A 115343-nucleotide genomic window follows, 5' to 3' on the forward strand; every position below is an offset into this window, starting at 1 on the left:
TTGTTTTATTTATTGCTATGATTTATGGCAATACAGATAGTTTTAATAGTGAAATAGTTCAAAAAGATTTATCAAAAATTTTTCTTGCAACTTATGTTTTATTACCAGCTACAACAATGACACTATTTGCCTATTCAGGAATTGAAGCAATAACTTATGTTACTGAAGAAGTAGAAAATCCAAGAAAAAATGTACTTTGAGCTTTAATTGTTGCAACAGGACTAATTATTTTTTTATATTTAATACTATTAATTGCTTTGTTAACTATTAATGAACCATTTTCATGATTAGATAAAATGATGGATTTAGTAACGTTTGATATTATGCTATTATCAATAATCCTAATATTCCTCATGTTTTAGCTTATATTTTTTCAGGACTAGCAATTTTATTATTTGTTGGTTCACTAAATGCATTTCTACTTTATCAATCACGTTTAATTTTTAAAATGAGTGAAGAAAAAGATTTGTTTAAATTTTTTCAAAAAACAACTAAAAGAACTAATATGCCATGAGCTGCTATGCTACTATTAATATTTGCTGCTTTAATTTATATTTTATGAAATCAATTGTATGAAGTAACTAATTACTTTATTATTGCTATTAGTTTTTTAAAATTAATTGTTAATTCAGTCATTATCTTTTTAAGGCGCAAACATCCAGACTACCAAAAGATTTTTAATAATTTTTGATTTTATTTTTTCATTATTATTGGTTATTTAGGAGCAATAATTGCTATTGTTGGATCATTTTTAGCAATGTATTATTATGGTACACAAAATAATAATATGTGAGCATTATGAAATTCACTAATTTTAATTGCTGTTATGTTAGCAGGATATCCTGTTTACTATATTAAAAATTATGTAGTTAAAATTGTTAACAATTTTAAAAATCAAAAAAAAGATAATCAATCATAAAAAAATCTTATACCTTATTTACTTTCTTGTGCTAATAAAAAATTTTTAATATGGGCACCATAAAGATAATTAACAATATTCTTATTTTTATTAACAACACGATGACAAGGAACAATAATTGCTAATGGATTTTTACTTAAAGCTGAACCCACTGCCCTACTTGCTTTTGGATAACCTATTTTTTGCGCTAATTCTTGATAAGTTAAAGTTGTCCCAAATTGAATAGTACAAGTTTTACTCCATACTAATTCTTGAAAAGGAGTTCCTTTTAAAGTTATTGGTAAGTTAAAATCACTTAATTTTTTATCAAAATACATTGCTAGTTGTTTTAAACAATTAACTACCACTATATTACTACTATCCTTAGCAACTTGACGAGTATTAACAAAACTAACTTTTACTACTTGTTCTGCAACTACTATGATTTCAATTAAACCTATTTTAGTAGTTAAATAACCATATTTTTTCATATTTTTTATTACCCCTTTATTTTATTTAAACTATTACTTTCTTTTACAAGTTTTTGTAATATTTTATTATCAAAATTTTGTTTTAACAAATCTGAATTTTCAATAGATCAATCTCATCATTTTATATTTTGTAATTTTTGAACTATTTTTTTAGAAAAACGATATTTTATAATTTTAGCAGGATTACCACCAACAATAGCATAAGGAGGCACATTTTTTGTAACTACACTTTTAGCTGCAATTACTGCCCCATTACCAATAGTTACCCCTCTTAAGATTGTCACATCATGACCAATTCAAACATCATTTTCTATCACTGTTGGTGATTTAATCGGAAATTTATCTAATTTATCTTTTTCTGTAACTTCTGATAAATTTAATGATTTATAAAATAATGGTAAAGGAAATGTTGAAACTGCACAATAATTATGATTGCCACCATTCATTATAAATAAAACACCTTGTGCAATTGAACAAAATTTACCAATAATTAATTCATCATCTATCATATTTGGAAAATGATAAATTATATTTTTATTTTCAAAATCAATAGCTGCTTGCTCACCATTAAAATCATGATAATAAGTATAATCACCAATAAAAATTTTAGGTTTAGTAATATAATTTTTTATTAAAAATATTGTTGGTATATGAGGATTAATTTTAGTATTTGGACTTATCAAAATACCTTTTTGTGCTTTATCGGTCAACTTATTTTACTCCTTTATTTTTCACTTTCAATACTCAAAATTAAATCACGAAGTGAAGCTGCCTTTTCAAAATTTAAATCTTTAGCTGCTTGTAACATTTCAACTCTTAAATCAGCAATTATCTTTGTTTTAGCAGCTATTTTTGTTTTACCTTTACTTGAATTTAAAATTTTTAAATCAACATCTAATTCTCTAGTACTTACGATTTCACTCAACGGTTTTTTAACAGTAACTGGTACTATATTATGTTTTTTATTATAAGCAAGTTGAATTTCTCTTCTTCTTTGCGTTTCTTCAATTGCTTGTGTCATTGCCTCTGTCTTAATATCTCCATATAGTATAACATGACCATTAACATTTCGTGCTGCGCGACCAATAGTTTGGATTAATGATTTAGTATTACGTAAAAAACCAGATTTATCAGCATCCAAAATACAGATTAATGACACTTCTGGTACGTCTAATCCTTCACGTAATAAATTAATACCAACAATAGCATCAAAAACACCTTTTCTTAAATCTAACAAAACTTTAGTACGTTCTAATGTTTTTAATTCATTATGAATATAAGCAACTTTAATTTTTTGTTCTTGTAAAAAATTTGATAATTCTTCTGCCATTCTAATTGTTAAAGTAGTAATAAATACTCTTTCATTATTTTTTGTTCGTAATTTTATTTGATTAATAATATCTTCCATTTGATTTTTAGTTGGTTTAATTTCAATTGTTGGATCTAATAAACCTGTGGGACGAATAATTTGTTGAACTGGTACATTAAAGGGCTCAACTTCATTTTTAATTAATGCTAATTCATAATCAGCAGGAGTTGCTGAAGTATAAATAACTTGCTTTAACTTATTAGAAAATTCATTAAAATTTAAAGGACGATTATCCAAAGCACTAGGTAAACGAAAGCCATATTTTACTAATGTTTCTTTTCTGCTACGATCAGTATTATACATTCCTCTAATTTGCGGTAATGTCATATGAGATTCATCAATAATTGTTAAAAAATCATCTGGAAAAAAATCAATTAAAGTATATGGTGCTGAACCCACTTCTCTATTTTCTAAATGACGAGAATAGTTTTCAATACCACTACAAATACCAAATTCTTTTAAGGATTCTAGATCATGTTCTGTTCTTTGTTCTAATCTTTGCGCTTCTACTAACATATTATTTTTTCTTAGTTGTGCTAATGTTATTTTTAACTCTTCAGTAATTTTAATAATTGCCTGATCAACACGATTTTTACTAGTAATATAATTTTGCGCAGGAAAAATTGTAATAAAGGGAAAACGCTCTAAAACATTAGCACCTAATGTATCAATACGTGCTATTTCTTCAATTTCATCACCAAATAAACTAATTCTTAAATAAAATTGATCATTTCAATATGGAGCTAACTTTATTAAATCACCTTTTGCACTAAAACTACCCGGTTCTAATGTAATATCATTACGTACATATCCATTTTTAATTAGTCTTAATAATAAATCTTTTCTATTAATTTTTTGTCCTTTTCTCAATTCAAAAAAGTTATCTTTATATGCTGTTGGTTCTTGTTCACCATAAATTGCTGCTACTGATGCCACAACAATAACATCTTTACTAATAGATAAACCATTTAAAGCACTTAATCTTAACATTTCAATTTCTTGATTTTGTTTAGAATTTTTATCAATATAAGTATCGGTTTTTGGTAAATATGCCTCAGGTTGATAAAAATCAAAATATGAGACAAAATATTCAACGCGATTTTCAGGAAAAAAAGTTTTCAATTCTCCATATAATTGCATAGCTAATGTTTTATTATGTACTAAAATTAAAGTTGGTTTTTGCACTTGCGCAATAACATTGGCCATTGTAAAAGTTTTACCCGTACCAGTGGCTCCCAATAATACTTGGTATTTAATATTATTTTTAATAGCTACTACTAATTTTCTAATTGCTTCAGGTTGATCACCTGTTGGTTTATAAGGCGCTTTTAATTTAAACATAACTTTATATTCCTTTAAAATTCTATATACAATACCATATTATTTTAAATAAAAATAATAATAAAACTTTTATATAATTAAAATTATTATAAAACAATATAAATACTATACTTATTTTTTGATTTTTATAAGTATAAAAAATTATAATAAATTTCTTAAAAAATTTAAAGTTTAGTATCAAATAAATCCAATGTTTAAAATTGAGTTATTATCTTTTATATTTTATTTTACTTAAAATATAGTAAAATTTTAGCCAGATAATTAAAATAATTTTTATATAAAGTAAAGAAACTAAATAAGAGGAGATGATTATGAAAACACTATTAACAACAGTAAGTCTTTTAACATTTGCAACAACCACAGGAAACTTAAATTCTATTTTAAGCACCCAAATTAAAACTACAAATATTTTAAATAATGAACCAATAAAATATGATGGTGAAGATAAAATTTCTATTTTCTGAAAAGAAAATTGAAAAAGTCCTGCAACATTAGTGTATATAAAAAGTAGTACTTTAAATAGTTGATTTAAACTTTTTTCTTTAAATGACCTTGAAAAATTAAGAGAAAAAATATACTATGATACTTCATCTTTTCCTTATCAAGGTAATGGATGAGAAAAGATTAGCATATATGAATTAACTGAAAAATTAATAAATAATTTTTCGTCTTTAATTAATATACATGGATATAATACGTATGGAATTATAGTAACTTATCATGAAGCACCTAAGGAATTATTTTTTCTAGCACCACAATTTTCACCAAATACTCACGATAAAAATATAATAGAAAAATATTATAAATTTTTATGACATGATACTTTAAAAATTCCAATAAGTCGATATGAATGACAAAACATTTTAAATACTAATAAAAATAAAACTGAAATTTTTAATATTATTTCTAGATTTCCCGAATGAGATGCAAGTGGTTGAAAAGGTTATATTTCAAACGAAGATTTATATACTTTATCTGAAAAAATTATTGAGAATTTTAATCAATTAAAAACTAAATTCGAAAATAGTAATACAGGATGAAAAGTAGTCACTAAGACTACTGGCTCATGAACAGAACTTGAACAAGAATAAAATATACTTACAAAAAAATAATGAAAAGAAAGAGAGAAAAAATATAATGTTTAAAAAATTTAAAGAAATTTTCAAAAAGAAAAAATGACATTGTGATTATTGTAAAGAAAATTATCCTCTACTTTGTCCAATCAAAGGATTAGAAAAAGATGGAGAAGATTTTGAAAAAAAACCAAAAGATTAATTTTATACTTTAAATAAAAATAGGCATTTGCCTATTTTTATTTTTTTCTGTTTATAAATTGATATAAATTAATAAATTCTTTACTAATTTCAATCATCATTTGTGTTGTTAACAAATGATCTTCAGAATGCATAAACAATACTGAAAAAGGTAATTGATAACCTTTACCTTCTTCAACAATGACGCTCATATGTGATTGCAAAGCTTTAGTAATATTATCATTTTCTTCATCAATCATTTTTAATGCTGTTTCAAATTGTCCTTCCTTAGCAAAAGTAATTGCTTCTATTGCTAAAGATTTTGCTTTTCCAGCAGAAGAAATTATTTCAAGTGAAATTTTTTCAAAATCAATATTATTACTTTTCTCTTTTTCTTTAATGCTCATAGTATTATTTTTTAATTTCTAATAAACTCATTGCTAATTCTAACGTTTCTTTACCTTGAACCATCGCATAAACTGCTGCTGGAATAACATTAAGAGCAGCATTTCCAATAATATTAGTAAAATCATTTTTCATATAACTTACTTGTGGTCCTAATAAAACAACATCCCATTTTTCACCTTTAGCAAAAGATGCTTTTGCTTCAGTAGCACCTAATGCTTTCACTTCATAATCTAAATTTAACTCTTTAATATACTCTTTCATATTTGCTTCTAGTCTTAAAGTGCTCATACCAGCTGAACACCTAAGTAATATCTTTATCATCTATTTTCCTCCTAATAAACAAAAATCAAATATACATAACTAAGAATATTATACATTGATATTTTTAAATTTGAATTTTAATGGTTTTAAAAAAATATAACTTTTAACTAAAGATTAAAAATATATTACTAATATAGCTAACTAAAGTAATGTTTACTCATAAATAATGTAAAATAATAATATGTAATTTAAACAGTTTTTGAATTTAAAAGTACAATTCAGCAATAATTAAAATAGATTAGGAAGATTAAATTATGTCAAAACCATACAGTGAAGACTTACGAAGAAAAGTAATAGAAGCTTATGAAAGTAAAAATATGAAAATTAAAGAAATTTGTAAAGTGTTCAATATCACTAGAAAGACTTTATTTTTATGAAGAAAAAGAAAAAAAGAAACTGGGCATATAAAACCAATTTTGAATTATCAAAAAGGACATAGCCACAAAATAAAGGATTTAGATGAATTAAAAAATTATTTAGCAGAAAATAAAGATGTTACAGTTCAAAAAGTAATTGATAAATTTGGAAATATGACTAAAGAAACAGTTTATAACTATTTTAAAAAACTAAATTATACATATAAAAAAAACTTTTCTATATGAACAAAGAGATAAAAATAAACAAGAAGATTTTTTAAAAGAAATAGCTAAAATAATGAATGAAGATTTAGTATATATTGATGAATCTGGAATTGATGATAATGAATTTTATAAATATGGTTGATCTGAAAAAGGTAAAAGATTATTTGATAATAAACCCGCATATAAAATAAAGAGAATGAGTATAATTGGTTCACTAAATAAAGGTAAATTAAAAGCCTTATGAGCATTTGAAGGACATTGCAATAGTAAAATTTTTGAATCATATGTTAAAAATAAACTAATTCCAGTATTAAAGCGTGGACAAATTATAGTTTTAGATAATGCAACGTTTCATAAATCTAAATTAACACAACAATTAATTGAAAATGCTGGATGCAAACTATTATTTCTTCCGCCATATTCTCCTAATTTAAATCCAATTGAACATTTTTGATTTGCTATAAAACATAATATAAGAAAAATATTACCAAATTATTGACCAAATATTAAAAAAGCGATTGATTTTGTTTTTGAAGATATGAGTAAATATTACTTTAGTTAGCTATATTTTCATCAATATTTATATTAGTACCAGCAATTAATTTATTTTGTTTTTTATCTAATAGACTTACTGCATAACTAGTTAACTTTTCATTTTTTTGTTATTATTAAAATAAAATTTGAATAGTTAAGGATAAATTTTATGACATATTTTGAATTAAAAGATAAACCGGATCAATATTTTCGTAAAATAGTTGGTATTAATAAACTAGTTTTTAATGAAATTTTAAATATTTTATTAGATCATCAAAATCTAAAAAATACCACTGGTGGAAGGCCATATAAAATGTCAATAGAAGATAGACTAGTAATGACTTTAAGATATTTATATGAAAATCGTACATATCATAGTATTGGTGCTGAGTATGATATGGTTGATACTACTGCTTTACGAAATATTCGTTCAATTGAAGACATTTTAATAAATAATAATAAGTTTAATAATTTAACAAATAAAAATATTTTTTTAAAAAGAAGAATTCAAAAATAAAATTTTGATAATTGATGTAACAGAAGTAGAAACAGAACGACCAAAATATAATCAAAAAGATTGATTTTCTGGCAAAAAATGAATGCATACTGTTAAGTTTCAAACCATAATTAATGCACATACTAATGAAATTTTAAATATTTTTCCTGATACTGGTAAAAATCATGATTTTAAAACTTTTAAAAATTCAAAGTTAGAATTTTTGTCAGAAACTGTAATTCTTGCAGATAAAGGTTATCAAGGTTTACAAAAAATTCATAGTAATACATTTTTACCCATTAAAACTAGTAAAAATAATCCTAAAACAAGTAAAATTAAAATTTTTAATAAGATTATTAATAAAACTCGCAGAAAAATTGAACATGTTTTTGCATTTTTAAAATGTTTTAAAATTATTGGTTATAAATTTAGAAAAGGTAGAAAACGAATATTTTTAAGATTTAATTTAATTGCAGGATTTTATAATTTATCATTAAAACTTAAAAACGTTATGCAGTAAGTCTAATAATTGAAACTAACTTAAACAAAAATGGTTCATTAATATTAAGTTTTTGTCCATATATAGCTAACTAAAGTAATATTTACTCATAAATAATGTAAAATAATAATATGTAATTTAAACAGTTTTTGAATTTAAAAGTACAATTCAGCAATAATTAAAATAGATTAGGAAGATTAAATTATGCCAAAACCATACAGTGAAGACTTACGAAGAAAAGTAATAGAAGCTTATGAAAATAAAAATATGAAAATTAAAGAAATTTGTAAAGTGTTCAATATCACTAGAAAGACTTTATTTTTATGAAAAAAAAGAAAAAAAGAAACTGGGCATATAAAACCAATTTTGAATTATCAAAAAGGACATAGCCACAAAATAAAGGATTTAGATGAATTAAAAAATTATTTAGCAGAAAATAAAGATGTTACAGTTCAAAAAGTAATTGATAAATTTGGAAATATGACTAAAGAAACAGTTTATAACTATTTTAAAAAACTAAATTATACATATAAAAAAAACTTTTCTATATGAACAAAGAGATAAAAATAAACAAGAAGATTTTTTAAAAGAAATAGCTAAAATAATGAATGAAGATTTAGTATATATTGATGAATCTGGAATTGATGATAATGAATTTTATAAATATGGTTGATCTGAAAAAGGTAAAAGATTATTTGATAATAAACCCGCATATAAAATAAAGAGAATGAGTATAATTGGTTCACTAAATAAAGGTAAATTAAAAGCCTTATGAGCATTTGAAGGACATTGCAATAGTAAAATTTTTGAATCATATGTTAAAAATAAACTAATTCCAGTATTAAAGCGTGGACAAATTATAGTTTTAGATAATGCAACGTTTCATAAATCTAAATTAACACAACAATTAATTGAAAATGCTGGATGCAAACTATTATTTCTTCCGCCATATTCTCCTAATTTAAATCCAATTGAACATTTTTGATTTGCTATAAAACATAATATAAGAAAAATATTACCAAATTATTGACCAAATATTAAAAAAGCGATTGATTTTGTTTTTGAAGATATGAGTAAACATTACTTTAGTTAGCTATATCATAGTATTGGTGCTGAGTATGATATGGTTGATACTACTGCTTTACGAAATATTCGTTCAATTGAAGACATTTTAATAAATAATAATAAGTTTAATAATTTAACAAATAAAAATATTTTTTTAAAAAGAAGAATTCAAAAATAAAATTTTGATAATTGATGTAACAGAAGTAGAAACAGAACGACCAAAATATAATCAAAAAGATTGATTTTCTGGCAAAAAATGAATGCATACTGTTAAGTTTCAAACCATAATTAATGCACATACTAATGAAATTTTAAATATTTTTCCTGATACTGGTAAAAATCATGATTTTAAAACTTTTAAAAATTCAAAGTTAGAATTTTTGTCAGAAACTGTAATTCTTGCAGATAAAGGTTATCAAGGTTTACAAAAAATTCATAGTAATACATTTTTACCCATTAAAACTAGTAAAAATAATCCTAAAACAAGTAAAATTAAAATTTTTAATAAGATTATTAATAAAACTCGCAGAAAAATTGAACATGTTTTTGCATTTTTAAAATGTTTTAAAATTATTGGTTATAAATTTAGAAAAGCTAGAAAACGAATATTTTTAAGATTTAATTTAATTGCAGGATTTTATAATTTATCATTAAAACTTAAAAACGTTATGCAGTAAGTCTATTGAATGCTAGTAAAAGTTTATCAATAATTTTATTATTAAATTCATTACCACAATCACTATGAAATATTTGAATATCTTTTAAACAGCGATTTGATTGCATAAATGCTTGATGTACTAATAAGGCATCTTTTCTAGTACTACACTATGTCCAATAATTTCGCGGTTAAATAGGTCAATTAATAAGCAAATATAGTTTCATTTACAATTAACTTGAACATAAGTTAAATCACTGACAATAACTTCATTTTTAAGCCTATTATTAAAGTTTCTATTCACAAGATTAGTGATTTTTTCATCATTTACTTTGTTATTATGATTTTTGAATGATAATTTAGTGTATTTTGATATTAAATTATGCTTATTCATAATTTCTTTAATTTTTCGTCTTGATAAATAAATTTCTTGGTTTTCTAATATTACTTTTAATCTTCTTGTTCCATAAACACATTTATTTTCTTTAAAAGCACTAATAATAGCTTCATCATAAATATTATTTTGAATTTTATTTTCTTTTTTCTTTAAATTAAAATAATATGTTGATTTAGAAATTTTTAAAAAATGACACATTGTGCGAATTTTATATTTAAACTTATTGTTTGTAATAATTTCTATTTTCTGCCTATTATTTAGTGCTGCTTGCTTTAAAATATCATTTTCCATTCGTAATTGTTTTAATTCTTTTCTTAATTTAATTAATTCATTTTCTTCAACAGAACGATTATCTTTAGCTTTAAAACTACCTGAATTAGTAAATTGCTTAATTCAATTATAAGTAGCTGCTCTTGTAACATTATATTCTTTAGCAAGGTAAGATACTGATTTGCCGCTTTGATATAAAGCTACTATTTGTTTTTTAAATTCATCGGTATATGAATTAATATTGGCCATAATTATAGTTCCTTTCTTTCAACTAATTTGTTCACTTGTCTACGTAATTAGTGTCCAATAAAGTGTAACCCATCCAAATTTAATATTTTATCTCTTCTAAATGAAGACAAAATTGATTATTTAAGTTGATAATCTTCTTTGTTAACTTATAAAAAACAATAAAAAACAATTTAAAATGCATCTTTAAGATGCATTTTATTGTTATTCTAAAAATTAAAGCTTAAAGCAATTATTTAATAATTGCTTTAATTTTAGTAGCAATAATATCAATAGCTACAGTATTATGAAAATCAAAAGGAATAATAATATCAGCATAACGTTTAGTTGGTTCAACAAAAGCATCATGCATAGGTTTAACAGTTAATGCATATTGTTGTAAAACACTGTCAAGAGTACGATTTCTAAAACTAACATCTCGTTTAATTCTTCTTAGTAGTCTAGTATCACTATCAGTATCAACAAAAATTTTGATAGTAGATAATTCACGAATAATAGGATTTTCTAAAGCAAAAATACCATCCAGAATGATAACATCACCCGGACCAATAATCTCAGTGTTTTTACTGCGACTATTGATTTTAAAATCATAAATAGGCTCTTCAATAGCATTGCCAAGTAATAATTGTTCTAAATCATGAATTAATAATTTCATATCAATAGCATTAGGGTGATCAAAATTAGTTTTTTTTCTTTCTTCAACTTTTAAATTACTAAGGTCATGATAATAATTATCCATTTGTACAAAAATGACATTTTTTTTATTACAAGCTTCAGCAATTTTTTCTGCTACTGTTGTTTTTCCTGAAGCACTGCCGCCAGCGATAGCGATTAAATTAATTTTTTTATATTTCACATTTATCTCCTAAAATTTAAGAACCTGTTTAGGATCTTTTTTGATTAATTTTTAATAAAATTTATATTATAATGGTTATTTTATAATAAAAAATAGATTTTTAGTCGATAAGTTTTCAAATGATAAAATCTTTTTAACAAAAAAATGAAAAAGAAAATAAATTATTGGTTAAGTACCTATTTATAAATGATTATTTCTTGTTTTAGTTAAATTCTATTAAAAAGATCCTAAACAGGTTCTAAGATTGAGTTATTTTATCAAAGTATGATTGTAAAATAATAGCAGCAGCCAATTGATCTTTAACTTGTTTTCTTTTATTTGAAGAAACATTAGATTTAATTAGTATTTGCTGCGAAGAATAGGTAGTTCTTCTTTCATCTTGTAAAACAATATTTAGTTTATCATTATTTTGTGTTAATTTAAATTTATCAATAAAATTTAAAACAATTTTTGCGCTGAGGCCGACTGTGCTATCCATGTTTAAAGGGTAACCAAAAACAAGAATATCAGCATCATATTCTTTAATAGCATTTTGGAGTTGGATAATAGCATTATTAAAATCATGCTCTGGGAAACGAATAGTTTTTCAAGAAAAAGCAATTTTTCCTTCACCGCGAGCAAGTCCTAATGTTTTACTACCTAAATCAATGCCTAAATATTTCATAAATTTATTATACTTAATATTTTTTTATAAAATTAATATATTAATTAAAATTAAAAAAAATATTTTTTATATTGTAAGTATAATAAAAATGTATTATGTCTATAAATTTTTATTTTTTTTATATTGTTTTTTTTCTTCTGCAATTCTTTTTCTTTCTTTTTCAGCTTCTTCAATTCTTTTTTTTAATCTTTCTTCTTCAAATTGTTTTTTATTTTCTGCATCTTGTTTTCTTAACTTTTCAATTTCCTTATCTTTATCCATAATAAAAAGATCCTCTTTTCTAATGTTAAATTTTGGATTATTTTTATCTTTTTTTTAAAAATATCCATAAATTAGTATAAATATTTTTTTAAAAAAAATATATTTTTAAGTTATATTATGAATTAAGCAAATAAAATCATTTTTTTGTTTGATAATAGAAATTGATCTGAATCATAATCAGTGCTATTTATTAACTTTGGATCTATTTTTTGTATTTGAATATATTACTTTATAAGCCTTATTTACTTCATTTATACTGTCTTGCATTTTTATTACTTCTGATTTATTAAAAATTGGAATATTACTATTATTTTCTAATTCTATTAATTTTTCTTCTAGTAAACTTATGTTTGGTTTATGAAAATATCTAATTTTTTTTATTAAAGTTTCAAAACTAAAGATTTTATAAAAATTTGAAATAGAAAGAGAAATCATTTGAGAACCTGTTGCTAAGAACCTGTTTAGAATCTTTTTAATAAAACTGAAATAAAGGAAAGAACAACCATTTGTAAACTAGTATTTAGTTTTCTTTCACAATTTTTTCATAATCTTCTGTATTTTTCTAATCAAGCAAAGCTTCGTTCTACAATTCATCTTTTTGGTAATACTACAAAAGTATGTAGTTCATTGCGTTTTATAATTTCAACATTTGCATTTATGATTGTTTTGATTTCAGAAGCAAATTTTTCACCAGTATAACCAGCATCTACTATTATTTTTTGAACTGCAGAAAGATTTTCTTTTTCATTTTCAATCATTATTATAGCGCTATTACGATCTGTTTTTTCTGCTGTGGTTATGTAAATTGCATGTGGTAAACCTTGAGAATCAACAATAATATGACGCTTTATTCCTGAAATCTTTTTACCAGCATCATAACCTTTATTTTCAGTAGTATCTGTATTTTTAACACTTTGCGAATCAATTATACAAAAACTAGTTTGTTCTTTGCGATTATTGTTGATACGAACTTTTTTAACCAATTTTTTTTAAAATTAATTGCCATACACTAGCTTCTTTACCGTTATTTTTACTTCAAATTTGAAAATAATAATATACAGTTTGTCATTTTGGAAAATTTTTTGGTAGCATTCTTCATTGACAACCACTTTTTAATACATATAAAATTGCACAAAATACTTCATATAAATCTAAACTTCTTGGTTTTGTTTTCTTTTTGCTATTTTCTAAAATTGATTTTATGTTCTCAAATTGTTCTTTGGTGACATGACTTGGATAATTTTTATGCATAATATATACCTCTGATTTTAAAATATATAATCATTTTACATTATTTTCGAAAAGATTCTAAACAGGTTCTAAGAAAAAAAATAATCATGTTTCTCATTTTTTTAATTTTAATTCAAGTAGATCATGAGATTTTGTAACTTCATATTTATTATAGCTAACTAAAGTAATATTTACTCATAAATAATGTAAAATAATAATATGTAATTTAAACAGTTTTTGAATTTAAAAGTACAATTCAGCAATAATTAAAATAGATTAGGAAGATTAAATTATGCCAAAACCATACAGTGAAGACTTACGAAGAAAAGTAATAGAAGCTTATGAAAGTAAAAATATGAAAATTAAAGAAATTTGTAAAGTGTTCAATATCACTAGAAAGACTTTATTTTTATGAAGAAAAAGAAAAAAAGAAACTGGGCATATAAAACCAATTTTGAATTATCAAAAAGGACATAGCCACAAAATAAAGGATTTAGATGAATTAAAAAATTATTTAGCAGAAAATAAAGATGTTACAGTTCAAAAAGTAATTGATAAATTTGGAAATATGACTAAAGAAACAGTTTATAACTATTTTAAAAAACTAAATTATACATATAAAAAAAACTTTTCTATATGAACAAAGAGATAAAAATAAACAAGAAGATTTTTTAAAAGAAATAGCTAAAATAATGAATGAAGATTTAGTATATATTGATGAATCTGGAATTGATGATAATGAATTTTATAAATATGGTTGATCTGAAAAAGGTAAAAGATTATTTGATAATAAACCCGCATATAAAATAAAGAGAATGAGTATAATTGGTTCACTAAATAAAGGTAAATTAAAAGCCTTATGAGCATTTGAAGGACATTGCAATAGTAAAATTTTTGAATCATATGTTAAAAATAAACTAATTCCAGTATTAAAGCGTGGACAAATTATAGTTTTAGATAATGCAACGTTTCATAAATCTAAATTAACACAACAATTAATTGAAAATGCTGGATGCAAACTATTATTTCTTCCGCCATATTCTCCTAATTTAAATCCAATTGAACATTTTTGATTTGCTATAAAACATAATATAAGAAAAATATTACCAAATTATTGACCAAATATTAAAAAAGCGATTGATTTTGTTTTTCAAGATATGAGTAAATATTACTTTAGTTAGCTATATCATAGTATTGGTGCTGAGTATGATATGGTTGATACTACTGCTTTACGAAATATTCGTTCAATTGAAGACATTTTAATAAATAATAATAAGTTTAATAATTTAACAAATAAAAATATTTTTTTAAAAAGAAGAATTCAAAAATAAAATTTTGATAATTGATGTAACAGAAGTAGAAACAGAACGACCAAAATATAATCAAAAAGATTGATTTTCTGGCAAAAAATGAATGCATACTGTTAAGTTTCAAACCATAATTAATGCACATACTAATGAAATTTTAAATATTTTTCCTGATACTGGTAAAAATCATGATTTTAAAACTTTTAAAAATTCAAAGTTAGAATTTTTGTCAGAAACTGTAATTCTTGCAGATAAAGGTTATCAAGGTTTACAAAAAATTCATAGTAATACATTTTTACCCATTAAAACTAGTAAAAATAATCCTAAAACAAGTAAAATTAAAATTTTTAATAAGATTATTAATAAAACTCGCAGAAAAATTGAACATGTTTTTGCATTTTTAAAATGTTTTAAAATTATTGGTTATAAATTTAGAAAAGGTAGAAAACGAATATTTTTAAGATTTAATTTAATTGCAGGATTTTATAATTTATCATTAAAACTTAAAAACGTTATGCAGTAAGTCTAGTGTAGGTACTAGAAAAGATGCCTTATTAGTACATCAAGCATTTATGCAATCAAATCGCTGTTTAAAAGATATTCAAATATTTCATAGTGATTATGGTAATGAATTTAATAATAAAATTATTGATAAACTTTTACTAGCATTCAATATTACTCGCTCTTTAAGCAAAAAAGGTTGTCCTTATGACAATGCTGTTGCTGAAGCAACTTTTAAAACTTTCAAAACTGAATTTATTAATGATAAAAATTTTAGATCATTAATCCAATTAAAATTAGAATTATTTGATTACATCAATTGATACAACAACATAAGAATCCACAGCACTTTAAACTACTTAACTCCAGTTAATTATCAAAAACAAATGTCTACCAAAAAATAGTCCTAAAAAGTGTTGCCATTCCAGAAATAGCTAAAATAATGAATGAAGATTTAGTATATATTGATGAATCTGGAATTGATGATAATGAATTTTATAAATATGGTTGATCTGAAAAAGGTAAAAGATTATTTGATAATAAACCCGCATATAAAATAAAGAGAATGAGTATAATTGGTTCACTAAATAAAGGTAAATTAAAAGCCTTATGAGCATTTGAAGGACATTGCAATAGTAAAATTTTTGAATCATATGTTAAAAATAAACTAATTCCAGTATTAAAGCGTGGACAAATTATAGTTTTAGAACCTGTTTAGGATCTTTTTTGATTAATTTTTAATAAAATTTATATTATAATGGTTATTTTATAATAAAAAATAGATTTTTAGTCGATAAGTTTTCAAATGATAAAATCTTTTTAACAAAAAAATGAAAAAGAAAATAAATTATTGGTTAAGTACCTATTTATAAATGATTATTTCTTGTTTTAGTTAAATTCTATTAAAAAGATCCTAAACAGGTTCTTAGATAATGCAACGTTTCATAAATCTAAATTAACACAACAATTAATTGAAAATGCTGGATGCAAACTATTATTTCTTCCGCCATATTCTCCTAATTTAAATCCAATTGAACATTTTTGATTTGCTATAAAACATAATATAAGAAAAATATTACCAAATTATTGACCAAATATTAAAAAAGCGATTGATTTTGTTTTTCAAGATATGAGTAAACATTACTTTAGTTAGCTATATATAATAAGAAGTAACTAAATTTTAAAGTTTTTAAAATAAAATACAATAAAAATTATTTTTAATTAACTTTATTTTTATTTTTTATGAATAATAATCAAATTAATAGTTTTTATTTTATAAATAAAAATAAACACTATTAAATGTTTTAATATTTTTTTAATTCTTTGATTATTTTTGATTTTAGTAAAGTTATGATAAGATATTTTTATATTTATATTAGTTTTTTGCTTTTAAAGTTTTTTTTATTAATAAAATAAATAAAAGGGTTTTGGTCTTTAAAAAAAACTGGTGTAAATAAAAACAATTATTTAGAAATTAATATCAAAATAATCAGAGATAAATTGTTTTTTAACTTTTTACTAGCAAATAATGAAATATTCATATTTAAAATAAATAAATGCAGTATTAGTTGGATTGTTAATCTTAAGGAATTAAAAAAATTAACGTATAATTAAACTATCAATAATATAATATTATTTAAGGTTTCTTAAATTATTTTTTGTTTTTAGGAGGAACTATGAAAATTGCTTTTGATGTAATGGGTTCAGACCATGGTAGTTTGCCCGCTATTGCTGCAGCGTTAGAAGTTATTAAAGAATTCAAAAACGTTGAAATTTGTTTAGTTGGTGATGAAAAACAAATTAATGGAAACTTGCAGATTTTATTAAAAAATAAGCCATTATCATCAAGAATAACAATACTAGCAACAACCCAAGTAATAACTATGAATGATGGTCCACTCGCTGGTATTAGAATGACTGATTCTTCTATGAATCAAGCCATTCAGTTAGTTAAAAATAAAAAAGCAGATGGGATTCTAACTTCGGGTTCAACTGCTGCCTATCTTGGTGCTTGTCATTTTTTATTAGGTGAAATCAAAGGCATTAAACGTCCGGCATTCATGCCAATTATGCCTACTTTAATAAAAGATCGACAAGTAGTATTATTGGATGTTGGAGCAAATATTGAAAACACTGTTGATGAATTAATTAATTTTGCATTAATGGGTCATATTTATTGTCAAACTATTCAAAATATTTCACGTCCTAAAATTGGTTTATTAAATATTGGTATTGAAGAAAGCAAAGGTCCAGAAGTAACTAAAGCAACATATGCTAAACTAAAACAATTAACACAAAAAAATGAAAAGTTAAGTTTTTTAAATTTTCACGGTAATATTGAACCACGAAATGTTTTAAGTGGTGATGTTGATATTATTATTTGTGATGGTTATTCAGGTAATATTGTTTTAAAATCAGTTGAAGGCATGGCATCATTATTATTTACATTAATTAAAAATGGTTATAAAAAAAATTTATGAACTAAATTTTTAGGTTTAATGTCAATTGGTATTTTTAAAAATATTAAAAAGACTTTTGATTATAAGAATACAGGTGGTGCTCAATTAATAGGTATTAATGGCATTGCTTTTAAAGCACATGGATCTAGTGATAAAAAATCTTATTATAGTACTTTAAAACTTTTAATTCGTGCTATTGAGCAAGATGTTACTAATAAAATTGCTAAACAAATTCAAGAATTATAATTTATAAATAAGTATTAAGGAGAAAAATATGATTAATATTGAACATATTTTAAAATCGAGTATTTTAGAAAAAATTAAATCTAATCGTAATTATCGTGAAGCGTTTACTCATCGTTCTTTTTCAAACGAACATAATTTAGATTATTCATATGAGCGATTAGAATTTTTGGGTGATTCGATTTTAGGGGAAAATATTTCAACTTACATTTGGCACTTATTTCCAAATAAAGATGAGGGACAATTAACAAGTTTACGTAGTAAAGCAGTTAGACAAGAAACATTGGCAGCAGTGGCAATTGCTCTAGGATTACAAGATTATTTATTTTTGGGAAATGGTGAAAAAAATACAGGTGGGCAACAACGCGAAAGTATTTTATCAGATGTTTTTGAATCATTTCTTGCTGCAGTATATCTTGATTTAGGAAATAGTACTGTTAAAAAAATCTTAGATTTAACTTTATTTGAATTAATTAAAACTAATCAGTTAGAAACAATTATTGATTATAAAACTAAATTACAAGAATTAGTACAGGCAGAAAAAAGAGATCCTATTAATTATAAAACTATGGAACAAATTAAAAAAGATAATATTACTTATTTTATTGTTCATGTGTATTTAGATAATAAAATACTAATGGGGAAAGGAGTAGGAACAAATAAAAAGAAAGCTGAGCAAGAAGCAGCAAAGTCAGCTTTAGCAAAACTGTCAAAATCTAATTTATTAATAAGTGATCATAAGAAGGGATAATCATGTTTAAATTATTACGTAATTATATTCGTGAACAAAAAAAACAATTTATTACAAATGTTTGGTTTAGGTTTTTTAGTAATGATTATGATTATTGCCTTTTTATCATTAAATTTTTCTAATAATTATTTATTTGAACAATATGTTAACGATATTGCTCATAATGAATTTAACCAATATACATTTTTTTCACCAATGGAATATGTTAATTTTGATGGAAAATATAATGAAAAAGATAAAGCTGGTTCTTATTTAATAAATAATATTAATTATTATCAAAAAGATAATACTATTGATAAAGAAAAGATGGTAAAAGCTACTTTTCAGTTAACAATACCAGATGCTACTAGACCTGATATATATCATTTTACTTTTTATGGAGGGGTCGCTACTAAGAGTAAAGAATATTTTGCTATTGGTGATAGTCTTTTTAATGATACTAGCCATAAATATATTGATTTTAAAATTAATATTCCTATTAATTATCCATCTTATGATACTCATAAAGCAACGATAGAACAATATGCTAATATTCTAAATCAATATCTATATGATCCATTACATCCAGAAAAAAATCCAGAAAATGCAACAAATTTTATGATTACTAGTGAAACTGCTTTACAGTTTTATAATGATAATTTTAAAGGAAAAATTGAGTATCCATATGCTAATCGAAACTATAGTGAAATAGATATTAAAAATGAAGCTAAGTTATATGAAATAATGTCAATGGGAATGTTATATAAAGATATTGAATGACAACATGCTGTTATGGTCCGTGATTTATTAATTACTAGTAAAAATTTTGCTTTTATTGAAACAGGACCCGAATATATTGTTAATAAAGTAATTATTGTCAAAGATGGTGGTCCAAGTTTAACAGAAAAACCATTACAAGATAATGAAATTTTAATTTACAAACATTTTGCTGAACTAAATAATTTACATATTGGTCAAAATTATGTAATTGCTGGACAAACGTTTATTATTCGTGGTTATGCTACAAGTTCATTAGCAGCATTTGTTGGTCGTTATTTTGGTAATTCACTTGATTTAAAAAATAATACTGTTGCTTTTACTAATGGTAATACGATGCGCAAAGTTGAATCTGATTTAAAGGCATTTAGCAGTAATATTGATGATTTTTTTTTAGGTTGGAATGGCAACACTTTTTAGGACTATTTTTTGGTAGACATTTGTTTTTGATAATTAACTGGAGTTAAGTAGTTTAAAGTGCTGTGGATTCTTATGTTGTTGTATCAATTGATGTAATCAAATAATTCTAATTTTAATTGGATTAATGATCTAAAATTTTTATCATTAATAAATTCAGTTTTGAAAGTTTTAAAAGTTGCTTCAGCAACAGCATTGTCATAAGGACAACCTTTTTTGCTTAAAGAGCGAGTAATATTGAATGCTAGTAAAAGTTTATCAATAATTTTATTATTAAATTCATTACCACAATCACTATGAAATATTTGAATATCTTTTAAACAGCGATTTGATTGCATAAATGCTTGATGTACTAATAAGGCATCTTTTCTAGTACCTACACTATGTCCAATAATTTCGCGGTTAAATAGGTCAATTAATAAGCAAATATAGTTTCATTTACCATTAACTTGAACATAAGTTAAATCACTGACAATAACTTCATTTTTAAGCCTATTATTAAAGTTTCTATTCACAAGATTAGTGATTTTTTCATCATTTACTTTGTTATTATGATTTTTGAATGATAATTTAGTGTATTTTGATATTAAATTATGCTTATTCATAATTTCTTTAATTTTTCGTCTTGATAAATAAATTTCTTGGTTTTCTAATATTACTTTTAATCTTCTTGTTCCATAAACACATTTATTTTCTTTAAAAGCACTAATAATAGGCAGAAAATAGAAATTATTACAAACAATAAGTTTAAATATAAAATTCGCACAATGTGTCATTTTTTAAAAATTTCTAAATCAACATATTATTTTAATTTAAAGAAAAAAGAAAATAAAATTCAAAATAATATTTATGATGAAGCTATTATTAGTGCTTTTAAAGAAAATAAATGTGTTTATGGAACAAGAAGATTAAAAGTAATATTAGAAAACCAAGAAATTTATTTATCAAGACGAAAAATTAAAGAAATTATGAATAAGCATAATTTAATATCAAAATACACTAAATTATCATTCAAAAATCATAATAACAAAGTAAATGATGAAAAAATCACTAATCTTGTGAATAGAAACTTTAATAATAGGCTTAAAAATGAAGTTATTGTCAGTGATTTAACTTATGTTCAAGTTAATGGTAAATGAAACTATATTTGCTTATTAATTGACCTATTTAACCGCGAAATTATTGGACATAGTGTAGGTACTAGAAAAGATGCCTTATTAGTACATCAAGCATTTATGCAATCAAATCGCTGTTTAAAAGATATTCAAATATTTCATAGTGATTGTGGTAATGAATTTAATAATAAAATTATTGATAAACTTTTACTAGCATTCAATATTACTCGCTCTTTAAGCAAAAAAGGTTGTCCTTATGACAATGCTGTTGCTGAAGCAACTTTTAAAACTTTCAAAACTGAATTTATTAATGATAAAAATTTTAGATCATTAATCCAATTAAAATTAGAATTATTTGATTACATCAATTGATACAACAACATAAGAATCCACAGCACTTTAAACTACTTAACTCCAGTTAATTATCAAAAACAAATGTCTACCAAAAAATAGTCCTAAAAAGTGTTGCCATTCCAAGATTATAAAAGAAGAGTTGATAAACAAAGACATGATTATATTTATTATTATGTTAGTAAAAAACATTGAAAAACTTTTATTAACTGTATAGAAGAATATGAAAAAGAAATATTAAATCCTAATAAAGAATCATCTAATTGTAAAGAATGTTTATCACTAAAAGATAAAAACGAAAAACAAATTGATAATAAAATAAATGAAATGTATCAAAAATATGAAGTAAATAGTCATTTTTCTCTTGATAACAAAGCATCACATTTAGAAAAAATAGCATTAAATAAATTATTAGAAACAAAAAGAAAAATAAATTCATTTTTAATTAAGGAATATTTATGTAATGTGCATAATAAATAAAAAATGTAAGATAATACAAAATCTTTGCACAAATTATTTATTTAATAAATTTCTTCAGTAATTAAGATAAATTTATCTTTCTGTAAAAATAAAAGAGTAGTTTATTTATAATAAAATATTTGATAGTGGTTTACACATTAATTAGATATTATTTTCATATTTCAAATATTATCTAATAAATATATATTTAATCCAATTAAATATACAATGAAATGTATGAAATTATTATTCATATTATTAAATATATTATCTAAAAAAAATCTGATCATGAATGTTCAAACTTATCCCTATGAATTTTTAAAGTTACTCACATTTTATCATTTTCAACTTCTTTTAAAATTTTATTTTTAAAAGTTTTAAAACAAATTATATTTTATTTATTGTCAAATTTTCCTTTTAATGAATCTCATAATTTTTTTAATAACTGTACTGAATTTTCATTGAATTGTTCTTTACCAATATTTTTCTTAAATTCGTCAGAAATATTTTTAAATATAGTATTAAATAATTTCATTTCTGACTTTAAATTTCCTTTTAATTGTGTTTCAAATTCTAACATTTCTTGACGCATATTTTTAAAACTCCAAACTGATTTATTATTAATTATAACATTAAATTAATAATTTAATGTTATAATCAAGGTGAAAACTTAAAAATAAAATGAATAGAGTACTGATAATCCTTTATTGTTAGCAGATTCATTTATTTAGATAATTTTTGTCAATAAAAAATCCCTAATTAAAGGGATTTGCCTAATGGGTTCTGCGTTTACACCGCAGTTAGATTTCAAACTGTTATCAACTTGCAATAGGTCTTACAATATAATGTTATCACTTTGTTTCAATAATTCAAGACTTTTAATCTTTTTAATAAATTCATTATTTATTAATAACGAATATGGAAAGAAAGATTGGTATGTTAGTAATTTTATATTTTCCATATTTAAAAACTTTCACAATTCATTTGTTTTTATACTATTATAATGATTATATATTCTATAAAGAGCATAACAAATAATGTCTGCACCTCTAATTTCTGGATATATTTTTGAATCTTTAATTTCAACAGAAAAGTTAATGTTATAATTATAAAAATTTAGATTTAAATGAGTTTCTAAAGAATTTTTAAATTTGGTACTAATTGTTCTATTATCCATATGAATAACTAGATTGTTATATTTTTTTTCTATAATATTGAATTTTATTAAATAATTTAATAAATATTTAACAAAAAAATTAAATGCTTCATTTTCATTTCATTTTTTCTTATTTAATTTAGTTTTGTCTATTAAAATTGAAACTGGTATAAAACTTTTTGAATTTTTATAAATATATGAAATATAGTTTACTAAGTGCTCATTTTTTAACTTAACACCTTTAATTTCTTTTAATTCACTTATATATTTATTATTAATTCTCAAGTTTTTTTCAATTTTTTGATATTTACTTCTTATATAGTTTATATTATCAATAAGATAACCACCTATTATGAAATATTGCTCATGTTGTAAATGCATTGCACTTGTTTCATCTAATATTAAATGTATAGTATTATTATTCATTTTTTACTCAATTCTAACCAATAAGTATTATTCTTGTTAAGAATATTATAAAACAAAAAATAAAAAAAGATAAGTGGAAATCTGTTATTATTTATCTTTATTATATTTAATAAAACATAGTATGATAAAATGTTACTAAACTTAATATTAGTTTTTAACTCATTATTTTAATATAAATAAATGAGTTTTTATTTTGAAAGGAAGATATTAAATGACAAATACTGAACAAGAACAATACAAAAAAGAAAGTTCAGATATTAAAAAAAGAAGAAACTTTTTTAGAAAATTTAAATTAAAAAGATGACAAAATATAAGTAATGAAAATAAAGAAATTTCAAAATTAAATTTGCTAATAAAACAAAAAAATCAATTAATTGATGTTATTATGAAAGAAATTACTATTGAAAAACAATTAGAAAATATAAATAAAGATGTTATTTTGGAAATTTATGAAAGAATGTTTGAGCAAGTAAAATCTGAAATTAACTACTTACATAATGAATTAACTGAAGTTCAAAAAGAAATTGATATAAAAGACTGAAATATAGATAATTCGTTTCAATATAAATATGTAACACGATTATAAATAACTTATTTTAGGATTATAAAATAATTAAAATATTTTTTAATTTATAACAATAAATAAAATATTTGATTTATTAGTATTTTATTTCCAAAAATTTGAAAAACTTATCAAAAAAAAATAGATTTTTCTGATAAATCAATATATAATTTATGAGATACGAAAGTAAGGAGGCAACAGACTATGGCAGTACCAGCAAGAAGAACGTCAAAAATGCGTAAAAATACACGTCGTGCCCATGATAGTTTATCTGCAACAACTACAACTAACTGTTTAAATTGTGGAGCAATTACTAAACCACATCATGCCTGTATGAAATGCAAGACATACAAAGGTGTAAGTATTACTAATCCATTACAAGCAGAAAAAACATCATCAACAGAAAAAAAATAAAATATGAATATATCTTATCTTAGATTACCTTCCTCTTATTTATTTAAAATATTATTTTAAATATTAGAGGTTTTTTACTTTACAAAATTATTTTATAATAGTTAATAATATATTAAAATATAGATTATAATTTATTAAAATAGACACTATTTATTAGGAAGTGTAGAGTATGAAAAATAAGGGCTATTATGATTTATTATTAAAGATTAGTGATGATATTAGCAATAATTTCCAAACATCACATATTAATGATGAAAAAGAATTAATTAAAGACATTGATCATTATTTAGTTAAACAACTAAATAATACTTTAATTGAAAAATTAAAAACGATTAAATCACCAGAAGCAAAAATTGATTTTTTAAATCAAATCATAAGTAATTTTACTACTAATAAATTTAGTAATAATATTTTATTACAAGTAAATGATAATATCATAGATAATCATTTAACTTCTAATATTAGATTAAGTGACAATTATTTATTTACTAATGAAAACCAACAAGCATTAATTAATCATTTAAATCAGGAAATTAGAACTTGTGATGAAGTATACTTTATTTATCCTTTTATATCAAATTCAATTATTAATAAGTTACGTTCATCATTTACTTATGCTTTAAGTCATAATATTACTATTAATTTTATTACTACTACTTTTGATGATATGGCTTTATTTGTTAATTTATATGCATTAGTTAAAATAATAAAAAAGTATCCTAATATTAAAGTTAAAGTTGAAAATAATTTAGAAAAACGTAGTGAAAGAATTCATATTAAAGCTGCCATCTTTAAACGAAATTCAGGTTTTTCTTCAGCAATAATTGGTTCATCAAATTTAACACAAAAAGGTTTAGCTAGTGGTCGTGAATGAAATATTAAAATTAATGAATTTGATAATAAGCAACTATATCAAAACATTTTAAATCAGTATTATAAATTATGAAATGATAATTTAGTTGATTTAAATGATGAACAACAACGATTACAATTACTATCACGAATTGAATATAATCGATTGCTTGTAAATAAAAAAGATGAACAATGATTAGCAACTAATTATTTTCTTTATGATTTTCAAATTGCCTTAATTAATAAATTAAAGTTAAGAAGAAAACTTAAAAAAACAAAACATTTAATTGTCATGGCAACAGGTGTTGGTAAAACAGTAGTATCTGCTTTTGACTATTTAAATCAAATCAAAGAAAATAATAATCAAAAACCTTCAATTTTATTTTTAGCACATCAAAGAGAAATTATTGAACAAGCAATTATTACTTTTCGAAAAGTAATAAATGATAAAAAATTTGCAACTATTTTAAATAGTAAACAAAATAATTTTCAAGAACAATATTTATTTGCAACAGTACAAACTGTACATAGACATCTAAATAAGTTTAAACGTCAACAATTTGATATTATTATTTTTGATGAAGCTCATCATTTGGCTGCTAAAACTTTTCAGACAATTTTTAATTATTTTCATCCTAAACAAATTATTGGTTTAACAGCAACACCAGAACGAGAAGATAATAAAAACATTATTAATTATTTTGATAATGAGTTTGCACATGAATTACGATTGTGAGATGCAATTAATGAAAAACTTTTATCACCATTTGATTATTATTGTATTGATGACATTACTGCTGATTTAACTGGTATTGATTTAAATAATGATCAACAATTATTTAAAAAATTAAATACTGAAGCAAGAAATAAGTTATTATTAGATGTAATTAATGACTATATTGGATTTTATAGTAATCGGATTTGTTTAATTTTTTGTATTAACATTACTCATGCACAAATTGTTGCTAGATTTTTGCAAAATCAGGGCTTAAAAGCAGACTTTTTAACAAGTAAAAATCAAACTAATCGTAGTAAAATAATTAATGATTTTAAAAATAGAATTATTAATTATTTATGTGTAGTAAATATTTTTAATGAAGGAATTGATATTCCTGAAATTGATACTATTATTTTATTACGACCAACTAATTCAAAAACAGTATATTTACAGCAATTAGGAAGAGGATTGAGAAAAACAGAAACTAAACATTGTTTAGAGGTTTATGATTTAATTGCTAATATTGATAAAAAATATGACATAACCATTGGTATTAAAAATCTTTCGAATTCACATATTATAAATGTTAATAAACAATTACCTAATAGTTTTAATTTACCTTATGGATGTACTATTACTTTAGAACCAAGAAGTCAAAACGTCATTTTAACTAATTTAAAGCAATGATATCAATCACGAAAAAAAATTTATTTGGTAATTCAATCATACTATCAACTTTATAATGATAATGCTATTTTTAAAATATTAATTGATTATGATTTGACAATTCAAGAATTTTATAATTTTTTAAATGATTTTTATTTACGAATAGCAAAAAAAATAAAAAATTATCAAACCCATGATAATGATACTAATCGTAATCAAAATATCTTAAAACAATTCTTATTTTTAAATGATTATCAAATAGTTAATTATTTTTATTTAAGATTAAGTCAAGAATTAGATACTGAATTAATTAATTATCATTATGACAATTTATTAATAGCATCATTATTATATGAGGTTACAAGTAATAAAGTATTTAATCGTATTTTTCCAAATTTTAATGAAATACCATGTTTAGTTACAAATTTCATTGAAAATAACAAATTGGTTGTTAATGAACTAAAAATTATTCTTAAATATAAACTAGATTATGAAACATTATTACTTAATGAACATTTTAATCAAGATTATCCTTTATTATCTTATCAATCAACATTTACTGTGCATCAGGCACTATGTACAATTAATCGTGTTAATTTTAATAAAAAACTTGGACCTTTAAAAATTATTGCCTTTCAAGCGGGTCATTTGACATTTAATGAAAATAAATCAGTAATTTTTGCAGATATTGATGGAACAAATTATGGTAAATTAACTAGTTATAATAAATTAACAAAAGAATATTACTGATCAATACCAGAAAATAAAACGATTAATTCAAAATTAGTGAAAGATTTACAAAATAATAATATTGAAAAAATATTATTATTAAATAATGATTGTAATAAAAAATTTAAAAATCTTGCTTTAAAGTTGTATGACTTTATTGGTATTGGTCAATATCAATTAACAATTAAGAGTGATTATATTACTATTAAATTTTTAGTAGAATAAATAATATTTTATTTTTTTAATTTTATAAAAAATTTTAATGATTTTAATTTTAAAAAAATAATGTTTTTTTATGATAATTAGGTTGACAATAATTATGGCATGTTGTACTATTGTTATTGTCCCAAAAATAAATGGGTTACAAACTAGAAAAAACGATCTTTGAAAACTAAATAAAACAAGAATTAATCCGTCAATTTTTTATTAAAAATTAAATAAGTGAGACATCATCTTTTAACAAAAACAATTTTATTGAGAGTTTGATCCTGGCTCAGGATTAACGCTGGCGGCATGCCTAATACATGCAAGTCGAACGAAAGTAGCAATACTTTAGTGGCGAACGGGTGAGTAACACGTATCTAACCTACCATTTAGTGGGGAATAACTGTTGGAAACGACAGCTAATACCGCATATGTTATTTATTTGCAATGATAAATAATGAAAGGAGCATTTGCTTCGCTAATTGATGGGGATGCGGCGCATTAACTAGTTGGTAAGGTAATGGCTTACCAAGGTAACGATGCGTAGCCGATCTGAGAGGATGAACGGCCACATTGGGACTGAGACACGGCCCAAACTTCTACGGAAGGCAGCAGTAGGGAATTTTTCACAATGGGCGAAAGCCTGATGGAGCAATGCCGCGTGACTGATGAAGGTCTTCGGATTGTAAAAGTCTGTTGTAAGGGAAGAAGTGCTAGAATAGGAAATGATTTTAGTATCGACCATACCTTACCAGAAAGCCACGGCTAACTATGTGCCAGCAGCCGCGGTAATACATAGGTGGCAAGCGTTATCCGGATTTATTGGGCGTAAAGCGTGCGTAGACGGTTTTGCAAGTCTGAGGTTAAATTTAGGAGCTCAACCCCTAACCGCCTTGGAAACTACATTACTAGAGTATAGGAGAGGTTAGTGGAATTTCATGTGTAGCGGTGGAATGCGTAGATATATGAAGGAACACCAGTGGCGAAGGCGGCTAACTGGCCTATTACTGACGTTGTGGCACGAAAGCGTGGGGAGCAAATAGGATTAGATACCCTAGTAGTCCACGCCGTAAACGATGAGTACTAAGTGTTGCCATGAGGCAGTGCTGTAGCTAACGCATTAAGTACTCCGCCTGAGTAGTATGCTCGCAAGAGTGAAACTCAAAGGAATTGACGGGGACCCGCACAAGCGGTGGAGCATGTGGTTTAATTCGAAGCAACGCGAAGAACCTTACCAGGTCTTGACATACCTTGCGAAGCTATAGAGATATAGTAGAGGTTAACAAGGATACAGGTGGTGCATGGTTGTCGTCAGTTCGTGTCGTGAGATGTTTGGTTAAGTTCAGCAACGAACGCAACCCTTGTCCTTAGTTGCCAGCATTAAGTTGGGGACTCTAAGGAGACTGCTAGTGTAAGCTAGAGGAAGGTGGGGACGACGTCAAATCATCATGCCCCTTATGACCTGGGCTACACACGTGCTACAATGGCTGATACAAAGAGTCGCTAAACCGCGAGGTCAAGCAAATCTCAAAAAGTCAGTCTCAGTCCGGATTGAAGTCTGCAACTCGACTTCATGAAGTCGGAATCGCTAGTAATCGCGAATCAGCAATGTCGCGGTGAATACGTTCTCGGGTCTTGTACACACCGCCCGTCAAACCACGAAAGTTGGCAATGCCAGAAGTTGGTGTCCTAACCGTAAGGAGGGAGCTGCCAAAGGCAGGGTTGATGATTGGGGTTAAGTCGTAACAAGGTATCCCTACCGGAAGGTGGGGATGGATCACCTCCTTTCTATGGAGTTTAGTTTCTAATAAGAAACCAAGACAACAAGAAAAATTAGATGGATGATTTATTGGATTACTTCTTTTGTTCTGTTTAGTTTTCAGGGATTGTTTTCTCTGAGCAATTGTTCTTTAAAAACTGGATAATAGACATCTTTTAAAAAAAATAAGATAATTTTTATCTTGCAATAGGATATTCTAAAAATAAATTATTAAGAGCGTATGGTGGATGCCTTGGAATTGGAAGACGATGAAGGACGCGATTACCTGCGATAAGCTTCGGGGAGCTGGAAATAAGCTTTGATCCGGAGATGTCCGAATGGGGAAACCCACTATCTTTAATCAGATAGTACTGTACAATGAATTCATAGTTGTGCAGAGTGATACCTAGAGAATTGAAACATCTTAGTACCTAGAGGAAAAGAAAGCGAATGCGATTCCCTTAGTAGCGGCGAGCGAAAAGGGAGCAGCCTAAACCAGTCGTCAGACTGGGGTTATAGGACTGTCTATTAGGTTCGACCTATGAAGAGTTACAAAATTTATATATAGCAGAAGTTGTTGGGAAGCAACGCCATAGATGGTGAAAGCCCAGTATGCGAAATGTATAAATCTCTTGACAGTATCCTGAGTACGGCGAGGCACGTGGAACCTTGTCGGAATTTGCGCAGACCACTGCGTAAGGCTAAATACTAACCAATTACCGATAGTGAACCAGTACCGTGAGGGAAAGGTGAAAAGTACCCCGAGAGGGGAGTGAAATAGTTTCTGAAACCATATGCTTACAACAAGTCGGAGCCCGTTAATGGGTGACGGCGTGCCTTTTGTAGAATGAGCCGGCGAGTTACGATTACATGCAAGGTTAAGTTGAAAAGACGGAGCCGAAGTGAAAGCGAGCCTGAATAGGGCTTTTAGTATGTGGTCGTAGACCCGAAACCAGGTGATCTAGCCATGAGCAGGTTGAAGTTAATGTAACAGTTAATGGAGGACCGAACCAACGTTCGTTGAAAAGACCGTGGATGACTTGTGGCTAGCGGTGAAATTCCAATCGAACCTGGAGATAGCTGGTTCTCCCCGATATAGTTTTAGGACTAGCGTCAGAATTAGTGCAATGGAGGTAAAGCTCTGAATGTATGATGGCCCCACCTCGGGGTACTGAATGCAATTAAACTGCGAATGCCATTGTTACATATCTGGCAGTCAGTCTATGGGTGATAAGGTCCATGGACGTGAGGGAAACAGCCCAGATCATCAGCTAAGGTCCCCAAATCAATGCTAAGTGGAAAACGATGTGGAATTGTTCAGACAGCTAGGAGGTTGGCTTAGAAGCAGCCATCCTTTAAAGAGTGCGTAACAGCTCACTAGTCGAATGATTCTGCGCGGAAAATTTACCGGGGCTAAGCATTGTACCGAAGCTATGGGTCTATATATATGTAAACATATATTGTGGGCGGTAGGGGAGCGTTCTAATCTGCGACGAAGTTAGACCGGAAGGACTAGTGGAGCGTTTAGAAGTGAGAATGCCGGCGTGAGTAACGATTGAAGGTGAGAATCCTTCATGCCGATTGACCAAGGTTTCCTGGGCTAGGTTCGTCCACCCAGGGTTAGTCAGGACCTAAGGCGAGGCCGAAAGGCGTAGTCGATGGATAACAGGTTGATATTCCTGTACCACCATGGTGACTGATGGAATGACGGAGAAGGCTAAAATGTCCCAGTGGTTGGTAGTGCTGGGCTAAGTACAAAGAGGGTTGTGTAGGCAAATCCGCACAGCGTTAACCTTGAAGTACGATGGGGAGTGAACGGTTTGCTTAGTAACGAAGCATTTGATGCCATACTTCCAAGAAAAGTTTCTAAAGACATCACCATGGTGCCTGTACCGAGAACGGACACACGTGGTCAAGGAGAATATCCTAAGGCAAGCGAGATAACTATAGCTAAGGAACTCTGCAAAATAACCCCGTAAGTTAGCGAGAAGGAGAACTCATAGCAATATGAGTCGCAGTGAAGAGGTCCGGGCGACTGTTTAGCAAAAACACAGCTCTCTGCTAAGTCGTAAGACGATGTATAGGGGGTGACGCCTGCCCAGTGCTGGAAGGTTAAAGAGATTTGTTAGCGTAAAGCGAAGCTTTGAACTGAAGCCCCAGTGAACGGCGGCCGTAACTATAACGGTCCTAAGGTAGCGAAATTCCTTGTCAGGTAAGTTCTGACCCGCACGAAAGGCGTAACGATCCGGACGCTGTCTCGGCTATAGACTCGGTGAAATCTTAGTACCTGTGAAGATGCAGGTTACCCGCGATTAGACGGAAAGACCCCGTGGAGCTTTACTACAACTTGATATTGAATTTTGGTGTAGTTTGTACAGCATAGGTGGGAGACGTTGATATGCAGACGCTAGTAGGCATGAAGTCACCATTGGGATACCACCCTTGCTATATTGAAATTCTAACTTGAGACCATAATCTGGTCTAAGGACAGTGTCTGGTGGGTAGTTTGACTGGGGCGGTCGCCTCCTAAAAAGTAACGGAGGCGCCCAAAGGTACCCTCAATATGAATGGAAATCATATGTAGAGCGCAAAGGTAAAAGGGTGCTTGACTGCGAGACATACAAGTCGAGCAGGAACGAAAGTTGGGCTTAGTGATCCGGCGGTGCTGTGTGGAAAGGCCGTCGCTCAACGGATAAAAGTTACCCCGGGGATAACAGGCTAATCTCTCCCAATAGTTCATATAGACGGGGAGGTTTGGCACCTCGATGTCGGCTCATCGCATCCTGGAGGTGTAGTCGCTTCCAAGGGTTGGGCTGTTCGCCCATTAAAGCGGTACGCGAGCTGGGTTCAGAACGTCGTGAGACAGTTTGGTCCCTATCTGTCGTGGGCGCAAGAAATTTGAGGAAAGCTGTTCCTAGTACGAGAGGACCGGAATGGACCTACCTCTGGTGCACCAGTTGTCACGCCAGTGGCACAGCTGGGTAGCTATGTAGGGCATGAATAAGCGCTGAAAGCATCTAAGCGCGAAGTCAGTTCCAAGATGAGATTTCTCATTCGAAAGAAGTAAGATCCCTTGAATACTACAAGGTTGATAGGTCAGGTGTGTAAGCATAGTGATATGTTCAGCTTACTGATACTAATAGATCGAGGATTTATTAAAGAATATATTCTCTATTGCAAATCAAAAGTAATCAAATTTAAAGATGTCTGTTTCTAGTTTTTAGGGAGCAATTGCTAAACTATTTGGTGTCCATGGCGGAGTGGTCACACCTGTTCACATCTCGAACACAGCAGTTAAGCACTCCAGCGGCGAAAATACCAGCAATGGGAAAATAGCACGATGCCAAATTTTTTTGTTTGTGTTAGTATTTAATTTAAATTTTAAATTTTTTTTATGTTAAGATTGAGAGTATTAAAATGTAAAAAAGATTTTAAGAAAAAAAGAGAAAAAATGGATAAGGTTGAAAAGAAATTAGATAAAAAATTATATATTGGAGCTAAAATTGGATTCATAACAAATATTATAAATATTATTTGAAGTGTAATTATTACAATTATTTTAGCAACAGCAAGTAGTGTCATTTTAAAAGTTTTACAAAATATGATCACACTTCATTAACATCAGGAGTTAGTACAATATTTATTGTTGGATTGATTTTTGGACTTTTAATTGCTATTGGATTTTCAATTGCAATAATTATTATGTGCAATAATGTTTTAAAAGGAAATGCTAATAGTGGTTTAGCTGTTGGAATTGTAACTTTGGTTTTAGCAGGTTTTTCTTTAATAGCTATGTTTTCATCAAATTTTAATTTTATTAGTGGTATTAATATTATTTTTTAGGACTTAATATTGCTTCAGGTGTATTATTAATTATTGGTAAATATCTTCCAGTTACTAATAAACCAGAAGAAGTAGTTTCTATGGTAAATGAATAATTAAAAATATTTAATAAATTGTATAAATAAGGCTTTTAATTTTTAAAGCCTTATTTTATTTTTTTATAATTTAAAACCATAAGGATAAGTAATGATTGGAAAATTTGGTTTATCATCATCATGCTTTTTTTTATATTGTATGTTATTAATTCATAAATAAAGGTATTGTAAACCAATACTAATAATTAACAGAAAAATAATAGCAGTAACTAATACTCCTACACCATATTTTTGGTAGTTGAAAAAAAAGTAAGGATAACAAGTATTAATATTTTCTCCTTGTTTAACACGTAGTACACCACGAACCATTACCATTACTACATAAAAACAAGGAGAAAATAAAATAAATCACATATAAAGTTTATGATGATTTTTTAGTGAATAAAAATCACGTCCACATGATAAAGCAAAATTTAAAATCATAACAATTGGCATAATTAGATTTAGAATTATTGTTTTAAATCATAAATAAATATCAGTTCCATATTTACTTCTTTCTTGGCTATTACTAATGATACCTATTCAAAATACTAACATTGTAATTGTAATATAAATAGTAATGCTTAATAAAATATAAAAACTTGGTTTTGAATTTTCTTTAAATTTACTTTCAAATAAAAAAGCAAATAAATAAATGAGTACTAAATAATTAGTTTGAGTTGTAAAATAAAAATAATAAATTGCCAATCTTTCAGTTGGTTTATCAACATTAGGAACAATGAAAGCATTGGGATAATTAATAGTAATTATTAAATCAAAAATTAAGAATAAAGAAATAATAAGTAGACCAAATAAACGTCAAATAAATTTAATAAGATTTCTTTTTTTTAATTGGTATTCACTACTATTTTTTCAATTCATATTTTTTCTCCTATTTATATTAGAATTAAATTTAATTTTTTATTATGATTGAATATGCTACTTATTTAGTATATCAAGTTTTTCCTTATCACTATTAATATTTACTAACTGATTATTTAAAACACTTAATAAGTTAAAAAAAATTAACTTATTAATTATTTAATCTTGATTTTTTGGTAATAAAGTTTATTATTAATGTTAAGGATATAATTTTTATCCTTATAATTTTAATGAATATATAAGTAATTATATAAGTATTAAAATTATATATGTTGATTTAACAAAAAGTTTAATAATTGATTATATATCCTTAGTTTTATTTTATTAAAACTAAGATTTTAAGTATTTAATTAAATATGCTTAATTTAATATTATAATTATAAACACAAATAATAGGTAAAAAAAGGAGTAATCATAATGACAAATTTCTTATCTTTTAGTTTTTTTAAAACTAAAAGTTTTAAAACAATAAGTTTGGCTTTGGCATTATCTCTTACTAGTAGTTTAATGATAGTTACTAATCATCAATCTAATATTAGTACTGTTAATGACAGTAACAAACTTTCTGGGTTTCATATTACTGTTAAGGAAAATAATAAAAATTTAATTAGTGAAGCCAATACTTGAAATTCAATTAATAATAAGTATGAAGATTTTATTAGATTGCATAAAGAAGTAATAACAGAACAATTTAATGATTGATCAGACCTTATTAATAAGGTTAATAATAATTCAAATGATGATATTAGTAAAGAAGTTAATAAGAAATTTAAGGAACAAATCGAAAACAAAGCTAATAATATCTTACCAGATAATGCTATTAAATATTTTACTGATAAAGTTATTGGTCGTAGTGTTGCTAAACAAAGTTTTAATGATATTGCTAGTTTTGGTTATGTTTATGTTGGTTACAATGATAATAGTTTACCAGCACAGATTAACAATGGTATTTTTGCAACGGTAAATCCTAGGGCAGATTTTAATAATTATTTTAGTATTCCTTATATGATTAAACCAAGCGATGATTTTTTAAATAGTCATAAAATCGTTCAAGATCGGTTAGCAATTTTACCACTTAATAATGGTAATCCCAATGATACTAATCAACCAATGTTAGCTATTTTAGCAAAAAATAAAAATGATAAGAATGAACAATTATTAATAAATGATAAAAATGATGAAGTTTTTGATAATGGTTCAATTAGTTATGCAATATTAAATCATAAACCAGACGATCATTTAAAATCAACTAGTTTTAATGTTAGTGTTAAAGATAGTGGCTATAGTAAAACTATTAAGTTAACAAATAATAGTTCAAATATTCAATTTAGTACTATTAGTGATGAAAAAGTTAAAGAAAATCCTGTAATTACACCTCAATATTTAGTTGAAAATAATTCACAAGATAATAAAAATACATTAATAGTTATGAATAAAGCTATTGAGAAAGCTAAAGTAAATATTAGTGATTCACAACAACATTGACTAAAATGAAAAGTTGATTCACAAACTTTACAAAAAGCAAAAAATGATTCAGGAACACCTATTAAAGATGGTGATAATTTAACTCTTAATCAAGGAAGTAATTTTCAAGTTTATTGTATAGGTTTAGATACATCTGACTTACAACGTCAAGCTGCTTCTGAACAATATATTACTGTTTATAGAAGCAATACAAAAATACCTAATTTTCCAAATTGTACTGATTTTTTTGAAAAAACTAATAATTTATTAGCAGGTTTTCAGCAATATTTAATTAGTGCTACTAATAATAGTATTAAAATTGAAGATTTAAAAAATAATGCTGCTGGTGAGTTTTTATCATGATTTATTCAATATCAAGGTGATATTACTAAACAAAATTATGTTAATTATTTACAAAGTAATAATTCAGATCGTCCCTGAGATGTTAATATACCATTAACAACTAAAATGTTAGTTAATAATTGAAATATTATTATCATTTGTGGCTTCATTATTAGTTTTTTAACTATAATTCCAATAGTTGTTGTTATTATTCGTAAAAAGAAATATTTAAAATAAAGTTTATTATTTTTAAGTAGTACTTGTTAAAATACAATATATTATATAAAAATATAAAATGATAAGTGTAAAAAATGTTATTACTTGTTTTTTCTTTTTAGTGAGTTACAATAAAAATGGCAGTTATAAATGTTTAGAAAATATTTAGGTAATGCCGGTTTTAATTTTATACTTGACTTTAAGTCCTTGTATGCTATATATGCTATACAAGGAGTTTTTATATAATTTTAAAATAAAATATATTAAGAAAAAGGAGGAAAAAAATAACAAAATAATATTTAAAAAAATAATATAATTTCAAATTTTACTTTTCACAAATATATATTCCTCCCTACAATTATTTTTCAATATTTTTTAAATAATAAATAATAGTAATAAAGTGTACTAGTTTATAAACTAGTACACTTTATTTATAAATTATTTTACATTAAAAATTTGTATCTCTTAAAGCTGCTATTGGTTTATTATTTTTCTTATAAAGAATATTATTATAAAGAGTAAAAAGTAACATCAAAATTATGTATAAGATTAAAATTGCAAAGATATAAATAAAGAAAGTAGTTAAACTTTTATGAAAATCTAAAAATGGATATGGAAATGAATAATCAATTTCTGTCGTTCCTTTTCTTAAAAAACCAACAAAATTTCCTTTAGCAAGTGCATAACCTAAATATGCAAACATGTAAATAGAAATAATTGGTATTCAAAGATATGTTTGTTTTCCGAGTTTTCAGTAGTATTTATCAGCAGAAAACATAAAATATAAAATCACTATCACTGGTACTATTAAATGTAATAAAAATGTATTTATAAAATTTAATATGCTAATACTATTACTACTATCTAAATTATTTATCATTGGTTTAAATAATACAGCAAAAAATACGATAAGAGTTACGGTAATATAAACAGTAATTGCTAATAAAAATCGCCCAAAAACAAATTGTGCGCGATTGTCATGAAAACGATTTGTTAATACAAAACAAAAGAAAAGAAAAACTAAAAAATTTGATTGAATAGTAAAGGTAGAAATCATTGTTCAAATACCAACTCATGGGCCATCTGGAGTTCATAAATTATGAGGATTAGGTGTTCCAACTGTTATTGGTTTATACTCAATTAAAACTATTGCAAATTGCATTATTAGACCTATAACAGCAATAATTAGTCCAGATCAAAGTAAAAAATCAGAAAATTTACTTTTAAATCCTATATTTTTTCTTATTCCCATATGGATCAACTCACAATTCTATATTTTTTCTATTTTAATTACATTATACATGATATTATAATAAGTATGTAAGATATTAGAAAATTATTAATAGCAACTAAATGAAATAATAAGGTGATGTTATGTATCAATTATATTTAGATACAACAAATAACAAATTAACAGTGGTGATTTTGCAAGGTAATAAAATTTTAGCAAGTTCATCATTTATTGCTTGACAAAAACAAACAGAATTGGCAATTCCAACTATTACTAATTTACTTGTAAAATGTAAAATAAAATTAAAAGATATTTCAAAAGTAGTTATTGCAAATGGTCCTGGCAGTTATACTGGAATTAGAGTAGCAATTACTTTTGTCAAAACACTTAAAGTTTTGAATAGTTTTTTAACGGTTTTTACTATTAATAGTTTATTATTACAGGCAGGATTAATAAAATCAATAAGTGTTTTGTCAGCATACAATAATAAAAGTTATTTGGCAGTATGTAATAATGGAAAAATAATTATTCAGCCGCAATTAGTAGATGAAAATGCTAAAATTGGTATTATTAGTGATTTACTAGATTATAAAATAATTGAAAATTTAGAAAAGTGTAATATTGTGGAAAATTTTCAAAAGTTGTCACCATATTTTATCGAAGTAAAAAACATGGAAGATTTGCAACCATATTATATTAATGATCCATTTTCATCACATAATTAAAAAATAATAATATTTAAATATTTTACATTAGTTTAAAAAGGAGTTTTTACATGCTTATCAATGATAATTTTTGATCTAGAGTATCAAAGGAAGAAAATAATTTCACAAAAAAAGAAAAAGTTCTTATTAACTATATTAATAAGAATAGTCAAAAAATGGATCAAGTTACTATTAGTTCTTTGGCTAAAGAAAATACTGTTGGTTATAGTGTTGTTTATAATTTAATTAAGAAGTTGGGATTTAAAGGTTATCGTGAATTTATCATTAGTTTAGCTGCGCAAGAAACTACTTTCAAAGCTTTAAATCGTGAGTTTTTTGGTGATCGTAGTGTTTTAAAAGAACATTATAAAAAACTGATGGATTTAAATGATTCAACGATTAATTATGAGGAATTACAAAGATTTATTAATTGAATAGATGATAATCGTAAAGCTTGTATTTATTTAGCAGGCATTGGTCATTCTGGTTTAGGTGCGGAGGATTTATCAAATAAATTATATCGGTTTGGTTTACGATCAATCTGTTTAAATAAAGATGATGATAGTATTTTAATGCATGCTTCTTTAATTATTCCAGAAGATGTAATAATTCTTTTTTCATTATCAGGTAAAACCGCTACTATTGTTGAAGCAGCTAAACTTGCTAAAAAGAATAATGCTAAAATTGCAGTTGTTACATCACAAGATAAAACTGAATTAGTGACTTATGCTGATTGAACATTTAATATTGTTTCTTCAGGACTTTATGAAGCACAAGAAATATTTATTTCTCCATTATTTGCTATTACTTATTTTAATGATTTAGTAACAACATATTTATTAAAATCAAAGCATAAAGATTGATATTTAGAAAATAGAATTAAAACTAATAAAGTAATTAAAAAATTTAATTAATTTTTTAAATAAAAAAACTGTTTTTTTAAAATAATAATTTAATATTATGTCATGAATATTTATTAAGTAAGGAGATGAAGTATGTTGTCTAAACAAGATGATATTTTGACAGTAGAACACGTTTTTCTTGAATCTGATTGTAAAACACAAGCAGAAGCTTTTCAAGAAATAGCAACTTCTGCTAAAAAATTAGGTTTTTTGAAAAAAAATATTAGTGAAAAATTACTAGTTAATAGTTTTCTACAAAGAGAAGGAGAAGGAACTACTGGTTTTGGTGATGGTGTTGCTGTGCCGCATGCTCGTAATGAAGATATTGTTAAATCAGGAATTTTTATTATGCGTTTTAAACAACCAATTCCTTGGAAAGCACTAGATGAACAACCCGTTAAAGCAATAATTGCTTTAATTGTGCCACTAAAAAGTGCTGGTAATGAACACTTGGAAATTTTATCAAAAGTGGCACAAAGATTAACAAAACCGGAATTTCAATCAATATTATTTAATTCAAAAGATAAAAAAGTAATTATTCAATCACTAAATATTAATAATAAACCTAATGTTGAAACTAGTAGTAAAACTATTAGTGAAGATATGAAAGGTTCTTCAAAAAAAACTAAAAATATTATAGCAATTACTGCTTGTCCAGTTGGAGTAGCACATACTTATATTGCACAAGATAAATTAGAAATTGCTGCAAAAAATTTAGGCTATAATATTAAAGTTGAAACTCATGGTAGTATTGGTATTAAAGGTGCTTTTACAGCAACTGATATTGCCAATGCTGATTTAGTTATTATTGCAGTATCGGGCCGGTGTTGCAGATTTAAAATTAGAACGTTTTAATAATAAACCATTATATAAAGTAGAAATTAGCAAAGTTATTAAAAATCCTGAAAGTATTGTTAATGATACTTTTGCTAACGCAAAACCTTATGAAATAAACAAGTCAGAATCGGGACAAAAAGGGGAAAAAGAAAATAAATCAAATGATTTATTTACTACTGATAAACAAGGAATTATGAAACATATTATGGCTGGTGTTGGCTATATGGTTCCATTTGTTGTTTTTGGTGGAATTATGTTAGCATTATCAATTGGTATTGCTAAAGCAGTTTATGGTGCTGACTTTGATATTTCCAAGTTACCACATAATCATTTTCTTTATTTTATGAATCAAGCCGGAAGTATTGCTTTTACATTAATGATTCCAATTTTAGCTGGTTTTATCGCTAATTCAATTGCAGGACGTGCTGCCCCGCCTTGGTTCCGGCAATGGTAAGTGCATATGTTGCTAATACAGCAGGATTAGTTTATCCAATTGCTGGTTTAGAGCCAAAGGTTTCTGCTGGATTTTTAGGAGCATTATTAATTGGTCCAAGTGTTGGATATTTAGTAAGATGAATTATTACTTGAAAAGTACCAAAGACTATTGCTCCAATTATGCCAATTTTCTTTATTCCTATTGTAGTAACATTTTTAATTAGTTTCACTTTTATTTATGCAATTGGAGCTCCAATTGGTTGAATAATGGAACAATTTCAAAATGGGTTAACCCACATGCCACGTGAAGCAATGGCAGCAATTGGAATGTTGCTAGGAGCCATGATTGGATTTGATATGGGTGGTCCAATTAACAAAGTTGCTTTTTTAGCAGCTTCACGATAACTGCTGATCCTAGTTCACAATTATTTATGGGAGCAGTAGGTGCAGCTATTCCTGTTGCACCACTTGGAATGGGTTTAACAACTTTGATTTTTCGTAAATTCTTTAATGAAAGTGAACGTACATTAGGTTTAACAGCAATGTTAATGGGGTGTATTGGTATTTCTGAAGGTGCGATTCCTTTTACAGTAAGAGATCCAAAACGTGCTATTATTAGTAATATTATTGGTAGCGCTGTTGCTGGTAGTATTGCTGGTGCTTTCTTATTAACTGATGCTGCAGGTCATGGTGATCCTATTGTTGCTATCTTAGAACCTGTTTAGGATCTTTTTAATAGAATTTAACTAAAACAAGAAATAATCATTTATAAATAGGTACTTAACCAATAATTTATTTTCTTTTTCATTTTTTTGTTAAAAAGATTTTATCATTTGAAAACTTATCGATTAAAAATCTATTTTTTATTATAAAATAACCATTATAATATAAATTTTATTAAAAATTAATCAAAAAAGATCCTAAACAGGTTCTTAGGTGCAGTTAGTTCAGTTAATTATGTGCTTTGGGTAAGTATTCTTTTATTCTTTTTAGCCATTATTGTTGGAAGTATTGTTACTTGTTTAGTATATGGTGGATTATTAATTATTCAATCACGTAATATTAAGGTTTTTAAATTAATGAATGAAAGAATCATGAAAATATTTAATAGTAAAAAATCTAAATCTAAAAATAGTAAAAATAAAGTTTAATTGAACAAATAATCAAAGTTTAGGAGAGTGAATATGAATAATAGCACATCACAAATAATTTTTTTAAAACCTGCTTTTATTCGCAAATTATGAGGTAGTCAAAAATTAGCACACAAATTTAATTTTGATTTACCTAAAAATACACCAATTGGTGAAGCATGATTAGTTAGTGCTCATCCCAATGGAATGAGTTATGTTTTAAATGGCGAGTATAAAGGATTAAGTTTAGCAGAATTGTTTAAACAGCAACCCAGTTTATTTGCTAATCTTGATAGTTCAGGTAATGTGATTAATAAAGAATATCCGTTATTAACAAAAATTTTAAACGCAAATGATAGTTTAAGCGTTCAAATTCACCCTGATGATAAATTCGCAGAAAAAAATCATCAATGTTTAGGAAAAACTGAATGTTGGTATATATTAGAATGTTTACCCAAAGGTAAAGTTATTTTGGGTCATAATGCTAAAACCAAAGATCAGTTTAATCAATGATTGGTAAAAGAACAATGACATAAACTATTAAAATATATTCCAATTAAAAAAGATCAATTTATTTATGTTCCTTCTCTAAAAATTCATGGCTTATTGGCACATACTATGGTTTTTGAACTACAACAATCATCAGATATTACATATCGTTTATATGATTATGGTCGTAAAGATGAACTTGGTAATTTACGAAATTTGCATTTGAAAGAAGCATCAACTATTGTTTTAGCTCCTGATTTAAATAGTAGTGAAGCTAATGGTCATGATAATTATTTAGTTGATAATAAGTTTTTTAAGTTAATTAAATTAATTAATGAGGGAATTAAGCATTATAGTTACCCTAATACTAGATGATTGCAAATCTCAGTATTGGATGGTAATGGTATAATTGATGATACTAGTATTAAAAAAGGTGACTCATTTATTTTACCAAATGGTTATACTGATTTTTGTTTAAGTGGAAACATGTTATTGATGGTTGCATATTGCTAATAAATAATTATTATAGTTTTTTTAATGCTTGTTCCAAATCATTTCACAAATCTTCAACATATTCAATACCAATTGAAAGACGAACAAGACCTTCTGAAATATTTGCATCTGCTAATTCTTGTGCATTATATAGCTAACTAAAGTAATGTTTACTCATATCTTGAAAAACAAAATCAATCGCTTTTTTAATATTTGGTCAATAATTTGGTAATATTTTTCTTATATTATGTTTTATAGCAAATCAAAAATGTTCAATTGGATTTAAATTAGGAGAATATGGCGGAAGAAATAATAGTTTGCATCCAGCATTTTCAATTAATTGTTGTGTTAATTTAGATTTATGAAACGTTGCATTATCTAAAACTATAATTTGTCCACGCTTTAATACTGGAATTAGTTTATTTTTAACATATGATTCAAAAATTTTACTATTGCAATGTCCTTCAAATGCTCATAAGGCTTTTAATTTACCTTTATTTAGTGAACCAATTATACTCATTCTCTTTATTTTATATGCGGGTTTATTATCAAATAATCTTTTACCTTTTTCAGATCAACCATATTTATAAAATTCATTATCATCAATTCCAGATTCATCAATATATACTAAATCTTCATTCATTATTTTAGCTATTTCTTTTAAAAAATCTTCTTGTTTATTTTTATCTCTTTGTTCATATAGAAAAGTTTTTTTTATATGTATAATTTAGTTTTTTAAAATAGTTATAAACTGTTTCTTTAGTCATATTTCCAAATTTATCAATTACTTTTTGAACTGTAACATCTTTATTTTCTGCTAAATAATTTTTTAATTCATCTAAATCCTTTATTTTGTGGCTATGTCCTTTTTGATAATTCAAAATTGGTTTTATATGCCCAGTTTCTTTTTTTCTTTTTTTTCATAAAAATAAAGTCTTTCTAGTGATATTGAACACTTTACAAATTTCTTTAATTTTCATATTTTTATTTTCATAAGCTTCTATTACTTTTCTTCGTAAGTCTTCACTGTATGGTTTTGGCATAATTTAATCTTCCTAATCTATTTTAATTATTGCTGAATTGTACTTTTAAATTCAAAAACTGTTTAAATTACATATTATTATTATTTTACATTATTTATGAGTAAATATTACTTTAGTTAGCTATACCATAAGCATTTAAACTAATATATGTATCTCAATCCATTAATGACTGATTTTCTTGTTTATTTAATAGTAATCATGGAAGACCCTCAGTTGTAGTTGTAGTAGTTATTGGCATTGGTGTTGTTGGAATAATTGGAGTAATATTATTCTTTGTTCATTTACTATAATTTGCTAATCCAATTGTTCCTAAACCTAATAATATTTTTTTAGAACTATTAATTAATTTAGTTTTAGTATTTGGTCTTTGATTTAAATTTCAAATATCTAAACCTAATTTTTTACCAAATAATAAACTATTAATTGAACCTAATACTGGATTTACAATTACTTGACCATAATAAGCACTTGTACCAATCATTGCACAAATTGGGCTTATACCAGTTCTAATTAATTTAGTTAAAGTATAATTTGATTGTGTATTTTCGTTTGGCATTTTAATCTCCTTTATTTGTTTTTATTAGTTCTCTTATAACATCTAGTAAAGAATCTACTACATAAGAATTTAATTCAAATTCATAATTTCTAATTTTAATTTTTTCCTTTTTCATTTGTTTATTCTCCTTTAATTTGTTTTAAATCATTTAATAGTTCTATAAATTTATTCATGTATTCTGAATAATAATCAATCATTAAATAATTATCATTTCAATTAAACATTACACATGTGTCACTTGTACAAAATTCAACATTATCAATAAAAAATAATTTTTCATCTACATTTCATTTAATTAAAAATTCGCGTTTAGTCATGGTTATTCTCTTTCTATTTCTAATTTTTTAATTGTTACTTTAATTCAACCTTGATAAACATCATTATCACCAACTATTAATGCAACATTACTTTCTGGGTCAGAAACAATTATGTGTTTTGATTTAACATTTGGGTATTGTCTTAAAATAATTGCTCTAATATCATTACTTGTATGAATTGCTTTTGGAAATGGTGATAATATTTCAATTTCATCTTTATTTTCAAATAAAGTAGGCAATATAATCATTAATTAAATTCTCCATTTTCTATAAACTCAATTACTTTATAATAAGCAGTAAGTTTACCTGCTTCTTTTAATGAATCACATAAACAAATACTAATTTGCTTATTCAATCAGATAATTAATTTTTCATTATATTTATTAATTACTTTTTGTTTAAACTCTTCTCTTAATTTTTCTATATTATATAAATGTTCTTCTGTTATTTCTTTATTACGTTTTTTATTATATTCATTAATAATTTCTTGGTCTTTATTCACTCTATTTCTCCTTATTTTTAGTTAAATTATTAACTATTATTTCTAAACATTTCATACATCAATTTTTACTTAATCAGATTCTTTTATTACATTTTTTACATTTATTCATTATTAAATTCACCATTAATTATTTTTTGTAATAAAATATCAAGTACTAAATCTATTTCTGTACCATTATAGAATTTTTGTTGTTTTTTAATATAATTAATTATTTTTTCTTTATATTCATTAATATAATTTTCTTTTCTTTTTTCATTAATAGCATCTACTATATCTTGACAAAAATAACAATATAAACGCATGTTATTATTTGGGTTTGGTTTTTTATTAGTTAAAACTTTACATCTTTTTCCTGTATTATCTACATAATCACATCTAGTCATTATTTATTCCTTTCATTTTTTAAATCATTTAACATTAATTGAACAAAATGCACGATTTTTTGGAATATTTAAAGTATTAAAGATTTGACCAGTTACTATAATTTTATCGTTTTTGTTTAATAAAATACATCGTTTATAAAATTTTGGGTTATTAAAAATTAAAGTAACATAGTTTAATCCATTTCATTGACCACGAACACTATAATATAATTCTTTATTACCTTTTTCATGATATTTTGCTTCAATAGTGTTACTCATTTTTACTCTTAATCTAACATAATTTGCTTTATTTTTCATTTTTATAATTCCTTATAATTGGGTTTGCTTATACGCATCTTGTTCATGTTTTGTTAATTTTATATTTCCTTTATAATTTGGTATTTTTGTTTTATTTTTTGGATGGTTTTCTTGATAATCTCAATTCATAATATCTTGTACTAATACCATTAATGCACCAATAATTTTAGGTGTTGCTAAGGGATTGGTTAATAATTGTTTTGGGTTTAAATAAAAATTTTCTACACTTACTAATACTTTTTCATTATGAGTTGAAATTTCCTTATAAGAACCTGTTTAGAATCTTTTCGAAAATAATGTAAAATGATTATATATTTTAAAATCAGAGGTATATATAGCTAACTAAAGTAATATTTACTCATAAATAATGTAAAATAATAATATGTAATTTAAACAGTTTTTGAATTTAAAAGTACAATTCAGCAATAATTAAAATAGATTAGGAAGATTAAATTATGCCAAAACCATACAGTGAAGACTTACGAAGAAAAGTAATAGAAGCTTATGAAAGTAAAAATATGAAAATTAAAGAAATTTGTAAAGTGTTCAATATCACTAGAAAGACTTTATTTTTATGAAGAAAAAGAAAAAAAGAAACTGGGCATATAAAACCAATTTTGAATTATCAAAAAGGACATAGCCACAAAATAAAGGATTTAGATGAATTAAAAAATTATTTAGCAGAAAATAAAGATGTTACAGTTCAAAAAGTAATTGATAAATTTGGAAATATGACTAAAGAAACAGTTTATAACTATTTTAAAAAACTAAATTATACATATAAAAAAACTTTTCTATATGAACAAAGAGATAAAAATAAACAAGAAGATTTTTTAAAAGAAATAGCTAAAATAATGAATGAAGATTTAGTATATATTGATGAATCTGGAATTGATGATAATGAATTTTATAAATATGGTTGATCTGAAAAAGGTAAAAGATTATTTGATAATAAACCCGCATATAAAATAAAGAGAATGAGTATAATTGGTTCACTAAATAAAGGTAAATTAAAAGCCTTATGAGCATTTGAAGGACATTGCAATAGTAAAATTTTTGAATCATATGTTAAAAATAAACTAATTCCAGTATTAAAGCGTGGACAAATTATAGTTTTAGATAATGCAACGTTTCATAAATCTAAATTAACACAACAATTAATTGAAAATGCTGGATGCAAACTATTATTTCTTCCGCCATATTCTCCTAATTTAAATCCAATTGAACATTTTTGATTTGCTATAAAACATAATATAAGAAAAATATTACCAAATTATTGACCAAATATTAAAAAAGCTATTGATTTTGTTTTTCAAGATATGAGTAAACATTACTTTAGTTAGCTATATTATGCATAAAAATTATCCAAGTCATGTCACCAAAGAACAATTTGAGAACATAAAATCAATTTTAGAAAATAGCAAAAAGAAAACAAAACCAAGAAGTTTAGATTTATATGAAGTATTTTGTGCAATTTTATATGTATTAAAAAGTGGTTGTCAATGAAGAATGCTACCAAAAAATTTTCCAAAATGACAAACTGTATATTATTATTTTCAAATTTGAAGTAAAAATAACGGTAAAGAAGCTAGTGTATGGCAATTAATTTTAAAAAAAATTGGTTAAAAAAGTTCGTATCAACAATAATCGCAAAGAACAAACTAGTTTTTGTATAATTGATTCGCAAAGTGTTAAAAATACAGATACTACTGAAAATAAAGGTTATGATGCTGGTAAAAAGATTTCAGGAATAAAGCGTCATATTATTGTTGATTCTCAAGGTTTACCACATGCAATTTACATAACCACAGCAGAAAAAACAGATCGTAATAGCGCTATAATAATGATTGAAAATGAAAAAGAAAATCTTTCTGCAGTTCAAAAAATAATAGTAGATGCTGGTTATACTGGTGAAAAATTTGCTTCTGAAATCAAAACAATCATAAATGCAAATGTTGAAATTATAAAACGCAATGAACTACATACTTTTGTAGTATTACCAAAAAGATGAATTGTAGAACGAAGCTTTGCTTGATTAGAAAAATACAGAAGATTATGAAAAAATTGTGAAAGAAAACTAAATACTAGTTTACAAATGGTTGTTCTTTCCTTTATTTCAGTTTTATTAAAAAGATTCTAAACAGGTTCTAAGAAGTAACTATATAATTAATTGCTAAGTCATTCTTATTACATGGATTATTTATTTTAAAGCCTTTTCTGTTTTCTTCTCACGTAATGTTATATTTAAAACAAGGATTATTAATGTTTGTTTTGTTATCAGTTATTTCACCCATAAATCAACTATTATGCTGTTCATAAAATGTTAGTGGTTCAAGTTTTATATCATTAAGATAGTATTCTTTTGGAGCAGTTGGTTTATTAACAGTTATTTTTTGTTCAGAAATATATGGTTCTAATAATTTTATTAATTCATTACCACTTAATTCTCTTTTAATATTTTCTAAATTAAAAACTCAATATGTATAACTGTTATCAACAATAAAAGAATTATTTTTAATCATTCATTTTGGAAGCGATAATTTATATTCAACATAATCAATAAGAATAGATTGTGGTTTATCTTTTACAATTTGTTCTTTTTTAAATTCTATTTGCATAATTAATCACTTCTACATCAATCACAAACATATCCAAATGGTTTTGTATAATCCAAATGTTCATCAATATCATAATCATCTTCAAATTTTCTAATATCATGTTGTTCTGCTTCTAATTCTGTTTTAAAGCGATAAAGCATTTGGATTTTGTCATCTTCATATAATTCATTACATTCAACACATCTTTTTCTTCTTTTTTTAATTTTTTTATCAATCTTTCTTAGTGCTTCATAATCAAGAATTTCTATTGCCATAATAATCCTTTCCTAATATGTTCTGTTGCTTCTAGCATAAAGAACATATATTTTGTTTTTTAGATTATTAATACTACTATTATTAGTTTTATTCATTCCATCAATTCTGGGCTCAAAAATTTTTTCAAAAAAAATAAAAAATAAAACCAACACTTGCTCACTGGAGAGTGGCAAGGTTGGTTAAATAAAGAATAGAATTAATATAATAGGTCCCTACAACAGGTCTATATATACTAGTTTCCAATTCGCTCCCACCCCAAGAATTACCATTAATGGTTAGTATATTTTATTAGGTATCACTCCACTTATTATTTATCCATGCAAGTCCACATGCTAGCCACTATTTTGAACAACTGTGTTATGGTTCACTTTTTTAATTCCTTAACACGTGTTGATAATAGTATTAAAGAAAGTTATTAAAAATTTTAAAATTTTACAATTACAAAAAAAAGACAAGATTATTTCTTGCCTTTTTCCTTAATAACTTTGAGAATAATTTTTATTTTTTTTAAATGTATATTTTTTTAAATACGTCGAATATAAATTTAAATTTAAGGGTTAAAGAGAGTAATTTTGTCTAATTTTTCATTATTTTTCAAATAATTCATTTTTGGAAATAAGTTACTAATATGATAATTAATTATTTCGTAAATTTGACAACCGTCCCAAATTGAAATGTATCAAATGTTATGAAATACGAATGTTTTTCTTTTGAATCAGGAATTGATAACTCAAAAAAATTACCAAAGTTTAAAAAAATTTTTAATAATTTAAATTAATTTAAGATTTTTATAGTTTTTTATCCTAAATCTTCGTCTTTTGTTAGAATTTCGCGGTTAGGATTTTGTTCAGCTATTAATTGTTTGTAAATTGTATCACGATATTTTACACAACCATCAATAACATTATCTAAAGGATTTTGAGCAACACGTACTTCAAAGATATCTCCCTCATATTTTTGACGAATTGGTTTTGTACCTTTATCAGTTTTAACTTCAATATAATATTCTTTTGCTAATTCTTCTTGAATAAATTTATCAACTTTTTTAATATAAGCTCCACCACCACAAATTGTGATTCCCTTACCTTTTTTCTTTAAATCACTAATACTTCCAGCAGCTTTGTCACCAGAAGTTCTTAGTACTCTACGAATGGCTGGAATAATATGTTCTTTGAATTGAACTTGCATAACATTTTCACGAATTTCTTCTGGTGTAATTTCAATAGTTTTAGAAATTGACATTGTTTCTCCTGGCTGAGAATTTAATCTAGGTAATGAAAAACCCGAAATTATGTATGGTTTTTCATCTTGATATTTCATAAGTGAGCCAATATTTTTAATAACATCTTCAGCTTCTTTTATTCCAACTTTTAAGGCATGTTTTTTTATAGTATATTCTTGAACTTTTTGTATTAAATAGTCACCAGCACAATGTGTTGTATATGAATACAATATTGAATTATTACTAATAATAGCAACATCAGTACTGCCACCACCAATATCAATGCACATAATTGCACTTCCAAAAATATCTTGCCCTGAACCTAAGGCTGCCATTTTTACTTCTTCTTGTACAAATCCACGGAGCGCTCCTAAACGATATACAATATTTTCTAAAGCTTCTTTTTGTACTGAATTAATTTCACTTGGTGTTGCCATCAACACAATCAAGTTACGATTTTTATCTAATTTTTCATCTTTTTTTATAGAGTTGTTTTTACTTTGTTTTAAATCTTTAATTTCAAGTCTAAAATCTTGAAAAATTTTAGTAAGAATACGTTGTAAAGCATCTGGATCAGCAATATTACCATCACGAACTGGACGTTTAATAATAACGTTTTCATTTGTTTTGTCAGTTAAAGCCTTAGCCTCTTCGCCGTAAAGAATTCTATTTTTTTCATAGTCTTCAGCTAAATAGGTTGGAGCATCATATCTAAGACCTATATTAATATGTCTAGCTTTAAAGTTTTCTGTTCCAATATCTAAAGCTAATCATTGATAATCAGTTATTGATTTAAGTTTGTTATTTTTCTGATTTAAATTTTCTTTTCTTGTTTTAAACATTTCTCTAATTTTCCCTTTCTTTAAATACTTAAATTTTATCTAAATTAATTTTACATGATTTTATAAATAAGTTATTTATATTAATTTATAAGAAAATATGAGATTAATGTTGATAATTTTTATTTATTATATTTTTGTTTAAAAAACAGCAAAAACTTTGAAGTATGCAATATATCTAATTTTATAAATATTAAATTTAATTGAATAAATAGTTAAAAATATATTTTAATTATCTGAAAAAATCTCTGGTTTTTATTAAAAAAAGGAGATAAAATAATCATTGGAAAGGAAGGTAAAATTGAAAATAACTAATGATTTATTAAACAACTCACATATTATTTTTGAATCTAATATTAAAAATCAAATAGAAGCACTAACTAAAATTACTGATTTGGCATTTTCATTAGGTTATATTACTAATCGTGATGAATTACTAAAAGCATTTCTTGCTCGTGAGCAAGAATCATCAACAGGTTTTGAAGGTGGAATTGCAATTCCACACGCTAGAATTAAATCAATTAAAAAACCTGCAATTCTAATATTATGTAATAATAATGGTATTGACTGAAAAGCAATAGATGGACAATTAACAACTTTTATTATTGCTTTAATAATTCCTGAAACACAAGCAGAAAATTTACATTTAGATATTTTAAGTACACTTGCAATTAAACTTGTAAATGAAGATTTTCGTAAAAAATTAAAAAATGCAAAAAATTCACAAGAAATAATATCGCTTATTAATGATGAAACAGTTAAAAATAGTACTAAAAAAGAAATAAAAACAATGAAAAATAAGGAAACAAAAAAAATTGTTGGAGTTTCTTCTTGTACAACTGGAGTAGTTCATACTTACATGTGTAAAGAATTATTAGAAACCGCAGGAAAAGAACTAGGCTATCAAGTACATATTGAATGTCAAGGTCAAAAAGGACCAGAATATGTACTAACAGAACAAGAAATTAAAGAAGCGGATGTCGTTATTTTAGCAACAGATGTTGCAATTGACTTAGAACGTTTTATTGGTAAAAAACATATACTTGTGGTACAAAACCAGTAGTTAAAGATGCTAAACAAACTATTAAAGAAAGTTTAACAAAAGCAAAAATATACGGTGAAACCAATGGAAATAGTGGTGATTTCATTTTAAATGCTTCGAAAGGTAAACCAGCAATTTTAAAACATTTATTAAGTGGAGTATCATATATAGCTAACTAAAGTAATATTTACTCATAAATAATGTAAAATAATAATATGTAATTTAAACAGTTTTTGAATTTAAAAGTACAATTCAGCAATAATTAAAATAGATTAGGAAGATTAAATTATGCCAAAACCATACAGTGAAGACTTACGAAGAAAAGTAATAGAAGCTTATGAAAGTAAAAATATGAAAATTAAAGAAATTTGTAAAGTGTTCAATATCACTAGAAAGACTTTATTTTTATGAAGAAAAAGAAAAAAAGAAACTGGGCATATAAAACCAATTTTGAATTATCAAAAAGGACATAGCCACAAAATAAAGGATTTAGATGAATTAAAAAATTATTTAGCAGAAAATAAAGATGTTACAGTTCAAAAAGTAATTGATAAATTTGGAAATATGACTAAAGAAACAGTTTATAACTATTTTAAAAAACTAAATTATACATATAAAAAAAACTTTTCTATATGAACAAAGAGATAAAAATAAACAAGAAGATTTTTTAAAAGAAATAGCTAAAATAATGAATGAAGATTTAGTATATATTGATGAATCTGGAATTGATGATAATGAATTTTATAAATATGGTTGATCTGAAAAAGGTAAAAGATTATTTGATAATAAACCCGCATATAAAATAAAGAGAATGAGTATAATTGGTTCACTAAATAAAGGTAAATTAAAAGCCTTATGAGCATTTGAAGGACATTGCAATAGTAAAATTTTTGAATCATATGTTAAAAATAAACTAATTCCAGTATTAAAGCGTGGACAAATTATAGTTTTAGATAATGCAACGTTTCATAAATCTAAATTAACACAACAATTAATTGAAAATGCTGGATGCAAACTATTATTTCTTCCGCCATATTCTCCTAATTTAAATCCAATTGAACATTTTTGATTTGCTATAAAACATAATATAAGAAAAATATTACCAAATTATTGACCAAATATTAAAAAAGCGATTGATTTTGTTTTTCAAGATATGAGTAAACATTACTTTAGTTAGCTATAAAATAAAGAGAATGAGTATAATTGGTTCACTAAATAAAGGTAAATTAAAAGCCTTATGAGCATTTGAAGGACATTGCAATAGTAAAATTTTTGAATCATATGTTAAAAATAAACTAATTCCAGTATTAAAGCGTGGACAAATTATAGTTTTAGATAATGCAACGTTTCATAAATCTAAATTAACACAACAATTAATTGAAAATGCTGGATGCAAACTATTATTTCTTCCGCCATATTCTCCTAATTTAAATCCAATTGAACATTTTTGATTTGCTATAAAACATAATATAAGAAAAATATTACCAAATTATTGACCAAATATTAAAAAAGCGATTGATTTTGTTTTTGAAGATATGAGTAAACATTACTTTAGTTAGCTATATATACTGTTTTTATATAGTAAATGAGCGTGGCTTTGAAAGAAATGATTGTTCAAACTCTGTTTTAAGAATTGAGCTACTAATTCCACTATCCAAAGAATTTGTACCCTCACAATAGTTATTGAATGTTCCATAGTTATTTCTTGGTTTAGTAGTAGATCCAAAATTACTATCTACTTTCTGCTCTTCAACAGCATCAAAAAATTCTTCATCACTTTCAAAATATAGTTCTGATTTTTCAAAATTTCATTCTTCTTCATTACATAATTGTCCAATAACACTAGAAAATTCTTCAATACTTTCTAATTCACTAAAAACATCTACCAAACAAGAATCATTAATAGAGGATTGACATGATGTTACTGATTGTTCAATATTACCATTATTTTGTTGATAACCAGTTCATCTTTTAATAGTATCTAAAACAGTACTCAGTTTTGGAAGAAATGGTATTCTTTCTTTATTAACCATACAATTAAGTAAAGATGAAACTAGAGAAAGAGTTATACCACCAATAACTTTTGGAGCATCTGTTGACAGTTTTTTTCAAGTAAATTCTTGATTAGATATATAATTCTCAGTACCTCATGTTATAGCCATTGATATTGGTGTTATAAAAAATAATGGTAAAATATTTTTATAAAAAAAATTACTATTTTCATCACTATTTTGTTCACTATTAAGAAGTTGATTTTCTATATCATTAATATTGTTATTAAATAAACTTTTAACTTTTTCTCAACCTAATTTTATTACTTTTTCTATCCTAGAAATGATTGCACCATGAAAAGTCATATTTAACACATAACTAGTAAATTCAATAGTTGTCTGTCCAAGAATTTCCATTGAAATTCAACTATCTAAAATATTATTAGAAGCTCTATCCAAAATTACACCAGAATAACTTAAAAATAATAAGAAAGGAATAACTTTTATTATTTCTTTTCCTACATTAATATAATTTTCTTTTCTTTTTTCATTTATGTATAACTCAATTTTCAATATTTTCGATTGAATCAAAAATAAAAGGCTCAATAGCTGTATCACAACCAATAAGTATACCACTAAATATCAAACTATCCTTAATAGTTTGTCAATTTCATGGTGTTTTAGCAACAGTAGTACTAATTATCATTTGAGCAGTGATATTACCAGAAAGAGCAACAATAAAAGTAATATTTTTACCTAAAAGTTTAGTTATTTTTGATAAATATTTGTTTTCTTTAATAGCAGTTTCTTCAAAAATAGATATTGTACTACTATTAGATATGCTAGAAAAATCACCACTTGAACCCAATAAACTTATTGCACTATCATCAGACATTCTACGAATATTAGGATTTTGATTACCTGTAAATAAAGGAGACATTTTAAACACTTCTTTCATATATAATAATATTTTTTTAAGTTGCTACTTTTTTAAAATAAAAAGTAGCTTACAGTAATATAATTATTACGTGAAACTACTTCTTTTAGTCGCATATATTATTTAACCTAAAAAGGTATGAAAAAATAATAGCATGTGTTTTATAACTTGTCTATATTTTTTTAATTTTTTTAATACAAAATTACTTATAAAAGTAATTTTTATTATTAATTTTTATCTTTTCAAAAAGGAACTAAAATTTTATCAATTAACTATTAGTAGTAAAAATAAAAGTTAAACCTTCATATTTATTACCAAAAGCAATATCCTTTGAATTTTTACCCTCTAATCGAATTTTTATATAATCATAATATTTATCACCAAATTTTTTATTACCAGTAATAGCAATAACATTATTATATCCACCAGCATTTAACAAATATGGTTTAAAATTATCAAAAGTTAATCAAGTAACGGGTTTTTTTGGAATAAAATTTAACAATGGAACTAAAATATTACCAAGTAAAGGGTTTTTTACTTCTTCAGAAGGAATTCACTCTTGAAATGATTTTCAAAAATTTTTAGCTGCATCTGAATTATTTCTTAAATATTGTTCTTTTTGATTTTTTTCTTCTCTTTTAAAAGTAGCACCAACAGTAACTAAATCATTATAAAATCCACCACTATCCTTTTTATTAATTGATAAATATTGTGTTCCATTAACTAATGGTTCTAATTTTTCATTTATATAATCTTGTAATGGACTAAAATTAGCAGCAAAACTACAATCTTTTACTGCAGAATTATTATAAACAGTTAAATGAATTTTAATGTTAGTACTATTAATTTTTTTTATTTCATCTTGACCATTAGTAATTTCATAAGTAATATTACTAAAATCTTCTGGAGCAGTATTAAACAAGTTCCAAATATTGTCTTCAATTAATTTTTTAAAATCAGAAACATGAGTTTTATTTTCGGGTTTTAAAAAATTAGTAAAATTGGGATAAGTATTATTAGCAATTAAATTTGCAGCATCTTCTAATAATTGCTGATAATCAACTGATGAATTGTGAAAAACATCACATGCACTAATATTAATACTAGTAATACTAGTAAATGCAAAAACACTTATAATTTTTAATATTTTTTTCATAATAAACTTCCTTAGATAATCACTACTTTTTTAGTATTATCTTCAAATTTTTCTTTTTTGTATTAATAATTCTATTTTTAATTTGTGAAATTTCAGCGCGATCTGTTATTTCATAAAATAAATGATAATAAATATATTTCAACTCACTAACTTTAATATTTTGTTTTTCAACAAATATTAGAAATTGATAAATTTCATGTAAAAGTTCAAATATTTTATTTTTTTCTTCATTAGTTAATACTTTTTGTTTTAATTCATTTCGAATAATTATTGGTACTTCTTTAACAAATAGAAAATCACTAATGATATTTTTATAATTTCAATTATAAAATATTTTAAAATCATCAACTTTGGTTTTAACATCTTTAATATTTTTTAAAATAGTTTTAACATCGTTTTTAACTAAACTTTGAATAAAGACTGCTAATATTAATGCTAAAGAACTAGCGGGAATAAAGTACTTTAAAACTTGATCAATGTTAATAGCACCCTTAGTAAAATTCAAAATTGAATTTTTTACAATTAAATATAAAACTTCAAAACCTAAAATAATAAATAATGATCGTTTTTCTATATCTTTTCATCAAGGATTACCAAGAATCTGATTTTTTTCTTCTAATATTTTTTCTAAAATAATATAAATAATAAAATAACAAAATCAATAAGTTAAAACAAATAATGTAGTAAAAACATTAGTAAAACAAAAAATATAAGTAATGTTTCTAGCAACATTTAATACTAATAAAGCTTTAAAAATAAAGAAATTATTTTCAAAATTTGAAATTACCTTATATTTATTTTCAATATATTTTTTCATTCAACATCTGATTTGAATAAATATTAAAGTATTACTTGCAATACAACTACTAAAAATAGCAATATATAAATAAGTTTTTAAAGTAATAATAGTTTCATCAGTAATACTAGCATTATTAAAAAAATCAAATGTTAAAATTTTATTAAAAATACTACTTTTAACTTCTCATAAAATTGCACAAATAATCAAACAAATTGTTAACAATATTCATAAGATCGTCTGCATCAAATATTTATTGTTAAATCATTTTCAACTTGATTTTAATAATTGATAGTTATTCATAATTTTATCTACCTTATTTTTAAATTATTGTAAAGTAATTTATATAAATTATTATTATAATAATTGTAAGCTATTAACTCACATTTGTGCTTGCGTTAAATTTAAAATATCTTTACTAATCATTGCTAATAATTTATTAATAAACTTTTCAAGATTAGTAGTAGTGGGTAAAACCACCAATTTTCCTTTTCCATCATTATAAGGATTTTTTCCTAATTCATATTTTCAACTTAATGTTAATTGTTCATTTTCTATGTGAATAACTGGTAAATCCTTATTTCCTAAACTATAAGCAAATTCATTAAGTAAATTCATTACTTTTGATTCTAAAATTAATCTTAATTTAATTTGATTATCACATTTTACTTCAAATAAATCTTCAAATAAATGTGATTCTAATTGAACTTTCTTTTTACTACGAAATTTTTTTGAAAATATATTACGTGGTGTTAATGTCATTGTAAAATTATTATTCCTAATAATAGTTGTATAATAAACAAAACGTGTATAATAACAAGTAATTTTTTCTGTTTCAATAACTTGAGCAGCACTATTATATCCAGAACTTGTTTCATACATAACTTTTTGGTTAATGATACTTCCATAGTTAAAATTTTGACCATTAATACTTCCTATCATTACTTGTTCGCAATAATTATAATAATTAGGTTGTTCATCTAAAGGTAAATTACCTTGTGGTTCAATTGTTCAATAATCACTAATAGTTGTTAAATTCATTTGTGAATTATTATCTTTAATAACTCATTGATAATAGTTAATAATTGGTAATTCTTCTATTAATTTTTCATGAATTTTAGTTTTTAATACAAAACTCTGTACTAATAAAAAACATCCAACAATGAATCCAATAATACTAATAATGGTAAATGGTTTTTTAATAAATGATGATTTGTTAATACCAATACTAGCACCAATAGCAACTAGAGCAATAATGATAGTAATAATTCATAAACTAATTCATAAACGATTATTTATTAATTTAATTCATCAATGATTACTACTATTATTATAGTCAGTATGAATATTATTAACAATCTCATTTACAACCTTTGGCGATAAATTATGTTTCATAATTATTCCATTCTTTTTTAATTCTTAATATAGTTTATAACTAATTTTGTTTTATAAAAAATAGAAAAAGACTAACTATAGATGTAATAATCTATTTAGAAGTCTAAAAACCTACTATTATAAAACTAATTACATTATAACATATATATTATTAGTTTTTTTCTAAAAAATCATTAATTTCAGTAATATTAACAGGTGCATTTTGTGGAGGTTTACCTGCATTACCACCATGCATATATTTTGCAGGAACTGCTACCATAAAAACTTTAGGATCGATTCGAACTATTTTTGTTTTAAAAAAATTATATTCTAATAATGACATTGTTGTCATCATCATTTTATATTCATTACCTGAATACAAACCTTTCACATTTCAAACATTACCACCACGTAAATAATTATTTCGATAAATATCATTACGGATTTGCTCTAATTCATTAGAAATAATAAAGACACTCATCAACATATATTTTGGATAAACTCTATTCATAACAAAAGCTGCTACATAAATATAAACAAGCGTTGACATAAAATAAGGCCTAACTAAAAAATTATCAACAAGACTAGTTTTCTGTAAAAAGGTTCCATCAAGAATTAAAACAATAACAACAATAATAATATTAGTATTTCTAATAATAGTAGCAATTGAATATTTACGTTTCATAGAAATATAAGTACTAATAAAATCCATACCACCACTAGATCCACCAGTTTTAAATAAAATACCAATACCAGCACCATAAATTAATCCACCTAAAGCAGCAAAAATAAAAGTACGTGGTAAAACTAAGTGCCAATAATCTGTAGTACCTTTTAATGGCTCATTACCTAAAACTTGAAAATTTTTAAGAGCATCAATTGCTGTTAACAAAAAGTTAATTCCATTTTGAAACAACAAATAAATAATAGTATAAAGAGTAAAACGAAATCCAACCTTGAATAATCCTCAAATAATGATAGGACAATTAATAAGAAAATATACTGGATAAAATCAAAATGCTTGGGTTGTTTCTTGTTCAGTAATACTGCCATTATAAGATAAGGCAATAAATTTAGCTATTAATTGTGCAAAAGCTGATAAACCATTAGTATATAAACCAGCACGATTAATAAAATAAAAAAAGGAAACAGTTGTTAAAAAAGCACCAATAAAAATTAATAATAAATTTTTGGAAGTTATTTTTCAATTAAAATTTTTTCATGAAGAATGGATCTCTTGCTTAACACCAATATTTTTAAAAGTAAAGGCATCAACAATTAACGGTGGCTCTTTATCTTTACTTTTTGCTTCTGAATTATTGGACATATTAAACTCCTTTTTAACTATTAAATTGAAGTATTGTTGGAACATAATTACTATCATCATAAGGCGAAGGTAAAGACATGTCAATTAATGAATCTTGAAAACTAATCACAAAATTAACTTTAAGTTCTAATTTATTAGGACCAGAACTTGTAACTTTTTGACCATCAATTCCTTTGATATTAATATTAACAGAATTAACATGAGGATTATTATTTAATGCTAAACTTATTCCTTCTTGAACTAAAGTTTTAGTTTTTTGAGAAAAATCAGCGTATGTTTTATCAATATCAGGTTTAGTTTTTTCATCAACACTAATTGGTACTATTTGTCCTGATAATTTAGTAACATCACTAACACAACTATAAACTATGTAATCGCTTTGTGTATAAGAACATTTTATATTAAAAGTTTTTTTTATGTATTGTTCAACTTTAAAACTTTTATCATTATTTACTACTCCAACTTGATAAGTAATATTAATACTAATTCTACCAGTTGAAGCATCAACATCTCAAGTTCTTGCTTTTGTTGATTCATCTATTTTACCATTATCAATCGTAAAATAATAACATTTAGTACCCACTTTTAATTGACTATCAAATCAAGTTGGTTCTTTAATATTTGCTTTATCTAAAATTAATTTAGCAAGTGATTGTGCAAGACTGTTTTCTAATGCTTCATTTTTAATAACTTGTTCTTTTTCAGGTCTTTGACCATCAATAGGAACATCCACTGGTTTTTTAATACCAACTTTTGATAAAGTTGATTCTCAACCATTATAATTACCATTACCATTAGTAATTGCTTTTAAAATACTATCTTGTTGTTGATCAGAACAAGCTAAAACTGGCGTTACTATTCCACTACCAAAAGCAATAGTACCCATTAATGTTAAAATTTTTTTCATAATTATAATCATTCCTTAATTTATAAAATATCATATATAAATTGTAACTTATTTTTATTATTTTGCTATACACTATCTTCAAAATCTTTATAATTAATATTAGTTTATATTAAAGGAATTGATAATATGTTTAAAATTTTATATACACTAGTTACTATTTCACTAGTCACTTTTACTAATTTAAGCCAAGTGAAAATAAATAATTATCACCATAAAGAAATAAAATCAGAAAATACTATCCTAAATGAACAAAGTTTAACCTTAGCTTTTGAAAGTGGAAATTTTTATAATTGAAATGAAAATGATTCAACTAATTCTATTGCTGGTATTTTTACAAATTCACAAGCACAATCTTATTTATTAAATAAGGATGGCACATATAGCTAACTAAAGTAATGTTTACTCATAAATAATGTAAAATAATAATATGTAATTTAAACAGTTTTTGAATTTAAAAGTACAATTCAGCAATAATTAAAATAGATTAGGAAGATTAAATTATGCCAAAACCATACAGTGAAGACTTACGAAGAAAAGTAATAGAAGCTTATGAAAGTAAAAATATGAAAATTAAAGAAATTTGTAAAGTGTTCAATATCACTAGAAAGACTTTATTTTTATGAAGAAAAAGAAAAAAAGAAACTGGGCATATAAAACCAATTTTGAATTATCAAAAAGGACATAGCCACAAAATAAAGGATTTAGATGAATTAAAAAATTATTTAGCAGAAAATAAAGATGTTACAGTTCAAAAAGTAATTGATAAATTTGGAAATATGACTAAAGAAACAGTTTATAACTATTTTAAAAAACTAAATTATACATATAAAAAAAACTTTTCTATATGAACAAAGAGATAAAAATAAACAAGAAGATTTTTTAAAAGAAATAGCTAAAATAATGAATGAAGATTTAGTATATATTGATGAATCTGGAATTGATGATAATGAATTTTATAAATATGGTTGATCTGAAAAAGGTAAAAGATTATTTGATAATAAACCCGCATATAAAATAAAGAGAATGAGTATAATTGGTTCACTAAATAAAGGTAAATTAAAAGCCTTATGAGCATTTGAAGGACATTGCAATAGTAAAATTTTTGAATCATATGTTAAAAATAAACTAATTCCAGTATTAAAGCGTGGACAAATTATAGTTTTAGATAATGCAACGTTTCATAAATCTAAATTAACACAACAATTAATTGAAAATGCTGGATGCAAACTATTATTTCTTCCGCCATATTCTCCTAATTTAAATCCAATTGAACATTTTTGATTTGCTATAAAACATAATATAAGAAAAATATTACCAAATTATTGACCAAATATTAAAAAAGCGATTGATTTTGTTTTTCAAGATATGAGTAAACATTACTTTAGTTAGCTATATAATAATTTAGACTTACAAATTTTAATTTTATTAGATTTGATGATAACTTAGGAATTGCTACTTTAAATAATTTTCATAAAAGTGATGATAGTAATTTTATTAATAATTCATTTTTAATGACTAAAAATGGTATTAGTGATGATGCTACTGCCATTGAAACTCCAAATCATACTTTTACTAACTTTGGTAATAATATCGTTAGTACCGATATTGGTGCTGACTTAATTAATACAGACGAAAAAGTAACTAACTTAGTTACTTCCTATCATTATGGAAAAGGTAAAACTAGTTTTACTACTATAAATGCTACTTTTGGCGTTTTTGTTGGTGGTGATCAAAATTCTTATATTCTAAAAGTTGATGGTAATATCAAACCAATTAATATTAATGTTCCTAATCCAATACTATTAAATTCTTTTGTTGCCATTAATGATAATGGTGGCATTATTCGTGATGTTAATAGTCAATTATTTTATTTAACAATAGATGATAATGGTAATGCTACAACAAAACCATTAATTATTAATAAGGAACCACTGTTTAGTACTACTACTGTTTTTTTTAGCAAGACTGGTAATAATCAAGGAATTTTAAACGTAAATCTCAAAAATAACTCCAAATTTTTTGGACAACCTTATCATTTAAGCATTACTGATAGTAATGATATTAAACTTACAAAAATTAATGAACATTATATGAATAATTTCATTTTACTTCATGATGGTTTAGGTGTTTTTATTGATGAACAAGAAATTGGCTATTTTGTAAATGAATTAGGTACTTTTACTAAAATTGGTTATTGTGCCAATTTCCAAAGAATAAATGATAATCTTGGTTTTATTAATAATAATACAAGTAAATTATTACTAAGTGATAGTAAAAATAACAATTGAAGTCGAATTAATACTATTAAATTTACTAAAACTAAAGATGAACAATTGACTAATTTTATTAATTCATATATTGATAAAGATAAACTCACTGCAGTTAATTGTACTAATAATTGAATTAGTAATAATAGTTTAATTTTAAATGTAACTAATGATGAACTAAAAGATATTACTATTAATGATAATCAACCATTATTACCAAATATTAATAATAGTATTACGACTATTATTAATAGTAATTCTGAAATTAATATTAACTTTAAAGATGAAATAATAACTTACCATGTATTAATATATAATCAAAATATTTTGCCAACACTAGATAATAGTACTAATACTAATATTAAATATGTTGGAATAGTAAATAATAATTTATATGATATTAATAGCACTAATACTAATGACGGTTTTACAATTAATTTTAACTATGACAATATTATCCAATTTGTAAATATTATTACTATTGATAGTACTACTATGAATAAAATGAATTTATGAACATTAAAACCAAAAACTACTTTTAAATTAAATGCCAAAAGCAATAATAATGTATATTTACTACAAACTGTTAATTGAAATAATATTAGCGACTGACAATATTTTACTATTTATCATGGTAATAATTTACCTATTATTGAATTTTGAACTACTGATACTGGTATAAAATTATGAAATGCTGCTTTAAAACTTAATTATACTTCTAAGGAACTAGAAAATATGAATGCAACAGAAATTAATAATCTAAGAAATTTATCAGTTAATTGAACAATTAATGAAGCGCGTGGTAATACTTTAGGTTATATTATTTCTGGTTTTCTTAGTATTGGTTTCATTTTAACTATTATTGCTATTATTTATGATTGATACTTAAAACAACAATTTAAAAAAAAGGAATCTAACACAAAGACAAATGTGAATTAATACAAAATAACTGCTCTTTTATTTTTTTGGAATTAGGTTTATCATTTTCTAAACTATTTACTGCTTCAACATTAACTGATAAACTTAGTTCATTAGATTTCCGTCTTTCACTTTGTTCTTCTCTTATTTTTCTAACTCAAGGATTAAATGAATTAGCAAAACCTAAAAAATCAGTTTGTTTTACAAAACAATTATTTGGAACATAATATCCTTTTGTTTTTATATAAAACAAAAAAGGTTCTAGAAATTTTTCTCATAAAAAAATTCCATCATTAAAAGGTTCATAAACAGCAAAATAAGAAATAGTCTGTTTATCTACTTTTATTCCATTGGGAAATGTAAAATCAGTTAATAATTGTTGATTAGGTAAAAAAATGTATAAAAATTTTCATTAAAACCTTTAGAATAAGGATTAACAAGTTCAAAGGTATGATGAATTGGACATAATTCATCCTTTAATCCTCTTTCATATCCTAAATTTTTATTTAATTTATCAAGAAATTCTTTAGTTTTATCCAATACATTTCCTCCACCTTCTTCATCTTGTTCAAAATCTTTGCCTTTTGCGCGACTATTAGGTTTTTTAAAAATTTTTTTAAAATATCTTTCTTTATAACCAACTGATCAACTATCTAGTTTAAATGCTGCAAATGAATTTGTAGGTATTCGTGGTTGATGATTTTTTATTGCATCATCTATTTCTCAATAAACTGCAAAAAGATCATAATCAGGAATTATTGGTTTTTTTTTCTTTAAAAATTTCTTGACAAAAAATAGAAATTGGAAAATAAATTAAATTATTTTTTTCAATTTCTATTATTTCTTTTAAATCTCTATTATTTAAATTTTTAATATTATTTTCTTCATCAAGCGCAAAAATATAATAAACATTATATGTATTATTATTTTTTTCTTTTTCTAAATAAAGTACTATCTCGTTTTTTTTATTTTTTGGTTGACAACATTTAACAAAAATTTTATCCAAAAAAAAATTCAGTATCAATAATTCCAAATTTTTCCATGTTAACTAATAAAAAGAAAAAATGTTCATTAGTAATTTTTAAAATAGTTTGGATGGGTTACACTTTATTGGACACTAATTACGTAGACAAGTGAACAAATTAGTTGAAAGAAAGGAACTATAATTATGGCCAATATTAATTCATATACCGATGAATTTAAAAAACAAATAGTAGCTTTATATCAAAGCGGCAAATCAGTATCTTACCTTGCTAAAGAATATAATGTTACAAGAGCAGCTACTTATAATTGAATTAAGCAATTTACTAATTCAGGTAGTTTTAAAGCTAAAGATAATCGTTCTGTTGAAGAAAATGAATTAATTAAATTAAGAAAAGAATTAAAACAATTACGAATGGAAAATGATATTTTAAAGCAAGCAGCACTAATAATAGGCAGAAAATAGAAATTATTACAAACAATAAGTTTAAATATAAAATTCGCACAATGTGTCATTTTTTAAAAATTTCTAAATCAACATATTATTTTAATTTAAAGAAAAAAGAAAATAAAATTCAAAATAATATTTATGATGAAGCTATTATTAGTGCTTTTAAAGAAAATAAATGTGTTTATGGAACAAGAAGATTAAAAGTAATATTAGAAAACCAAGAAATTTATTTATCAAGACGAAAAATTAAAGAAATTATGAATAAGCATAATTTAATATCAAAATACACTAAATTATCATTCAAAAATCATAATAACAAAGTAAATGATGAAAAAATCACTAATCTTGTGAATAGAAACTTTAATAATAGGCTTAAAAATGAAGTTATTGTCAGTGATTTAACTTATGTTCAAGTTAATGGTAAATGAAACTATATTTGCTTATTAATTGACCTATTTAACCGCGAAATTATTGGACATAGTGTAGGTACTAGAAAAGATGCCTTATTAGTACATCAAGCATTTATGCAATCAAATCGCTGTTTAAAAGATATTCAAATATTTCATAGTGATTGTGGTAATGAATTTAATAATAAAATTATTGATAAACTTTTACTAGCATTCAATATTACTCGCTCTTTAAGCAAAAAAGGTTGTCCTTATGACAATGCTGTTGCTGAAGCAACTTTTAAAACTTTCAAAACTGAATTTATTAATGATAAAAATTTTAGATCATTAATCCAATTAAAATTAGAATTATTTGATTACATCAATTGATACAACAACATAAGAATCCACAGCACTTTAAACTACTTAACTCCAGTTAATTATCAAAAACAAATGTCTACCAAAAAATAGTCCTAAAAAGTGTTGCCATTCCAAGTTTCATTATTTTTTAATTTTAAAGAAACAGGATTTATTTTATTATCTTTATTATTTTTATTTAATTTTATTGAAAATTTCTTAGAACCTGTTTAGGATCTTTTTTGATTAATTTTTAATAAAATTTATATTATAATGGTTATTTTATAATAAAAAATAGATTTTTAGTCGATAAGTTTTCAAATGATAAAATCTTTTTAACAAAAAAATGAAAAAGAAAATAAATTATTGGTTAAGTACCTATTTATAAATGATTATTTCTTGTTTTAGTTAAATTCTATTAAAAAGATCCTAAACAGGTTCTTACAAAGAAGATTTATTTTTTCAGTTTGTGTTTCATTATCTTTTAATCCTATCTTACTTAAAAATGTTAACTCATCTAAAGAAATTATAAAGCCAGATTGTATACCTCAATCAGAACTTTTATTTTGGAATGGCAACACTTTTTAGGACTATTTTTTGGTAGACATTTGTTTTTGATAATTAACTGGAGTTAAGTAGTTTAAAGTGCTGTGGATTCTTATGTTGTTGTATCAATTGATGTAATCAAATAATTCTAATTTTAATTGGATTAATGATCTAAAATTTTTATCATTAATAAATTCAGTTTTGAAAGTTTTAAAAGTTGCTTCAGCAACAGCATTGTCATAAGGACAACCTTTTTTGCTTAAAGAGCGAGTAATATTGAATGCTAGTAAAAGTTTATCAATAATTTTATTATTAAATTCATTACCACAATCACTATGAAATATTTGAATATCTTTTAAACAGCGATTTGATTGCATAAATGCTTGATGTACTAATAAGGCATCTTTTCTAGTACCTACACTATGTCCAATAATTTCGCGGTTAAATAGGTCAATTAATAAGCAAATATAGTTTCATTTACCATTAACTTGAACATAAGTTAAATCACTGACAATAACTTCATTTTTAAGCCTATTATTAAAGTTTCTATTCACAAGATTAGTGATTTTTTCATCATTTACTTTGTTATTATGATTTTTGAATGATAATTTAGTGTATTTTGATATTAAATTATGCTTATTCATAATTTCTTTAATTTTTCGTCTTGATAAATAAATTTCTTGGTTTTCTAATATTACTTTTAATCTTCTTGTTCCATAAACACATTTATTTTCTTTAAAAGCACTAATAATAGCTTCATCATAAATATTATTTTGAATTTTATTTTCTTTTTTCTTTAAATTAAAATAATATGTTGATTTAGAAATTTTTAAAAAATGACACATTGTGCGAATTTTATATTTAAACTTATTGTTTGTAATAATTTCTATTTTCTGCCTATTATTAGTGCTGCTTGCTTTAAAATATCATTTTCCATTCGTAATTGTTTTAATTCTTTTCTTAATTTAATTAATTCATTTTCTTCAACAGAACGATTATCTTTAGCTTTAAAACTACCTGAATTAGTAAATTGCTTAATTCAATTATAAGTAGCTGCTCTTGTAACATTATATTCTTTAGCAAGGTAAGATACTGATTTGCCGCTTTGATATAAAGCTACTATTTGTTTTTTAAATTCATCGGTATATGAATTAATATTGGCCATAATTATAGTTCCTTTCTTTCAACTAATTTGTTCACTTGTCTACGTAATTAGTGTCCAATAAAGTGTAACCCATCCAGATAATGAATTTTATAAATATGGTTGATCTGAAAAAGGTAAAAGATTATTTGATAATAAACCCGCATATAAAATAAAGAGAATGAGTATAATTGGTTCACTAAATAAAGGTAAATTAAAAGCCTTATGAGCATTTGAAGGACATTGCAATAGTAAAATTTTTGAATCATATGTTAAAAATAAACTAATTCCAGTATTAAAGCGTGGACAAATTATAGTTTTAGATAATGCAACGTTTCATAAATCTAAATTAACACAACAATTAATTGAAAATGCTGGATGCAAACTATTATTTCTTCCGCCATATTCTCCTAATTTAAATCCAATTGAACATTTTTGATTTGCTATAAAACATAATATAAGAAAAATATTACCAAATTATTGACCAAATATTAAAAAAGCGATTGATTTTGTTTTTGAAGATATGAGTAAACATTACTTTAGTTAGCTATACTATACAATCAAAATAAACAATAGAATAAATACTTTCTAATGGTCGATTTTGCCACGCCTTGACATCATCTATCACATCATCAGTAATTTGACTAATAACACTTTCACTAATATCTGCACCATGATATAACTCTTGCAACTGCATTCTAATATCTGATAAAGTCATTCCTTTGGCATATAGTGAAAGAACTTGTTGATCAAAGCCATCAAATCTTCTCTGTCTTTTTGCAACTATTACAGGAGTAAAATCACTATTACGATCTCTTGGTACATTAATTTCAATTTTACCTTGTTGAGTTATTAATTTTTTTGAACTTATACCATTAGGAGCATTTTCACTATTACTATGTTGATTTTTTTCATACCCTAAATAATTTTGCATTTCAGAATTTAACATCTTTTCTACTAATCTTTTTGTTAATTCTTTATATAATCCTCCTTCTTTAAATACTGTTGTTAAATCTTCAGTATTTTCTAGTAATAAATCTACTGCTTTTGATATTGGATCATTATTATTAATACTTTGTTTTTTAGCCATCTGTAACTCACTCTTTCTAGTCATTTAATTATATTTACTAGAATTAATTAAACATAGTTATTTTTGTAAGTTACACAGATTACTAAACATTACCTTAAAATGGTTACTTTAAAATGTAACAAGATAAATTCAGAAATATAATCTAATGCATATAATAATTGCTTATTATTTCGCAATTTTGAATAGCATCTCAAAAATTATTATTTTTTATTTTTATTTTCAAACCAAGAATTAAAAAAGTTAATGACATAGTTATAGATGTTAAAATTGGAACTAAAATTACACAAAAAATAACACCAATTTGCAATTTTATCAAATCATAATAATTTTCATAACTATTACAAAGTGAACATAAATAATTTGAGGAATGATTAATAATATAACTTAATCCATAATAATTTAATATTTTAAATCCATTACCATATTTTCATTTTCCATTAAAATAATCATGAAAATCACTAAAACCTATTAAGATTAACCCAATAATCATAATTAAAATAGTTAAAATAAATATTGATACAGTTATTAACTGCAATTTTTTAGTTTTCATCTTAAAAAATCTCCTTTTATGTGCATTATTTTAGTATATAGTAAAATTTAATATAAGTACTTTAGTTGCAATTAATTTTAGTAAGTAGTACTATTAATTTACAATTACATAACAAAAGTCTTAATTTATTCTCGTTTAAATGATAATAAAGACATTATTGAATAATTTATTCCGTATTTTTGTTAACCGTCCAAAAAGATTGTAACTTAAAAGTTACAATCTTTTTAAAAATCAATTTAAAACAACTTATATTGAAATAAAATTAAATTTTTGACTACTATTAATAATAGCGTCTCGTTCAGCATTTTCATTTATTTCTTGAATATTAAAAAAACTATCATAACTAATACTATGTTTTAATATTAAAGTTCAGTATTACCAAAAATATTATATGTTCTAGTAAATCCAATAACAACTACTTCTTATAATGAATCAACTTCATTTTACGTTATTTTTTTATATAAACCATTCTTTCATTTTTTAATAATATAGCTAACTAAAGTAATATTTACTCATATCTTGAAAAACAAAATCAATCGCTTTTTTAATATTTGGTCAATAATTTGGTAATATTTTTCTTATATTATGTTTTATAGCAAATCAAAAATGTTCAATTGGATTTAAATTAGGAGAATATGGCGGAAGAAATAATAGTTTGCATCCAGCATTTTCAATTAATTGTTGTGTTAATTTAGATTTATGAAACGTTGCATTATCTAAAACTATAATTTGTCCACGCTTTAATACTGGAATTAGTTTATTTTTAACATATGATTCAAAAATTTTACTATTGCAATGTCCTTCAAATGCTCATAAGGCTTTTAATTTACCTTTATTTAGTGAACCAATTATACTCATTCTCTTTATTTTATATGCGGGTTTATTATCAAATAATCTTTTACCTTTTTCAGATCAACCATATTTATAAAATTCATTATCATCAATTCCAGATTCATCAATATATACTAAATCTTCATTCATTATTTTAGCTATTTCTTTTAAAAAATCTTCTTGTTTATTTTTATCTCTTTGTTCATATAGAAAAGTTTTTTTTATATGTATAATTTAGTTTTTTAAAATAGTTATAAACTGTTTCTTTAGTCATATTTCCAAATTTATCAATTACTTTTTGAACTGTAACATCTTTATTTTCTGCTAAATAATTTTTTAATTCATCTAAATCCTTTATTTTGTGGCTATGTCCTTTTTGATAATTCAAAATTGGTTTTATATGCCCAGTTTCTTTTTTTCTTTTTTTTCATAAAAATAAAGTCTTTCTAGTGATATTGAACACTTTACAAATTTCTTTAATTTTCATATTTTTATTTTCATAAGCTTCTATTACTTTTCTTCGTAAGTCTTCACTGTATGGTTTTGGCATAATTTAATCTTCCTAATCTATTTTAATTATTGCTGAATTGTACTTTTAAATTCAAAAACTGTTTAAATTACATATTATTATTTTACATTATTTATGAGTAAATATTACTTTAGTTAGCTATATCACTAAAAAATAAGCAAGTAAACTATTACTAAAATAATATCACTAACATAGTATCTTTACTAACTTTTTTTAATTTATCTATTTTACTTAAACTATTATTTAAAATAGTTTCTAAACAAAAATCAATCTTTAAAAAAGAAAAACTATAAAAAGAATTAATTAATTCACTACTAATAAAAGTAGTGGGTCTCATAATAAAGTCATTTCATCCATTTATAAATTCAAATTTGGTAGTATTTTTCAATAGTTAGTTATTTCCACAATTGGTGACATAATTATTGAAACTGTTCATGATAAACTAATTAAACTAAATGATTTTTTTCATGATTTTCAAATAGGAGAGTGGTAGTTTTAATATTATTGTTATTATCAGTTAATAATGGTAATTATGAATCTGTTAATGATTCTGACATAATTAAATCATCCTTTTTATTTTCATTTTAACTATCTAATTTTGTTCTTGTAAAAATGTTAATAATTGCTGAATTGCTGAATTACGATGAGAAATTTTATTTTTATCTGCCAATGACAATTCACCTAAAGTAGCATGTACTACTGGAACATAAAATATTTGATCGTAACCAAAACCATCACTACCTTTTATCTCAGTAGTGATTTCACCTTCAAGTTTACCAATAAATGCTTTAGTAATCTTATGATCAAAATCAACATAAGCAATAGCAGAAATAAATACTGCTGCACGATTAGTTTCACCTTCCATTTGTTCTAAAATGTCTAACATTGCATCATGATAGGACATTTCTCCCTTTCATCGTGCTGAATTAATACCAGGAAAATTATTTAAAGCTAATATTTCTAACCCTGAATCATCAGCAATTACAGGACCATTCACTAATTTTGCAAGTGTTGTTGCTTTTAAAATTGCATTTTCAATAAATGATGTACCTGTTTCATTAATTTCAAGAGGAGAATTAAGATCTAACATTGATTTGACATTATATCCCTTTGTTTGTAATATACTCTTTAATTCATTAATTTTACCGATATTATTAGATGCAAACCATAAGGTTTTAGCAGTCATTAATAATCAATCCCTTCACGAGCAATTTGACCTTGTTCAAAATAATGTTTAATTGATTTAACTTCACTAATTAAATTAGCACATTGCTCTAAGAACCTGTTTAGAACCTGTTTAGGATCTTTTTAATAGAATTTAACTAAAACAAGAAATAATCATTTATAAATAGGTACTTAACCAATAATTTATTTTCTTTTTCATTTTTTTGTTAAAAAGATTTTATCATTTGAAAACTTATCGACTAAAAATCTATTTTTTATTATAAAATAACCATTATAATATAAATTTTATTAAAAATTAATCAAAAAAGATCCTAAACAGGTTCTAAATCAACATATTATTTTAATTTAAAGAAAAAAGAAAATAAAATTCAAAATAATATTTATGATGAAGCTATTATTAGTGCTTTTAAAGAAAATAAATGTGTTTATGGAACAAGAAGATTAAAAGTAATATTAGAAAACCAAGAAATTTATTTATCAAGACGAAAAATTAAAGAAATTATGAATAAGCATAATTTAATATCAAAATACACTAAATTATCATTCAAAAATCATAATAACAAAGTAAATGATGAAAAAATCACTAATCTTGTGAATAGAAACTTTAATAATAGGCTTAAAAATGAAGTTATTGTCAGTGATTTAACTTATGTTCAAGTTAATGGTAAATGAAACTATATTTGCTTATTAATTGACCTATTTAACCGCGAAATTATTGGACATAGTGTAGGTACTAGAAAAGATGCCTTATTAGTACATCAAGCATTTATGCAATCAAATCGCTGTTTAAAAGATATTCAAATATTTCATAGTGATTGTGGTAATGAATTTAATAATAAAATTATTGATAAACTTTTACTAGCATTCAATATTACTCGCTCTTTAAGCAAAAAAGGTTGTCCTTATGACAATGCTGTTGCTGAAGCAACTTTTAAAACTTTCAAAACTGAATTTATTAATGATAAAAATTTTAGATCATTAATCCAATTAAAATTAGAATTATTTGATTATATCAATTGATACAACAACATAAGAATCCACAGCACTTTAAACTACTTAACTCCAGTTAATTATCAAAAACAAATGTCTACCAAAAAATAGTCCTAAAAAGTGTTGCCATTCCAATAACTCTTGCAACTGCATTCTAATATCTGATAAAGTCATTCCTTTGGCATATAGTGAAAGAACTTGTTGATCAAAGCCATCAAATCTTCTCTGTCTTTTTGCAACTATTACAGGAGTAAAATCACTATTACGATCTCTTGGTACATTAATTTCAATTTTACCTTGTTGAGTTATTAATTTTTTTGAACTTATATCATTACGAGCATTTTCACTATTACTATGTTGATTTTTTTCATACCCTAAATAATTTTGCATTTCAGAATTTAACATCTTTTCTACTAATCTTTTTGTTAATTCTTTATATAATCCTCCTTCTTTAAATACTGTTGTTAAATCTTCAGTATTTTCTAGTAATAAATCTACTGCTTTTGATATTGGATCATTATTATTAATACTTTGTTTTTTAGCCATCTGTAACTCACTCTTTCTAGTCATTTAATTATATTTACTAGAATTAATTAAACATAGTTATTTTTGTAAGTTACACAGATTACTAAACATTACCTTAAAATGGTTACTTTAAAATGTAACAAGATAAATTCAGAAATATAATCTAATGCATATAATAATTGCTTATTATTTCGCAATTTTGAATAGCATCTCAAAAATTATTATTTTTTATTTTTATTTTCAAACCAAGAATTAAAAAAGTTAATGACATAGTTATAGATGTTAAAATTGGAACTAAAATTACACAAAAAATAACACCAATTTGCAATTTTATCAAATCATAATAATTTTCATAACTATTACAAAGTGAACATAAATAATTTGAGGAATGATTAATAATATAACTTAATCCATAATAATTTAATATTTTAAATCCATTACCATATTTTCATTTTCCATTAAAATAATCATGAAAATCACTAAAACCTATTAAGATTAACCCAATAATCATAATTAAAATAGTTAAAATAAATATTGATACAGTTATTAACTGCAATTTTTTAGTTTTCATCTTAAAAAATCTCCTTTTATGTGCATTATTTTAGTATATAGTAAAATTTAATATAAGTACTTTAGTTGCAATTAATTTTAGTAAGTAGTACTATTAATTTACAATTACATAACAAAAGTCTTAATTTATTCTCGTTTAAATGATAATAAAGACATTATTGAATAATTTATTGAGGCTTTTATGTAATCTGTGTATCTTTGTTTTACAAAGTTACTAGTTCAGATTAATTCTATCTTCAAATTTTATCATAAAATGAGCAATTGCTGTATTTCAATTTTGAATGGGCATTGTTCATTTTTTTGTTATATTTTCAATTGCTAAGTAAAATATTTTGAAAACTGCCATATCATTAGGAAAAACTTTTTTATTTCTGATAACTTTTCGTAATTGACTATTAACAGATTCAATAGCATTTGTAGTATAAATCACTCTTTTAATTTCTGGTGGATAACTAATAAAAACCATTAAATTATCTCAATTTTTATATCAAGATTTAGTAATTTGCGGATATTGTTTATTTCATTTACTTTCAAATGATTCTAAAGCTTGCATTGCTTGTTCTTCACTACATGCACTATAAATTGGTTTTAAATCTGCAACTAAGGTTTTTCGATGTTTGTATGAAACATATTTTAAACTATTTCTAATTTGATGAACTATGCATAATTGATGTTCAGTTTTAGGATAAACTGCTTGTATTGCTTCTGACATGCCTGTTAAATTATCACTACAAGCAATCAAAATATCATTTAAGCCTCGATTTTTCATTTCTGTAAAATTAGCTAGTCAAAATTTAGAACCTTCATTTTCACTAATTCATAAACCTAAAACATCTTTTTTGCCTTCTAAATCCACTCCTAATGCTATATAAACTGATTTGTTAATAATGCGTTTATCTTGCCGTACTTTAACTACTATACAATCAAAATAAACAATAGAATAAATACTTTCTAATGGTCGATTTTGCCACGCCTTGACATCATCTATCACATCATCAGTAATTTGACTAATAACACTTTCACTAATATCTGCACCATGATATAACTCTTGCAACTGCATTCTAATATCTGATAAAGTCATTCCTTTGGCATATAGTGAAAGAACTTGTTGATCAAAGCCATCAAATCTTCTCTGTCTTTTTGCAACTATTACAGGAGTAAAATCACTATTACGATCTCTTGGTACATTAATTTCAATTTTACCTTGTTGAGTTATTAATTTTTTTGAACTTATACCATTACGAGCATTTTCACTATTACTATGTTGATTTTTTTCATACCCTAAATAATTTTGCATTTCAGAATTTAACATCTTTTCTACTAATCTTTTTGTTAATTCTTTATATAATCCTCCTTCTTTAAATACTGTTGTTAAATCTTCAGTATTTTCTAGTAATAAATCTACTGCTTTTGATATTGGATCATTATTATTAATACTTTGTTTTTTAGCCATCTGTAACTCACTCTTTCTAGTCATTTAATTATATTTACTAGAATTAATTAAACATAGTTATTTTTGTAAGTTACACAGATTACTAAACATTACCAATTTATTCCGTATTTTTGTTAACCGTCCAAAAAGATTGTAACTTAAAAGTTACAATCTTTTTAAAAATCAATTTAAAACAACTTATATTGAAATAAAATTAAATTTTTGACTACTATTAATAATAGCGTCTCGTTCAGCATTTTCATTTATTTCTTGAATATTAAAAAAACTATCATAACTAATACTATGTTTTAATATTAAAGTTCAGTATTACCAAAAATATTATATGTTCTAGTAAATCCAATAACAACTACTTCTTATAATGAATCAACTTCATTTTACGTTATTTTTTTATATAAACCATTCTTTCATTTTTTAATAATATAGCTAACTAAAGTAATGTTTACTCATATTTTCAAAAACAAAATCAATCGCTTTTTTAATATTTGGTCAATAATTTGGTAATATTTTTCTTATATTATGTTTTATAGCAAATCAAAAATGTTCAATTGGATTTAAATTAGGAGAATATGGCGGAAGAAATAATAGTTTGCATCCAGCATTTTCAATTAATTGTTGTGTTAATTTAGATTTATGAAACGTTGCATTATCTAAAACTATAATTTGTCCACGCTTTAATACTGGAATTAGTTTATTTTTAACATATGATTCAAAAATTTTACTATTGCAATGTCCTTCAAATGCTCATAAGGCTTTTAATTTACCTTTATTTAGTGAACCAATTATACTCATTCTCTTTATTTTATATGCGGGTTTATTATCAAATAATCTTTTACCTTTTTCAGATCAACCATATTTATAAATTCATTATCATCAATTCCAGATTCATCAATATATACTAAATCTTCATTCATTATTTTAGCTATTTCTTTTAAAAAATCTTCTTGTTTATTTTTATCTCTTTGTTCATATAGAAAAGTTTTTTTTATATGTATAATTTAGTTTTTTAAAATAGTTATAAACTGTTTCTTTAGTCATATTTCCAAATTTATCAATTACTTTTTGAACTGTAACATCTTTATTTTCTGCTAAATAATTTTTTAATTCATCTAAATCCTTTATTTTGTGGCTATGTCCTTTTTGATAATTCAAAATTGGTTTTATATGCCCAGTTTCTTTTTTTCTTTTTTTTCATAAAAATAAAGTCTTTCTAGTGATATTGAACACTTTACAAATTTCTTTAATTTTCATATTTTTATTTTCATAAGCTTCTATTACTTTTCTTCGTAAGTCTTCACTGTATGGTTTTGGCATAATTTAATCTTCCTAATCTATTTTAATTATTGCTGAATTGTACTTTTAAATTCAAAAACTGTTTAAATTACATATTATTATTTTACATTATTTATGAGTAAACATTACTTTAGTTAGCTATATATCACTAAAAAATAAGCAAGTAAACTATTACTAAAATAATATCACTAACATAGTATCTTTACTAACTTTTTTTAATTTATCTATTTTACTTAAACTATTATTTAAAATAGTTTCTAAACAAAAATCAATCTTTAAAAAAGAAAAACTATAAAAAGAATTAATTAATTCACTACTAATAAAAGTAGTGGGTCTCATAATAAAGTCATTTCATCCATTTATAAATTCAAATTTGGTAGTATTTTTCAATAGTTAGTTATTTCCACAATTGGTGACATAATTATTGAAACTGTTCATGATAAACTAATTAAACTAAATGATTTTTTTCATGATTTTCAAATAGGAGAGTGGTAGTTTTAATATTATTGTTATTATCAGTTAATAATGGTAATTATGAATCTGTTAATGATTCTGACATAATTAAATCATCCTTTTTATTTTCATTTTAACTATCTAATTTTGTTCTTGTAAAAATGTTAATAATTGCTGAATTGCTGAATTACGATGAGAAATTTTATTTTTATCTGCCAATGACAATTCACCTAAAGTAGCATGTACTACTGGAACATAAAATATTTGATCGTAACCAAAACCATCACTACCTTTTATCTCAGTAGTGATTTCACCTTCAAGTTTACCAATAAATGCTTTAGTAATCTTATGATCAAAATCAACATAAGCAATAGCAGAAATAAATACTGCTGCACGATTAGTTTCACCTTCCATTTGTTCTAAAATGTCTAACATTGCATCATGATAGGACATTTCTCCCTTTCATCGTGCTGAATTAATACCAGGAAAATTATTTAAAGCTAATATTTCTAACCCTGAATCATCAGCAATTACAGGACCATTCACTAATTTTGCAAGTGTTGTTGCTTTTAAAATTGCATTTTCAATAAATGATGTACCTGTTTCATTAATTTCAAGAGGAGAATTAAGATCTAACATTGATTTGACATTATATCCCTTTGTTTGTAATATACTCTTTAATTCATTAATTTTACCGATATTATTAGATGCAAACCATAAGGTTTTAGCAGTCATTAATAATCAATCCCTTCACGAGCAATTTGACCTTGTTCAAAATAATGTTTAATTGATTTAACTTCACTAATTAAATTAGCACATTGCTCTAAGAACCTGTTTAGGATCTTTTTAATAGAATTTAACTAAAACAAGAAATAATCATTTATAAATAGGTACTTAACCAATAATTTATTTTCTTTTTCATTTTTTTGTTAAAAAGATTTTATCATTTGAAAACTTATCGACTAAAAATCTATTTTTTATTATAAAATAACCATTATAATATAAATTTTATTAAAAATTAATCAAAAAAGATCCTAAACAGGTTCTAAATCAACATATTATTTTAATTTAAAGAAAAAAGAAAATAAAATTCAAAATAATATTTATGATGAAGCTATTATTAGTGCTTTTAAAGAAAATAAATGTGTTTATGGAACAAGAAGATTAAAAGTAATATTAGAAAACCAAGAAATTTATTTATCAAGACGAAAAATTAAAGAAATTATGAATAAGCATAATTTAATATCAAAATACACTAAATTATCATTCAAAAATCATAATAACAAAGTAAATGATGAAAAAATCACTAATCTTGTGAATAGAAACTTTAATAATAGGCTTAAAAATGAAGTTATTGTCAGTGATTTAACTTATGTTCAAGTTAATGGTAAATGAAACTATATTTGCTTATTAATTGACCTATTTAACCGCGAAATTATTGGACATAGTGTAGGTACTAGAAAAGATGCCTTATTAGTACATCAAGCATTTATGCAATCAAATCGCTGTTTAAAAGATATTCAAATATTTCATAGTGATTGTGGTAATGAATTTAATAATAAAATTATTGATAAACTTTTACTAGCATTCAATATTACTCGCTCTTTAAGCAAAAAAGGTTGTCCTTATGACAATGCTGTTGCTGAAGCAACTTTTAAAACTTTCAAAACTGAATTTATTAATGATAAAAATTTTAGATCATTAATCCAATTAAAATTAGAATTATTTGATTATATCAATTGATACAACAACATAAGAATCCACAGCACTTTAAACTACTTAACTCCAGTTAATTATCAAAAACAAATGTCTACCAAAAAATAGTCCTAAAAAGTGTTGCCATTCCAATAACTCTTGCAACTGCATTCTAATATCTGATAAAGTCATTCCTTTGGCATATAGTGAAAGAACTTGTTGATCAAAGCCATCAAATCTTCTCTGTCTTTTTGCAACTATTACAGGAGTAAAATCACTATTACGATCTCTTGGTACATTAATTTCAATTTTACCTTGTTGAGTTATTAATTTTTTTGAACTTATATCATTACGAGCATTTTCACTATTACTATGTTGATTTTTTTCATACCCTAAATAATTTTGCATTTCAGAATTTAACATCTTTTCTACTAATCTTTTTGTTAATTCTTTATATAATCCTCCTTCTTTAAATACTGTTATTAAATCTTCACTATTTTCTAGTAATAAATCTACTGCTTTTGATATTGGATCATTATTATTAATACTTTGTTTTTTAGCCATCTGTAACTCACTCTTTCTAGTCATTTAATTATATTTACTAGAATTAATTAAACATAGTTATTTTTGTAAGTTACACAGATTACTAAACATTACCCAGTCGTTTGCAAATTATTATAATAAAATATATAATTTAAATGCAGGTTGAGCTATTCCATTGGTGAACCTGTCAGCAGTTAGGATATTAGCGTATCGCTAACTGCATTTTTTATTGTTTTTATTTATGAAGTTGTTTTTATTATATGCTTTTTTCATTTAAAAGCAAGTTAATAACTATTTTACATAATCAAAAAATACTTCATTCAATTATTAAAAGTGTTATAATTATAATAGATAAGAAATTATTTCCTAATTTTGGATTAATATCTATATGCTCATAAAAGTTATTTTTATCAATCTAAAATTTCCTTTTCAATTTATGGTGTACATAAAGAAGGTGTATTAAAATGAAAAAAATATTATCATTGCTTACGGCAAGCGTTTTAGTTGGAACTAGTGGTGTAAATTTAGTTAATACTAAATTATTTACAAATAATACTTCCAATTCTAAAACTATCTTAACAACTACACAACAAAACAATACTCAAGCTATGACAAGATATGATAGTTTAAATCTTGTCAATGAAAAAAGTTTAAATAATGCCATTAACAGTACAATAAAAAATATAAATAAAAGATGTAAAAATGATATTAACTGAACTGTTAATGGAAAAAAATATAATTATAAAAATGAATTATTGAAGGTTTTTAGTAATAAAGAAAATTTATTAACAACAAATAATCAATATGAGCAGTTTTTAAGTAAAAATAATAATTATCAAAAAAATAACTTAGGATTATCATTTCCTATGAATTATGATGGCGTATACTTTCCTTGATGAGGGTTTGGTGATTATTTTTACTGATATATGTCATCAGATACTGTTAAAAAGGTTCAACAATATTTAGCATATGGACAAGCAGGATTTGTGCTTGCAGTTAACTCTATATTATTAGCTAGTGGTGTTGGAGGTCCACTGATTACATTAGTTGATGCGTGTTTGTTTACATTCACTGCTAGCTGATATATGGATAATGTTCCTTTATATGATAATGGTAATGGAGTATATCTTGGAATATCAATATTACCTGCTCCAACAATCTTTGAAGTAGGTAGCCAAGATAAGTATATTTCTAAAGTAAATTCTTTTGAAGTCGATTATAGATTTTTAGCAGCAGATTATATTACTACATGCATAGATGAACAAGGGATTAATTTTTTATTAAATTATTATAATAAAAATAATAGTGATAATTTTGCAGATAATGTTATAAGTCCGTATTTAAAACAATTAACACCAGTTGATCATACTGGTGCAGGTGGTTCTATTACTAATCAAGATTATACAGATTGATCTCATTCTTTTATTCAAAATGATCCGTTTTGAACAAATAATATATATCACTCTCATTTAAAAGATTTTATCTTTTATAATCCAAATTTTAGATCTATTGATATCAGAACTAAAAGAGGATATAACACAACAGTTATGGAAGATCCATATGATCCAATTCATCATCATTATGATGATACTTGAGAAATTTGAAAAAATTCTTAAATTAATTTCTGCAATTTTTAAAATTTCTTCTTAATTAATAAAAAGATGATTATTTTTGGTAATCATCTTTTTATTAATACTTACAATATATAGCTAACTAAAGTAATGTTTACTCATATCTTGAAAAACAAAATCAATCGCTTTTTTAATATTTGGTCAATAATTTGGTAATATTTTTCTTATATAGCTAACTAAAGTAATGTTTACTCATATCTTGAAAAACAAAATCAATCGCTTTTTTAATATTTGGTCAATAATTTGGTAATATTTTTCTTGTATAGCTAACTAAAGTAATGTTTACTCATATCTTGAAAAACAAAATCAATCGCTTTTTTAATATTTGGTCAATAATTTGGTAATATTTTTCTTATATTATGTTTTATAGCAAATCAAAAATGTTCAATTGGATTTAAATTAGGAGAATATGGCGGAAGAAATAATAGTTTGCATCCAGCATTTTCAATTAATTGTTGTGTTAATTTAGATTTATGAAACGTTGCATTATCTAAAACTATAATTTGTCCACGCTTTAATACTGGAATTAGTTTATTTTTAACATATGATTCAAAAATTTTACTATTGCAATGTCCTTCAAATGCTCATAAGGCTTTTAATTTACCTTTATTTAGTGAACCAATTATACTCATTCTCTTTATTTTATATGCGGGTTTATTATCAAATAATCTTTTACCTTTTTCAGATCAACCATATTTATAAATTCATTATCATCAATTCCAGATTCATCAATATATACTAAATCTTCATTCATTATTTTAGCTATTTCTTTTAAAAAATCTTCTTGTTTATTTTTATCTCTTTGTTCATATAGAAAAGTTTTTTTTATATGTATAATTTAGTTTTTTAAAATAGTTATAAACTGTTTCTTTAGTCATATTTCCAAATTTATCAATTACTTTTTGAACTGTAACATCTTTATTTTCTGCTAAATAATTTTTTAATTCATCTAAATCCTTTATTTTGTGGCTATGTCCTTTTTGATAATTCAAAATTGGTTTTATATGCCCAGTTTCTTTTTTTCTTTTTCTTCATAAAAATAAAGTCTTTCTAGTGATATTGAACACTTTACAAATTTCTTTAATTTTCATATTTTTACTTTCATAAGCTTCTATTACTTTTCTTCGTAAGTCTTCACTGTATGGTTTTGGCATAATTTAATCTTCCTAATCTATTTTAATTATTGCTGAATTGTACTTTTAAATTCAAAAACTGTTTAAATTACATATTATTATTTTACATTATTTATGAGTAAATATTACTTTAGTTAGCTATATTACATTTTTTACTTTTGTTATCACTTATTTCTGATTTAGTGTTTTTATTTTTTAAATTTATCTTTTCATATTCTTCATTAACTTTTTGAAAATTTGGCTCATTTACTATTTTATTTTGTTTATTTTTATCATTGCTAAAACCAGCCTGACTGGCATTAATAATAACTTGTCCAGCAGCATACATAGTATTTCCTCCTAAATAACATTAATATAATGTTTAGTAATATTTTAAATCTTTAAAAATAAAGTACAAGTAAAAATATGTTTATTTACTTGGATGGGTTACACTTTATTGGACACTAATTACGTAGACAAGTGAACAAATTAGTTGAAAGAAAGGAACTATAATTATGGCCAATATTAATTCATATACCGATGAATTTAAAAAACAAATAGTAGCTTTATATCAAAGCGGCAAATCAGTATCTTACCTTGCTAAAGAATATAATGTTACAAGAGCAGCTACTTATAATTGAATTAAGCAATTTACTAATTCAGGTAGTTTTAAAGCTAAAGATAATCGTTCTGTTGAAGAAAATGAATTAATTAAATTAAGAAAAGAATTAAAACAATTACGAATGGAAAATGATATTTTAAAGCAAGCAGCACTAATAATAGGCAGAAAATAGAAATTATTACAAACAATAAGTTTAAATATAAAATTCGCACAATGTGTCATTTTTTAAAAATTTCTAAATCAACATATTATTTTAATTTAAAGAAAAAAGAAAATAAAATTCAAAATAATATTTATGATGAAGCTATTATTAGTGCTTTTAAAGAAAATAAATGTGTTTATGGAACAAGAAGATTAAAAGTAATATTAGAAAACCAAGAAATTTATTTATCAAGACGAAAAATTAAAGAAATTATGAATAAGCATAATTTAATATCAAAATACACTAAATTATCATTCAAAAATCATAATAACAAAGTAAATGATGAAAAAATCACTAATCTTGTGAATAGAAACTTTAATAATAGGCTTAAAAATGAAGTTATTGTCAGTGATTTAACTTATGTTCAAGTTAATGGTAAATGAAACTATATTTGCTTATTAATTGACCTATTTAACCGCGAAATTATTGGACATAGTGTAGGTACTAGAAAAGATGCCTTATTAGTACATCAAGCATTTATGCAATCAAATCGCTGTTTAAAAGATATTCAAATATTTCATAGTGATTGTGGTAATGAATTTAATAATAAAATTATTGATAAACTTTTACTAGCATTCAATATTACTCGCTCTTTAAGCAAAAAAGGTTGTCCTTATGACAATGCTGTTGCTGAAGCAACTTTTAAAACTTTCAAAACTGAATTTATTAATGATAAAAATTTTACATCATTAATCCAATTAAAATTAGAATTATTTGATTACATCAATTGATACAACAACATAAGAATCCACAGCACTTTAAACTACTTAACTCCAGTTAATTATCAAAAACAAATGTCTACCAAAAAATAGTCCTAAAAAGTGTTGCCATTCCAAAAAAGATCCTAAACAGGTTCTAAGGCAAAAGATGCATATCTACCAGATAATGCAATTTCAATATGTGTTTTTTTATTTTTTAAAATTTCAATTAAGTCTTGTTCTTTAATCAAATTATTTTGAATACAGCCTAAAATTTCATCAACAACAATAAGATCAGTATTATCACTTTGACTTAACAGTTTTAATCTAGTAAGACCATAATTAGTTTCTTGTTTTAATTTATTTTTTTCTTCTTCATCCATTTCTCAAAAAAATTTTTGCGAAGATTCATAAAAACTTTCAATTTTAAGTTTAGTATTTTGTTTTAAAAAATTAATTTCACCAGAAGGACGATTTTTTAAAAAACGTAAGTAACTAACATTAAGATTATTACCCAATGCTCTAATTACCATACCATTAAGAATTGAGGTTTTACCTCTTCCTTCACCTTTATAAATATGAATATAACCTTTTTTAACATACTATCACTTACTTTCAATATTTTTATTTAATAAATTGTATAATTTTTACGGACAATACAAGCAAAATAGAGGTGTCATTTTGAAATTTAAAACTATTAAACCACCATATCAATTAGAACTATTAAAAACAAAAGGTTTAACCAATGACTTATTTTTAGTAAATAAACATTTTTTTTAAAACAATCTAAAGATATTTTGCAACCTTTTTTGAATTTTACAAATCAAATTAATGTTATTAAATTAATTAAATCAAAAAAATTTACATTACCTATTAATGAAGTCAATATTAATAATAATAAACTATTAACCTTAATGCCATATTATCATAATTTAATTAATTTAAGCGAACAAATAATTAATAAACAAATATTAGAACAAATTTCATCATTGGTAAAACAACTACATAATATTAAATTTGATAATAAATCATTAATTAAAACTTGAAAAGGCTTAGAACAACTTAATTTATACTGTAATTTAACTACTAGTAATCCTTGCTTAGAAAAAATAACCAGTGAGGTAATCAAATGAATTGCCACTTATCAACCAACAACAATTGTTTTATCTCATAATGATTTAACATTAAATAATTTTGTTAAAAAAAATAATTGTTGATATTTAATTGATTGAGATTTTGCTTGTTGAAATGATGAATTATTTGATATTGCCTCTTTTGCTTCTGAAAGTTTAACTTCTGAAACCGAAATTAATGCTTGATTTAATTGTTTTAATTTAAATAATGAACAAACAATTATTGCCAAAAAATGAATGAATTATCAAAATTTAATTTGATACTATTGAGCTTGTTATTTATACGAACAAACTAATTTAAACATATATAAAGAAATTAGTGAAAGTAAATTAACTAATCTATTAAAATAAGTTATTTAAATAATTCATTCATTTTAGAGGCTTTTATGTAATCTGTGTATCTTTGTTTTACAAAGTTACTAGTTCAGATTAATTCTATCTTCAAATTTTATCATAAAATGAGCAATTGCTGTATTTCAATTTTGAATGGGCATTGTTCATTTTTTTGTTATATTTTCAATTGCTAAGTAAAATATTTTGAAAACTGCCATATCATTAGGAAAAACTTTTTTATTTCTGATAACTTTTCGTAATTGACTATTAACAGATTCAATAGCATTTGTAGTATAAATCACTCTTTTAATTTCTGGTGGATAACTAATAAAAACCATTAAATTATCTCAATTTTTATATCAAGATTTAGTAATTTGCGGATATTGTTTATTTCATTTACTTTCAAATGATTCTAAAGCTTGCATTGCTTGTTCTTCACTACATGCACTATAAATTGGTTTTAAATCTGCAACTAAGGTTTTTCGATGTTTGTATGAAACATATTTTAAACTATTTCTAATTTGATGAACTATGCATAATTGATGTTCAGTTTTAGGATAAACTGCTTGTATTGTTTCTGACATGCCTGTTAAATTATCACTACAAGCAATCAAAATATCATTTAAGCCTCGATTTTTCATTTCTGTAAAATTAGCTAGTCAAAATTTAGAACCTTCATTTTCACTAATTCATAAACCTAAAACATCTTTTTTGCCTTCTAAATCCACTCCTAATGCTATATAAACTGATTTGTTAATAATGCGTTTATCTTGCCGTACTTTAACTACTATACAATCAAAATAAACAATAGAATAAATACTTTCTAATGGTTGATTTTGCCACGCCTTGACATCATCTATCACATCATCAGTAATTTGACTAATAACACTTTCACTAATATCTGCACCATGATATAACTCTTGCAACTGCATTCTAATATCTGATAAAGTCATTCCTTTGGCATATAGTGAAAGAACTTGTTGATCAAAGCCATCAAATCTTCTCTGTCTTTTTGCAACTATTACAGGAGTAAAATCACTATTACGATCTCTTGGTACATTAATTTCAATTTTACCTTGTTGAGTTATTAATTTTTTTGAACTTATACCATTACGAGCATTTTCACTATTACTATGTTGATTTTTTTCATACCCTAAATAATTTTGCATTTCAGAATTTAACATCTTTTCTACTAATCTTTTTGTTAATTCTTTATATAATCCTCCTTCTTTAAATACTGTTGTTAAATCTTCAGTATTTTCTAGTAATAAATCTACTGCTTTTGATATTGGATCATTATTATTAATACTTTGTTTTTTAGCCATCTGTAACTCACTCTTTCTAGTCATTTAATTATATTTACTAGAATTAATTAAACATAGTTATTTTTGTAAGTTACACAGATTACTAAACATTACCTTTTGCACTATTACAGGAGTAAAATCACTATTACGATCTCTTGGTACATTAATTTCAATTTTACCTTGTTGAGTTATTAATTTTTTTGAACTTATACCATTAGGAGCATTTTCACTATTACTATGTTGATTTTTTTCATACCCTAAATAATTTTGCATTTCAGAATTTAACATCTTTTCTACTAATCTTTTTGTTAATTCTTTATATAATCCTCCTTCTTTAAATACTGTTGTTAAATCTTCAGTATTTTCTAGTAATAAATCTACTGCTTTTGATATTGGATCATTATTATTAATACTTTGGTTTTTAGCCATCTGTAACTCACTCTTTCTAGTCATTTAATTATATTTACTAGAATTAATTAAACATAGTTATTTTTGTAAGTTACACAGATTACTAAACATTACCGATTTTTTCATCATTTACTTTGTTATTATGATTTTTGAATGATAATTTAGTGTATTTTGATATTAAATTATGCTTATTCATAATTTCTTTAATTTTTCGTCTTGATAAATAAATTTCTTGGTTTTCTAATATTACTTTTAATCTTCTTGTTCCATAAACACATTTATTTTCTTTAAAAGCACTAATAATAGCTTCATCATAAATATTATTTTGAATTTTATTTTCTTTTTTCTTTAAATTAAAATAATATGTTGATTTAGAAATTTTTAAAAAATGACACATTGTGCGAATTTTATATTTAAACTTATTGTTTGTAATAATTTCTATTTTCTGCCTATTATTAGTGCTGCTTGCTTTAAAATATCATTTTCCATTCGTAATTGTTTTAATTCTTTTCTTAATTTAATTAATTCATTTTCTTCAACAGAACGATTATCTTTAGCTTTAAAACTACCTGAATTAGTAAATTGCTTAATTCAATTATAAGTAGCTGCTCTTGTAACATTATATTCTTTAGCAAGGTAAGATACTGATTTGCCGCTTTGATATAAAGCTACTATTTGTTTTTTAAATTCATCGGTATATGAATTAATATTGGCCATAATTATAGTTCCTTTCTTTCAACTAATTTGTTCACTTGTCTACGTAATTAGTGTCCAATAAAGTGTAACCCATCCAATGGCTTTAATAATTTACTACTAGAATTAGCAAAATATTTAATTGTTTCTATTAAATCTTTATCCACTTGTTTTTTTAAATCATCTAAATTAGTAAATTTTAAATTATCACGAAGAAAATCTAAAAATCTAACTTTAATGATTTTTCCATATAAATCTTGATTAAAGTTTAATAAGTAAGTTTCAACTAACGGCTTATTATTACGTAACATAATTACTGTCATACTTTGATATCATTTATTATCTACTTCAGTAAGCGTAATATAAGTAGCAAGACCTGGTAATGCATAGTTTGTTAGTAACAATAAATTAGCAGTTGGAAAATTAATCGTTCTAGCCTCTTTAATACCATGAACTACTTTACCACTAATCGTATATGGCTCTTGTTGTAAACAAAGATTAGCACTACTAATATCTTTATTTTGTAAAAGTTGTTTAATATAAGTTGAAGAAACTTTGTTATTATTAACAATAATATCATTACAAAGATAAACTTGTAATGAAGATTGTTGTAATGTTTTAATATTACCTTGCCCTTGATAACCAAACCTAATATTTGGATTAACAACTACCGCTTTAACATTATTTGCCAATAATCACGAAATAAATTGCTCTGGTGAAAGTGTTGCTATTTCTTTACTAAACTTAATTTCCCAATAATAATCAAAATTATATTTAGGAATTGTTTTAATTTTATCTTCATTACTTAATAAAACCTCATTATTTTTATTACTAATTACACTTTGTGGTTTTCTATCAAAACTAATAATACATGTTTGATAATTATTTATTGTTGAATTAACTAATAATTGTTTAAATAAGGCTTGATGACCTTGATGAATACCATCAAAAAATCCTCAACAAGCAATAATTGGTTTAGACATCAATTTTTGATTTTGAATATTTAGATTTTTCAATTTTAATATCTTCATTACATTTAAAACCTCGTTGGCTTACGTATAAATTATTTTTTTGATTACGATAAATAGCTAATGGCAAATGTTCAGAATTAACAACTAAAACATATGGCTCATTAGTGCTATCAATAACTAAAGGTTTACCATCAATAACACTTTTACTATTATCAACAACAATCGATGGCATAATATTTTTAACACCATCATAAATATTAATATGATTTTTACTAACTGTTTCTTCATTGATAACATCTAAATTTAAGGCATTACTTAAATCAAAACCCGATTGATGAATTCTTCTTAAATAAGTTAAAGTTGCTGATGTATGTAAAATTCTAGCAATGTCAGTAACCAAAGCTCGAACATAAGTTCCTTTTGAACATACTACTTCAAAAGTAACTAAATCATTATTAAAACTAATTAATTTTAAAGATTTAATATAAACCTTACGTTTTGGTAATTCAACAGGAATATGCTCGCGAGCATATTCATAAAGTTTTTTACCATTAATTTTAACTGCTGCATAAGCAGGAATTATTTGCTCATATTGACGATTATTATAAAATTCAAGTGCTTTAACAATTTTTGATTCTTTTAAATCAAGATGTGGTTTTGATTCAATAATTTTACCAGTAATATCGCCGGTGTCGGTTTTTAAAAATAGTTGCATTTTTGCAATGTAAACTTTATCACTTTTTAAAATAAAATCACTAATTTTGGTTGCTTCATTCACAAGTACTACCATTAGTCCTGTTGCTAAAGGATCTAACGTACCTGTATGACCAATTTTATTTAATTTCAAACGTTTTTTAATAACAACAAGACAATCTTGTGATGTCATAAATGAAGGTTTATCTATTAATAATATATAATCTTTTAACATGCGTTTCACCTACTTTACTTCTTTATCAGAAGCTATTTCTTGATACTTTTCAACATGTTTACAATTTGGATAATTAGTACATCCTAAAAATTTTCGATTTTGTTTTGAAGATTTAACAACCATTCAACCATCTGTACATACTAAACAAGGTTTAATTTTTTCTAATTGTTTTTGAATATATCGACATTTTGGAAATGCTGAACAACCGTTAAATTTACCATATCTTCCTGTTCTTTGCACAAGTGGGGCACCACAAAGTGGACAATCTTGATCTAATAAAACTGGTTTAATTTTAAACTCAGTCATTTTATCAAAAGCATCATCAATCCTTGGTTCAAACTTAACTCAAAAGTCTTTTACCACTTGATGCATATCAAAATTACCATGAGCAATTTGATCTAATTGAGTTTCAACTTGTGAAGTATATGTCTCATTAATAATATCATAAAAAAACTCTTGAAGTTTATCATTAGTTAAAAGACCTTTCTCAGTAACTTTAAAAGACTTATTTTCAATAATAACATAACCGCGTTCTTTAATAGTGTTCATAATTGGATTATAAGTTGATGGTCGACCAATTCCTAGTTCTTCTAATGTTTTAATTAATTTAGCTTCTGTGTATCTTGGTTTTGGTTTAGTAAAGTGTTGCTGTAAATTTACTGACTCAACTTTAATAATTTGATTTTTTTCAAATTTTGGTAAAACTAAAAGTTCTTCATTTTCAAGACTTTCTACATCAAGCGTTAAAAATCCTTTAAACTTGATTTGTTGTCCTGTTAAACGAAATTGATAATCATTATTTTTAAATAAAACAGTAGTACTAATTAATTGTGCTGGTGCCATTAATGAACTAAGGGCACGAAAATAAATTAAATTATAAAGTTTTAATTGATCTTTATTTAAAAAATCAGTAGCACGTTTATTATTCATTGTTAAATCAGTTGGTCTGATTGCTTCATGAGCATTTTGCACATTTTTTTTATTAGTCTGTTCTTTTTTCTGCCCAAGATATTGTTCACCATATTCATTAACAATTAATGTTTTGGCATTTTCAATAAATTTATCATTTAAACGTATTGAATCAGTACGAGGATAACTAATAAATCCGGTAAGTGTTCCATTAATATCAATTCCTTCATACAATTGCTGAGCAATAAGCGTTGTTTTAGCAGTACTAAAATTTAATTGCGTTGATGCTGCTTGTAATAAGCTACTAGTAGTAAATGGATTTAATGAATTACGCTTACGATTTTGTTCAGTAACAGAAATTACTTGATAACTATCGCTTAATACATTTTTAATAGCAACTGCTTCTTGTTCATTATTAATAACTAACAGTTCTTCTTTATATTTTTCACAATTTAATATTATTTTTTTTTGATAAGTACTATTAATTGTTCAAAATTCTTTACTAATAAAATTAGTAATTTCACGTTCTCTTGTTGCTATTAATTTTAATGCTACTGATTGTACTCTCCCTGCACTACGTGAACCGATCTTCTTTTGTAATAAATTACTTAAGCGAAAACCAATGATACGATCAACCATTCTTCTTGCTTCTTGACTACGAACTAATGGTAAATCAATACTATGTGGAGATTTAAATGCTGTTAAAATTGCATCTTTAGTAATTTCATTAAAAGTTATTCGTGATGATATATTACTTGTTGCTAATACTTGATCTAAATGATAAGCAATTGCTTCTCCTTCACGATCATGATCGGTTGCTAAATAAACATGAGTAATACTTTTTAATTTACTTTTTAATTCTTTTACCTTTGGCATTTTTTTGCGATCAATTTTGTAAATTGGTTGAAAAGTTTCTAAATCAATTCCCAAACCATATTGACCTTTAATTGCTAAATTACGAATGTGTCCATCCGAAGATAACACTAAATAATCATTACCTAAATATGATTGTACTGCTTTACTTTTAACTGGAGATTCCATGATTACTAATTTTGATGGCATCTTATATCTTCCTCTATATATAATTTATTAACTTTATTCAAATACTATTTTGTAATATATATAACTTTAATGCGAAAGTCAATATTTTTTTGGATATATGCTTTTTTATAAAAATTTTAAATGACTTATTAACAATTAATATATAAATTATGCTATATTTACTTAGTAAAAATTTAATATAAGTTTTTATCCTATTTATTTTTGTAAATAAATAGGTTTTTATTTTGATTTGAAAGGAACATAAAAATGAAATTTTTAAACACAAATGAGAGCGAAATTAATTCTGAAATACTTTCTAATTTATTAAAATCAATACTTCCAAATAATCCTCTTACGGTGGGACTAGTGTGTCTTGCTGGTGGAATTGGTTACTATTCATGAAATTTTTACAAAAATAAAAAACAAGAATTAAATATAAAAGTAATGGAAAAAAATGAAAATGAAAAAAATATTTAGATGAATATGAAGAAAAAACTACATTAGACTCAAACAATCTAGTAAATAATGAAGCAAGTAATATAAGTAAATATGAATGTAATATGACATTAGATGATGCAACTAAAATTAATGAAAATAAAATAGCAATTGAAGAAGAATATGATATGTTAGATGATGCAAAAGAAGCAATAAATGATGAAGATGAATGAGCAATAATTGATTTACCTTCTTATGGAAGTAATCATATTTAAAAATTTAATTATAATCATTAATTTCATCTACTAATAATTGTTTTCTAAAATTCTTTTATTGCTTTCATAAAAAATTAATAATTTCAATTTCTTTTAGATAAAATAAATATATCTTAATTAAATGATTTTTTCGAAAATTATTTACATATAGCTAACTAAAGTAATATTTACTCATAAATAATGTAAAATAATAATATGTAATTTAAACAGTTTTTGAATTTAAAAGTACAATTCAGCAATAATTAAAATAGATTAGGAAGATTAAATTATGCCAAAACCATACAGTGAAGACTTACGAAGAAAAGTAATAGAAGCTTATGAAAGTAAAAATATGAAAATTAAAGAAATTTGTAAAGTGTTCAATATCACTAGAAAGACTTTATTTTTATGAAGAAAAAGAAAAAAAGAAACTGGGCATATAAAACCAATTTTGAATTATCAAAAAGGACATAGCCACAAAATAAAGGATTTAGATGAATTAAAAAATTATTTAGCAGAAAATAAAGATGTTACAGTTCAAAAAGTAATTGATAAATTTGGAAATATGACTAAAGAAACAGTTTATAACTATTTTAAAAAACTAAATTATACATATAAAAAAAATTTTCTATATGAACAAAGAGATAAAAATAAACAAGAAGATTTTTTAAAAGAAATAGCTAAAATAATGAATGAAGATTTAGTATATATTGATGAATCTGGAATTGATGATAATGAATTTTATAAATATGGTTGATCTGAAAAAGGTAAAAGATTATTTGATAATAAACCCGCATATAAAATAAAGAGAATGAGTATAATTGGTTCACTAAATAAAGGTAAATTAAAAGCCTTATGAGCATTTGAAGGACATTGCAATAGTAAAATTTTTGAATCATATGTTAAAAATAAACTAATTCCAGTATTAAAGCGTGGACAAATTATAGTTTTAGATAATGCAACGTTTCATAAATCTAAATTAACACAACAATTAATTGAAAATGCTGGATGCAAACTATTATTTCTTCCGCCATATTCTCCTAATTTAAATCCAATTGAACATTTTTGATTTGCTATAAAACATAATATAAGAAAAATATTACCAAATTATTGACCAAATATTAAAAAAGCGATTGATTTTGTTTTTCAAGATATGAGTAAACATTACTTTAGTTAGCTATATATAGAAGTATTAAATTTACATTTTTCTGTCTCTTGTTCTTGTTTTTTTTAATTTTTTTAACATAATTAACACCTTATAAAAATAATTATTACTATATATATTATAAATAATAACTACTTTTTCTTTCTTCTTTTTAATACAAATATTGGAATAACAATTGCAAAAAATATTAAAGCAGTAAAACCAATAGTAATAATCATACATATTCTATTTATCTTTTTTTTGTATTGATTTAACTCTTGTGGATTAATAATTTCATAGCCATAATAACTTATAATATTACGTTTACGAAATTTAAAAATAACAATATTAATCATATGAATAAAGAAAATAACACCTAAAATAATTGTTAATGTTATTGCATCTTTAATAATATCAGGAACATTAACTGTTCATTTTTGAATAATAAAAGTTAATTTCTGACCACTAATCAAAAACATAATGCCAATAATAATACCAAGAACAATATAACTACTAATACTTATTCAATTAATAATTATCAAGTTAGCATGAATTTTACGATAATTTCTAATTATAAAATTAGGAGGTAATAGCGATCCTTTTAGTGTTCTTTCAATATATAAATCCACTTCTCTTCTTAATGTCACAAATTCAATAATATTAATCAAAATAATAGTAAGAGCAATAATCGCTAATGGAATAGTAATTACAGTATGAGGAATAATTTTTATGTTAATCATACCAAAATATAAACCAATAAAAGTTGAAGCAATAATTAATGTCATAACACCAATAAATAATAAAATCAATTGTTTTAGCTTCTCTGATTTAATTTCTCTGCTAATTGGTTTTGGAATTTTAAAACTATTTTTATAACTAACTATTTCCATAGTATTAAATGTTTGTGCTTGATCATAATACATATCTTTTTCTTTAGTAAAGTTTTCATTGATCGGCACTGTCTTTTTTTCTTGTAAAGGTATTATATAAGAACTAGTAACTTGTATATTTTTACTATCATAATTTTTTTCATTATAATCGTTTTCATCAAAATCAGAATTATGAATATTTTCTTTATTTTTATTAATTGGTGGTACAACATTGCTAAAATAAGTGTTATTATTAGTTGATTTTTGATAATCTTCTTTATCTGATAACCTATTTTTTTGTGAAAAAAATTTATCAAATAATTTAAATTTTATTTTAGACATATACATCACCTACATTTAATTAGTTAAAATATTTTTTTGTCTTTTTAGAAATATGTTTACTTGAATAAAATTTTCTTTGTAATTTGGCAATTTCATGTTCAATTTCCAAAATTTTATCTTCAAATTGATAATCTTTTTCTTCTAAACTTAAGTATCCTTTAATAGAAATCCTTTTGCGTAAATACATTATTAATAAAATTGATAATAATAACAGAAAAATCAAAAGTGCTAACCCACCCATTGAATATAAAAAAGTAGTAATTGGAATCTCAAAACCTAAAAACTTAATGGTATTAGTACTACTATCATCACTTACTACTGCTAACACTAATTTCACCTCATACATTAGTATATAAATATTATAACAAAAACACCAAATCTAATTAATATTATCTATTTAATAGCTTATTTTCTGTTATAATAATTATTTTAATAATAAAAAAGAATATTATTAATATTCTTTTTCATATGTTCATCCTTCGCTACGTAAATATTTTGCTGCAACAAATTGTGCAAATATTGCTAGAAACAGACCAAAGAAAGTAATCAATAATAAAATTGTATAATCAAGGATTGGACGATTAATTAAAAATAAATCTTCTGGTGGACGCTGTAACTCTAAAATAAATCTAATTAAATTTCATCCAAAAAAGTAAAGTCCCATTTGAACACCTGCATGCATCATTCGATAATGATGTGGATTATTTATTTCATAAAGTTTTTTGCTTTTATTTATATAATCATTAATTTTCTTACCAGAAGGTTTGACTTCTGCTAATGCTTTATTTACTACATTTTTTGGTACTTGATTATAATAGTAAACTTCATTTCACATTTTAGTTCAAGTCAAATGCTTTGGGTTACGATTTACTTTATTTCAATATTTTGGATTAAAAGTTATTTTTCCTCAGTATTTAAAATTATCTTTAAAATCAAATTGAAACTTATCTGGTTCCACTTTTCATGGCTTTTTACCAAATCATTTACCAAGATTTGGAACAATAAATGTAATCGCTAATCATAAACCTAAATTAGCAATCGATTCATAAAGAAATATTGGTGCACGATAAACAATTTCACCATTAATCATTTCAGGATTACCACTTGGTCCACCAATTAATTTAAAACAATTATCACGAATAAAAGCAGGTAATCATGATAATGAATCATAACTTACAACGTTACCAAGTAATTCATGATTAAAGAAATTACCTCAACGTCCTAATATCTGCCCTAATAAAATATTAGGAATAATTAAATCGCCATATATTCATAATGATATTTTATACTTACGACCAACAAAGTAAAAAATAATTGCACCAGCAATAATGCCAAATAAAACACCACCATGAATAGACATCCCTGGTTCTCAAAATGCAAATTTTTCAAAAAAACTAATTGACTTATCAGGATCATCCTTGCCAAGAAAACTAGCACCAAATAATGAAGCAGGAATAATAAATATTATTGATCATGCTAAAGAATCAGTAGGAACACGATAACGTTTAAATTTTACTCAAGAAGCAATAATTGAAGCAAAAATACCTGACATAATAGCAAATGCATAAACATGAAATCATCCACCATAAGTATCAGTAATCCCGTGAGGTCCAACAAAATCTAAATTTAACATAACAAACACCTCTCACTTACAAGACCATCTTTTAATATAGAATACCATAATAGAATACCATAACTAACTAAGAATCACAATATAAATAAAGACAAACAATACATATTACATATATATTTTTGATAAAGTGTAATTGTAATTCACATTTTTTTAGATTTTTATTGTATATTATTTTTTGCAAATATAAACTTAAATTAAGATTTACCAAAAAACAAATACAAAAAATAATGTATTTTTGGTAAATCTTAATTTATTTTTTAAAAAAAAAGGGGGGAATAAAAATGAAATTTAAACAATTGTTATTATTAATTACCAGTGTTACAAGTTTAGGGATGATATTATCAAATAATAAAATAATTAATAGCAATCAAAATACTACTTTTTTAAATAAAAGCAATGTTTCTAAAATTAGTTTTAACAAAATGACAGGCACTACTGGTGAAATTAATAGTTTAACTTTTAAGGGTGAGCAAACTTATGCTGTTAATAATAAAGGTATTGTTTATAAAAGTGACAATGGTCAATCTTTTGAAGAAATAAATTTACTTAATTATGATTATAAAATAAAATCACTAATTACAACACCTAATGGAACAATTTACGTTGGAACTTATAATGAAAAAAATAATGAATTAAAAGTTTATATTCTTAAAAATGATCAACTTGCTGAAAAAATATACTTTAAGTTCACATCAATTATTAGCAATGACTTTTGACAAAGAAAATAATATTTATATAGGAACAAATCAAGGAGTATATACTAATTCAAGTCCAACAACTGAATTAGAAAAAATAGATGGGGCAACAGGTAACATTACAGTTTTAAAAACAAGTAAAAATGTCTTAATTTATGCTGGTAATACAAAAGGAATGATTTTTAAAAGTATTGGGGGTAATCCTTTTAATTTAGTTGAGCAACTAGAAGATGGTGGTATTACAAGCATTGCTGTTGATAATAAAGAAACAGTCTTTGTTACTAACAAAAGTAAACAAGTTTATTATAAACCTGTTACTATTGCTAATTTTTTACCATATAAGCAAACTTTAAAAACAATAAATACAACAGTAATAACTTTTGGAACAGGGGTTTTAGTTGGTGATAAAGATGGTAATATATGAAAAAGTTATCAAGAAAAAAACTTCACTTTATTCTATGAAAATAAACTTAATTCAATTAATGAATTGATTTATAATTTTAATAATTTTACTATTTATGCAACAACTACTGATGGAATATATAAAAATAAATAATCTAATTTAAAATAACTAATTTTAAGTTAGTTCTTTTTTTAAAAAAATTGTAATACTTATTGAAAAATTTAATAGTAAAATTATAAATCATTTTAATTTTTTATAATTTTGTTTATTCATAAAACATCTCTAATATTTTATTAGAGATGTTTTTAAAAATACTTTAATTTATTATATTTTTACATATATTAAAACTTATATATTTGCTTGTAAATTTGATTTATATAAAAAGTTATTACTATTTTTTAACTTTAATTTTATTTCTTTAAAAAAATCAAATTTTTCTTTTTCTTTATAATCATTAGAAAATATTTCTAAAGTTTCAGCATCAGATTTTTCATAAAAATGATATATATTATTGAATACTTGCTCTTGTGTTTCTTCTTCTTTTATTACTCGATATATAAAATTAAGAACTGAACACATTTTTCGATATTTATTATCTTTTCTTAAAGCATTATTAAATTTTTCTTTTTGTTTAGTATTCATTTTGGATATTTTAGAACTATTTTTAACGTTTGTTATATCAATTTCTTCATCCACTAAATAAACTACTTGATCTAAAAAATTTAATACTAATTCATCTACATCTTTTGATTTATATTTTTTTAAGGTTTCTAAATAAGTATCTGCTAAATTAATTGCTAATAAATTTAAAAAATTATTTAAAACTTTTGTTTTTAAATTTTTATTAATATTTAAATCCATTATCAAAACTCCTTAAAATCACCTTCAATAGAGTGATTATATCAATTTTAACCTCATATTTTTGTAAGAACCTGTTTAGGATCTTTTTTGATTAATTTTTAATAAAATTTATATTATAATGGTTATTTTATAATAAAAAATAGATTTTTAGTCGATAAGTTTTCAAATGATAAAATCTTTTTAACAAAAAAATGAAAAAGAAAATAAATTATTGGTTAAGTACCTATTTATAAATGATTATTTCTTGTTTTAGTTAAATTCTATTAAAAAGATCCTAAACAGGTTCTAAATACAATATTACTTTATTTTTTTACCTTTAATTCGTTTTCTTTTAAGTTCCAATTTTAATTTAGGATTATTATCATGTTTTAAATAATAATTTTGTCTACTTATAGTTAATTTATTTTCTAATATTAACCCTAATCTTTTAGTTTTTTCTTCAGCTAATTCTTTTTGTAATTTTCTGTCTTTTTCATTTTCAAGTGATTCATGCTTAAATCTAGAATCTTGTAAATCTTTTTCATGTTGTCTTTGTTTTTCTTTATCAATTAATTTTGCTTCAATCTTAGTTCTATTTTCTATAGCTAACTAAAGTAATGTTTACTCATATCTTGAAAAACAAAATCAATAGCTTTTTTAATATTTGGTCAATAATTTGGTAATATTTTTCTTATATTATGTTTTATAGCAAATCAAAAATGTTCAATTGGATTTAAATTAGGAGAATATGGCGGAAGAAATAATAGTTTGCATCCAGCATTTTCAATTAATTGTTGTGTTAATTTAGATTTATGAAACGTTGCATTATCTAAAACTATAATTTGTCCACGCTTTAATACTGGAATTAGTTTATTTTTAACATATGATTCAAAAATTTTACTATTGCAATGTCCTTCAAATGCTCATAAGGCTTTTAATTTACCTTTATTTAGTGAACCAATTATACTCATTCTCTTTATTTTATAGCTAACTAAAGTAATATTTACTCATAAATAATGTAAAATAATAATATGTAATTTAAACAGTTTTTGAATTTAAAAGTACAATTCAGCAATAATTAAAATAGATTAGGAAGATTAAATTATGCCAAAACCATACAGTGAAGACTTACGAAGAAAAGTAATAGAAGCTTATGAAAGTAAAAATATGAAAATTAAAGAAATTTGTAAAGTGTTCAATATCACTAGAAAGACTTTATTTTTATGAAGAAAAAGAAAAAAAGAAACTGGGCATATAAAACCAATTTTGAATTATCAAAAAGGACATAGCCACAAAATAAAGGATTTAGATGAATTAAAAAATTATTTAGCAGAAAATAAAGATGTTACAGTTCAAAAAGTAATTGATAAATTTGGAAATATGACTAAAGAAACAGTTTATAACTATTTTAAAAAACTAAATTATACATATAAAAAAAACTTTTCTATATGAACAAAGAGATAAAAATAAACAAGAAGATTTTTTAAAAGAAATTGTTAAAATAATGAATGACGATTTAGTATATATTAGACTTACTGCATAACTAGTTAACTTTTCATTTTTTTGTTACCTGAATTGTAAAATTAAAAAGGACACTTATATAAAAATTAAATTGTGTTAATTCTATAATTAAGAAAAGAAAGGAATTAACACAATTTATAAGTATCTAACTATTGAATCAATAATAGCAATAAAAGAATATAAAGGTTATCGATTTTCGATTCGTAAAATAGCAAAAATGGTTGATTATAGTAAATCAACAGTACATAGAGTTTGCAGATTATTAAATAAAAACTTATTACCATTAGAAATATTAAATCAATTTAAAAAAAATAAACAAAATGCAGGTAGAAAATTAATAATTTTAAATTTAATAGAAATTAATACTATTAATAATTTGTTAATTACTAAAAATTATGCTCTTGATATAATTGCTAATTTTTTAAAGGAAAATAAAATAAAAAGTATTTCAACAAAAACCTTATATAACATGTTTAAAACAAATCGAATGGGTTTTGATGAAAATAAATTGTTGAGAAAAGGAAAAAATAAATCTCACAAACAAAAAGAAACTAGGGGCAGAATTAATAATTGTAAGTCTATTCATGAAAGAAATTTAATCATTCCTAATATTAAAAATATACAAGAATTTGGTCATTTAGAAGGTGATACTATCATTGGTAAAGATCATAAAAGTTCTATTATTACTTTGGCTGATATATGATCAAAAACCACAATTCCTTTAGCAACTAAAAATAATAAATCAGAAAATATTATGAAAAATATAATAAAATTTATTTCAAAATTACAAAAAGGAACAGTTAAAACCATTACTTTTGATCGTGGCAAAGAATTTAGTAAATGAAGATTAATCGAAAAAATTTGTAATGTCAAAATTTATTTTGCAGATCCTGGTAAACCTTGTCAAAGGGGTTTAAATGAAAATAATAATGGTATTTTAAGAAGATATTTACCAAAATCCATTGATTTATCTAATTTTAATCAAAAATCATTGAATCAAATAGCATTTCAAATTAATTCTACACCAAGAAAATCACTCTCTTATAAAAGACCAATAGATTTAATACAATTATTTTAAAAAAATGTCCCATTTATATTTACAATTCAGGTTATTATTAAAATAAAATTTGAATAGTTAAGGATAAATTTTATGACATATTTTGAATTAAAAGATAAACCGGATCAATATTTTCGTAAAATAGTTGGTATTAATAAACTAGTTTTTAATGAAATTTTAAATATTTTATTAGATCATCAAAATCTAAAAAATACCACTGGTGGAAGGCCATATAAAATGTCAATAGAAGATAGACTAGTAATGACTTTAAGATATTTATATGAAAATCGTACATATCATAGTATTGGTGCTGAGTATGATATGGTTGATACTACTGCTTTACGAAATATTCGTTCAATTGAAGACATTTTAATAAATAATAATAAGTTTAATAATTTAACAAATAAAAATATTTTTTTAAAAAGAAGAATTCAAAAATAAAATTTTGATAATTGATGTAACAGAAGTAGAAACAGAACGACCAAAATATAATCAAAAAGATTGATTTTCTGGCAAAAAATGAATGCATACTGTTAAGTTTCAAACCATAATTAATGCACATACTAATGAAATTTTAAATATTTTTCCTGATACTGGTAAAAATCATGATTTTAAAACTTTTAAAAATTCAAAGTTAGAATTTTTGTCAGAAACTGTAATTCTTGCAGATAAAGGTTATCAAGGTTTACAAAAAATTCATAGTAATACATTTTTACCCATTAAAACTAGTAAAAATAATCCTAAAACAAGTAAAATTAAAATTTTTAATAAGATTATTAATAAAACTCGCAGAAAAATTGAACATGTTTTTGCATTTTTAAAATGTTTTAAAATTATTGGTTATAAATTTAGAAAAGGTAGAAAACGAATATTTTTAAGATTTAATTTAATTGCAGGATTTTATAATTTATCATTAAAACTTAAAAACGTTATGCAGTAAGTCTATTGATGAATCTGGAATTGATGATAATGAATTTTATAAATATGGTTGATCTGAAAAAGGTAAAAGATTATTTGATAATAAACCCGCATATAAAATAAAGAGAATGAGTATAATTGGTTCACTAAATAAAGGTAAATTAAAAGCCTTATGAGCATTTGAAGGACATTGCAATAGTAAAATTTTTGAATCATATAGCTAACTAAAGTAATGTTTACTCATAAATAATGTAAAATAATAATATGTAATTTAAACAGTTTTTGAATTTAAAAGTACAATTCAGCAATAATTAAAATAGATTAGGAAGATTAAATTATGCCAAAACCATACAGTGAAGACTTACGAAGAAAAGTAATAGAAGCTTATGAAAGTAAAAATATGAAAATTAAAGAAATTTGTAAAGTGTTCAATATCACTAGAAAGACTTTATTTTTATGAAGAAAAAGAAAAAAAGAAACTGGGCATATAAAACCAATTTTGAATTATCAAAAAGGACATAGCCACAAAATAAAGGATTTAGATGAATTAAAAAATTATTTAGCAGAAAATAAAGATGTTACAGTTCAAAAAGTAATTGATAAATTTGGAAATATGACTAAAGAAACAGTTTATAACTATTTTAAAAAACTAAATTATACATATAAAAAAAATTTTCTATATGAACAAAGAGATAAAAATAAACAAGAAGATTTTTTAAAAGAAATAGCTAAAATAATGAATGAAGATTTAGTATATATTGATGAATCTGGAATTGATGATAATGAATTTTATAAATATGGTTGATCTGAAAAAGGTAAAAGATTATTTGATAATAAACCCGCATATAAAATAAAGAGAATGAGTATAATTGGTTCACTAAATAAAGGTAAATTAAAAGCCTTATGAGCATTTGAAGGACATTGCAATAGTAAAATTTTTGAATCATATGTTAAAAATAAACTAATTCCAGTATTAAAGCGTGGACAAATTATAGTTTTAGATAATGCAACGTTTCATAAATCTAAATTAACACAACAATTAATTGAAAATGCTGGATGCAAACTATTATTTCTTCCGCCATATTCTCCTAATTTAAATCCAATTGAACATTTTTGATTTGCTATAAAACATAATATAAGAAAAATATTACCAAATTATTGACCAAATATTAAAAAAGCGATTGATTTTTTTTCAAGATATGAGTAAACATTACTTTAGTTAGCTATATATGTTTATAATGTTTAAAAATATGAAAAAAATAAACATTTTGTAAAATAAAATACTCCTTTTAAATTAAAAGGAGTATTAATATTATTTTTATTTTATAAAATTATGCAAGTGTTAATTCAGTTTTTGCTTCAAAAGTAACATCACCAGTTTTATAAGTTATTTCTAATTTATCACCAGCAGCTCAAGCATCACCAGCAGCAGTAATTGTTCCTAAATTTGCCCCAATTTTTAAAGCAGTTAGAGTATTTAAAGCAGTAAACTGTTTTACTTGATCTGATTCTCCTTTAATTTGTATTGGTTCTCCTGGTTTTTTTGCAGTTTCTGGAATTGTAGTACCATCTACAAACATAATTTTTGAATTTGTAGTAACATCAGTATCTGTTATTTTAATTTCAGCAACTATTGTAGTAAGAGCAGCAGCAATAACACCTTTTGTTTTATCAGCTTTTAACTTAATACCATAAACATCACCAAGTGCCTCTTCACCTTTTTTAAATTGGAAATTAAAAGTACCACCAGTAATAGCATAATCTTTACCATCATCCATTTTAGCTAATTCTGGTTTAAAATCAGTAACTGCACCAGTAATTTTATCTAATTCTTCTTTATTAAATTTTCCATCTGTAGCTGTTTGTTTTAATTTACCAGTAAGAAAATCAGCACATGCTTGATTAGCAGCTTTATTATCTTCTCCTAATAATGCACTAGCTTTAATTGGTGTTTTTAAAGCATCAACAGTTCAAGTAACATTATCCTTGTTGACAGTTGTATCAAGTGAAGCTGCTTGTACATATTCTCCTTTATCATCTGTTAACCCTAATTGTTTTGATACTTCTACGTTCATGGCTACACCAGCTTTATCACCACAAGCAACAACTGAAGTAGTAACTGCTGTTGTTAATGTTAATGCACCCATTAATCTTAATATATTTTTCATATTCATATATAGTACCTCCAATAATATGACTTTTGAACTACAAATACAATAACCACAATTTAGAATTACTTCTAAACATAATATTGAAATGAATCCAATTAACATTATACATCATATTTTACTTTCTACCATCAATATACTTTATAATAATATAAAAAAATATTCATTATTAACACCTTTAATATTACTATAAAAATTTGTCAAAAATAATAAATACTAAAAATGTATTAGTTATTATAACTAATACATTTTTAAACTTTTTTTATTCTTCGTCTTCACGCCATTCGCCTTCTGACATCAATAATTCTTTACGTACATTTTTAGCAATTATATAATTAGGGTTTTTATCATCACCATTAATTAAAACATTACGTACTAAATAATTTTCAATTTCATTTTGTAGATTTTTTGCAACAAAAGGTCAATCATCTTTCACTCTAAATTCGCTATCCAATTCTTCTTGTAATTTAGGATTTGTAAGCATTCTTTTTCTTTGCATTGGTTTATAATAAGCAAAGTATCAAATTAGAGCAAATGCAATGCTAGAAATTAAATAAACTAATTGTAAAACATTAGAAGTTATATCAGATATTCCTTTTGTAGTATCAGTTCCACCTTTACCAATAAGATTTGCTCCTGAAATTAAACCATTGATTAAAGATCTTAATCATTCTTCAAATTGTCAAACTAAGAAAAGTGTTGCTGCAAGTCAAATAATAATTTCAAAAATATTCTTTTTCAATTTCTTTTCTATAGACAACTTAATTGCAATGGAAAGTACAAAAACATAAATAATAACCATAATAATACCAGCTTCAGCAGTTAATGTTCCATAATTAACAATCGAACTTAACACTAATTGTCCATCCTTATAAACAGGGTGTAACGTATCAACTATTACTCCAATAATATCAGGTAAAATTAATCATACAAAAGCTGAAGAAAAAGTAATAATTAAATTTAATCTAGAAGCTTTAAACGGAATGTTATCTTTTGATAATTCTTTATATTTAGGTGAAATATACCCCTCAACAGATAATGGTTCTAAAATAGCACCACTATATAAAGCATTTTGCATTCCAGCATTAGACTTTAATGAAATACTACAAATTAACATTACAAGGATACCAATTATTCCTAATCATTGTGCATGAGCTTTATCACCTAAAATTTTAAAAATACTTAAGTTGGGATTATCTGAAAAATTACCAGCAACAGCACCAATCATAAGGATTGTTACTGCCATATAAAAAATAGTAGATAAAATCATAACAATAACTAATGAACGACTAATATTTTTTTCAGGATTTCTAACATTTTTACCAATTGTTGAATAGGTTTCAAATCCTAAAAAGAAAAAGAAACACATGGCAAAAGCTTGTGAAAAGTTATTAGCAGTTAATTGTTGATGAGAAGTAGTCATATCTCAATTTGAAGTTCCTGCCATCACAAATAATATAATAGTTGCTATGATTAATAAAAAAGTTGTTCCTCATTTTAAATAACTAGAAATATTAACAAATTTTTTAAATGCAGCCATTCCTAAAAATAATACACAAGAAGCTAAACAATAAATTAGAATTCCAATCAAATCTAATCCTAAATGTTGTCATACTCCTCAATTAGCATATAAAAAAGAAGATGGATCAGTAAAGTTAATTCTAATCATTGATACAATTTGTGAACTAACTATAACAGGTAAAGTAGCATACTGTAAAAAAGAAATTAATCAACCTCAAAAGCGACCATAACTACTTCTAACATAAATATAAGCAGCACCATTATTACCTGGATGTACTCTTGAAAGTCTTGAGAAAGCTCAAGCACAAGTTCCTGCAATTAAACCTTCTACTAAAAAAATTCAAATCATATGAGAACCTAAATTTAAACTATCTTTATTAATTAAAATTGCAAAGTTAGCAGTAAAAGTAATTCCAACAGTATAATTAAAACCAAACCAGACTAATTCTGATAAGGTTAATTTATGATTTGTCCTTTCTTTTTTCTTAAAAAGTTTTAACATAATATTCTCCTTTCAATTATAATAATTATATACCTTTAAAGTGATTTCATTAATTAATGAAATAGTCAATAAAATCAAAAAAATAAAAAAATATATGTAATTTATAATAACTAATTTTATTTTAAAATACTACTAATATTTAATTAAATTTTCAAATAATACTAATAAAAAAATAACATTTTTTTAAAAACTATTATTATAATAATGTTACTTAAATAAAAATACTACTTTTTTAATAAGTTATTTTAAAAAATAAGCTTAAACATCTTTTATTCTACATGATAAATAGTGTATTATATAATAATACTTTTAAAAAAATAAAGAAGGAGGTATTAATCATATATGGGAATTACCAAAAAGAAAAAATTTCGTTTATTTCCATTTAAAATGCCAACAGCAATTACAGTCTTATTCTTTATTATTGCTCTAATTATCATTATTTCTTGGATTCCAGGAACAACAGGTAAATGATTAGAAGATGAATCAAAGCCTGTAAGCACTGATAACCCTTGACAAGACGGTGGGCCATTAGGTATCATGGACTTATTTTTGGCTCCAATTAAAGGTTTCATTGGTAGCAGTGATATTATTGTTTTTGTTTTAGTAATTGGTGGATATATTGGCATAGTTATGAAATCAGGTGCACTAGATGCAGGAATTGGTCGTTTAGTTAAACGTCTAAACGGAAAAGAAATTTGAATTATTCCTTCAATTATGACTATCCTATCGATTGGTGGAACAGTTGAAGGAATGTGTGAAGAAACTATTCCTTACTATTTAATTATTATTCCAGCAATGTTAGCTGCTGGTTTTGATGTTGTTACAGCTGTATTAATGATTTTATTGGGTGCTGGTGTTGGTGTTATGTTTTCAACACTTAATCCCTTTGCTATTGCCACAGCTTCACAAGCTAGTGGTTTAAATCCTAGTGATGGAATCATCTGACGTTTAATTTGTTGATTTTTAGCAACTATCGGTACTATTGCTTTTGTTATGTGATATGCAATCCGTGTTAAACGTAATCCTGAAAAATCAGTTGTTTTTCACTTACATAGTGAGCATCATGAAGAATTTATTAATAAAGAAGAAATACCTGAATTTACTAAACGTCGTAAAATTATTTTAGCACTATTTGGATTAACATTTTTAATTATGGTGCTTTGTATTATTCCATGAGGTAAAATTACAGGAACAACTATTTTTGATGATTTTCACAATACATTAATTAAATATTTTCCATATTTCACAAGTCAAATTAATGCATTTGGTGACTGAAACATTGAAATGTTAGCTTTCTTATTTTTCTTTGTTTCAATTATCATTGCAGCAATTGATTGAAAAGGCGAAGAACAATATGTTCGTAATTTTATTAGTGGTTCTTCAGAATTATTAGGTGTTGCTTTAATAATTGCTGTTGCTGGTGGAATTGGCTGATCATTACAACATTCAGGAATGCAACATGTTGTTGTTGGACAATTGCAAAGTATTGATAAATTGCCAAGATTTGCTATTGTTATTATTGGTTTTTTTGCTTTTCTTTTGATTGCCTTTGTTATTCCTTCAACATCAGGATTTGCAAAAGCCGTTTTCCCTATTGTTTCAAAAATAGTAATTCCTTTAGGATTAGGTTCAGGAATGATTACTACTTTTGTTATGGCTAGTGGTTGAATTAATTTATTTGCACCAAGTGCAGGTGTAATGATGGCAGGACTTGCCATTGCTAAAGTTCCCCTAACAAGTTTTTATCGAGCAATTTGACCATATACTATTGGTATTACTGTCTTTGCCTTAATAATGTTAAGTATTGGAACTTTATTACCTCAATCAATATTTTAGTAGAATTTAAAGCACTATGTTAATTAAAACTTTTCTCTAATTAGAGAAAAGTTTTTTTATTTTTTATTTCATTTTTATAAAATTAAACAGCATTTGGGAAAACATTCACTTTCACGATTTGTTTGCGTTTGTTCATTATTTAGTAGACTTAATTGATCATCTGCTAATTCTGAAATTTCTACAACTTCTACAACTTCATCTTCTGGTAAAAAAATTTGTTCTAATATTTTATTAATATTATTTCAATCATTTACAAAATTTTCACTCATTTTACTGTCTCTAATTATTTTTCCAGTAGCAGGATCATATTCTGTTGATTGACAAGAATTTAACAACATTTCTTCAACAAAAGCAGAAACTTTATAAATAATTAATAATTTTTGGTTAATATTATCATCACTTTTTTCTTTCTGTAATTGCTGTTTATACTTACTTAATTCATCTCATAATGATTTAATATTTTCCTTTTTTGCTTCTATTTTTCTAAAAATTTCTATAATTTCTTTATAATCAAATTTTATTTCAGATAGTAAAGATTTTAAATTCATATTTTTCCCCTTTCAAAATAAAAAACCTACTTGCTTAAAACTTAAACAATAGTCAAAAGGGCGCATTGCAAACTTGGATACGATTTAATAAAAACATAAATGAGAGATAAAACTCTCATTTATAATTGTTAAACAATTATAATTAATTATTTTATTAAACCAGCACTTTATTAAAGTAATTAATTATTCCATAACTAAATAAAAAATTATGTAGGCTATTGTGCTGGAATTAACCAATAGTAATTTTTTTCATGCTCTTTAAAAATTTCAGAAATTTTGGTTCCCTTCCCCTAGAACCCCTACCCTCCAAGGCTTATGCTACTTACAGTAGCATAAGCCTTACGTATAGTAAGTAGAAGTATTTAGTTAGTAGTATATAAGCCTTTTATCACTGTAGGTGATAAGGCTTATACGTAGAAGTAGAAAGGATTCATAATGATTAATGTTAATTTAGATATTAAAAATAAGGTTAGAGAAACAACTAAAGGTATGTTATTAGAAATTGGTGAATATGAAACATGATTTCCAATTAAAGATACTACTATTAATCAAAATAATAAAAAAATAACATTAAAAATAATTGAAGATTTTAATTATAAATTAGGTAAAAAATCAATTACAGAAAATATTGAAAGTATTAAAGGTAGTGACATTTTAAAATATATTAAAAATATTTCAGATATTACTACTACTGAAAATGAATTAATATCTTGTGAATTTTATGAACAATATAATGGTTATTATATAGCTAACTAAAGTAATATTTACTCATAAATAATGTAAGAACCTGTTTAGAATCTTTTCGAAAATAATGTAAAATGATTATATATAGCTAACTAAAGTAATATTTACTCATAAATAATGTAAAATAATAATATGTAATTTAAACAGTTTTTGAATTTAAAAGTACAATTCAGCAATAATTAAAATAGATTAGGAAGATTAAATTATGCCAAAACCATACAGTGAAGACTTACGAAGAAAAGTAATAGAAGCTTATGAAAGTAAAAATATGAAAATTAAAGAAATTTGTAAAGTGTTCAATATCACTAGAAAGACTTTATTTTTATGAAGAAAAAGAAAAAAAGAAACTGGGCATATAAAACCAATTTTGAATTATCAAAAAGGACATAGCCACAAAATAAAGGATTTAGATGAATTAAAAAATTATTTAGCAGAAAATAAAGATGTTACAGTTCAAAAAGTAATTGATAAATATGGAAATATGACTAAAGAAACAGTTTATAACTATTTTAAAAAACTAAATTATACATATAAAAAAAACTTTTCTATATGAACAAAGAGATAAAAATAAACAAGAAGATTTTTTAAAAGAAATAGCTAAAATAATGAATGAAGATTTAGTATATATTGATGAATCTGGAATTGATGATAATGAATTTTATAAATATGGTTGATCTGAAAAAGGTAAAAGATTATTTGATAATAAACCCGCATATAAAATAAAGAGAATGAGTATAATTGGTTCACTAAATAAAGGTAAATTAAAAGCCTTATGAGCATTTGAAGGACATTGCAATAGTAAAATTTTTGAATCATATGTTAAAAATAAACTAATTCCAGTATTAAAGCGTGGACAAATTATAGTTTTAGATAATGCAACGTTTCATAAATCTAAATTAACACAACAATTAATTGAAAATGCTGGATGCAAACTATTATTTCTTCCGCCATATTCTCCTAATTTAAATCCAATTGAACATTTTTGATTTGCTATAAAACATAATATAAGAAAAATATTACCAAATTATTGACCAAATATTAAAAAAGCGATTGATTTTGTTTTTCAAGATATGAGTAAACATTACTTTAGTTAGCTATATTTTAAAATCAGAGGTATATATTATGCATAAAAATTATCCAAGTCATGTCACCAAAGAACAATTTGAGAACATAAAATCAATTTTAGAAAATAGCAAAAAGAAAACAAAACCAAGAAGTTTAGATTTATATGAAGTATTTTGTGCAATTTTATATGTATTAAAAAGTGGTTGTCAATGAAGAATGCTACCAAAAAATTTTCCAAAATGACAAACTGTATATTATTATTTTCAAATTTGAAGTAAAAATAACGGTAAAGAAGCTAGTGTATGGCAATTAATTTTAAAAAAAATTGGTTAAAAAAGTTCGTATCAACAATAATCGCAAAGAACAAACTAGTTTTTGTATAATTGATTCGCAAAGTGTTAAAAATACAGATACTACTGAAAATAAAGGTTATGATGCTGGTAAAAAGATTTCAGGAATAAAGCGTCATATTATTGTTGATTCTCAAGGTTTACCACATGCAATTTACATAACCACAGCAGAAAAAACAGATCGTAATAGCGCTATAATAATGATTGAAAATGAAAAAGAAAATCTTTCTGCAGTTCAAAAAATAATAGTAGATGCTGGTTATACTGGTGAAAAATTTGCTTCTGAAATCAAAACAATCATAAATGCAAATGTTGAAATTATAAAACGCAATGAACTACATACTTTTGTAGTATTACCAAAAAGATGAATTGTAGAACGAAGCTTTGCTTGATTAGAAAAATACAGAAGATTATGAAAAAATTGTGAAAGAAAACTAAATACTAGTTTACAAATGGTTGTTCTTTCCTTTATTTCAGTTTTATTAAAAAGATTCTAAACAGGTTCTAAAATAATAATATGTAATTTAAACAGTTTTTGAATTTAAAAGTACAATTCAGCAATAATTAAAATAGATTAGGAAGATTAAATTATGCCAAAACCATACAGTGAAGACTTACGAAGAAAAGTAATAGAAGCTTATGAAAGTAAAAATATGAAAATTAAAGAAATTTGTAAAGTGTTCAATATCACTAGAAAGACTTTATTTTTATGAAGAAAAAGAAAAAAAGAAACTGGGCATATAAAACCAATTTTGAATTATCAAAAAGGACATAGCCACAAAATAAAGGATTTAGATGAATTAAAAAATTATTTAGCAGAAAATAAAGATGTTACAGTTCAAAAAGTAATTGATAAATTTGGAAATATGACTAAAGAAACAGTTTATAACTATTTTAAAAAACTAAATTATACATATAAAAAAAACTTTTCTATATGAACAAAGAGATAAAAATAAACAAGAAGATTTTTTAAAAGAAATAGCTAAAATAATGAATGAAGATTTAGTATATATTGATGAATCTGGAATTGATGATAATGAATTTTATAAATATGGTTGATCTGAAAAAGGTAAAAGATTATTTGATAATAAACCCGCATATAAAATAAAGAGAATGAGTATAATTGGTTCACTAAATAAAGGTAAATTAAAAGCCTTATGAGCATTTGAAGGACATTGCAATAGTAAAATTTTTGAATCATATGTTAAAAATAAACTAATTCCAGTATTAAAGCGTGGACAAATTATAGTTTTAGATAATGCAACGTTTCATAAATCTAAATTAACACAACAATTAATTGAAAATGCTGGATGCAAACTATTATTTCTTCCGCCATATTCTCCTAATTTAAATCCAATTGAACATTTTTGATTTGCTATAAAACATAATATAAGAAAAATATTACCAAATTATTGACCAAATATTAAAAAAGCGATTGATTTTGTTTTTCAAGATATGAGTAAACATTACTTTAGTTAGCTATACTATCTTTTCTCATATCTCATCATTACTAAAATAAATTCTCGTCACAATGCAAGGACCATTATCTTTATCTTTTATTTTCTCAAAAAAATATTCATAAATTATAATATCCTTATTAATTTCTGTTTTATATACAAAATCATTTTCTGATTTTATTTTATATGTTATTAATTCTCTCTGTATTTTCTCTTTATTTTGATGTAAAGGTTCATCTCTAGTAATTCACGGACCTTTTTTTACAATATCACTTATGGCTTTTGATAATATCTGTTTCATTTTTTTTCCTTATTTGATTAAAAAATAAAAAAACCCATTTACTTTAAAATAATAAAGTAATAGGTTTAAATAAAAACTCATATACACACCAAACATCTTGTTATATTTTATATAATTTTTAAAACAAATTTATTTTTTCAAACTAGATCCCGCTTTGTTTTGTTTTTGTTGTTTTTTTTCTTCTTCTTCTTTTTCTCTTTTTCATCTTTCTCTAGTTTCATTCACATCATTAATTTCCCATTTAGCAACTTTGCTTAAATCTGTTGGGCCATTAGTTTCTGTTTTTCATGGGTTTGGCATTTTTTAATTTTCTCCTTACTTCAATTTGAATATTTTTTCTCAATTTTAAATATTAAATATTCGACATCATTATATATCTTTTTTATTTTTTTTAAATAATTTTTTACAAATTTTTATAACTAAAATTAAAACTATAAGTTTAACCACATATTTTTGTTTTATTACTTTTATTAGTGTTTAAAAATTTCATAATATGCAAAAATTTTTACTAAAAATAAACACTCCATTAATTCACTAATATTTTTTATAAAACTAAAATATAGCTAACTAAAGTAATATTTACTCATAAATAATGTAAAATAATAATATGTAATTTAAACAGTTTTTGAATTTAAAAGTACAATTCAGCAATAATTAAAATAGATTAGGAAGATTAAATTATGCCAAAACCATACACTGAAGACTTACGAAGAAAAGTAATAGAAGCTTATGAAAGTAAAAATATGAAAATTAAAGAAATTTATTTATCAAGACGAAAAATTAAAGAAATTATGAATAAGCATAATTTAATATCAAAATACACTAAATTATCATTCAAAAATCATAATAACAAAGTAAATGATGAAAAAATCACTAATCTTGTGAATAGAAACTTTAATAATAGGCTTAAAAATGAAGTTATTGTCAGTGATTTAACTTATGTTCAAGTTAATGGTAAATGAAACTATATTTGCTTATTAATTGACCTATTTAACCGCGAAATTATTGGACATAGTGTAGGTACTAGAAAAGATGCCTTATTAGTACATCAAGCATTTATGCAATCAAATCGCTGTTTAAAAGATATTCAAATATTTCATAGTGATTGTGGTAATGAATTTAATAATAAAATTATTGATAAACTTTTACTAGCATTCAATATTACTCGCTCTTTAAGCAAAAAAGGTTGTCCTTATGACAATGCTGTTGCTGAAGCAACTTTTAAAACTTTCAAAACTGAATTTATTAATGATAAAAATTTTACATCATTAATCGAATTAAAATTAGAATTATTTGATTACATCAATTGATACAACAACATAAGAATCCACAGCACTTTAAACTACTTAACTCCAGTTAATTATCAAAAACAAATGTCTACCAAAAAATAGTCCTAAAAAGTGTTGCCATTCCAAATTATAGTTTTAGATAATGCAACGTTTCATAAATCTAAATTAACACAACAATTAATTGAAAATGCTGGATGCAAACTATTATTTCTTCCGCCATATTCTCCTAATTTAAATCCAATTGAACATTTTTGATTTGCTATAAAACATAATATAAGAAAAATATTACCAAATTATTGACCAAATATTAAAAAAGCGATTGATTTTGTTTTTCAAGATATGAGTAAACATTACTTTAGTTAGCTATAAGTAGGGTAAAATTATTGCAATTTTTCCAAAAATATTTATCAAAAAAATCAAAAACTTATATAGATTATGAATATATTTTTGAAAAAAAACTGAAAATATAAATTATTTCTAAAAATAATAACAAATTTCCTTGCAATTTAAATATTATTTGTTATTATTCTTATAAGGATTTAGATAGCCTAGGTCCTTTAAAATTAAAGTAATATGTCAAAACATTATTCAATTATAATATTTTTAAATATAAAAAATTTAAAATTAATCTAAAACCCCTAATTTAAACTCTATAACCCCAATAACCTTAAGTTTTATTTATAAATAACCCCCCCTTTTTTTTTATAAATGACATATTATCTTAGCAATAATTCTTGTGTAGACAAGAGCTGAAAAGCTCTTGTTTTTTATATATAAAAAAGAAAAAATGAATTTAAAAATTAAAAATTGAATGTTATAATAAATATTAAGGATCTATTTATAAATATCCTTAATATTTAAATAATTAAGTTACAGAACTCTAATCACTATAAATATAATAATTCTCTTAAAATTAACCCTAAAACCTTATATTTATAATGTTTTCTACACAATTAAATCTGTAACTTAATTATTGTTCGATAGCAAGAAAAAATCTTGTTTTTTTTATATGCTAATTTTTTAATTTTATATGAAGTTATATTTACTTATTGTTATAATAATTTTATGAAATTAGGTGAATAAATGAAAAAAGCATTAATTATTGATGGTAACAATTTATTATTTAAAGCATATTATGCTACTGCATACCAAGGAGTTAATCTACATTCGCTACAGGGTATTCCAACTAATGCCGTCTATGCTTTTATTAGAATGTTGACTAAGTACTTAAAATCTAACAACTATGCTAGTGTTTTTGTTGCATTTGATGCTGGTCGTAAAACATTTCGTCATGAAACTTTAGCAACATATAAAGGAAAAAGAAGTGAAACTCCGGTTGAGTTAATTGAACAATTTAATTTAGTTAAAATATTTTTAGACTTAGCACAAATTCCTTGGGGACAAATAAATAATTATGAAGCTGATGATATTATTGGCAGCATTGTTAAAAATAAAGTTGCTAGTAATTATCAAATTGATATTATGAGTAGTGATAAAGATTTATTACAACTATTAGATAACAATATTAAAATTCTTAATCCACAAAAAGGGATGAGTGATTTAAAGGTTATTACTATTTCTACATTTCAATCAGAATATGAATTATTACCTTATCAAGTTACCGATTTAAAGGGATTAATGGGTGATAGTTCTGATAATTTACCTGGCATTAAAGGAATTGGTCAAAAAACTGCTATTAGTTTATTAAAAAAATATGACACATTAGAAAACATTATTGAAAATGTAGAACAATTAAAACCAAATGTTAGTAAACTAATTAAACTTAACTTTAATAATGGTATTATTTGTAAACAACTAGCACAACTTAATTTAAATACACCAATTACTGGTAATTTAGAAACGTTTAATTATAATGTTGAAAATTTAAATAATGAAAAGTTACAAGACTTTTACAAACAATATAATATGAACTCTTTATTAACACAAGACACTAATCCTAAAACTAATAAAAATAGTACATCTCACGTTCAAATTATAAATAAGTGAAGTCAAGAATGAAATTGTGATTCAAATTACTTATGATTAGAAATTTTTGGTGATAATTATAATCGTGATAATATTATTGGTTTTGGTATTAAAAATAAAAAAGGAACATTTTATATTAATAAAATCAATGCAATTAATTGTTCTAATTTTCAACATTTCTTACAAAATAAAAAACTACAAAAAATAACTTGAGATTTAAAAAAGGTTATTATCGCAGGACTACGTTTAAAATTAATAATAAATAATATTATTTTTGACCATATGTTAGCTGCTTACCTTCTTTATGCTAATGAAAAAATATTACCAGAAAACATTGCTGTTATGCTCAATGTCAATGTTAAAGATAATTTAAGCGCTGATGATTTCTATGGCAAAGGTATTAAAAAAAATATTCCCAATGATGAAAAAGAAATAGCTATTTTTTT

140 protein-coding genes, 3 rRNA genes and 6 pseudogenes (2 of these 149 running past the window's edge) are annotated in these 115343 nt (G+C 24.2%); 75 read left to right on the top strand and 74 right to left on the bottom strand.

Going from position 1 to position 115343, the window contains the following annotated elements; genetic code table 4:
* Both ACQH26_RS04240 and ACQH26_RS04245 read left to right on the top strand, forming a co-directional pair.
* A protein-coding gene (locus tag ACQH26_RS04240; RefSeq protein WP_425382936.1) for an amino acid permease crosses the window boundary here: on the top strand, positions 1-362 show its 3' portion. It extends 493 nt beyond the left edge of the window; the window shows 362 of its 855 coding nt (coding positions 494-855); its start codon lies off the left edge, out of view; the stop codon is at positions 360-362.
* Between the two features lie 86 nt (positions 363-448).
* Positions 449-919, top strand: a complete 471-nt coding sequence (locus ACQH26_RS04245; RefSeq protein WP_342218313.1) for a hypothetical protein — start codon at positions 449-451, stop codon at positions 917-919.
* A gap of 14 nt (positions 920-933) precedes the next feature.
* Here the strand turns inward: ACQH26_RS04245 and ACQH26_RS04250 are convergent, their stop codons facing one another.
* Genes ACQH26_RS04250 through uvrB form a run of 3 tightly spaced genes read right to left on the bottom strand, consistent with a single transcriptional unit; the run spans position 934 to position 4099 of the window.
* Positions 934-1389: a methylated-DNA--[protein]-cysteine S-methyltransferase gene (locus tag ACQH26_RS04250; RefSeq protein ID WP_338978011.1), complete on the bottom strand. Its 456-nt coding sequence runs from the start codon at positions 1387-1389 to the stop codon at positions 934-936.
* Between the two features lie 8 nt (positions 1390-1397).
* Positions 1398-2099 (bottom strand): CatB-related O-acetyltransferase, encoded by a 702-nt coding sequence (locus tag ACQH26_RS04255; protein WP_425382937.1) that lies wholly within the window; start codon positions 2097-2099, stop codon positions 1398-1400.
* 14 nt (positions 2100-2113) lie between these two features.
* Positions 2114-4099, bottom strand: a complete 1986-nt coding sequence (gene uvrB, locus ACQH26_RS04260) for an excinuclease ABC subunit UvrB (protein WP_425382938.1) — start codon at positions 4097-4099, stop codon at positions 2114-2116.
* Positions 4100-4410: 311 nt separating this feature from the next.
* On the opposite strand from uvrB, the gene ACQH26_RS04265 reads away from it, so the two are divergent.
* Both ACQH26_RS04265 and ACQH26_RS04270 read left to right on the top strand, forming a co-directional pair.
* Positions 4411-5190 (top strand): hypothetical protein, encoded by a 780-nt coding sequence (locus ACQH26_RS04265; protein WP_425382939.1) that lies wholly within the window; start codon positions 4411-4413, stop codon positions 5188-5190.
* Positions 5191-5236: 46 nt separating this feature from the next.
* Entirely contained in the window at positions 5237-5374 is a 138-nt protein-coding gene (locus ACQH26_RS04270; RefSeq protein WP_252320481.1) for a hypothetical protein, read from the top strand.
* A 37-nt stretch (positions 5375-5411) separates the two neighbouring features.
* Here ACQH26_RS04270 and ACQH26_RS04275 read toward each other — a convergent pair whose 3' ends face one another.
* The gene (locus ACQH26_RS04275; protein WP_425382940.1) at positions 5412-5759 is read right to left on the bottom strand and encodes a PTS lactose/cellobiose transporter subunit IIA; all 348 of its coding nucleotides are present in this window, start codon (positions 5757-5759) and stop codon (positions 5412-5414) included.
* Between the two features lie 4 nt (positions 5760-5763).
* Positions 5764-6081 (bottom strand): PTS sugar transporter subunit IIB, encoded by a 318-nt coding sequence (locus ACQH26_RS04280; protein WP_425382941.1) that lies wholly within the window; start codon positions 6079-6081, stop codon positions 5764-5766.
* Between the two features lie 254 nt (positions 6082-6335).
* Between ACQH26_RS04280 and ACQH26_RS04285 the strand changes: the two genes are divergently transcribed.
* The 7 genes from ACQH26_RS04285 (at position 6336) to ACQH26_RS04315 (ending at position 9933) form a co-directional block, all read left to right on the top strand.
* Complete coding sequence (locus tag ACQH26_RS04285) at positions 6336-6695, top strand: helix-turn-helix domain-containing protein (RefSeq protein ID WP_425382360.1); 360 nt, start codon at positions 6336-6338, stop codon at positions 6693-6695.
* Between the two features lie 40 nt (positions 6696-6735).
* Entirely contained in the window at positions 6736-7224 is a 489-nt protein-coding gene (locus tag ACQH26_RS04290) for an IS630 family transposase (RefSeq protein ID WP_425382374.1), read from the top strand.
* 141 nt (positions 7225-7365) lie between these two features.
* On the top strand, positions 7366-7713 hold the full coding sequence (locus tag ACQH26_RS04295; RefSeq protein ID WP_425381897.1) for a transposase family protein: 348 nt from the start codon (positions 7366-7368) through the stop codon (positions 7711-7713).
* Positions 7714-7717: 4 nt separating this feature from the next.
* Complete coding sequence (locus ACQH26_RS04300) at positions 7718-8212, top strand: transposase family protein (RefSeq protein WP_425381872.1); 495 nt, start codon at positions 7718-7720, stop codon at positions 8210-8212.
* A gap of 183 nt (positions 8213-8395) precedes the next feature.
* On the top strand, positions 8396-8755 hold the full coding sequence (locus ACQH26_RS04305) for a helix-turn-helix domain-containing protein (protein ID WP_425381978.1): 360 nt from the start codon (positions 8396-8398) through the stop codon (positions 8753-8755).
* Positions 8756-8795: 40 nt separating this feature from the next.
* Complete coding sequence (locus ACQH26_RS04310; RefSeq protein WP_425382141.1) at positions 8796-9284, top strand: IS630 family transposase; 489 nt, start codon at positions 8796-8798, stop codon at positions 9282-9284.
* Between the two features lie 154 nt (positions 9285-9438).
* Positions 9439-9933 carry a transposase family protein gene (locus ACQH26_RS04315; protein ID WP_425381977.1) on the top strand — a complete coding sequence of 165 codons (495 nt, stop codon included), beginning with the start codon at positions 9439-9441 and terminating at the stop codon, positions 9931-9933.
* Positions 9934-10053: 120 nt separating this feature from the next.
* On the opposite strand, the gene ACQH26_RS04320 is transcribed toward ACQH26_RS04315, so the two are convergent.
* From ACQH26_RS04320 to ACQH26_RS04340, 5 genes are all read right to left on the bottom strand, one after another.
* Positions 10054-10827 carry an IS3 family transposase gene (locus ACQH26_RS04320; RefSeq protein WP_425382942.1) on the bottom strand — a complete coding sequence of 258 codons (774 nt, stop codon included), beginning with the start codon at positions 10825-10827 and terminating at the stop codon, positions 10054-10056.
* A gap of 229 nt (positions 10828-11056) precedes the next feature.
* Entirely contained in the window at positions 11057-11680 is a 624-nt protein-coding gene (gene udk / locus ACQH26_RS04325; protein WP_174481256.1) for a uridine kinase, read from the bottom strand.
* Positions 11681-11918: 238 nt separating this feature from the next.
* Positions 11919-12344 (bottom strand): Holliday junction resolvase RuvX, encoded by a 426-nt coding sequence (gene ruvX / locus ACQH26_RS04330; protein ID WP_425382943.1) that lies wholly within the window; start codon positions 12342-12344, stop codon positions 11919-11921.
* 99 nt (positions 12345-12443) lie between these two features.
* A complete protein-coding gene (locus ACQH26_RS04335; protein ID WP_425382944.1) occupies positions 12444-12605 on the bottom strand; it encodes a hypothetical protein in 162 nt (53 codons plus the stop codon).
* A gap of 461 nt (positions 12606-13066) precedes the next feature.
* A protein-coding gene (locus tag ACQH26_RS04340) for an IS5 family transposase (protein ID WP_425382012.1) occupies positions 13067-13856 on the bottom strand; the annotation gives its coding sequence in 2 pieces (ribosomal slippage) (positions 13067-13594 and positions 13596-13856; 789 coding nt in all).
* Positions 13857-14127: 271 nt separating this feature from the next.
* Here ACQH26_RS04340 and ACQH26_RS04345 point away from each other — a divergent pair.
* The 9 genes from ACQH26_RS04345 (at position 14128) to ACQH26_RS04385 (ending at position 20272) form a co-directional block, all read left to right on the top strand.
* Entirely contained in the window at positions 14128-14487 is a 360-nt protein-coding gene (locus ACQH26_RS04345; RefSeq protein WP_425381863.1) for a helix-turn-helix domain-containing protein, read from the top strand.
* A gap of 40 nt (positions 14488-14527) precedes the next feature.
* Positions 14528-15016 (top strand): IS630 family transposase, encoded by a 489-nt coding sequence (locus ACQH26_RS04350; protein ID WP_425382099.1) that lies wholly within the window; start codon positions 14528-14530, stop codon positions 15014-15016.
* A gap of 154 nt (positions 15017-15170) precedes the next feature.
* Complete coding sequence (locus ACQH26_RS04355; RefSeq protein WP_425381872.1) at positions 15171-15665, top strand: transposase family protein; 495 nt, start codon at positions 15171-15173, stop codon at positions 15663-15665.
* Between the two features lie 49 nt (positions 15666-15714).
* On the top strand, positions 15715-16047 hold the full coding sequence (locus ACQH26_RS04360; protein ID WP_425382945.1) for an IS3 family transposase: 333 nt from the start codon (positions 15715-15717) through the stop codon (positions 16045-16047).
* Positions 16048-16085: 38 nt separating this feature from the next.
* Positions 16086-16361 carry a transposase gene (locus ACQH26_RS04365; protein WP_425382946.1) on the top strand — a complete coding sequence of 92 codons (276 nt, stop codon included), beginning with the start codon at positions 16086-16088 and terminating at the stop codon, positions 16359-16361.
* Between the two features lie 207 nt (positions 16362-16568).
* Complete coding sequence (locus tag ACQH26_RS04370) at positions 16569-16796, top strand: transposase (RefSeq protein WP_425383081.1); 228 nt, start codon at positions 16569-16571, stop codon at positions 16794-16796.
* A 523-nt stretch (positions 16797-17319) separates the two neighbouring features.
* Positions 17320-18348, top strand: coding sequence for a phosphate acyltransferase PlsX (gene plsX, locus ACQH26_RS04375; protein WP_174481261.1), 1029 nt, complete (start codon positions 17320-17322; stop codon positions 18346-18348).
* A gap of 28 nt (positions 18349-18376) precedes the next feature.
* Positions 18377-19096, top strand: coding sequence for a ribonuclease III (gene rnc, locus ACQH26_RS04380; protein ID WP_425382947.1), 720 nt, complete (start codon positions 18377-18379; stop codon positions 19094-19096).
* A 30-nt stretch (positions 19097-19126) separates the two neighbouring features.
* Positions 19127-20272 carry a hypothetical protein gene (locus tag ACQH26_RS04385; protein ID WP_425382948.1) on the top strand — a complete coding sequence of 382 codons (1146 nt, stop codon included), beginning with the start codon at positions 19127-19129 and terminating at the stop codon, positions 20270-20272.
* Positions 20273-20274: 2 nt separating this feature from the next.
* On the opposite strand, the gene ACQH26_RS04390 is transcribed toward ACQH26_RS04385, so the two are convergent.
* Positions 20275-21045, bottom strand: coding sequence for an IS3 family transposase (locus ACQH26_RS04390; protein WP_425382949.1), 771 nt, complete (start codon positions 21043-21045; stop codon positions 20275-20277).
* On the opposite strand from ACQH26_RS04390, the gene ACQH26_RS04395 reads away from it, so the two are divergent.
* Both ACQH26_RS04395 and ACQH26_RS04400 read left to right on the top strand, forming a co-directional pair.
* On the top strand, positions 21037-21837 hold the full coding sequence (locus ACQH26_RS04395) for an IS3 family transposase (protein WP_425382950.1): 801 nt from the start codon (positions 21037-21039) through the stop codon (positions 21835-21837). The genes ACQH26_RS04390 and ACQH26_RS04395 overlap by 9 nt on opposite strands.
* A 9-nt stretch (positions 21838-21846) precedes the next feature.
* Positions 21847-22215, top strand: coding sequence for a hypothetical protein (locus ACQH26_RS04400; protein WP_425382951.1), 369 nt, complete (start codon positions 21847-21849; stop codon positions 22213-22215).
* Positions 22216-22588: 373 nt separating this feature from the next.
* On the opposite strand, the gene ACQH26_RS04405 is transcribed toward ACQH26_RS04400, so the two are convergent.
* On the bottom strand, positions 22589-22786 hold the full coding sequence (locus tag ACQH26_RS04405; protein WP_425382952.1) for a hypothetical protein: 198 nt from the start codon (positions 22784-22786) through the stop codon (positions 22589-22591).
* Between the two features lie 243 nt (positions 22787-23029).
* Positions 23030-23776 (bottom strand): DUF3800 domain-containing protein, encoded by a 747-nt coding sequence (locus tag ACQH26_RS04410; protein ID WP_425382953.1) that lies wholly within the window; start codon positions 23774-23776, stop codon positions 23030-23032.
* Between the two features lie 211 nt (positions 23777-23987).
* Here ACQH26_RS04410 and ACQH26_RS04415 point away from each other — a divergent pair, with 211 nt between their 5' ends.
* The 7 genes from ACQH26_RS04415 to ACQH26_RS04445 all read left to right on the top strand — a co-directional run bounded on the left by ACQH26_RS04415 (position 23988) and on the right by ACQH26_RS04445 (position 33299).
* Positions 23988-24362 (top strand): hypothetical protein, encoded by a 375-nt coding sequence (locus ACQH26_RS04415; protein WP_425382954.1) that lies wholly within the window; start codon positions 23988-23990, stop codon positions 24360-24362.
* A gap of 180 nt (positions 24363-24542) precedes the next feature.
* Entirely contained in the window at positions 24543-24752 is a 210-nt protein-coding gene (gene rpmF, locus ACQH26_RS04420) for a 50S ribosomal protein L32 (RefSeq protein ID WP_281747878.1), read from the top strand.
* 169 nt (positions 24753-24921) lie between these two features.
* Entirely contained in the window at positions 24922-27942 is a 3021-nt protein-coding gene (locus ACQH26_RS04425) for a DEAD/DEAH box helicase family protein (RefSeq protein WP_425382955.1), read from the top strand.
* A 245-nt stretch (positions 27943-28187) separates the two neighbouring features.
* Positions 28188-29709 (top strand): 16S ribosomal RNA (locus ACQH26_RS04430).
* 192 nt (positions 29710-29901) lie between these two features.
* A 23S ribosomal RNA gene (locus tag ACQH26_RS04435) occupies positions 29902-32840 on the top strand.
* An 82-nt stretch (positions 32841-32922) separates the two neighbouring features.
* A 5S ribosomal RNA gene (gene rrf, locus ACQH26_RS04440) occupies positions 32923-33029 on the top strand.
* The 16S, 23S and 5S rRNA genes sit together here, the layout of an rRNA operon.
* Before the next feature lie 102 nt (positions 33030-33131).
* On the top strand, positions 33132-33299 hold the full coding sequence (locus ACQH26_RS04445; RefSeq protein ID WP_425382956.1) for a hypothetical protein: 168 nt from the start codon (positions 33132-33134) through the stop codon (positions 33297-33299).
* Positions 33300-33681: 382 nt separating this feature from the next.
* Here ACQH26_RS04445 and ACQH26_RS04450 read toward each other — a convergent pair whose 3' ends face one another.
* Positions 33682-34479: a Pr6Pr family membrane protein gene (locus ACQH26_RS04450; RefSeq protein WP_425382957.1), complete on the bottom strand. Its 798-nt coding sequence runs from the start codon at positions 34477-34479 to the stop codon at positions 33682-33684.
* 417 nt (positions 34480-34896) lie between these two features.
* On the opposite strand from ACQH26_RS04450, the gene ACQH26_RS04455 reads away from it, so the two are divergent.
* Positions 34897-36522, top strand: a complete 1626-nt coding sequence (locus ACQH26_RS04455) for a hypothetical protein (RefSeq protein WP_425382958.1) — start codon at positions 34897-34899, stop codon at positions 36520-36522.
* A gap of 427 nt (positions 36523-36949) precedes the next feature.
* Here ACQH26_RS04455 and ACQH26_RS04460 read toward each other — a convergent pair whose 3' ends face one another.
* Positions 36950-37753: a hypothetical protein gene (locus ACQH26_RS04460; RefSeq protein WP_425382959.1), complete on the bottom strand. Its 804-nt coding sequence runs from the start codon at positions 37751-37753 to the stop codon at positions 36950-36952.
* A gap of 122 nt (positions 37754-37875) precedes the next feature.
* On the opposite strand from ACQH26_RS04460, the gene tsaB reads away from it, so the two are divergent.
* The 8 genes from tsaB (at position 37876) to ACQH26_RS04500 (ending at position 42742) form a co-directional block, all read left to right on the top strand.
* Entirely contained in the window at positions 37876-38457 is a 582-nt protein-coding gene (tsaB, locus tag ACQH26_RS04465) for a tRNA (adenosine(37)-N6)-threonylcarbamoyltransferase complex dimerization subunit type 1 TsaB (RefSeq protein WP_425382960.1), read from the top strand.
* Positions 38458-38507: 50 nt separating this feature from the next.
* A complete protein-coding gene (locus ACQH26_RS04470) occupies positions 38508-39350 on the top strand; it encodes a MurR/RpiR family transcriptional regulator (protein ID WP_252320354.1) in 843 nt (280 codons plus the stop codon).
* A gap of 81 nt (positions 39351-39431) precedes the next feature.
* Positions 39432-40193 (top strand): fructose PTS transporter subunit IIB, encoded by a 762-nt coding sequence (locus ACQH26_RS04475; protein ID WP_425382961.1) that lies wholly within the window; start codon positions 39432-39434, stop codon positions 40191-40193.
* Entirely contained in the window at positions 40147-40629 is a 483-nt protein-coding gene (locus ACQH26_RS04480; RefSeq protein WP_425382962.1) for a hypothetical protein, read from the top strand. The genes ACQH26_RS04475 and ACQH26_RS04480 overlap by 47 nt, the downstream gene beginning before the upstream one ends.
* Positions 40623-41015: a PTS transporter subunit EIIC gene (locus ACQH26_RS04485; RefSeq protein ID WP_425382963.1), complete on the top strand. Its 393-nt coding sequence runs from the start codon at positions 40623-40625 to the stop codon at positions 41013-41015. The genes ACQH26_RS04480 and ACQH26_RS04485 overlap by 7 nt, the downstream gene beginning before the upstream one ends.
* Before the next feature lie 26 nt (positions 41016-41041).
* The gene (locus ACQH26_RS04490) at positions 41042-41335 is read left to right on the top strand and encodes a hypothetical protein (RefSeq protein ID WP_425382964.1); all 294 of its coding nucleotides are present in this window, start codon (positions 41042-41044) and stop codon (positions 41333-41335) included.
* 234 nt (positions 41336-41569) lie between these two features.
* Entirely contained in the window at positions 41570-41761 is a 192-nt protein-coding gene (locus tag ACQH26_RS04495) for a hypothetical protein (protein ID WP_425382965.1), read from the top strand.
* Between the two features lie 33 nt (positions 41762-41794).
* The gene (locus tag ACQH26_RS04500; protein WP_425382966.1) at positions 41795-42742 is read left to right on the top strand and encodes a type I phosphomannose isomerase catalytic subunit; all 948 of its coding nucleotides are present in this window, start codon (positions 41795-41797) and stop codon (positions 42740-42742) included.
* Positions 42743-42752: 10 nt separating this feature from the next.
* On the opposite strand, the pseudogene ACQH26_RS04505 reads toward ACQH26_RS04500, so the two are convergent.
* From ACQH26_RS04505 to ACQH26_RS04545, 9 genes and pseudogenes are all read right to left on the bottom strand, one after another.
* A pseudogene (locus tag ACQH26_RS04505) lies at positions 42753-42869 on the bottom strand (PLP-dependent transferase); the annotation flags it as partial.
* A gap of 6 nt (positions 42870-42875) precedes the next feature.
* Positions 42876-43364, bottom strand: coding sequence for an IS630 family transposase (locus tag ACQH26_RS04510; protein ID WP_425381862.1), 489 nt, complete (start codon positions 43362-43364; stop codon positions 42876-42878).
* 40 nt (positions 43365-43404) lie between these two features.
* On the bottom strand, positions 43405-43764 hold the full coding sequence (locus ACQH26_RS04515; protein ID WP_425381978.1) for a helix-turn-helix domain-containing protein: 360 nt from the start codon (positions 43762-43764) through the stop codon (positions 43405-43407).
* 112 nt (positions 43765-43876) lie between these two features.
* Positions 43877-44320 (bottom strand): hypothetical protein, encoded by a 444-nt coding sequence (locus tag ACQH26_RS04520; protein ID WP_425382878.1) that lies wholly within the window; start codon positions 44318-44320, stop codon positions 43877-43879.
* Positions 44321-44439: 119 nt separating this feature from the next.
* Positions 44440-44637 carry a hypothetical protein gene (locus ACQH26_RS04525; RefSeq protein WP_338961342.1) on the bottom strand — a complete coding sequence of 66 codons (198 nt, stop codon included), beginning with the start codon at positions 44635-44637 and terminating at the stop codon, positions 44440-44442.
* Between the two features lie 2 nt (positions 44638-44639).
* Positions 44640-44885, bottom strand: coding sequence for a hypothetical protein (locus ACQH26_RS04530; RefSeq protein WP_338987609.1), 246 nt, complete (start codon positions 44883-44885; stop codon positions 44640-44642).
* A complete protein-coding gene (locus tag ACQH26_RS04535) occupies positions 44885-45139 on the bottom strand; it encodes a hypothetical protein (protein ID WP_425382876.1) in 255 nt (84 codons plus the stop codon). The genes ACQH26_RS04530 and ACQH26_RS04535 overlap by 1 nt, the downstream gene beginning before the upstream one ends.
* 101 nt (positions 45140-45240) lie before the next feature.
* The gene (locus tag ACQH26_RS04540; protein ID WP_425382875.1) at positions 45241-45522 is read right to left on the bottom strand and encodes a hypothetical protein; all 282 of its coding nucleotides are present in this window, start codon (positions 45520-45522) and stop codon (positions 45241-45243) included.
* Between the two features lie 3 nt (positions 45523-45525).
* A complete protein-coding gene (locus tag ACQH26_RS04545; RefSeq protein WP_425382967.1) occupies positions 45526-45819 on the bottom strand; it encodes a hypothetical protein in 294 nt (97 codons plus the stop codon).
* A 455-nt stretch (positions 45820-46274) separates the two neighbouring features.
* On the opposite strand from ACQH26_RS04545, the gene ACQH26_RS04550 reads away from it, so the two are divergent.
* Positions 46275-47162 carry an IS630 family transposase gene (locus tag ACQH26_RS04550; protein WP_425382094.1) on the top strand — a complete coding sequence of 296 codons (888 nt, stop codon included), beginning with the start codon at positions 46275-46277 and terminating at the stop codon, positions 47160-47162.
* 7 nt (positions 47163-47169) lie between these two features.
* A protein-coding gene (locus tag ACQH26_RS04555) for an IS5 family transposase (RefSeq protein ID WP_425382012.1) occupies positions 47170-47959 on the top strand; the annotation gives its coding sequence in 2 pieces (ribosomal slippage) (positions 47170-47430 and positions 47432-47959; 789 coding nt in all).
* Between the two features lie 7 nt (positions 47960-47966).
* On the opposite strand, the gene ACQH26_RS04560 is transcribed toward ACQH26_RS04555, so the two are convergent.
* The 3 genes from ACQH26_RS04560 to ACQH26_RS04570 form a co-directional block, all read right to left on the bottom strand.
* Positions 47967-48437 (bottom strand): hypothetical protein, encoded by a 471-nt coding sequence (locus ACQH26_RS04560; RefSeq protein ID WP_425382968.1) that lies wholly within the window; start codon positions 48435-48437, stop codon positions 47967-47969.
* Positions 48438-48439: 2 nt separating this feature from the next.
* Complete coding sequence (locus ACQH26_RS04565) at positions 48440-48691, bottom strand: hypothetical protein (RefSeq protein ID WP_342265833.1); 252 nt, start codon at positions 48689-48691, stop codon at positions 48440-48442.
* A gap of 799 nt (positions 48692-49490) precedes the next feature.
* Positions 49491-50756, bottom strand: coding sequence for a rod shape-determining protein (locus ACQH26_RS04570; RefSeq protein ID WP_425382969.1), 1266 nt, complete (start codon positions 50754-50756; stop codon positions 49491-49493).
* A 298-nt stretch (positions 50757-51054) separates the two neighbouring features.
* Between ACQH26_RS04570 and ACQH26_RS04575 the strand changes: the two genes are divergently transcribed.
* The 4 genes from ACQH26_RS04575 to ACQH26_RS04590 all read left to right on the top strand — a co-directional run bounded on the left by ACQH26_RS04575 (position 51055) and on the right by ACQH26_RS04590 (position 53354).
* Positions 51055-51816 (top strand): fructose PTS transporter subunit IIA, encoded by a 762-nt coding sequence (locus ACQH26_RS04575; protein WP_425382970.1) that lies wholly within the window; start codon positions 51055-51057, stop codon positions 51814-51816.
* A gap of 267 nt (positions 51817-52083) precedes the next feature.
* Positions 52084-52443, top strand: coding sequence for a helix-turn-helix domain-containing protein (locus ACQH26_RS04580; RefSeq protein WP_425381863.1), 360 nt, complete (start codon positions 52084-52086; stop codon positions 52441-52443).
* A gap of 40 nt (positions 52444-52483) precedes the next feature.
* Positions 52484-52972 (top strand): IS630 family transposase, encoded by a 489-nt coding sequence (locus ACQH26_RS04585; RefSeq protein WP_425381862.1) that lies wholly within the window; start codon positions 52484-52486, stop codon positions 52970-52972.
* Positions 52935-53354, top strand: a complete 420-nt coding sequence (locus tag ACQH26_RS04590) for a transposase (RefSeq protein WP_425382971.1) — start codon at positions 52935-52937, stop codon at positions 53352-53354. Before ACQH26_RS04585 ends, ACQH26_RS04590 begins: the two co-directional genes overlap by 38 nt.
* 15 nt (positions 53355-53369) lie before the next feature.
* On the opposite strand, the gene ACQH26_RS04595 is transcribed toward ACQH26_RS04590, so the two are convergent.
* The 7 genes from ACQH26_RS04595 to ACQH26_RS04625 form a co-directional block, all read right to left on the bottom strand.
* Positions 53370-54359: a hypothetical protein gene (locus tag ACQH26_RS04595; protein WP_425382972.1), complete on the bottom strand. Its 990-nt coding sequence runs from the start codon at positions 54357-54359 to the stop codon at positions 53370-53372.
* Positions 54310-54726, bottom strand: a complete 417-nt coding sequence (locus tag ACQH26_RS04600) for a hypothetical protein (RefSeq protein ID WP_425382973.1) — start codon at positions 54724-54726, stop codon at positions 54310-54312. Before ACQH26_RS04600 ends, ACQH26_RS04595 begins: the two co-directional genes overlap by 50 nt.
* A gap of 265 nt (positions 54727-54991) precedes the next feature.
* Positions 54992-55879, bottom strand: a complete 888-nt coding sequence (locus tag ACQH26_RS04605) for a hypothetical protein (RefSeq protein WP_425382974.1) — start codon at positions 55877-55879, stop codon at positions 54992-54994.
* A gap of 22 nt (positions 55880-55901) precedes the next feature.
* Positions 55902-56978 carry a hypothetical protein gene (locus ACQH26_RS04610; protein WP_425382975.1) on the bottom strand — a complete coding sequence of 359 codons (1077 nt, stop codon included), beginning with the start codon at positions 56976-56978 and terminating at the stop codon, positions 55902-55904.
* A gap of 54 nt (positions 56979-57032) precedes the next feature.
* Positions 57033-58070 (bottom strand): DUF3137 domain-containing protein, encoded by a 1038-nt coding sequence (locus ACQH26_RS04615; protein ID WP_425382976.1) that lies wholly within the window; start codon positions 58068-58070, stop codon positions 57033-57035.
* Between the two features lie 151 nt (positions 58071-58221).
* On the bottom strand, positions 58222-59376 hold the full coding sequence (locus tag ACQH26_RS04620) for a YitT family protein (protein ID WP_425382977.1): 1155 nt from the start codon (positions 59374-59376) through the stop codon (positions 58222-58224).
* Between the two features lie 13 nt (positions 59377-59389).
* Positions 59390-60283, bottom strand: a complete 894-nt coding sequence (locus tag ACQH26_RS04625; protein WP_425382978.1) for a hypothetical protein — start codon at positions 60281-60283, stop codon at positions 59390-59392.
* Between the two features lie 126 nt (positions 60284-60409).
* Here ACQH26_RS04625 and ACQH26_RS04630 point away from each other — a divergent pair, with 126 nt between their 5' ends.
* The 4 genes from ACQH26_RS04630 to ACQH26_RS04645 all read left to right on the top strand — a co-directional run bounded on the left by ACQH26_RS04630 (position 60410) and on the right by ACQH26_RS04645 (position 63489).
* Positions 60410-60670, top strand: a complete 261-nt coding sequence (locus ACQH26_RS04630; protein ID WP_425382979.1) for a hypothetical protein — start codon at positions 60410-60412, stop codon at positions 60668-60670.
* 113 nt (positions 60671-60783) lie between these two features.
* Positions 60784-61143, top strand: a complete 360-nt coding sequence (locus tag ACQH26_RS04635) for a helix-turn-helix domain-containing protein (protein ID WP_425381863.1) — start codon at positions 60784-60786, stop codon at positions 61141-61143.
* Between the two features lie 40 nt (positions 61144-61183).
* On the top strand, positions 61184-61672 hold the full coding sequence (locus ACQH26_RS04640; protein WP_425381862.1) for an IS630 family transposase: 489 nt from the start codon (positions 61184-61186) through the stop codon (positions 61670-61672).
* A 122-nt stretch (positions 61673-61794) separates the two neighbouring features.
* On the top strand, positions 61795-63489 hold the full coding sequence (locus ACQH26_RS04645; RefSeq protein WP_425382980.1) for a hypothetical protein: 1695 nt from the start codon (positions 61795-61797) through the stop codon (positions 63487-63489).
* A gap of 348 nt (positions 63490-63837) precedes the next feature.
* Here the strand turns inward: ACQH26_RS04645 and ACQH26_RS04650 are convergent, their stop codons facing one another.
* Positions 63838-64008, bottom strand: a complete 171-nt coding sequence (locus ACQH26_RS04650) for a hypothetical protein (RefSeq protein WP_425382981.1) — start codon at positions 64006-64008, stop codon at positions 63838-63840.
* 118 nt (positions 64009-64126) lie between these two features.
* Entirely contained in the window at positions 64127-64474 is a 348-nt protein-coding gene (locus ACQH26_RS04655; RefSeq protein ID WP_425382982.1) for a hypothetical protein, read from the bottom strand.
* A 162-nt stretch (positions 64475-64636) separates the two neighbouring features.
* Here ACQH26_RS04655 and ACQH26_RS04660 point away from each other — a divergent pair.
* A protein-coding gene (locus tag ACQH26_RS04660; RefSeq protein ID WP_425381867.1) for an IS3 family transposase occupies positions 64637-65757 on the top strand; the annotation gives its coding sequence in 2 pieces (ribosomal slippage) (positions 64637-64907 and positions 64907-65757; 1122 coding nt in all).
* A gap of 476 nt (positions 65758-66233) precedes the next feature.
* On the opposite strand, the gene ACQH26_RS04665 is transcribed toward ACQH26_RS04660, so the two are convergent.
* Positions 66234-67354 (bottom strand): IS3 family transposase gene (locus tag ACQH26_RS04665; protein ID WP_425381867.1). Its coding sequence is split into 2 segments (ribosomal slippage): positions 66234-67084 and positions 67084-67354, totalling 1122 coding nucleotides; the frame shifts between segments, so codons are not numbered across the junction.
* Between the two features lie 118 nt (positions 67355-67472).
* Between ACQH26_RS04665 and ACQH26_RS04670 the strand changes: the two are divergent.
* Positions 67473-67877 (top strand): annotated as a pseudogene (locus ACQH26_RS04670) (transposase); the annotation flags it as partial.
* Positions 67878-67880: 3 nt separating this feature from the next.
* Here ACQH26_RS04670 and ACQH26_RS04675 read toward each other — a convergent pair.
* The 6 genes and pseudogenes from ACQH26_RS04675 to ACQH26_RS04700 all read right to left on the bottom strand — a co-directional run.
* Positions 67881-68420, bottom strand: a pseudogene (locus ACQH26_RS04675) (transposase); the annotation flags it as partial.
* A gap of 142 nt (positions 68421-68562) precedes the next feature.
* Complete coding sequence (locus ACQH26_RS04680) at positions 68563-68970, bottom strand: hypothetical protein (protein WP_425382983.1); 408 nt, start codon at positions 68968-68970, stop codon at positions 68563-68565.
* Between the two features lie 492 nt (positions 68971-69462).
* Positions 69463-69951: an IS630 family transposase gene (locus ACQH26_RS04685; protein ID WP_425382099.1), complete on the bottom strand. Its 489-nt coding sequence runs from the start codon at positions 69949-69951 to the stop codon at positions 69463-69465.
* Between the two features lie 40 nt (positions 69952-69991).
* Entirely contained in the window at positions 69992-70351 is a 360-nt protein-coding gene (locus tag ACQH26_RS04690) for a helix-turn-helix domain-containing protein (protein ID WP_425381978.1), read from the bottom strand.
* A 571-nt stretch (positions 70352-70922) separates the two neighbouring features.
* Positions 70923-71516, bottom strand: a complete 594-nt coding sequence (gene rdgB, locus ACQH26_RS04695) for an RdgB/HAM1 family non-canonical purine NTP pyrophosphatase (protein ID WP_425382984.1) — start codon at positions 71514-71516, stop codon at positions 70923-70925.
* Entirely contained in the window at positions 71516-71608 is a 93-nt protein-coding gene (locus ACQH26_RS04700) for a cob(I)yrinic acid a,c-diamide adenosyltransferase (protein WP_425383082.1), read from the bottom strand. Before ACQH26_RS04700 ends, rdgB (ACQH26_RS04695) begins: the two co-directional genes overlap by 1 nt.
* Before the next feature lie 285 nt (positions 71609-71893).
* Here ACQH26_RS04700 and ACQH26_RS04705 point away from each other — a divergent pair, with 285 nt between their 5' ends.
* Positions 71894-72616 carry an IS3 family transposase gene (locus tag ACQH26_RS04705; protein WP_425383083.1) on the top strand — a complete coding sequence of 241 codons (723 nt, stop codon included), beginning with the start codon at positions 71894-71896 and terminating at the stop codon, positions 72614-72616.
* 18 nt (positions 72617-72634) lie between these two features.
* Here ACQH26_RS04705 and ACQH26_RS04710 read toward each other — a convergent pair.
* The 7 genes and pseudogenes from ACQH26_RS04710 to ACQH26_RS04740 form a co-directional block, all read right to left on the bottom strand.
* Positions 72635-73051: pseudogene (locus tag ACQH26_RS04710) on the bottom strand (transposase); the annotation flags it as partial.
* A 142-nt stretch (positions 73052-73193) separates the two neighbouring features.
* Complete coding sequence (locus tag ACQH26_RS04715) at positions 73194-73601, bottom strand: hypothetical protein (protein WP_425382983.1); 408 nt, start codon at positions 73599-73601, stop codon at positions 73194-73196.
* A gap of 213 nt (positions 73602-73814) precedes the next feature.
* Positions 73815-75053, bottom strand: a complete 1239-nt coding sequence (locus ACQH26_RS04720; RefSeq protein WP_425383069.1) for an IS256 family transposase — start codon at positions 75051-75053, stop codon at positions 73815-73817.
* A gap of 423 nt (positions 75054-75476) precedes the next feature.
* Entirely contained in the window at positions 75477-75842 is a 366-nt protein-coding gene (locus ACQH26_RS04725) for a transposase (RefSeq protein ID WP_425382985.1), read from the bottom strand.
* Between the two features lie 162 nt (positions 75843-76004).
* A complete protein-coding gene (locus tag ACQH26_RS04730) occupies positions 76005-76364 on the bottom strand; it encodes a helix-turn-helix domain-containing protein (RefSeq protein WP_425381978.1) in 360 nt (119 codons plus the stop codon).
* A 573-nt stretch (positions 76365-76937) separates the two neighbouring features.
* Positions 76938-77531, bottom strand: a complete 594-nt coding sequence (gene rdgB, locus ACQH26_RS04735) for an RdgB/HAM1 family non-canonical purine NTP pyrophosphatase (protein ID WP_425382984.1) — start codon at positions 77529-77531, stop codon at positions 76938-76940.
* Positions 77531-77656 carry a cob(I)yrinic acid a,c-diamide adenosyltransferase gene (locus ACQH26_RS04740; protein ID WP_425383084.1) on the bottom strand — a complete coding sequence of 42 codons (126 nt, stop codon included), beginning with the start codon at positions 77654-77656 and terminating at the stop codon, positions 77531-77533. Before ACQH26_RS04740 ends, rdgB (ACQH26_RS04735) begins: the two co-directional genes overlap by 1 nt.
* A gap of 241 nt (positions 77657-77897) precedes the next feature.
* Here ACQH26_RS04740 and ACQH26_RS04745 point away from each other — a divergent pair, with 241 nt between their 5' ends.
* On the top strand, positions 77898-78620 hold the full coding sequence (locus tag ACQH26_RS04745; RefSeq protein WP_425383083.1) for an IS3 family transposase: 723 nt from the start codon (positions 77898-77900) through the stop codon (positions 78618-78620).
* Between the two features lie 18 nt (positions 78621-78638).
* Here the strand turns inward: ACQH26_RS04745 and ACQH26_RS04750 are convergent.
* A pseudogene (locus ACQH26_RS04750) lies at positions 78639-79055 on the bottom strand (transposase); the annotation flags it as partial.
* Between the two features lie 443 nt (positions 79056-79498).
* Between ACQH26_RS04750 and ACQH26_RS04755 the strand changes: the two are divergent.
* Positions 79499-80650, top strand: a complete 1152-nt coding sequence (locus ACQH26_RS04755) for a hypothetical protein (protein WP_425381911.1) — start codon at positions 79499-79501, stop codon at positions 80648-80650.
* A 93-nt stretch (positions 80651-80743) separates the two neighbouring features.
* Here the strand turns inward: ACQH26_RS04755 and ACQH26_RS04760 are convergent, their stop codons facing one another.
* The 5 genes from ACQH26_RS04760 to ACQH26_RS04780 all read right to left on the bottom strand — a co-directional run bounded on the left by ACQH26_RS04760 (position 80744) and on the right by ACQH26_RS04780 (position 82126).
* On the bottom strand, positions 80744-80875 hold the full coding sequence (locus ACQH26_RS04760; RefSeq protein WP_425381898.1) for a hypothetical protein: 132 nt from the start codon (positions 80873-80875) through the stop codon (positions 80744-80746).
* Complete coding sequence (locus ACQH26_RS04765) at positions 80838-80969, bottom strand: hypothetical protein (RefSeq protein ID WP_425382986.1); 132 nt, start codon at positions 80967-80969, stop codon at positions 80838-80840. The genes ACQH26_RS04760 and ACQH26_RS04765 overlap by 38 nt, the downstream gene beginning before the upstream one ends.
* Positions 80932-81297, bottom strand: coding sequence for a transposase (locus ACQH26_RS04770; protein WP_425382104.1), 366 nt, complete (start codon positions 81295-81297; stop codon positions 80932-80934). The genes ACQH26_RS04765 and ACQH26_RS04770 overlap by 38 nt, the downstream gene beginning before the upstream one ends.
* Positions 81298-81459: 162 nt before the next feature.
* Positions 81460-81819, bottom strand: coding sequence for a helix-turn-helix domain-containing protein (locus ACQH26_RS04775; RefSeq protein WP_425381863.1), 360 nt, complete (start codon positions 81817-81819; stop codon positions 81460-81462).
* 109 nt (positions 81820-81928) lie between these two features.
* Positions 81929-82126 carry a hypothetical protein gene (locus tag ACQH26_RS04780; RefSeq protein ID WP_425382987.1) on the bottom strand — a complete coding sequence of 66 codons (198 nt, stop codon included), beginning with the start codon at positions 82124-82126 and terminating at the stop codon, positions 81929-81931.
* A gap of 166 nt (positions 82127-82292) precedes the next feature.
* On the opposite strand from ACQH26_RS04780, the gene ACQH26_RS04785 reads away from it, so the two are divergent.
* Positions 82293-83413 (top strand): IS3 family transposase gene (locus ACQH26_RS04785; RefSeq protein WP_425382988.1). Its coding sequence is split into 2 segments (ribosomal slippage): positions 82293-82563 and positions 82563-83413, totalling 1122 coding nucleotides; the frame shifts between segments, so codons are not numbered across the junction.
* Between the two features lie 32 nt (positions 83414-83445).
* Here ACQH26_RS04785 and ACQH26_RS04790 read toward each other — a convergent pair.
* Positions 83446-83883: a cob(I)yrinic acid a,c-diamide adenosyltransferase gene (locus tag ACQH26_RS04790; RefSeq protein WP_425383085.1), complete on the bottom strand. Its 438-nt coding sequence runs from the start codon at positions 83881-83883 to the stop codon at positions 83446-83448.
* 225 nt (positions 83884-84108) lie between these two features.
* Here ACQH26_RS04790 and ACQH26_RS04795 point away from each other — a divergent pair, with 225 nt between their 5' ends.
* Complete coding sequence (locus tag ACQH26_RS04795) at positions 84109-84783, top strand: phosphotransferase (protein WP_425382989.1); 675 nt, start codon at positions 84109-84111, stop codon at positions 84781-84783.
* A gap of 68 nt (positions 84784-84851) precedes the next feature.
* Here the strand turns inward: ACQH26_RS04795 and ACQH26_RS04800 are convergent, their stop codons facing one another.
* The 7 genes and pseudogenes from ACQH26_RS04800 to topA form a co-directional block, all read right to left on the bottom strand.
* A complete protein-coding gene (locus ACQH26_RS04800; protein ID WP_425383086.1) occupies positions 84852-86090 on the bottom strand; it encodes an IS256 family transposase in 1239 nt (412 codons plus the stop codon).
* A 93-nt stretch (positions 86091-86183) separates the two neighbouring features.
* Positions 86184-86498, bottom strand: a pseudogene (locus ACQH26_RS04805) (transposase); the annotation flags it as partial.
* 82 nt (positions 86499-86580) lie between these two features.
* Positions 86581-86874, bottom strand: a complete 294-nt coding sequence (locus tag ACQH26_RS04810; protein ID WP_425382990.1) for an IS3 family transposase — start codon at positions 86872-86874, stop codon at positions 86581-86583.
* Positions 86875-86915: 41 nt separating this feature from the next.
* Complete coding sequence (locus ACQH26_RS04815; RefSeq protein ID WP_425381925.1) at positions 86916-87194, bottom strand: transposase; 279 nt, start codon at positions 87192-87194, stop codon at positions 86916-86918.
* A gap of 47 nt (positions 87195-87241) precedes the next feature.
* Positions 87242-88201 carry a riboflavin biosynthesis protein RibF gene (gene ribF, locus ACQH26_RS04820; RefSeq protein WP_425382991.1) on the bottom strand — a complete coding sequence of 320 codons (960 nt, stop codon included), beginning with the start codon at positions 88199-88201 and terminating at the stop codon, positions 87242-87244.
* Positions 88146-89069, bottom strand: a complete 924-nt coding sequence (gene truB, locus ACQH26_RS04825) for a tRNA pseudouridine(55) synthase TruB (RefSeq protein WP_425382992.1) — start codon at positions 89067-89069, stop codon at positions 88146-88148. The genes ribF and truB overlap by 56 nt, the downstream gene beginning before the upstream one ends.
* 9 nt (positions 89070-89078) lie before the next feature.
* Positions 89079-91040 carry a type I DNA topoisomerase gene (topA, locus tag ACQH26_RS04830; RefSeq protein WP_425382993.1) on the bottom strand — a complete coding sequence of 654 codons (1962 nt, stop codon included), beginning with the start codon at positions 91038-91040 and terminating at the stop codon, positions 89079-89081.
* Positions 91041-91286: 246 nt separating this feature from the next.
* On the opposite strand from topA, the gene ACQH26_RS04835 reads away from it, so the two are divergent.
* The 3 genes from ACQH26_RS04835 (at position 91287) to ACQH26_RS04845 (ending at position 92885) form a co-directional block, all read left to right on the top strand.
* The gene (locus ACQH26_RS04835; protein WP_425382994.1) at positions 91287-91496 is read left to right on the top strand and encodes a hypothetical protein; all 210 of its coding nucleotides are present in this window, start codon (positions 91287-91289) and stop codon (positions 91494-91496) included.
* A gap of 83 nt (positions 91497-91579) precedes the next feature.
* Entirely contained in the window at positions 91580-91729 is a 150-nt protein-coding gene (locus tag ACQH26_RS04840) for a hypothetical protein (protein WP_425382995.1), read from the top strand.
* Positions 91730-91997: 268 nt separating this feature from the next.
* Positions 91998-92885 carry an IS630 family transposase gene (locus ACQH26_RS04845; RefSeq protein ID WP_425382996.1) on the top strand — a complete coding sequence of 296 codons (888 nt, stop codon included), beginning with the start codon at positions 91998-92000 and terminating at the stop codon, positions 92883-92885.
* 119 nt (positions 92886-93004) lie between these two features.
* Here ACQH26_RS04845 and ACQH26_RS04850 read toward each other — a convergent pair whose 3' ends face one another.
* The 3 genes from ACQH26_RS04850 to ACQH26_RS04860 all read right to left on the bottom strand — a co-directional run bounded on the left by ACQH26_RS04850 (position 93005) and on the right by ACQH26_RS04860 (position 95696).
* Positions 93005-94063, bottom strand: coding sequence for an MSC_0882 family membrane protein (locus tag ACQH26_RS04850; protein WP_425382997.1), 1059 nt, complete (start codon positions 94061-94063; stop codon positions 93005-93007).
* Positions 94064-94082: 19 nt separating this feature from the next.
* Positions 94083-94391, bottom strand: a complete 309-nt coding sequence (locus ACQH26_RS04855; RefSeq protein ID WP_174480536.1) for a hypothetical protein — start codon at positions 94389-94391, stop codon at positions 94083-94085.
* Between the two features lie 123 nt (positions 94392-94514).
* Entirely contained in the window at positions 94515-95696 is a 1182-nt protein-coding gene (locus ACQH26_RS04860) for a prolipoprotein diacylglyceryl transferase (RefSeq protein ID WP_425382998.1), read from the bottom strand.
* A gap of 281 nt (positions 95697-95977) precedes the next feature.
* On the opposite strand from ACQH26_RS04860, the gene ACQH26_RS04865 reads away from it, so the two are divergent.
* Together ACQH26_RS04865 and ACQH26_RS04870 are read left to right on the top strand one after the other, a co-directional pair.
* Positions 95978-96424 carry a hypothetical protein gene (locus ACQH26_RS04865; protein ID WP_425382999.1) on the top strand — a complete coding sequence of 149 codons (447 nt, stop codon included), beginning with the start codon at positions 95978-95980 and terminating at the stop codon, positions 96422-96424.
* Positions 96402-96947 (top strand): hypothetical protein, encoded by a 546-nt coding sequence (locus tag ACQH26_RS04870; RefSeq protein WP_425383000.1) that lies wholly within the window; start codon positions 96402-96404, stop codon positions 96945-96947. The genes ACQH26_RS04865 and ACQH26_RS04870 overlap by 23 nt, the downstream gene beginning before the upstream one ends.
* A gap of 195 nt (positions 96948-97142) precedes the next feature.
* Here the strand turns inward: ACQH26_RS04870 and ACQH26_RS04875 are convergent, their stop codons facing one another.
* Both ACQH26_RS04875 and ACQH26_RS04880 read right to left on the bottom strand, forming a co-directional pair.
* On the bottom strand, positions 97143-97655 hold the full coding sequence (locus ACQH26_RS04875) for a hypothetical protein (protein WP_425383001.1): 513 nt from the start codon (positions 97653-97655) through the stop codon (positions 97143-97145).
* Between the two features lie 584 nt (positions 97656-98239).
* Positions 98240-98605, bottom strand: coding sequence for a transposase (locus ACQH26_RS04880; protein ID WP_425382104.1), 366 nt, complete (start codon positions 98603-98605; stop codon positions 98240-98242).
* A gap of 133 nt (positions 98606-98738) precedes the next feature.
* Here ACQH26_RS04880 and ACQH26_RS04885 point away from each other — a divergent pair, with 133 nt between their 5' ends.
* From ACQH26_RS04885 to ACQH26_RS04905, 5 genes are all read left to right on the top strand, one after another.
* Positions 98739-99098, top strand: a complete 360-nt coding sequence (locus ACQH26_RS04885) for a helix-turn-helix domain-containing protein (RefSeq protein ID WP_425381863.1) — start codon at positions 98739-98741, stop codon at positions 99096-99098.
* A gap of 190 nt (positions 99099-99288) precedes the next feature.
* Complete coding sequence (locus tag ACQH26_RS04890; protein ID WP_425381880.1) at positions 99289-100233, top strand: IS30 family transposase; 945 nt, start codon at positions 99289-99291, stop codon at positions 100231-100233.
* A 72-nt stretch (positions 100234-100305) separates the two neighbouring features.
* Positions 100306-100653 (top strand): transposase family protein, encoded by a 348-nt coding sequence (locus tag ACQH26_RS04895; RefSeq protein WP_425381897.1) that lies wholly within the window; start codon positions 100306-100308, stop codon positions 100651-100653.
* Between the two features lie 4 nt (positions 100654-100657).
* Positions 100658-101152: a transposase family protein gene (locus tag ACQH26_RS04900; protein ID WP_425381872.1), complete on the top strand. Its 495-nt coding sequence runs from the start codon at positions 100658-100660 to the stop codon at positions 101150-101152.
* A 315-nt stretch (positions 101153-101467) separates the two neighbouring features.
* Positions 101468-102337 carry an IS630 family transposase gene (locus ACQH26_RS04905; protein ID WP_425383002.1) on the top strand — a complete coding sequence of 290 codons (870 nt, stop codon included), beginning with the start codon at positions 101468-101470 and terminating at the stop codon, positions 102335-102337.
* Positions 102338-102461: 124 nt separating this feature from the next.
* On the opposite strand, the gene ACQH26_RS04910 is transcribed toward ACQH26_RS04905, so the two are convergent.
* Both ACQH26_RS04910 and ACQH26_RS04915 read right to left on the bottom strand, forming a co-directional pair.
* Positions 102462-103304: a hypothetical protein gene (locus tag ACQH26_RS04910; RefSeq protein WP_425383003.1), complete on the bottom strand. Its 843-nt coding sequence runs from the start codon at positions 103302-103304 to the stop codon at positions 102462-102464.
* A gap of 256 nt (positions 103305-103560) precedes the next feature.
* Positions 103561-105321, bottom strand: a complete 1761-nt coding sequence (locus tag ACQH26_RS04915) for an APC family permease (RefSeq protein ID WP_425383004.1) — start codon at positions 105319-105321, stop codon at positions 103561-103563.
* A gap of 549 nt (positions 105322-105870) precedes the next feature.
* Between ACQH26_RS04915 and ACQH26_RS04920 the strand changes: the two genes are divergently transcribed.
* The gene (locus ACQH26_RS04920; RefSeq protein WP_425383005.1) at positions 105871-107157 is read left to right on the top strand and encodes a YfcC family protein; all 1287 of its coding nucleotides are present in this window, start codon (positions 105871-105873) and stop codon (positions 107155-107157) included.
* Between the two features lie 74 nt (positions 107158-107231).
* On the opposite strand, the gene ACQH26_RS04925 is transcribed toward ACQH26_RS04920, so the two are convergent.
* Positions 107232-107705 carry a hypothetical protein gene (locus ACQH26_RS04925; protein WP_425383006.1) on the bottom strand — a complete coding sequence of 158 codons (474 nt, stop codon included), beginning with the start codon at positions 107703-107705 and terminating at the stop codon, positions 107232-107234.
* 435 nt (positions 107706-108140) lie between these two features.
* Here ACQH26_RS04925 and ACQH26_RS04930 point away from each other — a divergent pair, with 435 nt between their 5' ends.
* The 6 genes from ACQH26_RS04930 (at position 108141) to ACQH26_RS04955 (ending at position 111343) form a co-directional block, all read left to right on the top strand.
* On the top strand, positions 108141-108461 hold the full coding sequence (locus tag ACQH26_RS04930) for a hypothetical protein (protein ID WP_425383007.1): 321 nt from the start codon (positions 108141-108143) through the stop codon (positions 108459-108461).
* 193 nt (positions 108462-108654) lie between these two features.
* The gene (locus ACQH26_RS04935; RefSeq protein WP_425381993.1) at positions 108655-109014 is read left to right on the top strand and encodes a helix-turn-helix domain-containing protein; all 360 of its coding nucleotides are present in this window, start codon (positions 108655-108657) and stop codon (positions 109012-109014) included.
* A gap of 40 nt (positions 109015-109054) precedes the next feature.
* Complete coding sequence (locus ACQH26_RS04940; RefSeq protein ID WP_425381862.1) at positions 109055-109543, top strand: IS630 family transposase; 489 nt, start codon at positions 109055-109057, stop codon at positions 109541-109543.
* A gap of 28 nt (positions 109544-109571) precedes the next feature.
* Positions 109572-110361, top strand: a protein-coding gene (locus ACQH26_RS04945) for an IS5 family transposase (RefSeq protein WP_425382012.1) whose coding sequence is annotated in 2 segments (ribosomal slippage) — positions 109572-109832 and positions 109834-110361 — 789 coding nt in all. Because the reading frame shifts where the segments join, the coding sequence is not laid out codon by codon here.
* Between the two features lie 93 nt (positions 110362-110454).
* Positions 110455-110814 (top strand): helix-turn-helix domain-containing protein, encoded by a 360-nt coding sequence (locus ACQH26_RS04950; RefSeq protein WP_425381863.1) that lies wholly within the window; start codon positions 110455-110457, stop codon positions 110812-110814.
* Between the two features lie 40 nt (positions 110815-110854).
* On the top strand, positions 110855-111343 hold the full coding sequence (locus ACQH26_RS04955; RefSeq protein ID WP_425381862.1) for an IS630 family transposase: 489 nt from the start codon (positions 110855-110857) through the stop codon (positions 111341-111343).
* On the opposite strand, the gene ACQH26_RS04960 is transcribed toward ACQH26_RS04955, so the two are convergent.
* On the bottom strand, positions 111344-111622 hold the full coding sequence (locus tag ACQH26_RS04960) for a hypothetical protein (RefSeq protein ID WP_425383008.1): 279 nt from the start codon (positions 111620-111622) through the stop codon (positions 111344-111346).
* 129 nt (positions 111623-111751) lie between these two features.
* The gene (locus ACQH26_RS04965) at positions 111752-111922 is read right to left on the bottom strand and encodes a hypothetical protein (protein WP_400255195.1); all 171 of its coding nucleotides are present in this window, start codon (positions 111920-111922) and stop codon (positions 111752-111754) included.
* 380 nt (positions 111923-112302) lie between these two features.
* Here ACQH26_RS04965 and ACQH26_RS04970 point away from each other — a divergent pair, with 380 nt between their 5' ends.
* The 3 genes from ACQH26_RS04970 to polA all read left to right on the top strand — a co-directional run.
* A complete protein-coding gene (locus tag ACQH26_RS04970) occupies positions 112303-113013 on the top strand; it encodes an IS3 family transposase (RefSeq protein ID WP_425383009.1) in 711 nt (236 codons plus the stop codon).
* A gap of 9 nt (positions 113014-113022) precedes the next feature.
* Positions 113023-113274: a transposase gene (locus tag ACQH26_RS04975; RefSeq protein ID WP_425383010.1), complete on the top strand. Its 252-nt coding sequence runs from the start codon at positions 113023-113025 to the stop codon at positions 113272-113274.
* 720 nt (positions 113275-113994) lie between these two features.
* Positions 113995-115343, top strand: the 5' portion of a protein-coding gene (polA, locus tag ACQH26_RS04980) for a DNA polymerase I (RefSeq protein WP_425383011.1). The gene runs 1276 nt beyond the window's last position; 1349 of the gene's 2625 nt are visible here — the first part of the coding sequence; it begins with the start codon at positions 113995-113997; the stop codon falls past the right edge of the window.

Origin of the sequence: Spiroplasma endosymbiont of Melieria omissa (genome assembly GCF_964031175.1) — a bacterium.
GTDB classification, from domain to species: Bacteria; Bacillota_I; Bacilli_A; order Mycoplasmatales; family VBWQ01; genus Spiroplasma_E; species Spiroplasma_E ixodetis_A.